The organism is Vibrio sp. VP6 (assembly GCF_028823755.1).
GTDB classification, from domain to species: domain Bacteria; phylum Pseudomonadota; class Gammaproteobacteria; order Enterobacterales; family Vibrionaceae; genus Vibrio; species Vibrio parahaemolyticus.
This window is the reverse complement of record NZ_JAPEID010000008.1, coordinates 1-115,343: the sequence shown is the minus strand read 5'-3', so window position 1 is coordinate 115,343 and position 115,343 is coordinate 1. Positions and strand designations below refer to the sequence as shown.

Annotated in this window: 92 protein-coding genes, 1 pseudogene and 1 riboswitch (1 of these 94 running past the window's edge); of the genes and pseudogenes, 50 read left to right on the top strand and 43 right to left on the bottom strand. The window is 44.9% G+C overall.

Translation table 11 applies throughout. The features are described 5' to 3' along the window. From OU793_RS07715 to OU793_RS07695, 5 genes are all read left to right on the top strand, one after another. A protein-coding gene (locus OU793_RS07715) for a hypothetical protein (RefSeq protein WP_005499370.1) crosses the window boundary here: on the top strand, positions 1-109 show its 3' portion. Its footprint begins 41 nt before the window's first position; the window shows 109 of its 150 coding nt (coding positions 42-150); the start codon falls outside the window, past its left edge; its stop codon occupies positions 107-109. A gap of 13 nt (positions 110-122) precedes the next feature. After that, entirely contained in the window at positions 123-1,337 is a 1,215-nt protein-coding gene (locus OU793_RS07710) for an MFS transporter (RefSeq protein WP_140077534.1), read from the top strand. A 187-nt stretch (positions 1,338-1,524) separates the two neighbouring features. Beyond that, positions 1,525-1,956: a YccF domain-containing protein gene (locus tag OU793_RS07705; protein WP_005485025.1), complete on the top strand. Its 432-nt coding sequence runs from the start codon at positions 1,525-1,527 to the stop codon at positions 1,954-1,956. Positions 1,957-2,605: 649 nt separating this feature from the next. After that, on the top strand, positions 2,606-2,947 hold the full coding sequence (locus OU793_RS07700; RefSeq protein WP_021451131.1) for a hypothetical protein: 342 nt from the start codon (positions 2,606-2,608) through the stop codon (positions 2,945-2,947). Positions 2,948-2,983: 36 nt separating this feature from the next. Then, on the top strand, positions 2,984-3,112 hold the full coding sequence (locus tag OU793_RS07695; protein WP_005477316.1) for a hypothetical protein: 129 nt from the start codon (positions 2,984-2,986) through the stop codon (positions 3,110-3,112). Positions 3,113-3,181: 69 nt separating this feature from the next. Here the strand turns inward: OU793_RS07695 and OU793_RS07690 are convergent, their stop codons facing one another. Continuing rightward, positions 3,182-3,598, bottom strand: coding sequence for a MarR family winged helix-turn-helix transcriptional regulator (locus tag OU793_RS07690; protein WP_005463375.1), 417 nt, complete (start codon positions 3,596-3,598; stop codon positions 3,182-3,184). 2 nt (positions 3,599-3,600) lie between these two features. Continuing rightward, positions 3,601-4,515: a CDF family Co(II)/Ni(II) efflux transporter DmeF gene (gene dmeF / locus OU793_RS07685; protein WP_159404376.1), complete on the bottom strand. Its 915-nt coding sequence runs from the start codon at positions 4,513-4,515 to the stop codon at positions 3,601-3,603. A gap of 235 nt (positions 4,516-4,750) precedes the next feature. On the opposite strand from dmeF, the gene OU793_RS07680 reads away from it, so the two are divergent. Then, positions 4,751-5,599, top strand: coding sequence for a patatin family protein (locus OU793_RS07680; protein ID WP_159404377.1), 849 nt, complete (start codon positions 4,751-4,753; stop codon positions 5,597-5,599). A 166-nt stretch (positions 5,600-5,765) separates the two neighbouring features. Here OU793_RS07680 and OU793_RS07675 read toward each other — a convergent pair whose 3' ends face one another. After that, positions 5,766-6,614 carry a pirin family protein gene (locus OU793_RS07675; RefSeq protein WP_005463372.1) on the bottom strand — a complete coding sequence of 283 codons (849 nt, stop codon included), beginning with the start codon at positions 6,612-6,614 and terminating at the stop codon, positions 5,766-5,768. A 460-nt stretch (positions 6,615-7,074) separates the two neighbouring features. Between OU793_RS07675 and OU793_RS07670 the strand changes: the two genes are divergently transcribed. The 5 genes from OU793_RS07670 to OU793_RS07650 all read left to right on the top strand — a co-directional run bounded on the left by OU793_RS07670 (position 7,075) and on the right by OU793_RS07650 (position 9,998). Further along, positions 7,075-7,287 (top strand): cold-shock protein, encoded by a 213-nt coding sequence (locus OU793_RS07670; RefSeq protein WP_005463371.1) that lies wholly within the window; start codon positions 7,075-7,077, stop codon positions 7,285-7,287. A 241-nt stretch (positions 7,288-7,528) separates the two neighbouring features. Beyond that, the gene (locus tag OU793_RS07665; protein ID WP_021484467.1) at positions 7,529-7,738 is read left to right on the top strand and encodes a hypothetical protein; all 210 of its coding nucleotides are present in this window, start codon (positions 7,529-7,531) and stop codon (positions 7,736-7,738) included. 50 nt (positions 7,739-7,788) lie between these two features. Next, positions 7,789-7,929, top strand: a complete 141-nt coding sequence (locus OU793_RS07660; RefSeq protein ID WP_005463370.1) for a PA3496 family putative envelope integrity protein — start codon at positions 7,789-7,791, stop codon at positions 7,927-7,929. Between the two features lie 298 nt (positions 7,930-8,227). Beyond that, a riboswitch (purine riboswitch) is annotated at positions 8,228-8,327 on the top strand. Positions 8,328-8,416: 89 nt separating this feature from the next. After that, positions 8,417-9,430: an adenosine deaminase gene (locus tag OU793_RS07655; RefSeq protein ID WP_159404378.1), complete on the top strand. Its 1,014-nt coding sequence runs from the start codon at positions 8,417-8,419 to the stop codon at positions 9,428-9,430. 94 nt (positions 9,431-9,524) lie between these two features. After that, positions 9,525-9,998 carry a peroxiredoxin gene (locus tag OU793_RS07650; protein ID WP_005477269.1) on the top strand — a complete coding sequence of 158 codons (474 nt, stop codon included), beginning with the start codon at positions 9,525-9,527 and terminating at the stop codon, positions 9,996-9,998. Positions 9,999-10,042: 44 nt separating this feature from the next. Here the strand turns inward: OU793_RS07650 and OU793_RS07645 are convergent, their stop codons facing one another. The 4 genes from OU793_RS07645 to OU793_RS07630 form a co-directional block, all read right to left on the bottom strand. Beyond that, a complete protein-coding gene (locus OU793_RS07645) occupies positions 10,043-10,447 on the bottom strand; it encodes an SPOR domain-containing protein (RefSeq protein WP_005499396.1) in 405 nt (134 codons plus the stop codon). A 286-nt stretch (positions 10,448-10,733) separates the two neighbouring features. Further along, positions 10,734-11,903: a D-alanyl-D-alanine carboxypeptidase family protein gene (locus OU793_RS07640; protein ID WP_159404379.1), complete on the bottom strand. Its 1,170-nt coding sequence runs from the start codon at positions 11,901-11,903 to the stop codon at positions 10,734-10,736. A 1,428-nt stretch (positions 11,904-13,331) separates the two neighbouring features. Further along, positions 13,332-14,189 (bottom strand): glutathione-dependent disulfide-bond oxidoreductase, encoded by an 858-nt coding sequence (gene yghU, locus OU793_RS07635; RefSeq protein ID WP_159404380.1) that lies wholly within the window; start codon positions 14,187-14,189, stop codon positions 13,332-13,334. 212 nt (positions 14,190-14,401) lie between these two features. Then, the gene (locus OU793_RS07630; protein ID WP_159404381.1) at positions 14,402-14,968 is read right to left on the bottom strand and encodes a TetR/AcrR family transcriptional regulator; all 567 of its coding nucleotides are present in this window, start codon (positions 14,966-14,968) and stop codon (positions 14,402-14,404) included. Positions 14,969-15,067: 99 nt separating this feature from the next. Here OU793_RS07630 and OU793_RS07625 point away from each other — a divergent pair, with 99 nt between their 5' ends. From OU793_RS07625 to leuA, 3 genes are all read left to right on the top strand, one after another. Next, entirely contained in the window at positions 15,068-15,601 is a 534-nt protein-coding gene (locus tag OU793_RS07625) for a dihydrofolate reductase family protein (protein WP_025817691.1), read from the top strand. Positions 15,602-16,380: 779 nt separating this feature from the next. Further along, complete coding sequence (locus tag OU793_RS07620) at positions 16,381-16,833, top strand: NUDIX hydrolase (RefSeq protein WP_025505833.1); 453 nt, start codon at positions 16,381-16,383, stop codon at positions 16,831-16,833. A 225-nt stretch (positions 16,834-17,058) separates the two neighbouring features. After that, positions 17,059-18,741 carry a 2-isopropylmalate synthase gene (leuA, locus tag OU793_RS07615; protein WP_025611017.1) on the top strand — a complete coding sequence of 561 codons (1,683 nt, stop codon included), beginning with the start codon at positions 17,059-17,061 and terminating at the stop codon, positions 18,739-18,741. On the opposite strand, the gene OU793_RS07610 is transcribed toward leuA, so the two are convergent. From OU793_RS07610 to OU793_RS07575, 8 genes and pseudogenes are all read right to left on the bottom strand, one after another. Further along, complete coding sequence (locus OU793_RS07610; protein ID WP_229651799.1) at positions 18,738-19,106, bottom strand: helix-turn-helix domain-containing protein; 369 nt, start codon at positions 19,104-19,106, stop codon at positions 18,738-18,740. The genes leuA and OU793_RS07610 overlap by 4 nt on opposite strands. A gap of 159 nt (positions 19,107-19,265) precedes the next feature. Further along, a pseudogene (locus tag OU793_RS07605) lies at positions 19,266-19,514 on the bottom strand (cupin domain-containing protein); the annotation flags it as partial. A gap of 551 nt (positions 19,515-20,065) precedes the next feature. After that, entirely contained in the window at positions 20,066-21,544 is a 1,479-nt protein-coding gene (locus tag OU793_RS07600) for a hypothetical protein (protein WP_140103503.1), read from the bottom strand. Continuing rightward, positions 21,537-22,127, bottom strand: a complete 591-nt coding sequence (locus OU793_RS07595) for a hypothetical protein (RefSeq protein ID WP_029829971.1) — start codon at positions 22,125-22,127, stop codon at positions 21,537-21,539. Before OU793_RS07595 ends, OU793_RS07600 begins: the two co-directional genes overlap by 8 nt. A gap of 182 nt (positions 22,128-22,309) precedes the next feature. Then, positions 22,310-23,029, bottom strand: coding sequence for a beta-ketoacyl-ACP reductase (locus OU793_RS07590; RefSeq protein WP_025788417.1), 720 nt, complete (start codon positions 23,027-23,029; stop codon positions 22,310-22,312). A gap of 282 nt (positions 23,030-23,311) precedes the next feature. After that, positions 23,312-24,103 carry a metal ABC transporter permease gene (locus tag OU793_RS07585; RefSeq protein ID WP_180793889.1) on the bottom strand — a complete coding sequence of 264 codons (792 nt, stop codon included), beginning with the start codon at positions 24,101-24,103 and terminating at the stop codon, positions 23,312-23,314. A 2-nt stretch (positions 24,104-24,105) separates the two neighbouring features. Beyond that, positions 24,106-25,035, bottom strand: coding sequence for a metal ABC transporter solute-binding protein, Zn/Mn family (locus OU793_RS07580; protein ID WP_180793890.1), 930 nt, complete (start codon positions 25,033-25,035; stop codon positions 24,106-24,108). Continuing rightward, the gene (locus OU793_RS07575) at positions 25,025-26,167 is read right to left on the bottom strand and encodes a hypothetical protein (protein ID WP_025525335.1); all 1,143 of its coding nucleotides are present in this window, start codon (positions 26,165-26,167) and stop codon (positions 25,025-25,027) included. Before OU793_RS07575 ends, OU793_RS07580 begins: the two co-directional genes overlap by 11 nt. Positions 26,168-26,373: 206 nt before the next feature. Here OU793_RS07575 and OU793_RS07570 point away from each other — a divergent pair, with 206 nt between their 5' ends. The 3 genes from OU793_RS07570 to OU793_RS07560 all read left to right on the top strand — a co-directional run bounded on the left by OU793_RS07570 (position 26,374) and on the right by OU793_RS07560 (position 28,198). After that, on the top strand, positions 26,374-27,030 hold the full coding sequence (locus tag OU793_RS07570) for a cupin domain-containing protein (protein ID WP_069497625.1): 657 nt from the start codon (positions 26,374-26,376) through the stop codon (positions 27,028-27,030). 271 nt (positions 27,031-27,301) lie between these two features. Beyond that, positions 27,302-27,787: an acyl-CoA thioesterase gene (locus tag OU793_RS07565; RefSeq protein ID WP_005499665.1), complete on the top strand. Its 486-nt coding sequence runs from the start codon at positions 27,302-27,304 to the stop codon at positions 27,785-27,787. Positions 27,788-27,952: 165 nt separating this feature from the next. Continuing rightward, positions 27,953-28,198, top strand: coding sequence for a hypothetical protein (locus OU793_RS07560; RefSeq protein ID WP_201452291.1), 246 nt, complete (start codon positions 27,953-27,955; stop codon positions 28,196-28,198). A 419-nt stretch (positions 28,199-28,617) separates the two neighbouring features. Here the strand turns inward: OU793_RS07560 and malG are convergent, their stop codons facing one another. From malG to malE, 3 genes are all read right to left on the bottom strand, one after another. After that, on the bottom strand, positions 28,618-29,508 hold the full coding sequence (gene malG, locus OU793_RS07555) for a maltose ABC transporter permease MalG (RefSeq protein WP_005463109.1): 891 nt from the start codon (positions 29,506-29,508) through the stop codon (positions 28,618-28,620). Positions 29,509-29,520: 12 nt separating this feature from the next. Then, positions 29,521-31,095: a maltose ABC transporter permease MalF gene (malF, locus tag OU793_RS07550; protein WP_005499668.1), complete on the bottom strand. Its 1,575-nt coding sequence runs from the start codon at positions 31,093-31,095 to the stop codon at positions 29,521-29,523. 79 nt (positions 31,096-31,174) lie between these two features. Further along, positions 31,175-32,353, bottom strand: coding sequence for a maltose/maltodextrin ABC transporter substrate-binding protein MalE (malE, locus tag OU793_RS07545; protein ID WP_005463104.1), 1,179 nt, complete (start codon positions 32,351-32,353; stop codon positions 31,175-31,177). Between the two features lie 674 nt (positions 32,354-33,027). On the opposite strand from malE, the gene malK reads away from it, so the two are divergent. The 17 genes from malK (at position 33,028) to OU793_RS07460 (ending at position 51,244) form a co-directional block, all read left to right on the top strand. Then, the gene (gene malK / locus OU793_RS07540) at positions 33,028-34,146 is read left to right on the top strand and encodes a maltose/maltodextrin ABC transporter ATP-binding protein MalK (RefSeq protein ID WP_005463102.1); all 1,119 of its coding nucleotides are present in this window, start codon (positions 33,028-33,030) and stop codon (positions 34,144-34,146) included. A 461-nt stretch (positions 34,147-34,607) separates the two neighbouring features. Further along, positions 34,608-36,008: an undecaprenyl-phosphate glucose phosphotransferase gene (locus tag OU793_RS07535; protein WP_023584596.1), complete on the top strand. Its 1,401-nt coding sequence runs from the start codon at positions 34,608-34,610 to the stop codon at positions 36,006-36,008. Positions 36,009-36,018: 10 nt separating this feature from the next. Beyond that, entirely contained in the window at positions 36,019-37,224 is a 1,206-nt protein-coding gene (locus tag OU793_RS07530; RefSeq protein WP_180793891.1) for an outer membrane beta-barrel protein, read from the top strand. A 12-nt stretch (positions 37,225-37,236) separates the two neighbouring features. Beyond that, positions 37,237-37,770, top strand: coding sequence for a polysaccharide biosynthesis/export family protein (locus OU793_RS07525; RefSeq protein WP_005463089.1), 534 nt, complete (start codon positions 37,237-37,239; stop codon positions 37,768-37,770). Positions 37,771-37,784: 14 nt separating this feature from the next. Then, positions 37,785-39,965, top strand: a complete 2,181-nt coding sequence (locus OU793_RS07520; RefSeq protein WP_005478105.1) for a polysaccharide biosynthesis tyrosine autokinase — start codon at positions 37,785-37,787, stop codon at positions 39,963-39,965. Then, complete coding sequence (locus tag OU793_RS07515; protein WP_031778534.1) at positions 39,943-40,755, top strand: putative capsular polysaccharide synthesis family protein; 813 nt, start codon at positions 39,943-39,945, stop codon at positions 40,753-40,755. The genes OU793_RS07520 and OU793_RS07515 overlap by 23 nt, the downstream gene beginning before the upstream one ends. After that, positions 40,755-41,807, top strand: a complete 1,053-nt coding sequence (locus OU793_RS07510; protein WP_024699641.1) for a glycosyltransferase — start codon at positions 40,755-40,757, stop codon at positions 41,805-41,807. Before OU793_RS07515 ends, OU793_RS07510 begins: the two co-directional genes overlap by 1 nt. Beyond that, positions 41,773-43,005: an O-antigen ligase gene (locus OU793_RS07505; protein ID WP_140103508.1), complete on the top strand. Its 1,233-nt coding sequence runs from the start codon at positions 41,773-41,775 to the stop codon at positions 43,003-43,005. The genes OU793_RS07510 and OU793_RS07505 overlap by 35 nt, the downstream gene beginning before the upstream one ends. A gap of 18 nt (positions 43,006-43,023) precedes the next feature. After that, the gene (locus OU793_RS07500) at positions 43,024-43,857 is read left to right on the top strand and encodes a putative capsular polysaccharide synthesis family protein (RefSeq protein ID WP_015313523.1); all 834 of its coding nucleotides are present in this window, start codon (positions 43,024-43,026) and stop codon (positions 43,855-43,857) included. After that, positions 43,854-44,885 carry a glycosyltransferase gene (locus OU793_RS07495; RefSeq protein WP_025634739.1) on the top strand — a complete coding sequence of 344 codons (1,032 nt, stop codon included), beginning with the start codon at positions 43,854-43,856 and terminating at the stop codon, positions 44,883-44,885. Before OU793_RS07500 ends, OU793_RS07495 begins: the two co-directional genes overlap by 4 nt. 9 nt (positions 44,886-44,894) lie before the next feature. After that, positions 44,895-46,172, top strand: coding sequence for an oligosaccharide flippase family protein (locus OU793_RS07490; protein ID WP_274647743.1), 1,278 nt, complete (start codon positions 44,895-44,897; stop codon positions 46,170-46,172). Between the two features lie 2 nt (positions 46,173-46,174). Then, positions 46,175-46,576 carry a VanZ family protein gene (locus tag OU793_RS07485; RefSeq protein WP_020838118.1) on the top strand — a complete coding sequence of 134 codons (402 nt, stop codon included), beginning with the start codon at positions 46,175-46,177 and terminating at the stop codon, positions 46,574-46,576. 95 nt (positions 46,577-46,671) lie between these two features. After that, positions 46,672-46,995, top strand: a complete 324-nt coding sequence (gene yqfB, locus OU793_RS07480) for a N(4)-acetylcytidine aminohydrolase (protein ID WP_005485079.1) — start codon at positions 46,672-46,674, stop codon at positions 46,993-46,995. A 48-nt stretch (positions 46,996-47,043) separates the two neighbouring features. Further along, positions 47,044-47,643: a TetR/AcrR family transcriptional regulator gene (locus OU793_RS07475; protein WP_005463060.1), complete on the top strand. Its 600-nt coding sequence runs from the start codon at positions 47,044-47,046 to the stop codon at positions 47,641-47,643. 147 nt (positions 47,644-47,790) lie between these two features. Beyond that, a complete protein-coding gene (locus OU793_RS07470) occupies positions 47,791-48,825 on the top strand; it encodes an NADP-dependent oxidoreductase (protein ID WP_029862191.1) in 1,035 nt (344 codons plus the stop codon). A 27-nt stretch (positions 48,826-48,852) separates the two neighbouring features. Beyond that, positions 48,853-49,470, top strand: coding sequence for a glutathione S-transferase family protein (locus OU793_RS07465; RefSeq protein WP_005485253.1), 618 nt, complete (start codon positions 48,853-48,855; stop codon positions 49,468-49,470). A 334-nt stretch (positions 49,471-49,804) separates the two neighbouring features. Beyond that, complete coding sequence (locus OU793_RS07460) at positions 49,805-51,244, top strand: catalase (RefSeq protein ID WP_159404384.1); 1,440 nt, start codon at positions 49,805-49,807, stop codon at positions 51,242-51,244. Between the two features lie 124 nt (positions 51,245-51,368). Here OU793_RS07460 and OU793_RS07455 read toward each other — a convergent pair whose 3' ends face one another. Together OU793_RS07455 and OU793_RS07450 are read right to left on the bottom strand one after the other, a co-directional pair. Then, a complete protein-coding gene (locus OU793_RS07455; protein ID WP_025442982.1) occupies positions 51,369-52,247 on the bottom strand; it encodes an NAD(P)-dependent oxidoreductase in 879 nt (292 codons plus the stop codon). 178 nt (positions 52,248-52,425) lie between these two features. Next, a complete protein-coding gene (locus tag OU793_RS07450) occupies positions 52,426-54,297 on the bottom strand; it encodes a fructose-specific PTS transporter subunit EIIC (protein WP_159404385.1) in 1,872 nt (623 codons plus the stop codon). Between the two features lie 267 nt (positions 54,298-54,564). Here OU793_RS07450 and OU793_RS07445 point away from each other — a divergent pair, with 267 nt between their 5' ends. Together OU793_RS07445 and OU793_RS07440 are read left to right on the top strand one after the other, a co-directional pair. After that, on the top strand, positions 54,565-54,867 hold the full coding sequence (locus OU793_RS07445) for a PTS fructose transporter subunit IIB (RefSeq protein WP_005463048.1): 303 nt from the start codon (positions 54,565-54,567) through the stop codon (positions 54,865-54,867). A gap of 8 nt (positions 54,868-54,875) precedes the next feature. Beyond that, positions 54,876-55,652, top strand: a complete 777-nt coding sequence (locus OU793_RS07440) for a PTS sugar transporter subunit IIA (protein WP_020838128.1) — start codon at positions 54,876-54,878, stop codon at positions 55,650-55,652. A 34-nt stretch (positions 55,653-55,686) separates the two neighbouring features. Here the strand turns inward: OU793_RS07440 and OU793_RS07435 are convergent, their stop codons facing one another. Then, positions 55,687-56,529 (bottom strand): helix-turn-helix transcriptional regulator, encoded by an 843-nt coding sequence (locus OU793_RS07435; protein ID WP_023584587.1) that lies wholly within the window; start codon positions 56,527-56,529, stop codon positions 55,687-55,689. A 385-nt stretch (positions 56,530-56,914) separates the two neighbouring features. Between OU793_RS07435 and OU793_RS07430 the strand changes: the two genes are divergently transcribed. Further along, positions 56,915-58,822, top strand: coding sequence for a fructose-specific PTS transporter subunit EIIC (locus tag OU793_RS07430; protein ID WP_159404386.1), 1,908 nt, complete (start codon positions 56,915-56,917; stop codon positions 58,820-58,822). Between the two features lie 76 nt (positions 58,823-58,898). Beyond that, complete coding sequence (gene manA / locus OU793_RS07425) at positions 58,899-60,131, top strand: mannose-6-phosphate isomerase, class I (RefSeq protein WP_159404387.1); 1,233 nt, start codon at positions 58,899-58,901, stop codon at positions 60,129-60,131. A gap of 80 nt (positions 60,132-60,211) precedes the next feature. Here manA and OU793_RS07420 read toward each other — a convergent pair whose 3' ends face one another. Further along, a complete protein-coding gene (locus tag OU793_RS07420) occupies positions 60,212-60,907 on the bottom strand; it encodes a hypothetical protein (protein ID WP_025504868.1) in 696 nt (231 codons plus the stop codon). Between the two features lie 476 nt (positions 60,908-61,383). Here OU793_RS07420 and OU793_RS07415 point away from each other — a divergent pair, with 476 nt between their 5' ends. Both OU793_RS07415 and azu read left to right on the top strand, forming a co-directional pair. Further along, positions 61,384-62,034, top strand: a complete 651-nt coding sequence (locus OU793_RS07415) for an HAD family phosphatase (protein ID WP_023584584.1) — start codon at positions 61,384-61,386, stop codon at positions 62,032-62,034. A gap of 311 nt (positions 62,035-62,345) precedes the next feature. Next, positions 62,346-62,798, top strand: a complete 453-nt coding sequence (gene azu / locus OU793_RS07410) for an azurin (RefSeq protein WP_005463034.1) — start codon at positions 62,346-62,348, stop codon at positions 62,796-62,798. Positions 62,799-62,865: 67 nt separating this feature from the next. Here the strand turns inward: azu and OU793_RS07405 are convergent, their stop codons facing one another. The 6 genes from OU793_RS07405 to OU793_RS07380 form a co-directional block, all read right to left on the bottom strand. Then, positions 62,866-64,911: an EAL domain-containing protein gene (locus OU793_RS07405; protein ID WP_140103612.1), complete on the bottom strand. Its 2,046-nt coding sequence runs from the start codon at positions 64,909-64,911 to the stop codon at positions 62,866-62,868. Between the two features lie 386 nt (positions 64,912-65,297). Next, positions 65,298-66,662 carry a TrkH family potassium uptake protein gene (locus OU793_RS07400; RefSeq protein ID WP_005392443.1) on the bottom strand — a complete coding sequence of 455 codons (1,365 nt, stop codon included), beginning with the start codon at positions 66,660-66,662 and terminating at the stop codon, positions 65,298-65,300. A gap of 1 nt (position 66,663) precedes the next feature. Further along, positions 66,664-67,317 (bottom strand): TrkA family potassium uptake protein, encoded by a 654-nt coding sequence (locus OU793_RS07395; RefSeq protein ID WP_005375180.1) that lies wholly within the window; start codon positions 67,315-67,317, stop codon positions 66,664-66,666. 151 nt (positions 67,318-67,468) lie between these two features. Then, entirely contained in the window at positions 67,469-68,167 is a 699-nt protein-coding gene (locus OU793_RS07390) for a response regulator transcription factor (RefSeq protein ID WP_140103610.1), read from the bottom strand. Continuing rightward, on the bottom strand, positions 68,164-69,198 hold the full coding sequence (locus OU793_RS07385) for an ATP-binding protein (RefSeq protein WP_024699656.1): 1,035 nt from the start codon (positions 69,196-69,198) through the stop codon (positions 68,164-68,166). The genes OU793_RS07390 and OU793_RS07385 overlap by 4 nt, the downstream gene beginning before the upstream one ends. Positions 69,199-69,516: 318 nt before the next feature. Next, a complete protein-coding gene (locus tag OU793_RS07380) occupies positions 69,517-71,343 on the bottom strand; it encodes an ABC transporter ATP-binding protein (RefSeq protein ID WP_025638730.1) in 1,827 nt (608 codons plus the stop codon). A 145-nt stretch (positions 71,344-71,488) separates the two neighbouring features. On the opposite strand from OU793_RS07380, the gene OU793_RS07375 reads away from it, so the two are divergent. Genes OU793_RS07375 through fhuB form a run of 4 tightly spaced genes read left to right on the top strand, consistent with a single transcriptional unit; the run spans position 71,489 to position 77,301 of the window. Beyond that, positions 71,489-73,579 carry a TonB-dependent siderophore receptor gene (locus OU793_RS07375; protein WP_159404388.1) on the top strand — a complete coding sequence of 697 codons (2,091 nt, stop codon included), beginning with the start codon at positions 71,489-71,491 and terminating at the stop codon, positions 73,577-73,579. Between the two features lie 52 nt (positions 73,580-73,631). Then, positions 73,632-74,417 carry an ABC transporter ATP-binding protein gene (locus tag OU793_RS07370; RefSeq protein WP_140103607.1) on the top strand — a complete coding sequence of 262 codons (786 nt, stop codon included), beginning with the start codon at positions 73,632-73,634 and terminating at the stop codon, positions 74,415-74,417. After that, positions 74,408-75,337, top strand: coding sequence for an iron-siderophore ABC transporter substrate-binding protein (locus OU793_RS07365; RefSeq protein ID WP_069489242.1), 930 nt, complete (start codon positions 74,408-74,410; stop codon positions 75,335-75,337). Before OU793_RS07370 ends, OU793_RS07365 begins: the two co-directional genes overlap by 10 nt. Beyond that, complete coding sequence (gene fhuB / locus OU793_RS07360; RefSeq protein ID WP_140103606.1) at positions 75,334-77,301, top strand: Fe(3+)-hydroxamate ABC transporter permease FhuB; 1,968 nt, start codon at positions 75,334-75,336, stop codon at positions 77,299-77,301. The genes OU793_RS07365 and fhuB overlap by 4 nt, the downstream gene beginning before the upstream one ends. An 80-nt stretch (positions 77,302-77,381) precedes the next feature. Here the strand turns inward: fhuB and OU793_RS07355 are convergent, their stop codons facing one another. The 11 genes from OU793_RS07355 to OU793_RS07305 form a co-directional block, all read right to left on the bottom strand. Continuing rightward, a complete protein-coding gene (locus OU793_RS07355; protein ID WP_005463003.1) occupies positions 77,382-78,251 on the bottom strand; it encodes a mechanosensitive ion channel family protein in 870 nt (289 codons plus the stop codon). A 61-nt stretch (positions 78,252-78,312) separates the two neighbouring features. Then, positions 78,313-79,218: an OmpA family protein gene (locus OU793_RS07350; protein WP_159404389.1), complete on the bottom strand. Its 906-nt coding sequence runs from the start codon at positions 79,216-79,218 to the stop codon at positions 78,313-78,315. Positions 79,219-79,227: 9 nt separating this feature from the next. After that, a complete protein-coding gene (locus OU793_RS07345) occupies positions 79,228-82,743 on the bottom strand; it encodes a hypothetical protein (protein ID WP_159404390.1) in 3,516 nt (1,171 codons plus the stop codon). Between the two features lie 69 nt (positions 82,744-82,812). After that, the gene (locus OU793_RS07340) at positions 82,813-94,107 is read right to left on the bottom strand and encodes a DUF11 domain-containing protein (protein ID WP_193237438.1); all 11,295 of its coding nucleotides are present in this window, start codon (positions 94,105-94,107) and stop codon (positions 82,813-82,815) included. Between the two features lie 893 nt (positions 94,108-95,000). Continuing rightward, the gene (locus tag OU793_RS07335) at positions 95,001-96,341 is read right to left on the bottom strand and encodes an HlyD family type I secretion periplasmic adaptor subunit (RefSeq protein WP_005462986.1); all 1,341 of its coding nucleotides are present in this window, start codon (positions 96,339-96,341) and stop codon (positions 95,001-95,003) included. Continuing rightward, positions 96,316-98,034 carry a type I secretion system permease/ATPase gene (locus tag OU793_RS07330; RefSeq protein ID WP_069491610.1) on the bottom strand — a complete coding sequence of 573 codons (1,719 nt, stop codon included), beginning with the start codon at positions 98,032-98,034 and terminating at the stop codon, positions 96,316-96,318. Before OU793_RS07330 ends, OU793_RS07335 begins: the two co-directional genes overlap by 26 nt. A gap of 61 nt (positions 98,035-98,095) precedes the next feature. Further along, positions 98,096-98,686 carry a calcium-binding protein gene (locus tag OU793_RS07325; protein WP_015313551.1) on the bottom strand — a complete coding sequence of 197 codons (591 nt, stop codon included), beginning with the start codon at positions 98,684-98,686 and terminating at the stop codon, positions 98,096-98,098. A 206-nt stretch (positions 98,687-98,892) separates the two neighbouring features. Continuing rightward, positions 98,893-99,549 (bottom strand): cyclic-di-GMP-binding transcriptional regulator CpsQ, encoded by a 657-nt coding sequence (cpsQ, locus tag OU793_RS07320; protein WP_005462983.1) that lies wholly within the window; start codon positions 99,547-99,549, stop codon positions 98,893-98,895. A 226-nt stretch (positions 99,550-99,775) separates the two neighbouring features. Then, complete coding sequence (locus tag OU793_RS07315) at positions 99,776-100,447, bottom strand: LuxR C-terminal-related transcriptional regulator (protein ID WP_005499727.1); 672 nt, start codon at positions 100,445-100,447, stop codon at positions 99,776-99,778. 267 nt (positions 100,448-100,714) lie between these two features. Next, positions 100,715-100,915: a chromosome segregation ATPase gene (locus OU793_RS07310; RefSeq protein ID WP_005499728.1), complete on the bottom strand. Its 201-nt coding sequence runs from the start codon at positions 100,913-100,915 to the stop codon at positions 100,715-100,717. 56 nt (positions 100,916-100,971) lie between these two features. After that, complete coding sequence (locus OU793_RS07305) at positions 100,972-102,888, bottom strand: methyl-accepting chemotaxis protein (RefSeq protein ID WP_023623719.1); 1,917 nt, start codon at positions 102,886-102,888, stop codon at positions 100,972-100,974. A gap of 315 nt (positions 102,889-103,203) precedes the next feature. On the opposite strand from OU793_RS07305, the gene OU793_RS07300 reads away from it, so the two are divergent. Genes OU793_RS07300 through OU793_RS07275 form a run of 6 tightly spaced genes read left to right on the top strand, consistent with a single transcriptional unit; the run spans position 103,204 to position 110,055 of the window. Continuing rightward, positions 103,204-104,160: a MoxR family ATPase gene (locus tag OU793_RS07300; RefSeq protein ID WP_025550961.1), complete on the top strand. Its 957-nt coding sequence runs from the start codon at positions 103,204-103,206 to the stop codon at positions 104,158-104,160. A 14-nt stretch (positions 104,161-104,174) separates the two neighbouring features. Then, positions 104,175-105,101, top strand: coding sequence for a DUF58 domain-containing protein (locus tag OU793_RS07295; RefSeq protein WP_274647742.1), 927 nt, complete (start codon positions 104,175-104,177; stop codon positions 105,099-105,101). A 40-nt stretch (positions 105,102-105,141) separates the two neighbouring features. After that, positions 105,142-105,618 carry a DUF4381 domain-containing protein gene (locus tag OU793_RS07290; RefSeq protein WP_020838147.1) on the top strand — a complete coding sequence of 159 codons (477 nt, stop codon included), beginning with the start codon at positions 105,142-105,144 and terminating at the stop codon, positions 105,616-105,618. Continuing rightward, a complete protein-coding gene (locus tag OU793_RS07285; RefSeq protein ID WP_180793861.1) occupies positions 105,611-106,615 on the top strand; it encodes a VWA domain-containing protein in 1,005 nt (334 codons plus the stop codon). The genes OU793_RS07290 and OU793_RS07285 overlap by 8 nt, the downstream gene beginning before the upstream one ends. Next, on the top strand, positions 106,608-108,404 hold the full coding sequence (locus OU793_RS07280; RefSeq protein ID WP_274647741.1) for a VWA domain-containing protein: 1,797 nt from the start codon (positions 106,608-106,610) through the stop codon (positions 108,402-108,404). The genes OU793_RS07285 and OU793_RS07280 overlap by 8 nt, the downstream gene beginning before the upstream one ends. A 4-nt stretch (positions 108,405-108,408) precedes the next feature. Then, positions 108,409-110,055, top strand: a complete 1,647-nt coding sequence (locus tag OU793_RS07275; protein WP_025628517.1) for a BatD family protein — start codon at positions 108,409-108,411, stop codon at positions 110,053-110,055. Between the two features lie 70 nt (positions 110,056-110,125). On the opposite strand, the gene OU793_RS07270 is transcribed toward OU793_RS07275, so the two are convergent. From OU793_RS07270 to pstC, 4 genes are all read right to left on the bottom strand, one after another. Further along, complete coding sequence (locus OU793_RS07270) at positions 110,126-112,204, bottom strand: GGDEF domain-containing protein (RefSeq protein WP_180793862.1); 2,079 nt, start codon at positions 112,202-112,204, stop codon at positions 110,126-110,128. A gap of 378 nt (positions 112,205-112,582) precedes the next feature. Beyond that, on the bottom strand, positions 112,583-113,332 hold the full coding sequence (gene pstB, locus OU793_RS07265) for a phosphate ABC transporter ATP-binding protein PstB (protein ID WP_005462960.1): 750 nt from the start codon (positions 113,330-113,332) through the stop codon (positions 112,583-112,585). Positions 113,333-113,392: 60 nt separating this feature from the next. Further along, the gene (pstA, locus tag OU793_RS07260; RefSeq protein ID WP_005478161.1) at positions 113,393-114,256 is read right to left on the bottom strand and encodes a phosphate ABC transporter permease PstA; all 864 of its coding nucleotides are present in this window, start codon (positions 114,254-114,256) and stop codon (positions 113,393-113,395) included. A 22-nt stretch (positions 114,257-114,278) separates the two neighbouring features. Continuing rightward, on the bottom strand, positions 114,279-115,211 hold the full coding sequence (pstC, locus tag OU793_RS07255) for a phosphate ABC transporter permease subunit PstC (RefSeq protein WP_005462956.1): 933 nt from the start codon (positions 115,209-115,211) through the stop codon (positions 114,279-114,281). Between the last annotated feature and the right edge of the window lie 132 nt (positions 115,212-115,343).

The following is a 115,343-nucleotide window of genomic DNA, read 5'->3' as shown; positions in this document are numbered from 1 at the left end:
CTCTCCGAAGTTGCTGGAAATATTAGCAGAACAAGCCATCAACAGCGGTTGTCACCAAACAACGGGAGACAACGAACACCATGATCATTCTCATCACCACCATCATTAATAATGAGCAAACTATGAGTATTTTCCGATTTCCAGTTCTTGTTTGGCTTGGAATAGGGATTTTGATTATTTGTCTAGGGATCAGACAATCTTTCGGTATTTTTATGATGCCAATTTCAGACTACTTTCAGACCGGGCGCGAGTTCTTTAGCTTTGCTATTGCCTTGCAAAACTTGTTGTTTGGCGTATTCCAACCTTTTGTCGGCATGGCATCAGACCGTTGGGGCGCGAAGCGTATTATCATTTTAGGTGCCTTTTCTTACGCTTTAGGTCTTTACCTTACTTCTATCGCCATTGAGCCAACCATGATGTATCTATCGCTTGGCGTTTTGGTCGGTTTTGGTTTGAGCGCAACCAGCTACGTCATTGTGTTAGGGGCGGTAGCAAAGGTAGTCCCTGCACAACATGCAGCAAAAGCATTTGGTTTAACTACCGCTGCGGGATCGTTCGGTATGTTCGCCATGATCCCTGGAGCACAAGCGCTTTTGAGTGATTTTGGCTGGCAAGGCACACTTCAAGCATTAGCTGTACTGTGTAGCTTTATGGTGATGTTTGCTCTGTTCATGAGAACTGCGAAGCCACAAGCCGGTACCTCTGCAAATGTTCAGGAAGACACACAAACCCTAAAAGAAGCATTAAAAGAAGCTTTCTCTCACAGAGGTTATTGGCTGATTCATGCAGGTTTCTTTGTGTGCGGCTTTCACGTGATGTTCATTGCAACTCACTTACCAAGTTATCTGGCAGATAAAGATTTACCAGCCTCAACCGCCGCAATGGCACTGGCGTATGTTGGCATCTTCAACATTTTTGGTTCGTACTTCTGGGGTGTTATGGCGGACCGCTTCAATAAACGCCATGTTATGTCTGCGCTGTATTTAATCCGCACGGTGGTAATTGGGGCTTTTGTGACTCTACCTGTCACCGAGCACACCGCAGTCATCTTTGGTGGTGCAATCGGCTTCTGTTGGTTAGGCACCGTACCTCTCACATCTGGATTAGTCCGCCAGATTTTTGGTGCTCGTTACCTATCAACACTTTATGGCTTGGTGTTCTTTACTCACCAAGTAGGAAGCTTCTTGGGAGCTTGGGTCGGTGGTCGCATCTACGATTACTACGGTTCATACGATCCAATCTGGTGGTCAACCGTCGTTCTGGCACTCCTCGCCGCTTTGATTCACTTACCGATCAATGACAAGCCAGTATCGCGCTTGAATTTGGCAACCGACTAACCAGAAAGGCTCTTAACGTCTAACGTTGAGAGCCTTTTTTTCAGCAGCCCAATGATCTCCGCTTTCCTTTATCAAATGAGTATTCTCATCAATGATTTCTTATTTAAGATAAAGCACACCCATTCATCCTCTGTTAAGATTTGTGTGACATACTTTGTAGAAAGTCATAAATCAAAAAGGGTTTTAGATGAGAACACTTGGCAACATCATCTGGTTTTTATTCGGTGGCGTATTCATGGGATTGCTGTGGTGGCTATTCGGTATTCTTGCGTTCATCAGCATCATCGGGATTCCGTGGGGGCGAGCTTGTTTCGTCATGGGTAACTTTTCGTTTTTCCCATTCGGCAAAGAAGCCGTTTCGCGTGATGAACTAACCAATGAAATGGATATTGGCACGAGTCCGCTAGGCGTCATCGGCAACGTACTTTGGTTTGTGTTTGCAGGTTTGTGGCTGGCAATCGGTCATATCCTATCCGCCGCAGCGTGTTTCGTTACCATTATTGGTATTCCGTTTGCACTTCAACACCTGAAACTGGCCGTAATTTCCCTCGCGCCTATCGGTAAAACTGTTGTAACGTCAGAAGAAGCGGCAATCGCTCGTTACAACATTAATCGTTAAGGTTATGTATCCTCTGAGTTTTCGGGCTCAGAGGGCAACGCCTGTTAAAAGTAAGCCTATTATTGCTACAGCGTATTCGATAATGGTTGATTGTATGCTCATACCGTCACCTTTAGGTTTATATCTTACCTAGCTCTGCACTGCTTCCAATTTATCCTTTATAATCAATTACCTTTATTGCCCATCACTTGAGTTATTCAACGCTTCAACTACAAACATCTCAACTCAACTTCCCTCTTACAAATTTTTAAAGCCGAACTATAAGCGTAGCCAAAAGTAATCGACTTTGAGGAGAGATCTACGCGGTAAACGGAAGAATATTGGTCAGGAATCTTACTTTTTCAGGCCCAAGAACAACTTATGGTCGTATCTTTTTTTAACTACAAAATGTGCACATCAAAAGGCAAAGAACACTAAGGATTGAATAAATCAACAAACATTGATTGTGACGTAGACTAATTTATTTTGTTTGTCCTCTTCCCCTACCACCCCATATCATCCCCACCACAAACGCTCTTTGATATTTTTATTTGTAGTTCTGCCACCGACGTAAAAGTACGCCTTTTCATCCCACAATTTTGCTTTTACAACCGACCAGAACGTTCTGAGTCATTCAATGACTCAGCATCTATTCATGCAGGAATATATCGTGGATAAATATCAAGCGGCTTACGCAAAGCGTCTCTCAAAACTAAAAAGTGATAACAGTTCACCTAAGGCAATAGCTCGCCTTTGCGCTTGGGACTCGTTTTTTAACCAAGAGTTTGAACTTCAAGATCTTGAATATCAGATGGCCGATGTTGCGCGTCAGCGTTACGAGCAATCCAATGTAAAAAACGACATTTCGTTTAAAGCCTTCAAACGCGCCTTCTACAACGAATCCATTGAGATCTATAACTTGACCGATGGCGCAGCCATTCAAAAAGTCTTTACGCCATTAATTATGCTTGCCACCGCTTGGATTGTGTTTGTGTGCTCTGTTTCGAACTAAGCACGCAAATACACTCCAAGAGGGATGAGAATCATCATGCCTAAGATAACGTTACTTCTGCTGGCCACTACAATTGGTATTGGCATTACGGGCGCTGCATTTTGTGTTGGTGTGACTTACGCATTTACTCAGTTACCGTTAGAAAGCTGGTTTCTAAACCCATAAATACAAAAAAGCAGAACTCGATGTGAGTTCTGCTTTTCATTGTTTATTTGGCCGTAACTCGGATGAAACCTAGAATTCCCGGTTCATTTTTTCCAAACACGATAGAAAGGTTGATTGCTGCTCTGGCTCAATATGACGAGTAAGATCACGCACAAGATCGAGGTGCAACTGGTTATGATGGCGATGAATTTTCTCACCTTCTGGTGTGAGCCTCACAACGATAGCACGGCGATCTTCCGGATGAGGGCAACGTTCTATCAAGTTCGCATTCACTAACTTTTCGATTTGTACCGTTAACGTTCCGGTCGTGATGCCTAACTTTTCCGCCAGTTCTTTCATGCGCAGCGCACCATGGCCGCCCAGCACTTCAATGGTATGGACTTGGGCCAAAGAGTAGCCGGTTTCTTTTACGACTGACTGTTCCCAAGAAGACATCTTGTCATAGAACTCGGTCAGCATTTGATTCAACTTTTCTAGTTCGCTCATCGTCAGCTATTTTGTAACTCTAGAGTAAGGTGATGAATCTTATCAAACTTACTCAGTAATTGCTTAAATTCACTCAACGTTTTATCACTGCGATTATGTAACACAATCGCAGCCGAGTAATGATGTCCGCTCACCTTCCAAACATGCAGATCCAGCACGTCTGCGTATGGCTGAAGCGTCTCTCTGATTGCCTGTAGGTACTCGTGATTAATGTTCTCATCTAATAAGACTGGTGCAGTTTGCTTCATCAAACCGAGAGTCCACTTACCAATCACCAAAGCACCAACGATCCCCATAATGGCATCTAACCAAATCCATCCGTAAAACTTACCGATAATAAGTGCGACGATCGCCAACAGTGACGTTAAGGTATCTGCCAAGACATGAAAATACGCGGCGGCAAGATTGTGGTCGTGGTGCTCGTGCGAGTGTCCATGCGAATGGTTATGATCATGTGGGTGGTCGTGATCATGATGATGGTGATCATGCAGCAGCAACATACTTGCTAAGTTAACCACCAAACCAATCGTTGCGACCATAATCGCTTCGTTGAATTGAATACTCTCAGGGTTAAACAAACGGTGAACGGATTCCACCATCATCATTAGCGCCACCATGCCCAAAGCAATCGCGCTCGTAAAACCACCTAAAACACTGACCTTCCCGGTACCAAACGAAAAACGCTCATTGTTCGCATTTTGCTTAGCATAGCGATAAGCGAACAAGGTGATGCAAAATGCCGCAGCATGAGTGCCCATGTGCCATCCATCGGCGAGTAAGGCCATAGAGCCAAAAAGCGTGCCCGCAGCAATCTCAACCACCATAGTGACAAGCGTCAGAATGAGAACATAAAAAGTTCGCTTTTCACCTTTATGGTTATGAGAAACAAAATCGTGCGTGTGTTGTGCTATTGCCATAGATAAATCATATCCCTATTGCTTAGTTTGTTTGATAATCAAAATATTTGATTTAAATTTAGTTTGACCATCAAACAAAGTCAACATGGAAAACTAAGAAAGGCGTTCATCACTGCACTCAAGATTGGCCAATCTGATGCCTCCCCGCATGAACATATGCGGCCTTGTTTGGGAATCAGCCGCTTATACGTTAAGCTGCCGTTACTCAACTAAAAGATAGAAAGCGGATAAGCAGATGGAACATGTAGGTTCTCGTGCACTGATTGTTGAAGGCGGCGCAATGCGAGGGGTATTTTCTTGCGGAATACTCGACCATTTTTTAGCTGCGGACTTTTCTCCCTTCGACAGCTTTTGGGGCGTATCGGCTGGCGCAAGTAATCTTGCCGCTTATTTGGCAAAAATGCCGGGCAGAAACCTAAAAATCTATCTTGATTACAGCCTAAGAAATGAGTTCATCACCCCCAGCCAGCTCATACGCGGTGGTGATGTCATGGATTTAGATTGGATGTGGCAAGTGACACTTGAAGAGTTAGGCATTGATAAAGAAGTGCTCGCTGCTGATCCGCGTCCTTTTTTCCTTGTCGTCACTCGTCAAGATACTGGACAGGCAGAATACCTCTCTCCGGACGTAGATATGTTAGCGGAGACCATGAAGGCCAGCAGCGCCCTGCCCGTACTCTATCGTAATGGCGTACTTCTTAATGGCACTCGATATGTGGATGGCGGCGTTGCAGATGCCCTGCCAATTGCCGAAGCCATCAAAAGAGGAGCGACAAAAATCATGGTCCTGCGCAGCCAGATTGCCAGTTACCGGAAACCAAGATCAAAGTTCAGTGCCATCACAAAACGTATGCTGAAGGAAACGCCAGCTCTGATTGAGCCTATGCTGACACGTGACGTTCGTTACAACCAAACATTGGAACTGATAAACAACCCGCCACCAGGCGTTGAGATAATCCAAGTGTGCCCACCAGAAACGTTTAAGTTAAAACGCTTAAGCCGCTCACCAGAACCTTTGCGAGAAGCATATGAACTGGGAATTGAGGCTGGCAAACAAGCTATAGTACGTTGGAATTCAATGTAAAGAAAAAAGCCACCTCGATTAAACGCAAGTTAATCTAGGTGGCTAACGCAAACTCGATGGCAGTGGATTATCGATTTGCTTCGCTACGAGCCCAATAAGCAGGCTCAAATACATTCAGCGTAATACTAAGACATCGGTCAAAATTGGCTGTTCGCTGTCGTTCGCTTTAATAGGTTTCGAACAGCCCTGAGTTGTAGTCTTGAATCGCTTGTTCAATTTCTTCGATACTGTTCATGACAAATGGGCCATAGTGAACCACCGGCTCATTGATTGGTTCACCTATAAAGAGCAGGACCCCACTGTTGTCTGCCGCAGTAAACTTTGCGGCCTCTCCTTTTGATAACAGCGCCATCTCACCTTGCTTCACTGTGCGTTGATTTATCTCGACACTCCCTTGGTACGCATAAATCATCATGTTATGGTCAGCGTCCAAAGCTAGCTCAAGCGTAGCTCCTCTATGAGGCCGCCAATCCGCAACAGTTGCCACAACACCAGTTTGAGTCAACGGCCCAACAATTCGTTCTCCCGCAATCATCAACTCACCAGCAATGACACGAACAAGCCCTGTCTTTGCAGTGTCAAATTCCGTGATCGTCTCTGGTTGAAAATCGTGGTATTGAGCGGGTTTCATTTTGTCTTTGGCTGGTTGATTAATCCATATCTGAAAACCATGCAGCTCACCATCTTGCATAATTGGCATTTCACTGTGTATTACTCCGCGACCTGCCGCCATCCATTGTGCGCCACCAGAACGCAATTCGCCGACATTGTTCATGTGATCACGATGTTGAAAATGACCTTTCAGCATATAAGTCAGCGTTTCAATCCCACGATGAGGATGAGGAGGAAAGCCACCAATGTAGTCAGAACGTTGATCGGATTTCAGCTCATCCATCATTAAAAATGGTGAAAAGCTCGTGTTGTTAAAACCTGCAACTCGACGAATTTTAACACCATCACCGTCAGCGGTAGGTTGCGATGGAATCAACTGACGAATTTCTCTGAATGTGCTCATACTTCTTCTCCTCGTTCGCCTTGGTAGCTGTCTGCAAATCGCGTTTCAGCTCAGGCTATCGACATGGTTTTATTTTAGTTTGGAGAAAAATAATCATGAGCAGAGCGATTCGAGCTACTTATTCAAGTTTTTCGAACAATAGGAAATCAAAACCAAGCATCATTGGTCATTTTTCATCCAGACCAAATCCCCGGCGATTGATGATAAGTTCTCTCTTATCACATAAACGTTTTTGAATTTATTTGAAAATAAATGTAGCTATTTCTTAAACAAGGTGTATAGTAGCGCTTGGCTCTTCGAAGAGAGCTGTTAATGCTACATTTAGTTTAAGTTCCTTCTCAGTAAAATCTTGAATCCCCATTCAGACACCTGCGTACAACTTCCTCTTGATTGACATTCAATAGCTTAAAAAAAGATCCACCAATAATTTATCATTAATGTTTTTAATTCAGAGGTTTTTATGTCTGCTAAAGTAACTGGTTCAGTAAAATGGTTCAACGAAACTAAAGGTTTTGGTTTCCTATCTCAAGACAACGGCGGCCAAGATGTATTCGTACACTTCAACGCTATCGTTGCTGACGGTTTCAAAACACTGACTGAAGGTCAGAAAGTAAGCTTCAACGTAGAGCAAGGTAAAAAAGGTCCTCAAGCGACTGAAGTTACTCCTCTATAAGACTGCTTTTCTTGGTGCAGCATGTCCATGCTGCACCAAATCTCTCTCCTTCAAAAAATATCCTCTCAACATAAACTCAGCCTAATTTCAGGCATGGCTTAGTGCTACCCAAAATAAATGGGTCAGTACCGCTTAACTTATTATTTAAAGGAAAAATCATGTCCTCAAGAAGAACAGGCCGTCAAAGGCATTGGTATCAATTACTTAACAAAGAAAAAATTGTCAAAAAACAGGAGAATAAATGTTAGAAATTGAATTTAATTTACATCAACCTAAAACCACTTGGAGAGCTAAAATATATCAACTGAATAGCGATATACTGAAGCGACATATATTGCCAAAACTTCAATATCGTAGTCATCTGATTGACTTCCAATATTGTGAAAAAACCTGCTCAGGCACTATTCTGTGTGACTCAGGTTCAAAGTTAGGAAGTTTTATTATCAAATAGTGCTTTTTTAAGGCATTAATAATTCTCATCAATATTTTGGAAGATATCCAATGGCTAGAAAAAGTAAAAAGCAAATTGATAAGGAAAAGAAAGAATCTGAGGAAAATGCTGCCGCTGTAAAACAACGAACGCGTCGCCGTATCGAAGATATTATGGAGCAAAGAGCGTTTGATAAAATGTTTGATCTTTAACTCTGATTCCTACCTCTTCAAGCTTATTGTGCAAAGGTAACCGCCACCTACCTTTCCACTCCGCTTTCCAATCAGTTTGCTATCTCTTAGCCCAAAAAATACACTTCTTAAAATAACCTTCTCCACACCCAAATTTTTCTTCATCTTAAGCTTCACGCTTTGCTTCATCACTGTAAGCCCATTTTAGTGTGCACTGAAAAACAATCCAAGTTCGAACATCCACTCGATATCTATCAAGCTCTAAAAACGTATCGCACTCTCATTTTCTGACGGGTCTAGATATATTGATAAATTTACGTATAATCACAAGCGTTTGCTTCGTATAACCCCAATGATATGGTTTGGGGGTCTCTACCAGTTCCCGCAAAGTGCTGATTACGAAGAGTTGAGATCACTGTGGATCTTACTCTTTGTGATAGCGTTCGATTTATTCCTATCTATACCTATTCTTAGAGTAACTGCATCCACAATACACATAAGGTGGAATATGAACGCATTTATTCAAGGTCTTCCAAAAGTAGAGCTGCACTTACATATCGAAGGTTCACTCGAACCAGAACTCATGTTTAAACTTGCCAAGCGCAACGACATAGATATTCCTTATTCGTCACCAAGCGAATTGAGAGAGGCATACCAATTTGAAGATCTGCAATCTTTTCTCGACCTCTATTATCAAGGCGCAAATGTTTTACGCACAGAGCAAGATTTTTATGACCTAACGTGGGAATACTTGGAGCATTGCAAAACAGACAATGTGATTCATACCGAGATATTCTTCGACCCGCAAACTCACACTGAACGTGGCATTGACTTCGACACCGTACTCAACGGCATTTCTAGAGCGCTGACAGATGGCCGCGAAAAATTAGGCATCACATCGCAAATCATCGCTTGTTTCCTTCGTCATTTGTCAGAAGAAAGCGCGATGGAAACACTGCAATCTGTTTTAAAGCATCGCGATAAAATCATTGGAGTGGGGCTAGATTCATCAGAAAAAGGCCATCCACCAGCTAAGTTTTTACGTGTCTTCCAGAAAGCGAAAGAGGCAGGCTTGCTTACCGTGGCACATGCCGGAGAAGAAGGACCAGCACAAAATATTACCGACGCGATTGAAATGTTGGAAGTGAGCCGCGTTGATCACGGCGTTCGCTGCGTAGAAGATGAAGCTCTAGTGGGATCTCTAATTGAAACCAAAATGCCACTGACCGTTTGCCCGCTGTCTAACATCAAACTTTGCGTGTTTGATGAAATGGGACAACACAACATCGTAGAACTTCTGCGTAAAGGCGTGGCGGTAACCATTAACTCTGATGACCCCGTTTACTTTGGTGGCTACATGACCGATAACTTCCTTGCAGTGAATCAAGCACATCCCATGAGCAAAGAAGAACTGGCGAAATTCACGCTCAACGCTATCGATGCAAGCTTCATCGACAACGAGTTGAAGGCTCAATATCGTCATAAAATCGAACAATATGTTGCACAACATTCATCGATGTAATGCGGTATACCCTTACAAACCCTCTGTGGTTAAAACGGGACTTAAGCGCTAGACTGAAAAAGCTCAACAAAGCACTTAATAAAGGAAGAAAATCATGATTCAACAAGGCCAAGCACTACCTTCTGCAACCGTAAGTGAACTGACTGCCGATGGTATGGTCAACCACGATGTGACCGAACTGTTCGCGAACAAGAAAGTGGTGTTATTCGCGGTTCCTGGCGCATTCACTCCAACTTGCTCAGAAGCTCACCTACCAGGCTACGTAGTACTCGCAGATCAATTAAAAGCCAAAGGCGTTGATTTAATTGCTTGTGTGGCGGTGAACGATGCATTCGTAATGAACGCATGGGGTGAAGCTCAAAACGCTTCTGAGATTTTGATGCTAGGTGACGGTGATGCTAGCTTTACTAAAGCGCTAGGCTTGGAAATGGATACTGGCGGCTTTGGCGGCGTTCGCTCACAACGTTACGCGATGATCATTGAAAACGGCGTAGTAACAACACTTAACGTTGAAAAGCCAAGTGAATTTGAAGTAAGTAATGCAGAAACTATTCTTGCAGCACTTTAAGAAAACACAAAACGGAAGCTCAAGCTTCCGTTTTTTTCAGGCGATTAGCGCATTCTCACGACACTAGTTTGTTGCTTACGTTGCATCTCTGCAAAAGTCAGTACAAACGGAGATGACTGCTTCACGTGGCTTGGCAGCGACGAAAGCGCATTGTAGGCTTCTTGCTTCGATTTAAAATCACCAGCTGTCACCGTATACCAACGTGTACCTCGGCTATTTTTCCAGTTAACCCATACTGGGTGTTTAGGGTCGATATAGCGAATGTATTCTTTCACATCTTTTTCTTTCTTCAGTGCTAGTACCTGCATGGTGTAGTGGTTGGGATTCAGGTAGCCGTATGCATCTTGAGACGACATCACACCCACACACTGCCCATTATCGATAGGTTGATGAGGCATAGCGCAGCCCATGAGCGAAAAAATCAATGTCAAAGATAAAATCTTGTGCACGTGTCACTCCATTTTTGTTCTGGTTTGTTTTCTCTCATACCCATCACGCACAAATGGTTGTGCAAAAACATCACTGAAGGCTTGGACTAACAACGATTTGTGAGGATTGGGATCACATCCAATATCGAAAGCTACGGCATCGTTATTCTTTGACGTCGTTTTTAATAAAAAGCGATGGGAGAGCAAGAATAACAACACGTTTTAGCTTCTTTGGACATTACGAGTTGTTCAAAAAACTAAGGCGACCATTTAGGCCGCCTTAGTAAATTGATTTTATAAAAAACCTTTAAAACCAGCTTGCTACCAGTCGCTTAAACCAATCCATAATACGTTTAAAAATCCCACCTTCTTCCACTGGTTCGAGTGCAACTAGCTCGGTCTCTTTCACGACTTTTCCATCCACTTTGTATAGCACCTTGCCAACTACCTGATCTTGAGCAATTGGCGCAAGTAAATCACCGCTGTATTCCACTTCCGCTTTAAGTTTGTTTACGTCACTTTTAGGCAGAGTGAGATAAACATCGCGGTTCACACCAACTTTTAACTCATCCTTTTGCCCCATCCAAACGCGAGCGTTTGCGATATCAGTTCCTGCGGCCGTTGGCATCAAGGTATCGTAGAATCGAAAACCGTAACTAAGAAGTTGCTTACTTTCTGATTCACGCACACTTTGGCTTTTCGCCCCCATGACAACTGCGATAAGGCGCATGTCGCCATTGGTGGCTGACGTCGCCAAACTGTAACCTGCACCACTGGTATAGCCCGTTTTCATCCCGTCAACGTTCATGCTGCGATCACGAAGTAAACCATTCCGGTTATATTGAGTAATACCGTTGTACGTAAAAGACGTTTCACTGTACATCGGATAAATATCTGGCAGATCACGAATGATTGCTTGACCCAACTTAGCTATATCATGCGGTGTTGAATACAAACCATCGCTATCTAAACCGTGAGGGTTAGTAAATGAGGAATTCGTCAAACCAAGTTGACTCGCCCAACTATTCATTAAGCTAACAAAGCCTGCTTCGCTGCCAGCGACGTGCTCTGCAATGGCAACACTAGCATCGTTTCCTGACTGAACCACCAATCCTCGATATAAATCAGACAGAGACACAGATGTGTTTACTTCGATGAACATTTTGGAAGAATCTGGGAAGTTTTTCGCCCAAGCGTTGCGACTAACGACAACTTGATCATCGAGACTGATATTGCCAGCGTTTACTTCTTGTCCTGCAACATAAGCAGTCATCAGCTTAGTTAAGCTCGCAGGGTTTAATCGCTTGTCTGCATCGCGCTCTACCAACACTTTACCTGTGTGATAGTCCATCAGTACATAACCGCGAGAGCTTAATTCAGGTGCATTAGGGACAACTGTTGGTGCAGCAAAGGCAAAGTGAGAGAAGGTAGCAAGGCCGGTAAGGAAAGTCGTGTTGAATAAGGTAATTTTTCTCATAGTGACATCTAATCTTATTAGCAATCTGTGGCTTACAAACTAAGTCGAGTATATTGAAACGCCATACAGTTACAGCAGCAATGTTACGATTCGTTACCTTTACTCAATGTTTGTCGAGAAGAATGAGAGATGAGTAGAAATTTTCCGCCCATACATGTGATGCCCAAACGAGATCACGAAAGAACGGCCCCACGTCAATGACAGCGAGAATTCACATTTCTAGATACAGATAAGCAGATCATCTAAAACAAATCGTTCAAAATATGAAAAAGCACCCGCACAAACGGTGATGTCAGGGAGAGTACCTGTGCGGGCTTAAAAGGACAATTCAACCCAATAATTACAGAGCTGAAAAACTAGGGGTAATGAAAATCGGATAATCCAAGATCTTCAGTTGCGCTTATATTACTCACCTTACGTTTTATCTTGTTAGCTTCGCGTCAATACCAGAGTAATAGAGACGTGATACACAAAAATTGGGATTGATTTTATTGACGACGAATAAAATAAAAAAATATCGAAGAGAAGACTCGGTACTGGTTAATTATATTTATAATAACCCTAAATCAAGTTTATGATTTCGGATATTTTTACCTTAAATAAACATCGTGAGATTTTTAATTTTCATTTTCTTTCATTCAGTCAGAAAGCGAAGAAAAGTACAACTTCCCTTTCTTAAAACTCAATGATGTCTTACGTGTTTTTTTGGAACTTTTACTTTCTGGATCAATAAATTGAGTATAGCAATGAGGGACTAAACACCCACTTTTCGCTCTAAACGATAAACCACTGTTGTTTAGATTGACACGCTGTTTCTTTACCACTAGGGATTCCAAACAATGGTTATCCTTAATTTGGGTGGCAATTCGATCGCGTACTCCTACCCAATACGCCTTAAACGACGACATCATAAATATCCTCTTTAATGACATGAATAACATACACTTGAGCTTTATTCCGTCATGACGAAGCAGGTCATTATTCCATATAAAAATTAATGAAAGGAATTAATAGCCCCTACTTAGATATGGTTTGGCTCTTTTTCATTTAAGAAATACGCTTTCATCTCATAATGTATTGAGATGCATATAGTTAACACTTTATGACTATTAATTAGAAAAGCGTAAGACGAAATTGTGCATATTCCATACAAAAACAAAGGATATGTCAAAGGTTAATTATCAATTAATCAGTTATAAAACTCAAAACTAAAATTCATAACTGGCTATTATCAATAAAGACAAAAATAAATAATATCGACTTTACCATTTATAGATTTAGATGATATCAACATGCGCTGTTTACTATTATTGAAAAATACAAAATCAATAAACATACGACCTATCTATTAATGATATTTAGGTCTTAGTAGAGAATATTGAGGAACAAAAAAGCGCACCTTTAATGGTGCGCTTAACATCTTTTCGTTTAAGGTTTCAGCTTCAAAACATTATCAACGTCTGCAGCACTGTGGCGCTCAGCTAGTTGCTCCCACTCTTCACCCCAAGAGCGGTTAACAATACGACCACGTTTAACACCTTCTCGCTCATCAATTGCTTTCGCCCAACGCACAACGTTTTTGTAGCTCTCCACATCTAAAAACTCGGCTGCATCGTATGCGCGGCCCAGCACCAAGTTACCGTACCAAGGCCAAGTTGTGATATCGGCAATGCTGTACTCATCACCACCTAAAAAGGCGTTGTTTGCCAGACGTTTGTCCAGTACATCCAGTTGACGCTTAACTTCCATCGTAAAACGGTTGATTGGGTACTCGAATTTCTCTGGCGCGTACGCGTAGAAGTGACCGAAACCGCCTCCTAAGTATGGTGCAGAACCTTGCAGCCAAAATAGCCAGTTCATTACCTCAGCACGCTTCGCGCCTTCTGTTGGTAAGAAGTGACCAAATTTTTCTGCCAAGTAGAAAAGAATATTACCCGATTCAAACACGTTGATAGGTTCATCACCTGAGCGGTCAACCAGCGCCGGAATTTTAGAGTTTGGGTTTACAGCTACAAAGCCAGAGCCAAATTGGTCACCATCGCCAATCTTGATCAAATACGCGTCGTATTCGGCTTCCTTTACGCCTGCCGCCAAAAGCTCCTCAAACATGATCGTCACTTTCTGACCATTAGGAGTCCCCATTGAGTAAAGCTGGAATGGGTGCTCTCCAACTGGCAACTCTTGCTCGTGACGTGCGCCAGAATCGGGACGATTAATGCTCGCCCATTGGCCGCCATTTTCACTGTCGTTAGTCCAAACTCTTGGTGGTGTGTATTCGTTAGCCATTGTTATTCCTTATCGTGTTTGAATGCACCTGTAGGCTGGTTCAAATCGTTACCAGCAGCAATGCTTAAAAATCCCCACCTTAAATTGGCTGGGCATAATCAAGATATTAGGTCGGAATCTTCAAATAAAAGCCCTTCCCTCTCGATTAATTAGAACCTTTGGTTATGGGATTTTCTTTCACGCTATAAGGAAAAACGTCGCGGTAATGTGAACTAGGTTCGAGATACCAACAATGAAGAACAGATAAGGTTTAGAGGCCCATCCAACATATCAGTCTTAATTAAGCTTGCATCGTGGCAACAGCTAATCGACAGCGCAAAACCGTGTAGGTAATCTGCCAATAGATCCAAACTGTCTTTCTCTACTTGCTGGGATAAACCCAAAGGTTGAACAATCAATTGATAGCGCTCAGTAAACACTTGAGCAGGCCCGTGGGATGTCATGCTCAAAATAGTTTGCAACAGCCCGTTATACTCACGTAGCAGCTCAATATAACTAGCGCACAGGTGTTTGAGTTCGCTTTGCCAATCTTCATTCGCTTGCGGTTGATAAATGTCTTCCACCAGTGATGTCGTTAACGCTTCAAGCAAAGCATTTTTGTTTTTGAAGTAGTAATAGATCGCCATAGGATCCACATCCAATTGGGTCGCTAGCAGACGAACACTTGGTATCTTTCCGTCCTTTTTCATCAATAATTTAGCCGACTCTAGGATGCTTTCTGCACTCAGTTGTGACTGCTTTGCGGTCGGTCTTCCGCGTTTCTTTTCGTTGACAGACATTTGATCTTCTCGATAAACTCAGAATTATTCTACATTGTAGAATTAATTTTAAACCAACCTTTAACTTGGCTCAAGCATCATTACTTTGATGAGGTACTCATGGCAAATATCATATTTATTGCAACCAGTCTGGACGGTTACATCGCAGATAAACAAGGCAAACTCGACTGGCTACAATCCGTACCAAATCCAGACAACATTGATACTGGCTTCGTCCCACTAATGGAGCGTATAGATGGCTTGGTAATGGGTCGTAATACATTAGATGTCGTACTGAGTTTTGGTTGCGATTGGCCGTACAGCAAGCCCGTGTTCGTACTCAGCAATACCATGACAGAAGTTCCACAAGGCTACGAAGACAAAGTTTTTTTAGTCAAAGGCGAGCTAAAAGATGTACTTGCTGACCTAAATACAAAAGGCTTTAACGAGCTTTACATCGACGGCGGCGTGACGATTCAAAACTTCCTCAAAGAAGATCTTATCGATGAAATGGTGATCACTCGCTTCCCTATCCTACTTGGCGGCGGCGCACCTTTGTTTGGTGATTTGCAACAACCACTCAATTTTAAAGTGACCAAGAGCGAAGTGGTGCTAGATACCTTGGTTCAAACGACTTACGTGCGTGAAAGGTAATCTACCTAGATAATTTAAACAAAAGAAAAACGCCCTTCCTAGAGATAGAATGGGCATTTTTAAACGTTCTAACTTGGCGGAGCTCATTTTGGGACAAAACCTTGTTACGAATCCGTGGTGATTGCGAGATCTTGGATAAGTATTGCTAAGGTAATTTATTCAAAACACCTACGAACTAGTGGTTAGTTTTACTCATCCACTACAGTATCTGCATCATTACAATGTAGCTTTCGCTTTTTCCGACATCCTCTACCTGCATCACTATCGGCCACAAAGGCTTTCCCAAAGGGAGTAACACATAGAACCAATAATAGAAGATAACCTGTAAAAATTCATATGCACCAAATCTCACAAAAATCTGACACGCCGTGAGATAAATTGTGACTAAATGCTAATTAACTGTGAGGGCTTTATTTAATGTTTATTGCTTTTTAGGGTTTGGGCAGCGCAATTTCGTGTTCAACTGCAATTCTTTGGGATAAAGCTTTCAGAAATCAGCAGGTCGAGCAGTCAAAAGAGTCCATGAGAACATTCAGCAACATTAGAAGAAGTAATCTAAAACTACAAATTTCTATTTAGAAGCACATTCATAAGCTTCTTCCATATTGAATTGCTTATTTATGCCAAAGATTAAGTGGAAATACTTCAATTGTGAAGTTGGAAAAACTTCGAGATCGTTGTATGCAGGTATCTATGTCGAATTGGAGTTTTTAAACCCATGGGCTCTCCTATTAAAATTCCTAGTTCATCTATTTAAAAAAGAGTAAGGATAGAGATATATGGATCAAGAAAACAGAAAACTGAAAGTACCAGCAGTCGCGGCACTTGCTGTAACTTACCGAGGCGATGAGCTGTTATTGGTACAGCGTTCAAAGGAGCCCCAAAAATATGGCTGGGGTTACCCGGGAGGGTCTGTTAACCCCGGTGAATCATTGCATGACGCTGCTCGCAGAGAGTTATTTGAAGAAACGCAAATTCATGGTTCACCGGAAAAAACGTTTGATGTGATCGAAGTTAATGAGTTTGATGCAAGCGGTGAGCACCACCATTTTATTTTGATTGCGGTATTGTGTCGTTATAAATCAGGCGATGCAATCGCGTCAGATGACGCAATCGACTGTCAGTGGATGCCTATCGAGCAGATCATGTCAGAACAAACCACATTGATTGAGCATGTGGGCGTCGTTGCAAGGTGTGCAGCAAAACTAATAGCCCATAATTTACTCGTTTGAAAATGCGTTACAATGACTCGTAACTTGTTTCGGGGCATTTCTGAGCTATAAGTACTCACCGTAAACAAAAAACTATTAGCAAATAAGCAGGTAAGTGCCTCTTCTCGTACTGATGATGTAACCCCTCTGTCCAAAACGCGACGATTTTCGTCAACTTCTATTCAGATATCATTCACATAGTCTTCTAGCATGAACTTTTCTCAACAAAGAAAGGACAAATTAATAATGTTAGAAATACCATCAGAAAAATACCGAGTAGCTCCTGTTATCAGCTTTCCACAAAGAACATGGCCTTCGAAGATATTAAAACAAGCCCCTCGTTGGTGCTCAACCGATTTACGAGATGGTAACCAATCTTTATCTAACCCAATGAATATTGATAAAAAACTGAAGTTCTTTCACCACTTAGTTGAATGCGGATTCAAGGAGATTGAGGTTGCATTCCCATCAGCATCGCAAACGGATTTTGACTTTGTTCGATGTCTGATCGAGAACGAGTTAATTCCAGGTGATGTTACTATTCAGGTGATTACGCAATCCAGATCGGACTTGATTGAGCGAACAATTGATTCTATAACAGGGGCGTCTAAGGCCATCGTCCATTTGTACAATGCTACAGCTCCATCTTTTAGAGATATTGTTTTTTCTCAGGATAAAATGTCTACTCTAGAACTTGCTGTAAATGGGGCTAAACAGATTAAAGCCTTATGTGAAAAACGACCTGAAACTGAATGGACTCTTGAGTATTCACCAGAGACATTCAATTTTACGGAATCCGAGTTTGCACTTGAAATCTGTGAAGCAGTAGCGTCAGTATGGCAGCCAAGCAAGACACGGCAGCTTATCATTAACCTGCCAACAACCGTTGAATGTAACACTCCTAACGTTTTTGCAGACCAGATTGAACACTTCATAAATACATTTAGTTCATTAGAGCACGTGACAATCAGTGTTCATCCTCATAATGATCGAGGTACTGGTGTTGCTAGTGCCGAACTCGCCATGCTAGCAGGAGCGACTCGGGTAGAAGGTTGTTTATTCGGGAACGGTGAACGTACAGGCAATGTTGACTTGGTCACGCTCGCGCTAAACCTTTATTCACAAGGCATTGATCCTAAATTGCGCTTTCATGACATTCGGCATACGGTTGAACTCGTCGAGCAGTGTAACGAAATCCCTGTTCACCCTCGTCACCCTTATGCTGGAAGGCTCGTTTTCACCGCCTTTTCGGGCTCTCATCAAGATGCCATTAAAAAAGGATTTTCTTCGTATAGCTCTAAGTTGAGGACCTTCTGGGATATCCCTTATTTGCCGATAGACCCTATGGATTTGGGGTGTAACTATGAAGAAGTGATTCGTGTAAACAGTCAATCAGGTAAGAGTGGTGCCGCATGGTTACTACAAGAAAACCACGGATTGTTACTGCCTAAAATGCTCCAAGCCGATTTGAGTAAAAAAGTGAAAAGTCATACCGATAGATCGGGATGTGAAATTAATCTTTCGGAATTATGGCAACTATTCAGACAGTCTTATGGTCTAGTGAGTAACCCGACCATAAGCTTGCAGAGCTATCACAGTCAAACAACAAAGATTGGCCAAAAAATTGAAGCCAAAATTCATCACAACAACAAAATGATAGGATGTGTTGGTTCTGGGAATGGTCTAATGTCTGCGTTGCTAAAAGGGTTAATGGAACAATATGGTCTGCAGGTAAATATCGTTGACTATCACGAGCATACTCTCGGTTCACGAACCCAAAGTAAAGCGGCCTGTTATGTGCAGCTACAGTCTGCGATTTCTAACGTGAGCTTTTTTGGCGTCGCAATTGAAGAAGATGCAACAAAAGCATCTCTACAAGCATTGTTGAATGCCTACTCTAATTTACTACAGACTAACTTAGCGCTTTAATCTTGTTCTAATGGATTAACCATCGGACAATATTCCCTCGGAGACAGCCCCGTTCGACTTTTAAACATCGCGCTAAATGCGCTAGGGCTGTCATATCCAGTCGCTAATGCAGTATCTAACACACTGCAGCCGCTGGCTAAAAGTTCAGACGCATGTAGTAATCGTTTCTGACGCAGCCATTCTGTGAACGTTAGACCTAGCTCTTGCTGAAACCGACGAGAAACAGTTCTTTCACTTTGGCCCAAATACTTGGCAGCATCTGAAGCCGTCCATGGGTGTGAAAGACGCTCAGATACGTTTTTACAGAGCATGACCAATGCTTCGGTTCTTGGGTTGGGGAGATAAAAATCAATGGGGTTTAGCAAACGTAATTCATCAAGTATAAGTTCAAATATTCGTTCTTCTCGCGTTCCTGCTATCCGAATATCGGGTAGAGATATGGCCTCAACAATTAAACTGGTCAGCAACGACGAAACTTTCGATAGCACACAGGTATTGGGAAGGTCTGCCCTGGCCATAGGATCAACAAAAAGCGTACGAACTCGAACGTCCCCCGTAATTCTGAGGCTGTGTGAGATACCTGCAGGTATCCATAGCCCTTGATTCGTTGTCACAACCCACGACTCTGATTGTGTATCCACTCGAATAACACCGTTTAAAGCATGTAAAAACTGAGCGCACTGATGAGTATGGGGTGGTTCTACATCCCCATGAGAATAATTGTGTGCATATGCCAGTATTGGAGGGGCCAACGTTTCGTCACAAAACTTCATAAATACTCGAGTAAATCCTTATACCGAATGAAAAAATAATGTAACGAACTTATCCAGAATTCTCCAGAAGAAAGATAATCTCTGTTTCTCTACTGAATAGTTTAGCCAGTCCACATATACCTACATCTATAGCACTCAGATACAGCTAAACTGCTATTAAGTCATTAGTAAATTAGGGCAAACGTCGATACTCAGGAACGTCGTGAGTGAGGGGGCTGAATTGAAATGGGGCAATTATGAGTCAATTAGCACAGCGATTTTTCTATTGCTCATAATTCGTATATAGCCATTATTTATGTAGTTAGTTGCACTATATCGACATAAGTCATGTTCGTTCAAATAGGTGTGCTAAGAAATGTTATGGGTAACCACTCTAGGTAAAAATAGAACATAATGGCATGCTAACGACTCGACGAACTGCTCCAATAAAAAACGCCCTTCCTAGAGATAGGAGGGGCGTTTGTTGTGTTAAGTACCTGTGTTCAGCATCGCTCATTTTTAGACGAGGTCAGCGCAACAAATTTGTGTTGTGCAATGAGCCTAATGGCTATTCATGATGCCGTTGGTAGTAGAATAGAATTAGAGTGAAGCTCATACCTAGTCTCTAGATTTTGTTTTTCTATAAAACTCTTTTCTTTCTGTGAGTAAGGATTCTTCGCTTTCAAATCAAGGAATATACCTTGATAACGCCACCCCTTACGGCGAAGTTCACTCACCGATTGCTCTCCACTTTGTAGCTTTCTTCCATACCTATCTCTGACTGTCACAATAACTTTGGTATTGTCCGGTTGCTCATCATATCCGTACCATATTAATGCCTCGGATTTTTCACCCAATATTAATGGGTCATCATTTGGGATATTTGAGCATTGAACAACGGTAAACGTTTGGTTCTCTCTGTCTTTTTTGTCGCGTTGGTGAGATAAGTATTTTAAGCCAGCAACAGATTTGAGTTTGTAATTGTAAGCGGCAGAATCATATTCAAAGTACGAGTCATCGTAATGTGGATACATGGCTTTTTCAAACCAATCCCCGCTTGGGTTATCGACAAATTTAATCTCTGGTTCAGCATGACTTTCAACAAAAGAAGGCGTGTATTGATAGGTCACTTCAAAGAGATGCTCTTCCATGTCCGGCTTGGTAAGTGAATCAAAAGCTCGCCCCACAGATTTCTTGATTTTGTTAATCGAGTCAGGATGAGTTAAATAGATTTCAATTAAACCATGCCCTGCAATGTCTGCTGTGCTTGGCGCTATAGCGGTATTCGGTACAGGGACAGAGCCAATTCCCGTTAGTTGCAGGCCATTAATAACAAGGTCAGAGGTTGATAAAATATAGTCACTATCAGGGGTTAATGTTGGCGAGGCCGGCGCAATATGAACCACGTGAATATTATCAGCGTCGTATCCTAATTGAGAAACAACATACTTGTAAGATTGGTTCACCCATAAGTTTCCTTGCGAATGAGCAATATAAATTAGCTTTTTGCCTTTCCATGTATTGGAATCATTGATGAGTTTATGCTGCATCTGAGTTTTTTCAGTATCAGGTGAATCAATCGAAGTACTCAAGAGCTGCAAAAACTCACGAATCATCGTATTCATACCTTGGCTGAGAAGGTCAGAAACAAACCCTTTAAACCATGAAAAAGTCGCACTAATTTTTTGGATGATGGAACTGTCCTGACGTCCGCTAACGATTTCCCAAAACGCTTCCCATCGGTCAAATTGCTTTTGCCCCAACTCTTGTGTTCTTTGATCAAAAGTTTCAGCAAAATCAGCTAAGACATTCAACCCGTTACTTTCAATGTAAGAGTCATTGTAGAACAGTTGATATTCAACTGGCTCACCGTTGAATTGCTTGATACCAAGGGTTGATTCTATTTTCTTCCTTCCCTCGACCGCAGCGTCTTTCGACGTAGCAACACCATTAAAAAAACTTATTGTGTAGCCTTCAATATCACAGGAGTTAGCACTGACATGCGCAGGGAATATCGTAAGAAACAAAAGTGCACTCGTTAGCTTATTCACAATACTGCTCCTCGGCTGGGAGCGATGTGCTTACTGAACCATCTTGCAAATGATTATAAGCCAAATAAGCAATGGTTCTGGCTTTAGTGTTATAGGTAAGTGCTCTTATCGTTTTTGACGTATCGATTGAATCATCTACTGGGATACCGACAAAATCCTTGCAAGCAATGACCTTTTCATACTCGAAACCAATTTTCATTGCTTTATAGATATTAGCTTCGGTCTTTTCACTCCAGTCGTAATATAGATTTTTTTGAGAGTAACGAGCGTTTTGCTTCAATGCATTGCGCACTGGCTCTGACACTTCTAACGCATTGATGAATGCCTCGATATCGTCGCGTATTCCGTCTTTATTTTCATCGCGACCTGTCAGGGAATCACTTCTATCTAGTGTGTAATCAAATTTTCGATATAGCAGAGCAAATTGGTCATCAATTGTAGGTTGAGCCTTTAGCTCTTTAGCAATCTCCGGCGTTTTTTTAAAACTTTGGTGTGGTTGGTTGTGATTTGGGTCTGGAGTCGGAGTGTTTTGCTGGTTACAGCCAAAGAGAGTAAGCAGGCCAAGTAGCGATAATTTTTTCATATGAATAATCCATGTTTTTATGGATATTACATGTGCGCTTTGCGGATAGACCAATTGCGTTTTGTTATACCGAGTAAATAACTGGCAATTTAACTCTCCATGTTTGTATGCATTTATCTTGAGACAAAAACGCCCTTCACCTGAGCAAAGAGCGTTTTTTACTTGAGGTTATGGTTCGAACATTAAAGCACCAACCCGCCATCAATCTTGAGCACTTGTCCGGTTATAAACGCACTTTTATCAGAGACCAGAAACGCAACGCCATTGGCGATATCTTGCACCGAGCCCATACGTCCTAGGGGCGTTTTACTTTCCATCATTTGAATGACTTTTTCTGGCAGGTTCTTGGTCATGTCGGTAGCGATAAAACCTGGCGCGACACAATTGACGCGTATCTGTGCCCCCTTTCTTGATAGCTCTTTCGCCCAGCCTTTGCTCATTGAGATGACGCCGCCTTTACTTGCGCCGTAGTTGCTCTGGCCAATATTGCCATCCGTACCCACGATAGAAGAAATGCTGACAATGCTACCTGCGCCCTGCTCTAGCATTACTGGCGCGACGCGTTGAGTAAGTAAGAACACAGCTTTTAAGTTCACATCGATTACGCTGTCCCAGTCTTGTTCTAACATGTCTGGCAACAATGCATCGCGAGTAATACCCGCGTTATTAACCAGCGTATCGATTCTTCCATGCTGCTCTACAATACTGTCTACCACTTCGCTAACAGCAGCGGCATCGCACAAATTGACTTGATAACTGCTTAGCTGCGCCGACTGGCTCCATTCCACAGGCGAGATATCCAGCCCAACGACGTGGAATCCATCTTCGAGTAATTGTTCGCAAATGGCCTGCCCTATACCGCGAGCAGCCCCTGTAACTACGGCGACTTTGTCGTGTTTCATCTTGGTCTTCCTTAAATGTTGAGATTACAAACTTGCTTGATCCTAGGCGCTTATCGTTATGTGGGTTTGTGCTTCTCATACGCAAAGGATTTTATTTCGTTAATGAAACTATAGGAATATTCTGGAAGTCTGATGTGAACGAATCAAGACAACTTGATGATGTTTCTGGCGGTTCTCAAGTTGAATACTAAAACAGAGAAATGGAGCGAGGAACTAACCAATTGAATACAAGCAAAAAAAAAGCACCATTACCGCAAATGGTGCTTGGTATTAACTCTTCATCTATAACAACACGATTTTTCTCAGCGGTGAGAAGATATTAAAAACTAAACCCATCATAAACAGCGTAATAACAATCGTTGCACCACTAGGCAAATCATACTTTGCAGAAGCTGCTATCCCCAACAAAATACCAATAGTTCCGATACCTAAACTGGCGGTTAAAAAACGTCTACCTTTAAGGCTCGCAGCGCATAAAGCGGGAATCACCAATAAAGCAAACTCTAGGTAAATCCCCGTCAGTTTGACGGTGATCGGCATCAAAATAGCGAAGATGAGATAAAAACCGCTACCACGCATAAATTCGGGCTTTGTACGTACTAGCAACAACATCGCACCAGTGATTACCGTCAACGGCCAAACATCTTGCCATGTCGACCACAGTAGCTGACCATTCAAAATCCCTTGAATGAAATCAGCACCATGTGGGTCTTTGCTAACAAGTAACACCGCCAAAGAGGCAGATACCACAAACAAGCTGCCAATCATCGGCTCAAGATGCGGATGATTTCGCTTTTCTAATGCAGCAATCAATCCGCATAACAATAACGACATTATCCAAGGGCCAAGCATTGCACCAAACCAAGATTCCGATAACCAAGGAATTCTCACGTACAAAGTAGATGAGTTTAGCCAATAATGACTAAGCGCCGCCCCCAATGCTGCGACTTGAGCCACCGCAAGGTCGATGAAAATGATCTGCCGCTGCAATACTTGCTGGCCAAGTACGACGTTACCAATTAGCGCAATCACGCCGCACAAAATAGCCGGCGCTAACCATGTGTATTCAGTCATGATCAAAACTTCACAGCGCTAGGAGAAACAAACACATCGAGTAACTCGGCAATCACTTCATCGTACAGCTCATCTAAGTTCTGCTCTTTTGACACCGTCAAAGGCAATTGGACGACAGGTTTGTTTGTTCGTTGTTGCAACCACATTGCGGGGCGTTGATCTTGGTGAGACGAATACACAATCGCATCAAACGAACTTGCGTCCAACTTTGTCAGTGATTGCAGATGCGAGGTCGTCGGCGATACCCCTGGTTTGGGCTCAAGATCCGCAACTTGAACCATGCCCAGCCAATCGAACAAATATCGGTAAGTGGAATGATAGCCCACAACTTGCTTACCATTTAACGGCTTAGCTTTTGCTTCCCATTCGTTGAGTTTTTTTTGCCAATGCGCACGAAACTTCATCCCATTGAGCTGGTAGGTTGGCGCATTTTCAGGATCAACCGCTTGCAAACGCTGAGTCACAACGCGCGAAAGCGTAATCATGTCATTCGCCGCAAACTGCACGTGCGGATTACCATGCGCATGAATGTCACCCATACTGCGATCCACATGTTGATGTGTATCCAGCATACGTACAAAACTGGCAGCGTAAATCATGCTTTTTGCCCCATTTTGCACCGCAGCATTTGAGCTTCGTGCCTGTAGCATAGGCAACCACCCTACTTCTAGCTCTGCTCCAGAACACATAGCCAAATCGGCTTGACGCATTTTCGCAATCAACGAAGGGCGAGCTTGCACGTAATGTGGATCTTGTTTATCGGTAGTAGCAGAATAGATATTTGCTTCTGGAGCGTGGCGTTGCAATAAAGCTTTCCATTCCGGCTCACAAACAAAAATATCCAAAGCCCATGTTGGAGAAGAAACAATGGCAGCAATCGCTGCCATTGTGCCTAAACCTTTAGAGATAAAGGTTAATGACTTAGAACGCATGAGCACCGTGCGCCCCAAAAGTCATGACGTATTGCAATGTAAAGACGTTCTCTTTTTCTTTGTCTTGGTTTTCTGCACGCGTGTACTGCGCACGAACAGTACCAAAGTGCGAAGAATCCCACGCAATCATCGCATCGACTTCTTTATCATTTAGCGCAGTGAAATGCATGTGGTCACCATGAGCATGACCATCGTAGCTTTCCGCTTCGCCGTAACGAACGCCAGCAGACCAGCTAGGGTTAAATCGGTATACACCCGAAACGTAATATGCTGTTAAGTTATCAGGGGATTCAGCTTCATCTTTAAATTTGCTGTCGACCACACCATCCAACAACATGTACTCGGCAGAAAACGTAAAGTTGCGGTACTTGTAGTTACCATCCGGGGCCCATTTCCAAACAAAATCAGCACCATAAAGATTCGCACCAGTAATCGTAGCAGCGTGGCTATGTTCATGGTCATGACCGGTATCAGCATGATGATCATGGTCAGCAAATTCTTCCACCTTGCCGTTCTTGTTTCGCAGGTAACTCAAGCCAAATTGCCAACTAGAAGAATCTGAAATGTCGCTACCTAGTTTTAATGTTGAGGTAAATACACCAACGTCAGAACCCTCATCCACTGCCGACATCTTGCTGCCACTTAGCGCCTCAACACCAAATTTCACAAACAGATCTGTCGGAAGAACAAGGCTCGCTCTCACGCCATCATCATAGTAATGCGAACCAAGAAACGTTCGGTACGCTAATGGACGCTCAACAAAACTATCGGTATGCATGTGTTGGTTGTTCAAGTAACCAAAATCGGAAAGAAAACGCCCCGCTCGGACATTAAAGCCGTAAGGCAAAGCCAAGGTTTCGATAAACGCTTCTTCCAACATCAGTTCGGTGTCGTCAGCATGGCTTTCCAGCACTGTCGTCAAAGCGCCATGGAATTTGTCGTCAATGTTTGCAGACAAACTAAGCTCGGTATGACCCAAGCCAAACCCTTCTTCTCGCTCTGAGTTATGACGCTGTCCATCTTGGTAATATCCGTCCAAAACAACACCAATTTGTGGATTCGACAACGTATCGGCAAAAACAGGGGATGCAAAAATGCTACCGATGACTAGAGAAACCAATTTTTTATTCACTACTTTTTCCTTATTGTTATGTTATAACATATGATTTTTAAGTTGTTATAATATAACAATTATCATTACACAAGGAATAATTGAAAATAGAACCCATTTGTATTCAGAAAACCGTTGAACATTGCTTAACCAACCATTGCATCAAATTACGTTTTTAAACGTATAATTGGAGCAAGAACCGACAAAATAAGTAACGGTATTTCAGTATGTTGAATATGGATTTTTCTCAAAGGGTCGTCATCGAAACAGGCAGCCAAAATTGGGTTGCTAGCCCCTCTCAAGGAGTGTGGCGTAAGCCATTGGAGCGAGAGGCAAAAGAATCTGGTCACGTAACCAGTGTAGTGAAGTACGAAGCAGGATCGCGTTTTTCTCCTCACCTTCACCCTTACGGAGAAGAAATTTTTGTGCTCGATGGTGTCTTCTCTGACGAAAATGGCGACTATCCCGCAGGTTCTTATCTTCGTAACCCACCCGGCAGTCTGCACGCGCCGTTTAGCGAGAAAGGTTGTGTCATTTTGGTCAAGCTCAATCAATTTGATCCGAACGATCTTAAAACTGTTCGAATCAATACTCGAGAAACAGAATGGTTGCCTGGCATTGGCGGACTACAAGTGATGCCTTTACATGATTTTAAGCACGAGCACGTTGCGTTGGTGAAGTGGCCCAAAGGCGAAAAGTTTCAACCTCACAAACACTTTGGTGGAGAAGAAATTTTTGTGTTGTCTGGCGAGTTTAGGGATGAGCTAGGTATATACCCAACACATACTTGGTTGCGATCACCCCACATGAGTGAGCACTTCCCTTTTGTAGAGGAAGAAACGGTAATTTGGGTGAAAACAGGACATTTGCCGCTCAGAAGTTGATCGTTCCTAAATACACATATGGGGAGTAGTCTGTCACAACATGTCTCCCCAAAGATTTAAAGTGAATCAAAAGATATGATAAATGCCCAGTTGAAGTAATATCTATCTTTAAGAATATTTTGAACTCAACCAAAATATATTAACGTACAACGCTTATCCACAATACTAACACTCCTCACCTTCTAAAACTTGGTGTGTACTATTTTCCTATTTCAACACTACTGACATTCCTGCTACATTGGGAGAACAATAACTCACAAAGGAATGACAGATGAGCAGTGGTCAAAGAGATATTACCCTTCGTTTTTTAGCTGAACCTGGTGACGTTAATTTTGGCGGAAAGGTTCACGGCGGCGCTGTAATGAAATGGATCGACTTAGCCGCTTATGCATGCAGTGCCGCTTGGAGTGGAAAATACTGCATTACTGCCTACGCGGGTGGGATTCGTTTTGTTGCGCCTATTCATGTTGGCAACCTTGTGGAAGTTAGCGCGAAAGTCATTTACACCGGTCGAAGCTCAATGCACATCGCCATTGATGTTCAAGCTAGCGATCCAAAACAGATGAAGAATCGTTTAACTACGCACTGTATCGTGATTATGGTAGCCGTAGATGAAAGCGGTAAACCTACTGACGTACCGAAGTGGATTCCTGAATCTGATGAAGACAAGGCTCTAGAGCAATCGGCTATTCGCTTAATGAATATGCGTAAAGAAATTGGCGAAGAGATGGAAGCGCACGTTAAATATCTTAAGTAATTTTCCTGCTTAGAAAGCCCCGATCTACCCCTATTTCCAACTCAGAGTGTGAAGCAACATCATGCTTCGGCCATTTGCTTCACACTCGTGACACATTGTCATAATTCCGTCACCTTGTTTTGCTTAAATCCACCCAGTATTTTGGAGCTATATAGAGTTTGGATCTTGAGACTAAAGCAAACAACCTTAAGTGAAGAGACGTTGACCAATTTGAAAGCGGTCGAATATCAATGGGTAAGAACCATGTACGTCGAGGGTTATAACGAATCGGAAATTAACCACTATATTCAGACCTGTTTCGGCAGCGATACCACTTTTGCCAACCTGTTTCGTCGCGTAGCGCTACAACAAGAGAGCTTGTATACACTGCTACAATACGTTGGCTGCGCGCCATCTAGCCGCGAGTTTTAAGTACCTCGGCATTTCCCGTCTTCACCTCGTTAAAACTGACGTCCTTACTTGTAAATACGTCCACGACACCGCACATTAGTAAGACCTAAATCTCATACTTTCCTACCATCACAGGTATTTATGTGAAGTGATTCGCAGGGCACCTCGGCGTCCCTGTGTAATCCATTGCAAAGCCGCTACTCTTTGTGTGTTTATTAAGCATAAAAAAACCTGAGTCAAGACTCAGGTTATGGTTACAAAAACTGTTAGTGATTGAATCGTAAGGAACTAAGCTAACAGCCAGCTATGCGTAACGCCAATAGAAGCAGGATATTACTGATCGGCGGCCAAACCAAAAGTGTAATATCGATGCTAAATATAAGGGCGACCATATGGTCGCCCTTTTCTAGTTATTCTTGTCAATCTCAGACCACTTGAGATTATCCTTTCACACCACCAGCGGTTAGACCACCAACCAACCAGCGTTGAGCAAGTAAGAATACTGCAGTGATTGGCACTGCTGATAGAACTGCAGCAGCAGCAAAGTCACCCCACAAGTAGTTTTGTGGATATAGGTATTGCTGCATACCTACTGCAAGTGTGTACGAGTCTACATCAGAAAGTAGTAGTGATGCTACAGGAACTTCACCAATTACCATGATGAACGACAAGATGAATACTACCGCTAGAATTGGCACTGACAGTGGCAGTAATACCAAACGGAATGCTTGCCATGGTGTTGCGCCATCAAGAGCAGCCGCTTCTTCTAAAGACGAGTCAATACTTTCGAAGTAGCCTTTAATCGTCCATACGTGCAGTGCGATACCACCTAAGTAAGCGAAGATCAGACCGCCGTGCGTATTCAAACCAAGGAAAGGAATGTACTGACCAAGTTTGTCGAACAACGCGTATAGAGCAACCAATGCCAATACCGCTGGGAACATTTGGAAGATCATCATCGCTTTGAGGATGGTGTTCTTACCTTTGAACTTCATACGCGCAAACGCGTAAGCCGATGTTGTAGACAGCGCCACAATCAAGATTGCAGAGATGCCACCAACTTTTACCGAGTTCCACAACCACGTCATTACTGGGAATGGAGGTGGTGTTACGGTGCCATCTGCGTTCGTAATTGAGAAACCAAGCGCTAACTTCCAGTGGTCAAGCGTTGGGTTGTCTGGGATCAAGCTACCCGTTGCGAAGTTACCTTCACGGAACGAAATCGCGATGATCATCAATAATGGGAAAATAATCAGTGCTAAGAATGCCCACATAGCAATATGAGTAGCCCAAACACGATACTTTAATGACTTACCTTGTACCATTGCCATTGTAATCTCTCCTTAGTCTTGAGCTACTTTAGTTACACGTAGGTTGATAAGTGCCAACGCGCCAACCAATAGGAAGATAAGTGTTGCTACTGCACTTGCTAGACCGAAGTCTTGACCGCCTGCACCTTCGAATGCGATTCGGTAGGTGTAGCTTACCAATAGGTCTGTGTAACCCGCAGGTTCTGATGTACCAATCATGTTTGGACCACCACCTGTCAACAACTGGATAAGTACGAAGTTGTTGAAGTTAAAAGCAAAGCTTGCAATCAATAGCGGAGTCAGCGGTTTCAGCATCATCGGCATTGTGATACGCGTGAAGTTGGTGATGAAGTTCGCACCATCGATAGCCGATGCTTCATAAAGATCATCCGGAATCGCTTTTAGCAGACCCATACATAGAATCATCATGTAAGGGAAGCCTAGCCACGTGTTCACAATCAGGATCATGGTTTTTGCCATGAATGGGTCAGAGAACCATGCCGGGCTGATACCAAACAAACCTTCCAGAAGCATGTTGATCTCACCAAAGCTCTGGTTGAACAAACCTTTAAAGATCAGGATAGAAATAAACGCCGGTACCGCATAAGGCAGAATCAGTAGTAGTCGGTAGATTGAACGACCTTTCAACGCTTCCCACTGAACAACACTTGCTAACACTAAGCCGATAACCAATGTGCAGACTACGGTTAGCGCAGAGAAAACAATAGTCCAGATAAAGATGCTGATGAATGGTTCTTTGATGCCATCATCTTTCCACACACGTTCAAAGTTGTGCGTACCGATGTTCACCACGAAACCTGGAGACACTGTGCTGCCAACAAACTGACCGTTTTCATCCACTGGCTGGTAGTAACCCACTTCCATATTTGGACGCAGTGTTTCTTGGGTACGGTTGTTGTAAAGGGTTTCGCCGTCTTCTTGTAACGTGTAGAGCGGAACCACTGCTGCGAACTTACGCAAGCCGCTCATACGGATATCGTCACCGTTCGGAAGATGCAGGTCAACGCTACTTAGCGCAGTGCGGTTCTTCACGATGGTTTTGATTGGCTCTTTATCGCCTGCCGCCTCTGTAATAGGCGCTAGGTCTAAGTCTGTCTCTGAGAAGCCTTGAAGTTGGAAAACAGGAGTTGCTAGTAGCTCGCCATCTTTCTCAACCACAATTTGGTGGCCCTGCTCGGTGTTGTACAAAGTGAATGGATAGCTATCACCACTTTGGTAAGTTCTGTCTAACAGGACGCTCTGAGCACGATCAAATGAGAGTTGGTTTTTCGCGCTGTAGTTAGTAAACGCCAAACCGATGGTATATGCCAAAGGGAAAAGGATGAACAAAATCATCCCTGCAATACCAGGGTAAATGTAACGGTGTGCGTACGTCTTTTTACTACCGAAAATGAACAACGCTAAAGCGGTAAGAATGATCGTAAGTAGTGCAAACGCAATCTCACCGCGAGAATACATTAGGATTGTTGCGTAGCCATTGAGAATGCCGACTGTGCCTAAAAGTGACCATTTGATGAACACTTTTTTGCTGCTCGGAAGGCTGGCTTCTGGTGCTGTCATAGCATTTGTACCTTGAACTGACTGCATAGGGAACCTGCTAGCGAATATAGAATAAATATAGAAAAGTAAGGAGGAGTTGCCCCCTCCTTAAAAAAGTATTACTGAATTATTTAGTCATTTGTTTTTCTGCATCTGCAAGTGCTGCATCTACAGTTTGACGACCGTCAACAACGTTGATGATTGCGTTCTTAGCCGCACCCCAGAATGCGTTCATTTGAGGAATGTTTGGCATGATTTCGCCGTTCATCGCATTGTCCATTGTCGCAGCGATACGAGTATCTGAATCTAGCTCACGTTGGAACGAGTTAAGCGCTACTGCACCTAGAGGCTTGTCGTTGTTAACCATACGTAGGCCATCATTTGTTAGTAGGTAGTTCTCTAGGAATTCAACCGCTAGGTCTTTGTTTGGAGACGCAGTGCTGATACCAGCAGTTAGTACACCAACGAATGGCTTAGAAGACTGACCTTGGAACTTAGGTAGTGTTGTTACGCCGTAGTTGATGCCAGACTTCTCGATGTTGCCCCAAGACCATGGACCGTTGATAGTCATCGCAGCTTTACCTTGGTTGAATGCAGACTCAGAAACTGAGTAGTCCATATCCGCAGAGATAACGCCTTTGTCTACCAAGCCTTTCACGAAGTTCATCGCGTCTTTCACGCCTTCTTTCGCGATGCCTGCGTCTTTAACGTCGTAACCTTCAGAAGTGTATTTGAACGCGTAACCACCGTCAGCAGCCATTAGAGGCCAAGTGAAGTACGGTTCTTTTAGGTTCCACATGATTGCAGACTTGCCGTCTTTTTTAAGTTTTGCATCTAGCGCTGCAACTTCTTCCCAAGATTTTGGTGGGTTTGGAACTAGATCTTTGTTGTAGATCAGAGATAGAGACTCAACCGCAACAGGGTAGCCAATCAGTTTGCCGTCGTAACGTACTGCATCCCATGCAAAGTCAACGATGCCTTCTTGGATTGCTTTAGAAGGTTTGATTTCTGCTAGTAGGCCAGCTTCTGCGTAGCCACCGAAACGGTCGTGAGCCCAGAATACGATATCAGGGCCATCACCTGTTGCTGCTGTTTGAGGGAATTTATCTTGAAGGCCGTCTGGGTGAGCCACTGTTACTTTGATACCAGTGTCTTCTTCGAATTTCTTACCAACTTCAGCAAGGCCGTTGTAACCTTTGTCGCCGTTGATCCAGATAGTAAGTTGTCCTTCTTCGATGGCAGCATTAGCACCAAAAGAACCCAAAGCAACAAGAGTACCTAGTGCTACAGCGCTTAACTTTTTCATGTTCGTATCCTTTTTATATTTTTGATGTAGGGCTAGTCCATTGAGGTTCAGCCGTATTTCGACATATATCATCTGAAATAATCCAATATGTCTCATCCTCCTAATCCCTACGCCCTTACAATTATGACGTATTTTCGTGATCTAAATCGCCAAGGGTAAGAGACTCAAATCACAAAATGAATACTTCCTGTGATCGGTTTCAACTTTAGGCGGTGCAATAATGTGATTTCCGCCCAACTGCTTCATTACTCCTCCTTTTTTACTCCTCCCCATCTACTCCCCCTACAATTATTTCGATTAGGAGGATGTAGCAGTTAGCACAATCTTAGAAACTGCATTCATCCAAGAGTGGATGGTAAGAACCCTTTCCCAGCAGTGCCTATTAGCTAGGTAAAAAGATTTGCTGGTTTTGCATTGCCAGACGAGTGGAATGTCATTATTGGTGTTGTTTGTGGTAATTATTTCACGGGGGAGACAACACGAATAATGTGGGGGAGAGAAACTCGTACTTGGCTATGATGGGTAGCACTTCTATTTAGGACATTTCATTGAAGTGCTACCCTACTTTTCTTACCAACCGCAATAACTTACCGATTCCTACTGTTACTGCTCGCTAGATAATTCATATAATGATGAGCGGTGAATAATAAAAAAATTGATCGAGGACGAGCTACATGGCGAGTGTCACGTTAAAAAATGTTTGTAAAGCGTATGGCGACGTACTGATTTCTAAAAACGTAGACCTACAGATTGACGAAGGTGAATTTGTTGTTTTCGTAGGTCCATCTGGTTGTGGTAAATCTACCCTTCTACGTTGCATTGCCGGTCTTGAAGACATTACTTCAGGTGATTTGTATATTGGTGACCAGCGCATGAATGACGTCGAACCATCCAAACGTGGTGTTGGTATGGTTTTCCAGTCTTACGCTCTATACCCACACCTAAACCTATACGACAACATGTCATTTGGTCTGAAACTGGCTAAAGCAGACAAGGCAGAAATCGACAAACGTGTTGAACACGCAGCAGAAATCCTACAACTGGGTCACTTGCTTGAGCGTCAACCGAAAGCACTTTCAGGTGGTCAGCGTCAACGTGTGGCTATCGGCCGTACACTGGTATCGCAACCAAACGTATTCCTTCTAGATGAACCTTTGTCTAACCTAGATGCCGCGCTACGTGTAAACATGCGTGCGCAAATTACCAAACTACAACGTCAACTTGGCTGCACCATGATCTACGTTACACACGATCAGGTGGAAGCAATGACCATGGCGGATAAAATCGTCGTACTAGATGGTGGTTACGTCTCTCAAGTTGGTAAACCTCTTGAACTTTACCACTACCCACAGAACCGCTTTGTGGCTGGTTTCATCGGTTCTCCAAAAATGAACTTCATGAGCGTGTTCATCGATGAAGTAGAATCAGAACGCGTTAAAGTTCAGCTATCTAACGGCGTATCATTCTGGATTCCTGTAGATGGTACAACCGTTAACCGTGGCGACCGTATGTCTTTGGGTATTCGCCCAGAGCACCTACTTTCTGCAACCGAAGCTGACGCAACCATTCACGGTGAAGTGATGATCGTAGAGAAGCTTGGTAACGAAACTCAGGTTTACCTAAACCTAGAAGGCGCAGACGCGGATGTGATCTATCGTCAACCAGACACGCTAGCTGTCGACACGGGCGATAAATTGGAAATCGGTATTCCTGCTCACCGTTGTCACCTATTCCATAGTGATGGTCGTGCTTGTAAACGTCTATTTAAAGAAAATGGCGTAGATTTCGAATAAGTTATTCACCTATAGTTGTTATAAATCCCTCTCTCCTGAGAGGGATTTTTTGTATCAAAACCACATAAATGACCGACATCACTCGCTCACTGGACTCATCACTCATACTCCGCACCCAAGACTAAATCATTAACTTCCCTGTAAATAAGTCATCCGTTAGACCATCAAGAAATTAAACCTTAGTTTTTATCATCAAACTCGCTTCTTAATACTTTTCCTCATCCCTGCGTAGCAAGTACCAGCTTTTTCCTAAACAGCAAAACTTAGCCAAAGGTCTAAATTTCATTCTTATTTCCACTTACCTAAACAACACGAATTTTTAAACTTACCTTCGAATTTATGCGTTACAGAAATTCAGAAACATTCATAGAAATGTCTCTGCTCATCAATTAAAACGTTCGCGACACGGCTATTGGGCAATCACCCCAATGGCGGTAGCGTGCTAGAAGGGAAACTAGGTCATGAAACACAAAGGACTAATTCGTTCTTATGAGATGGAGTTCGCTTTTTTATATCGCCTCTCAGATCTTGCTGTCATTGTCACCTTTATGCTGCTCCTAGTATTGAAAGACACAAATACCTCGATGGATAAGGACTACGTCATCTTGTCCTTCGTCGGGGGGATTTCATTTTTGTTTATGGCGGAGAGCGGCAACCTATATCGCTCATGGCGGACAAGCTCATTTAGAGAGCAAATGTTCATTGTTTGCATGTCGTGGTTAATGACAAGCGCCCTACTTTTCATGGTGCTTTACTTTTCCGAAGTTTACCCTTTGTTTGACCGCAGTATCTTAGCGTTATGGGTTACTATTACGCCGGCATTACTGTTGGCGTGGCGAGTGACCTTTCGTACCGTTTTGGCCTATTTGCGAAAAATGGGCTTCAACACACGCACCGCTATCATCATCGGCCAGACCCCTCACGGCATTACCCTTGCCAACGAGATTCAAAACCACACCGAGCATGGTGTTCTATTTGACGGCTTCTATGACGAACGCTCTAGCGACAGATTGCCTAGCTCCGAATACCCAATCAAAGGCGCGGTAAACCAAGCGTTAGAACGGGCAAAACGAGGAGAAGTCGATTACGTATACATTGCGATGCCAATGCATGCTAAAGAGCGCATTGCTTCCATCCTGAACCAGTTCTCCGACACCACAGCGAACACCTATCTGATCCCGGATTTCTTTACTTACAACCTGCTCCATTCTCGCTGGGATCAAATTGGTCAAGTTCAAACTCTCAGCGTGTTCGATACGCCTTTTGCTGGCGTTTCATCCTGGATTAAACGCTTCGAAGACATTTTGTTCTCTAGCATTATCTTAGTGTTGATATCACCAATCCTGCTTGCTATCGCCATCGGTATTAAGTTGACGTCAAAAGGCCCTGTAATATTTAAGCAGCATCGTTATGGTTTGGATGGTCGAAAAATCGAAGTTTGGAAGTTCCGCTCGATGACGACGATGGATCAAGGGCCAAACATCAAACAAGCTACGAAAAACGACCCTCGTATTACTCCGTTTGGCGGTTTTCTACGTCGCACCTCATTAGACGAACTGCCGCAGTTTATCAACGTATTACAAGGCACTATGTCGATCGTTGGCCCTCGTCCTCATGCCGTTGCACACAACGAAGAATATCGTCAGATTGTCGCCCGCTACATGTTGCGCCACAAAGTCAAACCAGGCATTACAGGTTGGGCTCAAATCAACGGCTATCGCGGCGAAACCGACACACTCGATAAGATGGAAAAGCGCGTCGAGTTTGATTTGGATTACATCCATCATTGGTCGGTTTGGATGGACATCAAAATCATCTTCCTTACCGTGTTCAAAGGTTTTACTGGCTCAAATGCGTACTAAGGCGGCGATGATGAAAACAACAACTCCAGCACTTGCGCTTGCCCTTTGTTCAACAGCTACATTAGCAGAGCCAATGGCGTATCAAACTGAATCTGGCATTGAGTTTATCCCATTAGTCAAAGCCTTCTACGAAGGTGACGACAACATTAACAAAGCGGAAAAATCTCAAGATATAGAATCCGTAAACATTTGGGTACTAGAGCCTAGCTTGTTGGCACGTATCGAGCGCAATCAATATCGCGCAGATATTCAGTACAAGCTAAAAGCGGGCTTTTCTTCGGACGATAAGAATGATTACGATGACCATACCTTTCAGTTCACCAATTTTTTTGAATTCAATCATCGTCATCGTTTAGTCGTGGATTATCGTTTTCAGGCATTGCATGAAATCCGCGGTGAAGACATCACTGAAGGACAAGGTAACCTTCTCGATTCACCTATCGAGTTTTACCGTAATGATTTGAAAACCAACTACGTGTTTGGCTCTGCTGGTGCGAAAGGACGATTCGAATTTGGCTTAGGCTACAGCGATAAAACTTACCAAAATTATCGTAACGGTTTACCTGGCAAGCCCAACGCAAAAACTAAGTACAACGACTTCCGCGCCCCAAACGCCCACGTTGAGTTTTACCTTAGAGCGACTCCTAAAACCTATTGGTTAGTTGGGACAAAACAAGTCTTCACCGAGTACCTTAACAAAAACCCTCGCGCTGCATCAAAAGACAGCGACACCGGCTTTTACTACACCGGTGCTGAGTGGGAAATATCGGGGAAAACCCAAGGTATCGCAAGGCTTGGCTATCAAGTTAAAGACTTTGATAGTGAACAACGAGAAACCTTCAAAGGCTTTAGCTGGGATATCGGATTTGAATGGCTACCACAAGAGCAAACGTTGGTGACGGTCAAAACTACCCAAGCAGCCGTCAACCCTGACCAAGATGGTGACTACAACTTACAGACTCGTTATCGCCTAGATATCAAACACGATTGGAACAGCTATTTAGCCACTCGTTTAGGTGGCATTTATCAAGAAGATGATTACACCGGCATCACGAGAAACGACGAACGATATACCCTTTCCGCTGGCGTTGATTATCAAATTAGACGCTGGATTCAATTGAAAGCGGATTGGCAATATCAAGACAAAACATCCAATCGTTCAGGTTATAGCTACGACCAAAATGTCTGGACGTTAAGCGCGCAATTTTCGTTGTAACAAGGAATGTTAATGAATCCATTATTCAAGTTAATTGGCCTAGCTCTGCTACTTTTCAGTACTTTTGTTAGCGCGAATTCAAACGAACAAGATTACCTACTCGATACTGGTGACACTATTTCAGTGCAAGTTTACGGGGAGGAAGATCTTTCTATTAAAAACATCCTCATCACGTCAGATGGTTACTTTGATTACCCTTACCTAGGACGAATCAAAGCGATCAATAAAACGCCAAAACAGCTCAAGTACGAAATCGAAACGGGCTTAAAAGGTGACTATCTAATCAACCCGAAAGTCATGGTGACAATCAATTACTTCCGTTTGTTTTACGTCAATGGCGAAGTTCGTAAACCCGGAGGATTTGAGTATCGACCAGGACTGACAATAGAAAAAGCCATCGCACTAGCTGGCGGGCTCACCGATAGAGCTTCACGTAAAAGCATTAACTTAACCAAACACAAAACTGGCAAAACCGTAGAAGGCGTGAGTATGCAGCGCACGGTTGAACCAGGTGACATTGTCTTTATTGATCAGAGCTTCTTCTAGTGACAGGTAATCAAATGAACGGAACTCATCCCAACAATTTCCAGATGAACAAAGTGGAACTGATTCGTTTTGGCCATCACTTTAAAACACTGAAAAAAAACTGGCTTAGCATTGCTGCGTTCACGCTTATATTCTCATTGACGTGCACTTGGTACATCTACTCCAAAACATCTATTTACCAAGCAACAGCAACGTTATTGATTCAAGAAGAGCAAAAAAGTGCGCTGTCAATTGAAGAAGTGTATGGCGTAGATACGACCAAGAAAGAGTACTTTCAAACACAAATCGCTATTCTGAAATCCAACCACATTGCCGACAAAGTCATTAATGAACTGAATTTAACTCAACACCCTGAATTTACGAGCTCTGGTGGACTAAAACAAAAAATCGACGACATCAAAGCAGTCCCGTTAGTACAAGATTTATTGAATGTTTCTCCTAGCCCAAAAGAGACATCACAATACTCTGAATCTTACTATCAAGCACTTCAAGCCTTCAAAAGAAAGCTTGAAATTGAACCTGTTCGAAACACACAGTTAGTGCGAATTAGCTTTCGTTCTGCCGATCCAAAGTTAGCAACAAGAGTCGCGAACGCGGTTGGTCAGGCCTATATTGATGCCAACTTCGAAGCCAAGCTCGTAGTGACTCAAAATGCAGCAACATGGCTGACTAATAACTCTCAAAAACTCGAAGAGCGCTTAAAAAAATCAGAGCATGCTTTGCAAGAGTTTTTGCTCAAAGAAGGCCTGATTGATATCAACGGCATCGACGACATCTACGCCAACGAACTAGAAGAGCTTAACCGTAAACTCAATACCGCTGTCAATAAGCGCATCGAAGCGCAAACCTTGATCCAACTACTAAAAAGAAAATCTTCTCAAAATCTTGATAGCCTGCTGTCCATTGACGAGTTTGCCAATCAAGCTCAGATTCGTGATTTAAAACTTTCCGAAGCCCAAGCTGCGAAGAACGTTTCTGAACTGGCGCAACGTTATGGACCAAAACACGATCGAATGGTCCAAGCGAAAGCGCAACTCGCCTCTATTCAAGAGCGAACTCAGCAATTGATTCGCGAAATCTCTTTTAGTAAGCAACAAGACTTACTTGCAGCGAAAGCTCAAGAAGACATGTTGCGCGAAGAACTGGACAGAAAAAAATCAGATTTCCAATCATTGGGTTCGCAAAAGGCGCGCTATGAGCAATTGAAACGAGAAGTAGAGTCAAACAAAGATCTTTACGAAGCTTTCTTAAATCGAGAAAAAGAAACCAGCGCTACTAGCGATTACAAAAATGTGACCGCTCGCTTTACTGATAAAGCGATCATTCCACTGTTTCCTGTCGCGCCACAACGAATGAAACTGGTGCTTATCGCCACATTCTTCGGTTTTGCTATCGCTTGTGCATTGGTGATCATTTTAGAAACGTTGCGAGAAGTCATCCGCACTTCAAACGATGTTCAAGATAAGCTAGGCGTGACATGCTTGGGGGTTATCCCAATGGTGAAAAAACGTACCCTGCGAAAAAATGGGGTAAGTTATACCGCCTACTTAGATAAAGATGAAAAACTCTTTAGCGAAGCTTGTCGCTCTGTTCGAACGTCGTTGCTATTAAGGCTGACCAACACTAAGCAAAAGATCTTACCTTTTACTTCAGCGATTCCAGAGGAAGGCAAAACCTCCACCAGCATCAATATGGCGGTGTCCTTCTCGACTATGGAGAAAGTGTTGATTATCGACTGCGACTTGCGTCGTCCATCTTTAGCCAAACGATTCAATATTCCTGAGTCCCAGCCAGGTTTAACCAACATATTGACGATGGATACCGCAATAAAAGATTGTATCGTTCGCATCGATGACGCCAATTTAGATGTACTACCTGCTGGGCTGATTCCACCCAACCCACAAGAGTTGCTGGCATCCAATCGTTTCAAAAAACTACTGGACCATTTTCAAGATAAATACGATCGCATCATCATCGATACACCACCGCTGTTGTCGGTCAGTGATGCACTCATCTTAGGCCAATATGCGAACGGACTCATCACAGTGATTCGTTCCGAGTCCACCAAAGCATCACTGGTTAATGTCGCGCTATCTAAACAAATACAACACTCAATACCGTCTCTTGGCGTGCTTATCACTCAAGCAAAAGCTAAGGAAGGAGAGACTTTATATGTCCAGAAATACGCCTACTAATCCACATGCGTCTTGGTATCAGATATTAAAAAGCCAAGAACGCCCGGTGCTGATATATCAAATGGGTAAAGTCGGCTCGAGTGCGTTAGAAAAGTCGATTCCTAACTCGATTCATTTGCATGATCTTATGGCGATTGATGCGAACAAGCAGATCTCTCCAGTGAGAGCTAAGCTGCATCAACCAAACAAGCATTATGTAAAACGTCTGCTCAAGCGAAGCGTTATGAGCCACATGCTCAAACGTAAACAAGACGTGCGCATCATCTCATTGGTGAGAGAGCCGATTGGTAGAAATATCTCGATGTTCTTTCAATCGTTACCTTTCTGGATGGCAGAAAAATACCTAAATGACGACAGTGCAATTCGCTCTGAGCGTCCGCAATTGTTGCAAGAAGCTTTCGAAGAGCACATGAATCACCACTACCCTTTGGAGTGGTTTGATAATGAAATCAAAACGCTAACAGGGATCGACGTGTTCAATAAACCGTTCGATCATGAAGCTGGTTGCCAAACCTACCAACAAGGCAACTTTTCTCTGCTCGTAATTCGAAGTGACAAGCTGAAGCAATCACCAGCTACCGTTGGCGATTTTCTCGGCTATCCAGTTGATGTGGTCCACGACAACCAATCAAACAACAAATGGTACTCCTCGCTGATCAATGACTTCAAAAACAGCTATCAACCTAAACCCGAGTTTATTGAGGAAATGTTGTCATCCAAATTGACGACCCACTTTTTTACTTCAAGTGAAATTTCCGAACTCAAACAAAAGTATCAAATGGCGCACTGATGAAAACAAAAATTTTACACATCATCAACGACCTATCTCAAAATGGTGGGGCGCAAAAGTTCTTAGTGGACTTGGTGCTCGAGCATAATCCCGAGTATGAAATCAAGATCCTCGTGTTGTGTGCTGAGAACGACTATTTGGAACAACTCTCCGCACAGGGAATCCAATGCTTTAACTGGCAGACACTGTCTCTATCGGAAAAATGGTCACTACTACGCTGGCCAGATCTTGTTCACGGACACCTGTATCCGTCTATTTATCTAGCGCTGCTTGCGATCGGGAAAAAACGCATTCAAACAGAGCACTGCTCTTACAACCGACGCAGAGATTACCCTCTGTTTAAGTTCATCGAATATGTCCTCTATTGGGGTCACCACTATACCGTTAGCATCAGTGAAAAAGTTCAAGAAGAATTGGTGAAGTTCATGCCTCGGTACCAACACAAGTATCGAGTTGTACATAACGGCGTCGACTTAAATCGCTTCCCAATGGCGGCTAAACAAGCCCACGATATCAGCGAGAAAGCAACCATCAACATTGGTATGGTTGGCCGACTACATGAACACAAAGATCACGAAACGTTAATTCACGCCATCGCAAAACTGCCTGAGTGCTACCACTTACACCTTGCCGGAGATGGAGACAGAAAAGCCTCGCTTCAACGACTTGCTCAATCGTTAAACGTTTTACCTCGCGTGCATTTTCACGGAGTCGTATCCGATATCCCTCGTTTTCTCAGCGATATGGATATCTACGTGCAATCTTCCCACGTTGAAGGATTCGGGCTCGCCGCCGTAGAAGCGATGGCAGCAGGTTTGCCCGTACTAGCGTCCGATGTTCCGGGATTAGATGAGGTTACCGGCAGCTCAGAATATCTGTTCGAAGTCGGTGATAGCAATCGGCTTGCACAAAAGGTTGCAGAGCTTTGCGATGACGCGGCTCTTTACAATTCGGCAAGTCATTATTCCGTCAACCGAGCCAAACTCTACACCATCGACAAATTTCGAGAGGGCTATTATGGAATCTACCAACAGCTCTGTACCGATAAGTAATACCGTTCCACTCCTTGCAGCCATTACTCTGGCACTGTTTTTTGTCCCAGTGAAATTCGCTGTAGGTGGCGTGGCACTTGCGCCTTCCGATATCGCAAGTTTGCTTTCTGTTGGCTTAATCGCCTTGATCATTTTAGAAGGAAGATCAAAGCAACTGTTGCATCCATGTATCGGATTCTTGGTGCTGTTTACTGGATATGTATTTATCAATGGTTTGTTGAACAGAGTGCCTTTGGCCCCACTACTGATCGAAACCGTTCAGTGGCTAGCCATTCTTTGTCTACTGAGCTTACTTTACGCTTACGGTGCATTTGATGATGAGCGAGTGATGGTCTATTTCACCTACCTACTTTTTATCATCTGTGCTCTAGTCGCAGCATGGCACTTCGCCCAAGGCTATCAAAGCGGATTTAAATTACTCGGGGTCAGTAAATACGGATTTGGAGTGTTGTGCTCGCTACTCTATTTGTATCGCTACAAAATTCGCCTGTTCCCTTTTTTAATGCTAGTTGCATTTGCGCTACTCGTGTTATCTCAAGAACGAAAAGCTCTGCTGGGCTTTTGTTTGCTGTTTTTTCTCGACCAGATTTTTATTAAAAACTGGATGCGAAAAACCATCAGTGAAACCTATACATGGATGCTTCTCTTGGCGTTGGCATTTGTGGTTATTGGAACAGTCTCTACCACGCTCTACGTCGGTTTTGATGCTCTTGCCGATAAACTGGAGATCACTCAAGAAGACATTTTGTTTGCCAACCAAAGTGAAGCGCGATGGGTGTCCAACTTGCATCGTAAGCTGCTACTCGCAAACGGCATGGATATCTTAACGCAGCATCCTATTTTAGGCGTGGGCGCCAAAATGCTGCCCAACTTTATGATCGATTACTTCAACTACGATGAACTAGCGATTTACACCCACAACTTTGTGCTTGATACCGCCATCGAATACGGTTTGCTTGGCATTGCTTTTCTGTTTGGAGGCTACTTTCTTTTCATCAAATTTTGTTTTCGCAGTATTGATGACAACAGAAAAAGTCTTTTACTCGCGGTTTACGCCCTCATCATGGTGTTCTTCGTTGCCGTAAATACCACCATCATTTTGATACTTTTGTTGCCAGTTATGATCAGTCGAAAACGAACACCAGAACCTCAGACAGTCATCCATTCGCTGCCAGTCAATAAAAGTCACGAATTTTAATAATCAAGGATTTGATCAATGAAATACTCTATCGCTCGACAATTTGAAAAGAACCGAGAACTTCGGGCTGATAACTTCGTCTTGGTGTATCAAATGGGGAAAGTGGGCTCGTCATCTATCGAGCATACTTTGGAAGCGCGTAATATTCCGAGCTATCACATCCACACGTTTGACGATCATGAAGAATTTCACATGTACCACAACAAAAAGGATGTGAGTAAATTCTTCGATTTTAAAAATCGCGCGATGTACCGTTTGGTTCTGAATCAACGCAAGCGCATTTTGCAAAAGCGCGAGCAAATCAAGATCGTTACATTAATCCGTGACCCGATTGCGACGGTTTTCTCCCGTTTTTTCCAAGATTTGCATCTGCAATTTATCGAAGGCAAAAAGAACGATGCCATCCACCGCGATATGGAAGTGACCTACAAGCATCTCGAGCATTGCTTTGATAACTACATCAACCTGAACTACTTCGCAGATTGGTTCGATAACGAGCTAAAACGTAACTTCAGCATCGATGTCATGCGCCAAGAGATCGATAACACTCAACCATTTTTCACGTTCAACAATGACAAAGCCAGCGTCATTCTCATTAAGTGCGAGCAACTGAGTTCCCTCGACAAAGAGATTGGAGACTTCCTAAATGTCGACAACTTTGTTCTGAAAAACAGCAATGAAGCAAAGAACAAATGGTATTCCAACATCCACCAATACTTTAAACAGCATTACGATTTTTCTAAGTTGTTTTACATGTATGACTTACCGCTTTATCGCCATATTTACTCGCAGCAAGAACGAGAAGCTTTCAAAACCAAGTGGTTAAAAACTCCAGGGACAAAGTCAGCATGAAAAAAGTACTGCATATTACCGAAGCCTTTGGTGGCGGTGTTCAAACCGCACTGTACAGCTATGTACATTCATCTCGACATGAACCGTATGAACACTTTTTGCTTGCTAGAGCGCGTCACAATGATTTAACCAAAGACAGCAATCACGATGTTTTTGCTCAAACGAAATGGGTGGAAGGTGGGCTTCTGCAGTTTGTGCGAGACGCCAATCAAACCATCAATGACATAAAACCCAATATTGTGCACTTGCACTCTAGCAAAGCCGGGTTTTTAGGTCGATTTTTGAAACTCAACCACGCCCGCTTGGTGTATACCCCGCACTGCTATGCGTTTGAACGAGAAGATATTTCAGGCTTCGCTCGCCAACTATACAAAGCTTTAGAAAAGGTGATGCTCAACAAAATTGACGTGGTGGCAGGCTGCAGTCAGCGCGAATGTGATTTAGCCATTAGCATTGGAGCAAAACGAGCGGAACTGCTGAACAACTACGTTTCTTATCAAAGTGCGACGCGTGTCGGCCGAGACCATCAAGCTGCATTGAACATTGTTGTTTTAGGGCGTGTCGCACCACAGAAAGACCCTCAATTTTTACTTAACACACTCCGTTGCTTGAATCGATTTGCGCTCAATCGCCAATTAGACATTACTTGGATTGGAGGAGGAGACAAAGAGCTAGAGCAAGCGTTAAGAGCCGAGGGCGTACAAGTAACGGGTATGCTTCCTCGCGATGAAGTGGTTAAGAAACTGCAGGCCTCCGATCTCTATTTACATACCGCCGCATGGGAAGGTATGCCTTTAACGATTCTAGAAGCCGCGAAGCTGCACCTCCCTATGGTAATTCGTTCCATTGGTGCCACAAAAGATCTCAACTATCCTTTTTTGGCGCAAACACCGGAAGACATGGCAAAGCAAATGACACATTGCATCAATCACTATGATGACATTGATTTTCGCCAATACACCACCGAGTTGAATGAGACGTTCAGTGAAGAAAAACAACGCCTCGCTCTAAACAACATTTACAGTTAGAGAAATAGAATGTTTCAAGCCATTCAACAAAAACTGCTACTTATGCCGAGTGGCAAAAAGAACTTGCTGTCACTCGGCATGAAAACGGCAATCACGCGAGTTTTCAGTGCATTATTTGCCTTTTTGCTTACGCTCATCGTGTCGCGCACAACCGATGCATCCACTTCAGGTCAGTTTTTCTTCTTATTCAATCTCGTATCGCTCACAGCCATTATTTCTCAGCGAGGCTTTGACGTTGCTTTAGTCCGATTCAACGCTATCGCGTTTAGCAACGGAGATATTCAACAGCAAAGTGACAACTATTGGACGGCTTTAACTCGCAGTATCACATTTTGTTTCATGGCTGCCGTTACTCTATTTGTCGGCTTTTACCTGTTTCCAAATCAATTGAATCAAACCAACAGTCCAATAGTGGCGATTACGCTCGCGCTGATGTGTGTACCTTTCCTCGTATTAGGACAAACCAACAGCCGTGTTTTACAAGCAAGTAAAATGGTGGTGCCATCCCTATTCGCGCTTCAACTCGGCGTCAGGAGCACACTGCACTTACAAAACATCAACAGCCTAATGGCGGCATTGCTGCTGGCGAGTCTGATCGTCAGTATTGCTTCAACGACTAAATGGTTTAGCTCTGGTCAATATCAAAAGCCGACCCCGACAACAAATATCGAACTGGTCTCCTCTGCGAAGCAAGTGTGGATTGGCAGCATTTTCACCAATATCCTCCAATGGGGAAGCATTGTTATTGCTGGTTTTTTCATTTCCACCACGGAGCTAGGGCTGTTAGCAGCAGCGCAACGAACATCGCTACTGATTGGCTTTGTACTGATTACCATTAACTTCGTTGTTGCCCCAATGTTCGCCTCTCTTTTTAAAGAGGGAAAGCTGGATAAACTGCGAAATTTAAGTCGATGGGCTTGTCGTGCAAACATTGGCGCAGCTTTACTTCCTGTCTTGATTTGCACCCTATTTCCTGAATTCGTCATGCAGCTTTTTGGTGATGAATTTCTTGCGGCAGCTCCGCTGTTAGTTGTCCTTTCTTTAGGACAGATGGTCAATATCGCCACTGGCTCGGTAGGATTTTTATTGCTAATGAGCGGCCATGAGAGAACGATGAAATACATCACGATTTGTTCAGGCACTATTTCCATCGCTCTTTTGGTTTTTCTTAGCCAAAGCTACGGCGTTCTGGGGGCTGCATGGGCAATGGCGATCGGCATGGCGATCCAAAACCTTGCCGCGCTCTATTTTGTAAAACGCTATTTAGGCTTCTTTCCTGTGGGGTAACGATGACTTCGACGATCGCACGTTTAGGTTTTATTTCTATATCTCTACTGACCATCGGCCTTTCTTTGTGGAAGAGTTCAGAGCTAAATCATGCCGTTTATCTGAATATGGAGAACTATGTTGGAGGCTCAAGCACGCTGCATTTTACGTTTAGCATGTTGATTGGTTTTCTCGCTGTGTTTACCTTCCCTCGCTTTACCCACGCAACCAAAATGGATGCGTTCGGGATTCGACTGCTGTTTTGCTTACTACTGATCATCTCGGCGGAAGAATTTAGCCAGTTGTTTATTGAAAGCCGTTCATTCAGCTTTGACGATTTGAGTACCAACTGGATTGGTATGATCCTTGGGTATTTTGGTGCCAAAGCGATTACCCTCTTTCGAGCATCTCGCTCTCGTGCATAAACTCTCCGGCAGGTGACGCACCTGTTGTTAGGCAAACACCTTTGGGTTATTTGGGTATATAATCTTGCCAAATAACCCGGAGAAAAGAGAGCCTCATGTCATCTCATCCAACAAAAATTACCTTTTTCGAATTTCTCACGCCATTGATCACTTCTGGCCAAAAGACCATCACTATTCGTGACGAATCAGAAAGTCACTATGTACCAAACACAGAAGTAGAAGTGTTCACGTTGGAAACTGACCGTAAGGTTTGTGATATCAAAATCTTGTCTGTTGAGCCATTAAACTTTGATGAAATCAACGAGTTTCACGCAGAACAAGAAGCCATCGAGTTGCCAAAACTCAAACAGTTGATTCGAGAAATCTATCCGGATATCGATAAGCTATTTGTTATCGAATACGAATTGATCAAAAAGTAGACCACAAAAAACTAGACGACTGGTCTAATTCATCTTATAGTACCGCCCATGAACGCAAAAACAAATGACACACGCCAACACATTCTCGACGTCGGATACGAATTGATTGTTACCCGAGGGTTTACGAGTGTTGGACTTTCAGAGCTACTAAAAACGGCCGAAGTGCCAAAAGGCTCGTTTTATCATTACTTCAAATCTAAAGAACAGTTTGGTGAGGCAATGATTCAAGATTACTTCAACAAGTACTTTGAACAATTGACTGCCCGCTTCACTAATACCGAGCTCAATGGCTACCAACGCTTAATGAGCTACTTTGAAGAAATGGTAAAAGTAGAAGATGATGTCTGTAATGCAAACAAATGTTTGTTAGTGAAGCTAAGCGCCGAAGTGTCAGATTTATCGGAGCCTATGCGTATCGCACTGCGTCGAGGCGCTGATAAGACCATTCAAGCTATGGCTGAGTGTATTGATGTCGGTATTCAAGATGGTTCTATTCCAAACGGTGATAGCGCATTGTTGGCCAGACAGATTTATTATCTTTGGAATGGCGCAAGCTTACTGAACAAACTGTATCAAGATCAGGAAGCGCTCACGCAAAGCCTGACCTATACTCAACATCTACTGCAAAACACGCGTACTTGCCCATAACAAGTAACGTTAAAGTAAGATGAATACCCTACACGTGTTTCATTTGGGCTATTAACCTTTTGGAACACACTAAATCTTCCCGCTCTAAGAGCGGGATATTTTGGAACGAACACTAGACGACCGGTCTAATCTATAAGTGAGGTAAACATGACTAACGCAACCAATCGTAGAATCGTCCTAGCATCACGCCCACATGGTGCTCCTACAACTGAAAACTTTCGCCTAGAAGAAGTAGCAAAACCTGTTCCACAGGCAGGAGAAATGCTGCTGAGAACGGTTTACCTCTCGCTAGATCCATACATGCGCGGTCGCATGAGCGACGCAGAATCTTATGCAGAACCAGTAGCGCTAGACGATGTGATGATTGGCGGCACCGTTTGTCAGGTAGAAACATCAAACCACCCGGACTATGAGGCGGGTGAATGGGTACTTGCGTACACCGTGGGTTGGCAAGACTACGCAATTTCTACCGGAGAGATGGTGATTAAATTGGGTAAAGAGCCACAAAACCCATCATACGCTCTGGGTGTTGCAGGCATGCCTGGCTTTACCGCATACATGGGTTTGTTGGATATTGGCCAGCCAAAACCAGGTGAAACCATTGTAGTTGCTGCGGCAACAGGCCCTGTCGGCGCGACAGTTGGTCAAATCGGTAAAATCAAAGGCTGCCGCGTAGTTGGTATCGCCGGTGGTGAAGAAAAATGTCGCTACGCAAAAGAGGTTTTAGGCTTTGATGAGTGTATCGATCACAAAGCAGATGATTTCGCACAGCAATTGAAAGAGGCATGCTACAACGGCATCGATGTTTACTTTGAAAACGTAGGCGGCAAAGTATTCGAAGCTGTCATGCCACTTCTCAATACCAGTGCACGTATCCCTTTATGTGGATTGATTTCTCAATACAACGCAACAGAATTGCCTGAAGGCACAGACCATCTACCTCTGCTAATGGGTAAGCTACTGACGAAACGAATCAAGGTACAAGGCTTTATCATTTTTGATGACTACGGTCACCGTTACGGTGAGTTCGCTCAAGATATCAATCAGTGGTTGGCTGAAGGAAAGATCCAATACCGCGAACATCTAGTAGAAGGTCTAGACAATGCGCCAGAGGCATTTATCGGTCTGCTAGAAGGCAAGAACTTTGGCAAGCTTGTTGTAAAAATCAACGACCCACTATAACAACCCGCAATAAGGAAGGGATAACAAATGATAAAACTTCATCATCTGAATCAGTCACGCTCTAAGCGTATTATCTGGTTACTTGAAGAGCTCAACGTGGATTACGAAATCGTGCCTTACGTTCGTGACAAAGTGACTTTCATGGCACCGCCAGAACTAAAGAGCGTTCATCCACTTGGTAAGTCGCCACTCCTTGAAGACGATGGTGAGTTTATTATTGAATCAGGAGCCATGACTGAATACTTGATTGAAAAGTACAGTGATGGAGCACTTGCCCCTAAGCGTGGTACAAAAGCGCATACTGAATATTTACAATGGATGCACTTTGCAGAAAGCTCCGCTATTTTGCCGATGCTATTGAAAATATTCATCAGTAAAGAGCCGAACTCGATGCAGTTTTTGCCTGCATACGCCGACAAAGAAGCAATGAATGTATTGAGCTACTTCGAACAAGCGTTAGAAGGAAAAACCTACCTCGTAGAAGAGCGATTGACGGGTGCAGACATCATGATGTCTTTCATCGTTGAGTTAGTACAGATGTTTGGCCTAGCAGAACAATTCCCGAATATGGTTCGTTACGGTAAACAACTTGCGACGCACCCTGCTTTCGAGAAAGCCGAACAAATTGAAGTGAACTACGCTTAATTTAATCGTCCCTTTGAGGCTTGGATTGAAGACAAATAACGTTGTCTCAATCACATCAAAGGGACGTTTTTTATCGAAATAGAGCGCAAGTATTCATTTATAAATTCAATCATTCATACCTCTTCTATCCCTATCTATTATTCTTGATTGTTGCTAATAAATCCTAAGATAAATCAACAACTAAAATGTAGTCCAATTCTGATTTCCATGACTTTTCGGTCATAGTCACCACCTATTGAATTGATAAGCATTATCAGCTTTCACCTCATGACTTTCCGTAATAATCTTCCTTTCAGATTCTAAGGTTTTGATGAATCCCTGGAGGGAAATAAGAATGACAAACAAAAAGCTAACGACTGCGGCAGGTTGCCCAGTTGCTCATAACCAAAACGTGATGACAGCAGGCCCACGTGGCCCTCAACTCCTACAAGATGTCTGGTTTCTAGAAAAGCTAGCGCACTTTGATCGTGAAGTGATCCCTGAGCGTCGTATGCACGCAAAAGGTTCTGGTGCCTACGGCACATTCACCGTGACTCACGACATTACAAAATACACTCGTGCAAAAATTTTCTCTGAGGTTGGTAAAAAGACCGAGCTATTTGCTCGCTTTACGACCGTTGCGGGTGAGCGCGGCGCAGCGGATGCAGAACGAGACATCCGTGGTTTTGCCCTAAAGTTTTACACCGAAGAAGGCAACTGGGATTTAGTCGGCAACAACACGCCAGTCTTCTTCTTACGTGACCCGTTGAAGTTCCCTGACCTCAACCACGCGGTGAAACGCGATCCACGCACCAACATGCGCAGCTCGACGAACAACTGGGATTTTTGGACTTCACTCCCAGAAGCGTTCCATCAAGTAACCATCGTCATGAGTGACCGCGGTATTCCTGCGTCTTACCGTCACATGCACGGCTTCGGTAGCCATACATTCAGCTTTATCAACGCTGAAAATGAACGCTACTGGGTGAAGTTCCACTTCAAAACTCAGCAAGGTATTAAGAACATCAGCGATGAGGAAGCACAACTGCTGGCGGGCAGAGATCGTGAAAGCCATCACCGCGATTTGTATGAGTCGATTGAGCGTCAGGATTTCCCGAAATGGAAAATGTACGTACAGATCATGCCAGAATTAGAAGCCGACGAAGTTAACTTCAACCCATTCGACCTAACAAGAGTATGGTCTCAAAAAGATTATCCACTTATCCCTGTAGGTGAGTTTGAGCTGAACCGTAACCCAGAAAACTTCTATGCAGAAGTTGAGCAATCCGCGTTTAACCCGGCAGCTATCGTTCCTGGAATTGGTTTCTCGCCAGACAAAATGCTGCAAGGCCGTTTGTTTGCATACGGAGATGCACAGCGTTACCGCCTAGGTGTAAACCATCACCAAATTCCAGTTAACGCCCCTCGTTGTCCGGTACACAGCTACCATCGTGACGGCGCAATGCGAGTTGACGGTAACTTCGGTTCAACACTGGGTTACGAGCCAAACTACAAACAAGAGTGGGCAGAGCAGCCTGATTATTCAGAGCCACCATTGCGAATTAGCGGCCATGCTGACCATTACGACCATCGTGTTGATGAGGATTACTTTAGCCAAGCAGGTGACCTGTTCAGACTAATGAACGAAGAGCAACGCCAAGCGCTGTTTGATAACACCGCACGAGCGATGGATGATGTGCCAGACTTCATTAAAGAACGTCACGTAAACCACGCTTACCAAGCGGACGAAGCTTACGGCAAAGGCTTAGAACTGGCGTTAGGTTTAGCGAAATAACCCACAGCAAATATTCCATAGTAAATAAAAAGGGAGGCGCACGTTGCGCCTCCCAGTTAAGAGAATTCGATATGATCAATTTAGACTTTTTCAAACTCTTCGATACCAAAGAGTTCTTCATCTACTACTGATTTTTGGCTACAGCCTTAATCAGTACTGACGTATCCATACGGCCAAGCCCTTCACGTTGAAGGCCTGCGTACTGCTCGTCGACCATCTTAGTCAATGGAAGCTCAAGCCCAACACGCTCAGCTTCTTCCAAACAAAAGCCAAGGTCTTTGCGCATCCAATCAATCGCGAAGCCAAAATCAAACTTGTCTTGCGCCATGGTCGTGGCACGGTTTTCCATTTGCCATGAACCAGCAGCGCCGTGTTTCAGCGTCTCGACAACCTGTTCAATGTCTAAGCCAGATTTTTGCGCAAGCAAAAGTGCTTCACTCAAGCCCTGCAAAATACCACCGATACAGATTTGGTTTACCATTTTACAACGCTGTCCCTGACCATTTTCGCCCAGCAGAGTGATTTGTTTCGCGTACACATCCATCACAGGCGCAACATGGTCAAAGACACTCAGTTCACCACCACACATGATGGTCAACACGCCATTTTCTGCGCCCGCTTGACCGCCCGAGACTGGCGCATCGATAAAGTGATTGCCCACCTTTTTACACGCATCCGCCAGTTCCACAGCAAGTTCTGCCGAGGTTGTTGTGTGATCAACCAAAACCGCGCCCGCTTTGAGACCAACTAACAAGCCTTCTTCACCATACACAACGCTGCGTACGTCGTTATCATTACCAACACAAGTAAATACGATATCGCAACCTTCTGCCGCTTCTCGCGGTGTCTCGCACGCAATGCCATTGTATTCTGCAGCCCATTTATCAGCTTTGGCTTTGGTGCGGTTGTATACTTTGGTTTCATACCCCGCTTTGCTCAAATAGCCCGCCATTGGGTAGCCCATGACACCCAAACCAATAAATGCTACTCGTTGTTTTTCCATTGCACGCTTCCCTTAGTTCACCTGACTGAAATGTTTTGTAACATGCTACTAAAGAATTGAAAACATTACTCGTAATTTGTCCTTCACTCGCGGCACAAATAAAAGCGAACCACGATGTTGGAGTAAAAACCGAAGCTGTCAGAGGGTTATTAAGGAAAAATTTCTCAGAAGTTAAGTGCTAAGACACTCTACGTGCTTGCAACAAAGCCGCGGCGTTCAACATGGCATCCTTGGTCGTGACATCCAACACTTTTATTTTTCGAAAACGTTCCGGTTCTTTGATCGCGACATCATGAGCAAAGATCACAAACTTCGCTTTCTCGATGTCTTTCTCGGTAATTCGGTTGATGACGCCATTCGCCCCTTGGGTTTCGACTTTAATCTTAATGCCGAGTGCACAAGCCGCTTTTTCCAATGACTTCGCCGCTAAGAACGTATGTGCCACTCCTGATGGGCAAGATGTAACCGCCAAAACATCCGCCTCACCTTCGCCTTGAACAGAACCATATACTTGAGAATGACCTGTGTAACTCTCATCTTCGGTGACGGTTTTCTTTAGTGCAATCACGATCAATGCCGTGGTAACTGAGCCCGCAATCGTGCCGATGATGTAACCAATTTTTCCATCCACAACAGGGAGAACAATCCAACCGCCCCACGGTGCATGGTTCATTACGTGGAACATAAAGCCGATCACGTTACCGACGATGCCACCCGCAACAATAGCGGGTAACACTCGTGCTGGGTCGCCAGCGGCAAAAGGAATCGCACCTTCGCTAATACCGATCATCCCCATAATACCTGCGGCTTTCCCCGCTTCGCGTTCATCTCGCTTGAATTTACTCGGCGCCAAAAACGTGGCTAGTGCCATACCCAATGGCGGCGTACAAATCGCAATACCGACCCCGCCCATCAACCATGGTTGCGTGTTCACTTGGGTTTGAGCAAACAACGTCGCCACTTTGTTGATTGGGCCGCCCATATCAAACGCGGTCATTGCCCCAAGCACAGTTCCGAGCATTACTTTGCCTGAGCCCGCCATGCCCGTCAGCACTTCGTTCATGGTGGTCATTGCGCTGGCAATCGGAGCACCTATCACCCACATCACCGCGCCACAAGTAACAAACGTCCCCACTAGCGGATAAATAAAAATCGAGCCAAGCGAACTCATGCTGTCTGGTAGCTGAATTTTCTTTAATAGCCAAACGACAAAGCCAGCAAAAAAGCCGACCACAATCGCACCTAAAAAACCCGTATTGTAATGACTGACCGCAATCCAAGATCCAATCATACCCGGTGCAAGGCCCGGCTTGTCGGCAATGGAATAAGCAATGTAACCACCAAGCACGGCAGTAAACAATGTCAGGCCAGCAATCCCCATTTGGGCAATATCGGCCAAAATGCCCTTTTGTGGTACACCACCGTGACCAGAGATCATCACCGACAACGACAACAACACACCGCCCGCAACGATAAACGGGATCATGTGGGATGTGCCAAACAGCAAGTGCTCTTTAATGCGGCCAAGTTTTTGCGCCCAAGGGCTCAGGGGTTCTGATGTAAATTCTAAAGAAGTTGGGAGAAATTCATTGGATTGGGTTTGAATATCAGTCAGCATCTCAAGCGCTTCTTCTCGCGATTGAGCCTGTTTGAGCTTTTCAACAAAGCCGTCTTCGATAATTTTGGTGGAAATTTGTGCCAATACTTCAATGTGATGATGATCATCACCATCTGGGGACGCCAGCATAAAAAACACATCGGACAGCTCGCCATCTTCGGCGCCATAATCAATCCCATTACGGCTGATCCCGACCGCGACAGCCGGTTTCGCTACAGCATCACTTTTGGCATGAGGGATCGCAATACCATCATCAAATCCTGTGTTACCGATCTCTTCTCGTTTCCAGATATCTGCCAAGAACTGGCTTTGACTATTGAGCTTGCCGGCGGCCTCTAGCATCTCGACCAGCTCTTTGAGCGCTTCATCTTTGGTTTGAGCTTTTAGATCTAAACATATCGTTTCCAGCTCAATTAGGTTTGTGATGTCCATTGTTTTACCTTCCAATATTCACGCTCGAATATATACCCAAGTGAGTTTGAGATACAGGATCCCCTGGCTCGTATGCGTTCCTACTCATTTTATTTGGGCATAGATTAACCAGTGCCTACCCTTTGATATATAGGACTAAAAGTGCATTAACTGGATTAATGTAACATGAGATTCAAACTGTGATAGAGCTCTTGCGTTAATCCAGCTCAAATCAATTCAATCTGCGGTGGCTGTGCTAATATCCACAAAAAATAAAATGGATAGAACATGAAAATCGTAGCGGTGACAGCATGCCCTACAGGCATCGCTCATACTTATATGGCGGCAGATGCACTAATGAAAGCTGCGCCAAAACATAACGTGCAAATTAAAGTAGAAACGCAAGGTGCGATGGGGATAGAAAATCAGCTCACTCCGCACGATATCGCTCAAGCGGATCGGGTTTTGATCGTGTCGGATATTGAGATAGAACAACCTGGCCGATTCGAAGGGACGCGCAAAATTCAAATCCCCATTGAAGAGGTTTTGCTGAACGTCGACAAAGTATTCCTCGTCCACTGCCGCGACTAAATTTGCAGATGAACGAATACCAAATCACCTTTTTCGTCGATAATGCAAATGCCAGTGCGCACCTTGCTCAGCCACTCAATCGAGTGGCAAAGAAGTTCAAAAGTACCTTACATATCATTAATGTAACGCAAAATCGTGTTGCGGAACTCACCAAGTCCGTGGCGATTTTGCAAGCAGGTCTACAACAAGGTGATTTGTGTCAAATCACAGCGATTGGCATTGACGCAGAGCTGGCCTGCTTCGTCATCAAAGACATGATTGCTGAACACTTTACGGTGGTGGGATCTCATATCAACTATGAGTTTTCTAGCCAACTGGCCGAGCGTTTACCGCAAATTTGCCCACCTTGTGAAATCAAATGGCACTACGCCAAAGCACATACCGAGCTCACCAAGTTTGAATGTCTTAAAGGATTAGCTCAACTGATCCACCCTATTCATCCTGACGAACTGATCCTTGCTTTTATTAAACGTGAAGAACGTTCATCAACTTGCGTGACTCCGGGGATCGCTCTACCGCATGTGATGTTTTCAGGTGTTGACCATATTTCTATTGCCGTTATTGCAAATGAAAAATCGATGGATTGGGCTTCAAAGATGGGTGATGTTCATCTGGCTATAGCACTGGTGATGCCAGAAAAGCCGACCCGAGAACAGATCATTGCGGCCACTAACCTCACACGAAATCTGCTTACCGATCAAATGGCGGAACGCCTACTACTAACAAAAAGCAGCGTCGACTTACAAGCGCTGCTGATGTACGCCATGTCGAGGCTGCTTGCCTAAACTTCTCTATGATTTACGCACTCTGACTGAAGGCTTAAATCGAACCACGATATTCCGTCGGCGTTCTGCCTGTACGGTTCTTAAATACTCGGCAGAAATAGTTCACGTCTTTAAATCCACAGCGCACTGACACGTCATTGAGTTTGAAGTTGTATTTCTTGAGCATAAACTTCGCACGATCCACGCGTACCCAAGTAATGTAGTCTGCCAAGGTCATGTGCCCCTGCTGACGGAACAAGCGCGACAAATGGTTCGAGGAAATACTGAATCTCGACGCAATGCTGTCACGCGTGATTGGGCGATGGAAGTTCTCTTGAATGTAGATACAAATCCCTTGATAGAGATCTTGCACACGGCTATGTGCCTGCTGCTCGACTGGTGCATCCAACATCGTCTTCGCGTATTGCAGTAATGCTTGCAGTAAAAGCTCATCCATTGGTTTTTTAGTATTCTCACGAGCCAGTGAGCTCAACGCTTCCAATATGTTATCTATCGCAAATCCTGAGCGTGTTTGGATGCTATGCTTTTGAATATCGTAAAAGTTTGCCTCACCTTTGCGTTTGCTCACCAAACTTAACCCAAGTTGTCGACGCCCAAACAAAATACTTAACACTGAGCAATCGGTATCCCAGTCTGGTTTATTCCAACAGTTAGGTGGAATAAATATCGCGTCGCCTTTTTTAGCAACGATGTGCGTTACTTTTCGATCATGACTTTCCATTTCATTAATATATTCCCCATCCAGAACTAACTCTAGGCGAGGGAAATTAACTTGATAGCTAAATTCAGGCGGCGTATGAAAATCTCCTGCAAACCAAATATTATGAAATGGCTCTCTTTCATTTAATACCGCTGAAATTAAATCATGAAAAATCATTGTCTCACACTCTATATATGCATCAATGATGCTATTTACTATAGATATACACCGGACTGGATTTTTGTGCTATTGAGCAAAATCACACTTCCATTTTAATGTTACAAAAATCCAGTTAACGCATCAAATTTCCAGTAACAAAAACTCTATCAATAACACTCAATCCCTTTTTAAATGGGAGCAACGCCACATTTTACTTATCGTTTAGCTTCTTATCCATCATGTCACAGATATGCAGCTAGATTTGTCCAGTGAACGATCTAAATCACACTATAGTTAGTCGGTTACAATCCTCCAGTAAATGCATTTTTTCTTCACTACAGTCTTTTTCTCAGTAATTTAAAAATACGCCTGAAATAAAAATTATATTTATAGGGGTTCGACAATGATCACCAAACTAATAAATGAAGACTTAATTAAGCTTGATCTTAAAGCATCTTCAAAAGAAGACGTATTTAAAGAACTGGTTGCCGTTCTTCATGCCCAAGGTCGTATTTCTGACCAAACACAATTTCTTTCAGATATAAAAGCACGTGAAGAATTAGGAAATACCGGATTTGAAGATGGCGTGGCAATTCCACACGCGAAAAGCGCCGCTGTGATTGAACCGGCGGTTGTGATCGGCGTAAGCAAATCAGGTATCGAGTACGGCGCGGAAGACGGTTTACCTTCAAAGCTGTTCTTCATGATCGCCTCTCCAGACGGTGGCGATAACCACCACATCGAAGTACTTGCAGAACTGTCTTCAAAACTGATTGAAGATGGTTTCATCGATGCGTTCTTAGGCGCAACAAACAACCAAGACGCACTGGCACTCCTTCTTGCTAAAGAAGAACCGCAACCAGTGACAGATGCTCCAGCAAACCAAGGTTTCATCATTGGTGTTACTGGTTGTCCTGCGGGCGTTGCGCACACTTACCTAGCGGCAGAAGCGCTAGAGAAAAGTGCAGCAGCGATGGGCTACGAAATCAAGGTTGAAACGAACGGTTCAATCGGTGTGAAAAACAGCCCAACCGCAGAAGAAATCGAGCGTGCAGACGCAATCATCGTGGCATGTGACAAACAAGTCGACATGAACCGCTTTGCGGGAAAACGCGTGGTTAAAACCAACGTAAAAGCCCCAATCCGCGATGCTCAAGGACTGATTAATGAAGCGTTAAACGCACCGACGTACCAAGCTGAGTCCAATGGCAATACGCAAGCATCGGTTGCCGACAAAGCTTCTCAATCTCGTTCTGACTTATATCGCTACTTGATGAACGGCGTATCACACATGATCCCATTCGTCGTAACGGGTGGTCTGTTGATTGCCCTTGCTCTTGCCGTCGGTGGTCAGCCAAGTGAAGCGGGCATGGCGATTCCTGAAGGCAGCATGTGGAACCAAATCCTCAATGTCGGTGTGGTTGCCTTTACGCTGATGATCCCAATCCTTGCCGGTTACATTGCTTACGCGATTGCTGACCGCCCAGCTCTAGCTCCTGGCTTGATCGGTGGTTGGATTGCAAATAATGGTTCTTTCTACGGCGCAGACGCTGGTACAGGCTTTATCGGTGCCATCATCGCAGGTCTGCTTGTGGGTTACTTCGTGAAGTGGATTACGTCGATTAACTACCACAAATTCATCCAACCTTTGGTGCCAATCATGATCGCACCAATCACAGGTTCGCTATTCATCGCAGGTCTATTCATCTTCGTTATCGGCGCGCCAATCGCAAGCCTAATGGACGGTCTGACTGCGCTACTAACTAGCATGAGTACAGGTAACGTCGTTCTACTGGGTATCGTACTTGGTGGTATGGCTGGCTTCGATATGGGTGGTCCATTCAACAAGGTCGCATTCCTATTCTCTGTGGGCATGATTGCGAGCGGTCAAACTCAATTTATGGGTGCGATGGCGTGTGCAATTCCAGTTGCTCCTCTAGGCATGGCACTGGCAACGGCGCTTGGTCGTAAGTTCGACCTGTTCGAAGAATCAGAAACCGAAGCGGGCAAAGCCGCAGGTGCAATGGGTCTGGTGGGTATCTCTGAAGGTGCGATTCCGTTCGCAGCGCAAGATCCAATGTCAGTGATTCCTGCAAACGTACTTGGCTCAATGGTGGCGGCAGTAATGGCGTTCTCATTCGGCATCACCAACAGCGTTGCTCACGGCGGTCCCGTGGTCGCTCTACTTGGCGCGATGAACCACCCAGTCCTTGCTCTGATTTGTATGGCAGCTGGCGCAACGGTTACCGCAGTAACGTGTGTAACGTTGAAGAAAGTACGTAAAGCAAAAATGATGCAAGCAGCTGCTTAATCCCCCCGCCCCCAAATGGCTCCTATGGCTTGGGCAATGTCGCCCAAGCCATGATTTTCTCTCATGGTGACACTCTATGTCTGATTTAACGATGTCCGATACACAAACGATTCAAACTCAAGCTGCGCATCCGACGTTCTTCCTGATGAACAACGTGATTCAAAACTACGCTTGGGGCAGTACTACTTCTGTTAACCAACTGTTTGGCATTGAAAACCCAACAGGCGAACCACAAGCAGAAGTATGGATGGGCGCGCATCCAAACGGTTGCTCAATGGTGACGGTAAACGGCGAGGAGACCAAACTCTCTTCACTGATTGCTCAAGACATGAATGCTTTTCTGAGTGAAGAAGTCGCAAACCGTTTTGGTGAACTTCCATACCTGTTTAAAGTGCTTGCCGCTGAGAAAGCGCTGTCGATTCAGGTGCACCCAAACAAGCAACAAGCAGAACTAGGTTTTGCACTGGAAGAAAAACAAGGCATTCCCCTAACCGCTGCAAACCGTAACTACAAAGATCCAAACCACAAACCAGAATTGGTTTACGCGCTAACCGAATACCAAGCGATGAATGGCTTCCGCCCAACAAGTGAAATCATCAGCTTCTTTTCTGAGCTGGCGATTCCTGAGCTGCAAGGCTTGGTGGATGACCTTATCGACAATCAAACTTCAAAAGGATTGGCGAGCTTCTTCTCCGGTCTATTGTCACTGGAAGGCGAACAGAAAGAGATGGCGTTGACGGTGCTATTGGCACAAGCTCGCATCACCGACTTACCTCTGTTCAACCTGATCTTGGAGTTAGAAACGCAATACCCGGGCGACATTGGTTTGTTTGCGCCCTTGCTACTCAACGTTATCACGCTGAAACCAGGCGAAGCGATGTTCCTGGATGCAGAAACGCCACACGCGTACTTGAAAGGGACGGGGCTTGAGATCATGGCGAACTCAGACAACGTACTACGCGCAGGTTTAACACCGAAGTATATGGACATAAAAGAACTCGTAGCATGCACACGCTTCGAAGAAAAACCTTTCGATACCCTACTGCTTGCACCAATCGAAAACAACGACATGTTGGAATACCCAATTCCCGTCGACGATTTCAAATTCGCGATTGTAAAACAAGCCAACCAACGAACGCTTGATGTAAGAACCGCAGAAATCCTGTTGCCGCTAGATTCCCCGCTCGTGATTACACACGCAAGTGGTGAAACGTGTGTAGTAGATAAAGGCCAATCTGTTTTCATCCCAGCTTACGCCAAACAATACACCTTGAATTGCGAAGGTCGCGTTGCACGGGCTTACAGTTGATTCAAATTGAAACAAAAACGCCTCGCAATTTAAGCGAGGCGTATTCTTTTTCACTCGAGCGATTTTTGTGGCGGTGATAATTAATTAAATATTTTCGGCATCAAACAAGAATTAATCTCGCTGTTGTTATAGTTCAAAGTGTCCAGTAATTCACCTTGCACAGTCAGGTTCTTAATTCCCATGTGCCGCATATCAGATTCAGTGTAATACCAACCATTCGCGAGCGTTGAACGTTGGCATGTATTCGTTCTCGTATGCCCATAAACGGTAATATTTGGGTCTACTCCTACTTTGTTGTAGAACTCCGCTTCTTTAATTCGTAAGCGAGTGAGATAGCGATAAAACTGCTTTTCGTATTGCGAAGGAACCGATTGATCCCACATCTCGTCACTCTGATTCGCGCCACCATGCCACCCAATAAGCGCATCTTTTCCAATCACCACACTTTTCGCCGCAGGCAATATGTAATTCGCGCAAGCAGAAAAACACAATTGGCTGACGATCACATCCATATCGTTGTTTTTTATGAAGTGACCAAACTCTATCCCGACGCCAATATCACCACCACTACTGGTAATACGTAATGTTGTCACTTTCTGGTCACTATCATTCACCATTCTTATGGCTTCGAGCACGGCATCCCCGGTAATCATGCCGTCGTACACCAACGTATTGCCTGTAATGGTTAATTTGTTTTGTGTCGGGAAAGCCATTTTTTGAGTCGCGCACCCGGATAACAAAATAGCTGCGGATATTAAACCGATTTTAAACTTCATCCTTAAACTCCAATACAAACCACTCACTTCGGGCTTCATTAAAACGCTCTGTACTTTTTAAGCTTGAAGGAATAGTTAGCGAGACATTCATATCTTAAACAACATCTATTGTAGTGATAAAAAAACCATTCAACTCAATAACCTAAAAACCAAGTAATGAATTACGACAAGTTTCACGCTTTAATTAGAGATAGTTTTTATACAAACTCTACGGGAATAATCCAAAATATTTAAACAATTAATATTTATAATTGATAAACCACGAAAACATAAACAATACCAATAAAATAATATTGATTAATTAGAATGATTAACGCTGCGCTGTCACCATTTTTGTTTTAGAGCCATAAAGTCACCCTATCGAATAAGACCGCACCCGATTTATACAGCTGCGACAAACAGAAAAGTAAATTTCCGAGAAAATTACGTCGGCTTATGCCAGAATGTGTTCCCTCACTCAACAAGCCTGTAATGTAATGAAATACCAAGCTGCTATTTTTGATATGGATGGTTTACTTCTTGATACTGAACGCGTCTGTATGCGTATTTTCCAAGAAGCATGTGAAGTACAAAACCTTCCGTTTTATGAAGATGTTTACCTATCGATCATTGGCCGCAATGCGGCAGGAATTGAGACGATTTTCCGCAAAGCCTACGGCGAGAATTTAGACCGCCTACATCTTGAATGGCGCACTCGTTACAACGCAGTTGTCAAACACCAAGCCATCCCTGTAAAAGATGGCGTTGTTGAGTTGCTGGAGTGGTTGAAAGCACAGGGCTTACCTATCGCGGTCGCGACATCTACCGCGAAAGAAGTGGCAAAAATCAAACTGGAATTAGCAGGGTTGAGCAAATACTTCGATAACCTAACGACAGGCTGCGAAGTGAGCCACGGCAAACCCGATCCAGAAATCTATTTGCTGGCAGCGAACCGTCTGGATGTAGAGCCAAGCCAATGTTTGGCCTTTGAAGATTCCAATAACGGTGTTCGCGCCGCTGTAGCGGCAAACATGATTACTTATCAAATTCCGGACTTGGTTGAACCTTGCGATGAGGTAAAACAATTTGGTCACGCTATCGTGCCTTCACTGCACGAAGTATTAGCCGAGCTTAAACAGACTCGCTAACCCTCCTCTTAATACGTTCCAAAGCTCAACGTCGACGTTGGGCTTTCGCTTAGTTTCTTACCCATCTCATATTCCATCTCTTATTGAATCGACTCCCTCAACCTACACGAATTGAGAATTGAGCCAGTTCACGCCACGAAAGAAAATCAGGTAGTTCAGTGATCAATCAGTGGAACGAACCAGTACAAGTTTGCAGCAAATCGTCAATATACCGATTGAAGCACGTTTTTCGGGTCAAAACTGGCTGATAATGAGAACTATTGGACAAAAAAGTCCAAGTCAGCCCAAAACAACAAAATGGAGAGTGTTATATGTCTTTACGTATTTTAGCAGCAACCTTGGCACTGGCAGGATTGAGTTTCGGCGCACAAGCCAGTGCCGAGTGTGAAGTTTCTATTGATGCTAACGATATGATGCAGTTTTCGACCAAAACATTGAGTGTTCCAGCAACTTGTAAAGAAGTAACGCTAACGCTCAACCACACCGGTAAAATGCCAGCGCAATCTATGGGTCACAACGTTGTCATCGCAGATACAGCCAACATCCAAGCGGTAGGCACTGACGGCATGTCTGCTGGCGCAGATAACAGTTACGTGAAGCCAGACGACGAGCGCGTTTACGCTCACACAAAAGTCGTTGGTGGCGGTGAAAGCACCAGCATTACATTCAGCACGGAAAAAATGACGGCTGGCGGTGATTACTCATTCTTCTGCTCATTCCCTGGTCACTGGGCGATCATGCAGGGTAAATTTGAGTTCAAATAATCGTTGAATTCAATTTGAGTGTGACTAAAGGGAAGCACATGCTTCCCTTTTTACTAGGCGAATCGGGTCATGCTCTCTCATCCGATAAGTCTTGTCTCGGCATCGGTTTGGCCAGATAAAAACCTTGTACTTTGTCGACGCCACATTGCGCGACGAACTCATATTCGGCTTGAGTTTCTACGCCCTCGGCTACGACTTCGCAGTTGGCAATGTGCCCGAGTTTAGCCACGATTCGGTATAACTCACGCCCCTTTTCATCTGTGGCATCAAGCAGTAATGAACGGTCGAGTTTGATCTTATCAAACGGATATTTGAGCAAATGCGGAAACGAAGCATAACCCGTTCCGAAATCATCCATTGCAATGCGAATACCACACGCTTGCAGCGCGATCATCGTATTGGTCAACGACACTTTATCGTTTAGCACCGCCTCTTCGGTTATCTCGATTTCTAACCAATCTGGGGACACGCCATAGTGCTCAAGTCGCCCTTGTAAGTGCTGAACAAAATCCGCTTGTTCGATCGTCGAAACCGAAATATTGATCGCAACTCGACGTGACGGCGATAACGACATTGTTTTCATGTCCGACAGCACTTTTTCGATGACCAATTTATCAAGTAGCGGCATGGCATCAAGCATTTGGAAGTCACTGATGAACGTTGGAGGGCACAGTTTTCCCTCTTTATCGATGTAACGAATCAGCGCTTCATAGGAGAACACGCTCTTATCTTGGGTCGATTGTAACTTTTGATAAAACATCACCAGCTCCCCTTCTCGCAGAATTGAAGTCAAACGCTTCTGAGCCGATGATTTGTTGATACTGTATATGTTTGAATCTTTCACGCTATTAAGCAGAGACTTAAACAGCGATTGTTCAATACCATTCAAAGCATTGTTCAGCCCGAATTGACTCGCGTGTTTACCAGCATAAGCAAGATAAAAAGGTCGATAGATCAATACTCCTGCCGCGATCACTATCAGTTGAAGTATTGTGCCTTGAATATGATTTCCCATTGCGACATATCCACTGATTAACGGCGGCGTCATCCAGTTCACGATCTTCTCTACAGGATCAATCATACCCGACGCAATGCTCGCATAAGTGATCACGAAACTCACCAAAGGCACCAGCACAAATGGGATGATGAGAATAGGGTTAAAGATGATCGGCAAACCAAACAGCAACACTTCATTAATGTTGAACATCACCAATGGCGCAGCCGCCAACGCCAACATGATATGGTTGCGCTCTCTGGCAAAAATCAGGATACACAAAAGCAAACAGACACTGTTTCCTGAACCGCCCATAGACAAAAAGGCGTCGTAAAAACCTTGGCTGATAACGTTAAGCGACGCTTCACCAGCTTGCCAAGCGGCCATATTGGCTTCGGTCGCAGCGTATATCTGCTGCTTGATGGCAAACAACATGTTGTGAGCATTGATGCCCGTCGCCCCTAGCAACCCCAAAACGGTTTGATAGATTAAACCACCTTCAAGCGTTAAAGGATCGACGCCGATACTGCGCACTGCGCCACTAAACCACACCATGATCGCCGCAGTAACGTGAGACAGGCTTACCGCGACAAGAACAAATACGAAAAAGTGCAAAACGTCTTTAAACAGCCGAGAAGTAAAGTCCAGCGCTTGGGGTTCAAGCAATTGAATTCTCAAATGTTTGCAGTACAAATACGACATCATGGCGCTGATCAGCGCCAACAGAGAGTTATTGGGCAACGTATACGTGGCGGATAGGCTTTCATTTTCTATCGACACCAAATAAAACATGATCAGCGAATAAATAATAAGCACCACGCTCGATACATTGGCTTTGTGCGACAAATAATATGCAGCAACCACGCAAAATGCCGTGGGATATAAGTTGATCAAAATGTCGGAAAGGTGGAAAAGCAGTAACGAAACATCCCCCAAGCCCGCCACTCGAAATGCGTGACCAAGTAGAATAGCCAGCGCGTTGGATAATGTCAGTGGGAGAAGCAGTAACGCGATTGAAGCTAAGTCTGTTAAGTAAGATTTAGACCCAGCTCGCCATTGCTCTGCGATTACAACCAGACGCTGAAAAGGGGCAAAGAAGAGTTCGCGGCGAGTTTGCATGGAGAGTTCTTTTGTAAAGTAGTTATCTTCAACTGCAGAAAATGCAGCCGTTAATACAACAGCCGAAACTCAGGCAAACATTGTTGATAGGTAATGTCGTTTTTCGTATTAAGGTCAAACAATGGATACTAAATGCCAATAACAGCACGGAAAAGTTGCCAACTTAATTTAGCGACTATACATCGCTCGATCCAATGAGATTATTGACCTTCACGACAAACAAAAGGCATATATAATTTGTGGTTATTCCAGAAATTACCACTTACTCATAAAGCTCATTTATTCCTCTTTTTATATAACTTTCGATGAACAACTTAGTAATAATGCTATGCACAAGCAAACAGCAAAGCATGCCATCCACATGCTTTGCCGCCGCATCGGTTTCATCATCCTATTGCCAGTTTAGTGCTCGCGTAACGCGCTTTTTTCTTTCTTGGACTGGCTAAGAAGTACGCTAAAGTAAGAGGCCCTAATCGTCCCATAAACATCATGAAGATGATCACTAACTCACCTGGTTCGGACAAACTGCCCGTTAAGCCTCGCGATAACCCAACCGTACCTAGCGCCGAGACCGCTTCGAACATAATGTCTAACATAGACGCTTTCTCTGTCAGTAACAGCGTGAATATGGCAAACCAAGTCACACCCACCGAGATCAGAGTCAGCGCCAATGCCTTGCTGATGGTCTCTTTGGGAATCTCGCGTTGAAAGGCATAGGTTGCTTCATCACGACGCAAATAGCTGTAAGTTGCCAAGACTAACACCATAAATGTCACAACTTTAATACCACTTGCCGTGCTCAGTGATCCTCCGCCGATAAACATCAACACCAGAATGATCGCCGTTGTGGCATCTTCCAACTGATCGATAGCTAAAGTGTTGAACCCTGCCGTTCTTGGCGTCACCGCTTGAAACCACGATGCCCACCATTTCCCTGCTTCGCTCAACGGGGCAAGCGTGTTGGGGTTGTCATATTCAATCAGATAAATCGCGATAAGTGCCACCACGTTAATGATCACCGTGCCTAAGATCATCATTCGACTGTAAACGGTGAGTCGGTGCCAACGGCGATTGCGTTTTAAGTCAATCCAAACCGAGAAGCCTAAACCACCAATAATGAACAAACTGGTAATGGTGAAGTTAACGACCGGGTCGTCCACGTAAGGCATTAAGCTATCGGCACTCAACGCAAAACCTGCATTGTTAAACGCACTGATGGTGTAGAAGAAACCATGGAACAAACTGGTTTTCCAGCCCAGCTCTTCACTCCAATAAACGCTCAAAATAGTGAAACCAATAAGTTCAACGAGCAGAGCGAACATCAATACAGATTTAGCAGTGGCAATGAGTGTCGACGAGTCAGTTTGGTTGAACGCCTCTCTCGCGACGGCTCGCTCCAAAAAGCCTATTTTTCCGCCCAGAGCCAGCAAAGTCACGATGGCAAACGTCATTAAACCTAGGCCACCACATTGAATCAGGAAGGCAATAACCACTTGCCCAAAAGGCGTAAACGCCGTGCCCGTGTCCACCACAACTAATCCCGTCACCGTAATGGCTGATGTCGCAGTAAACAGGCTTTGAATCCAAGTGATGGGCTCTGTGGTGGCAATCGGCAGTTTGAGTAAGACCGTGCCGAGCATGATCAAGCACGCAAAGCTGAGGCTAAGTATCAGCGGCGGTGCGCCCAACAGTTTTTTGCCCGCTTTGGGTTTTCGCTCGATTGGGATAATAGAGGGATGCCACAAAACCATGTTACACCAACCTTGGAGCGACGTATTTCAGCTCAGCGCGACTACCGCAAAGCAACAGCGTGTCGAACTCATTAAGCACAAACTCATCATTGATATTGGTGTAGACGGCTTCTTCCCGCTTCACCAAGATAGGCTGAATGTTGTAACTGCCTCGGCTGATCAACTTAGAAAGCGGCGTATCGTGCAGATTGGATTTAACGTGGATTTCCACCACATACAAACCATGCCCCATTTCCAAATAGTTGTTCACCATCGGATAGTTGAGTGCCTGCGCGACTCTTACGCCCATCTCCTCTTCCGGATGAATAATGCGTTGTACACCCAGCTTAGACACGATGGTGTGGTGTGCTTTGGTGCTCGCTTTGACCCAAATAGATTTCACGCCTAAATTTTTCAGCGCCAGCGTACACAACAAACTGGCTTGCATGTCTTCGCCAATCGCCACCAACACCACATCACTGTTCGCTAACGCTAACTCTCTGAGTGCGCCTTCGTCTGTTGCGTCACATATGACCGCTTGCGTTAACTCTTCGACGTATTTCTCGACGATTTTCGGGTCGCTATCCACCCCCGTTACGGTGTGTCCAAGATGAATAAGTTCTAAGCTAGCGGCAACGCCAAATCGCCCTAAACCAATTACTGTAAAGTGAGCCATATCAATCCCTAACTGTGTTTTATGTATAGAAAATGCTAATGCGTTAAGGGCTAGGCTGATTTTCCGTCACGAAAAATAGGCAACACGAATCCTGTTCGAGTGCCGATAACCAGCACTAAACCTTGGCATTAACGTTGATTAAATTTGGAATTTAGTGGTGCTTGGACGTCTCAAGCACTAAACGATAACCCAGCCCCGGCTCGGTTTTTAATAGCCGCTGTTCGTCAGCACTATCGTTCAGTTTTTTGCGTAGTTGACTCACTAACACGCGTAAGTAGTGAGTATCTTCGACATGACTTTTTCCCCAAATCACCGCTAGCAAATGAGTTTGCTCAATGAGTTTTCCCGGCTTGAGAATCAACTGTTCAATGAAAGAAAACTCTTTCTTGGTGAGTGGAATTTCCCTCTGATCCAACCAAAATTGGTGAGTGCTTTTGATGATTTTGACTCGGCCAGCCACCAGCTCATCAGCGACGGTTTGCTCATCCACCAAATCTCGAACCAGCACTTTGATGCGCGCGATGAGCTCTTTTACGCCAAAAGGCTTGCTCAAGTAATCATTCGCGCCCGCTTCTAAAAGGCGGATTTTTTCCTCTTCTTGATCGCGAGCTGTCAGCACTAGCACTGGCGTTTTATGCGTCTGACGAAGTGTAGTGAGAAACTCCGTCCCATCGCCGTCAGGCAAGCCTAAATCTAGCAGAATGACGTGCGGCGAATGCGATTCGAAACACGCTTTGGCTTCTGCAATGGTACTCGCGCCAATATAATCAAACCCTTCAGCAGACAGCGAAATTCGAATAAAGGTATGAATGCGAGGCTCATCGTCCACGACTAACACTTTGTAACTCACGCCTGTTCTGCTCCTTGATTGAGTGGAAGTCGAATGCGGATCAACGTCCCTTCTGATACTGGCATAGATTGAATCTCTCCTTGGTGCGCAGTGATGATGCCTTTGGCAACCGCGAGTCCCATTCCGGTGCCTGAATCGGCCGATTTGTTGTTCACACCGGAATAGAAAAGGCTGAATATTTTTTCCGCATCTTCAGCTTTGATGCCAATCCCCATGTCCCGAACATCAATCACGCACGACGAACCCTGCTTAGAAAGAGAAACCTCAACAGATTCATTCTCTGGCGAAAATCGCATGGCATTATCCAACACATTAAAAATCGCTTGTTCGATGAGCGAACGACTTACTGACAAATAGCCAACGGCATCATCCATATTCATGGATACTTTCTCGGTGTAATTCGGCAAACGAGAAACCGCATCCCGCACAATATTCGCAATAGGCTCATCTTTTTTGGTAATTTTTAATGTGCCGTGTTGGAGCTTAGTCGCCTGTAAGAGGTTCTCTATATATTGATGCAAGCGGTGGCTTTCTGAAGTCGCACTGTCGAGCAATTCTTTGCGCTCTAAGTCATTGAGCTTGGGCATGTACTCGTTGAGAGTGGTCAGTGTTCCAATAATGGTTGCCAGCGGCGTGCGTAGGTCATGAGACACCGATAGCAGGATGCTGTTTTGCAGCTTGGTTTGTTTTAACTCGCCCTGCTGGCGACGATAAAGATCCGCGAAGGTGCTGGTGATAAATGCCACCACCATAAACACGACTAGATTAAAAATGTCTTCCGGACGAAACATCTGCAAAGAGTAACGAGGCGTCGTGAAAAAAAAGTTGAAGCTCAGCGCTTCGATCACCGCCGCCGCATAAGCGAATCGCGAGCTGCATTGAAACGCCACCACCACGACTGCTAACTGCAAAATCAGCAGGACGGCAGCCGTAGAGCCAAACAGTTGGTCTAACAGCCATGAGGCCACAACCGCGCCAACAATCACGATGGCAGAAAAGAGAAATGTGTTATCTCGCCAATGAGCAAACATAAAGTACATCAACCAAAATTCGATGCAGAAACTTTAGCAAAAGCCCATTCGGAGTTCGCGTAAAAAAAGCGTAAAAAATTCAATAACGACAGTGAGTTATAAACATAACCATCATTAATTTGGCCTAACTCAATGAATAATCACAAGTTAACGTTACCCATTGACGCCCACCCACACGGTATAAACGACAGACACAAAAAAGAGGAGCATTTGCTCCCCTTTCATTTAGTCTCATTTAGATGCAGCTGTTTGGCAGCATCTTACTCAGACAAAAAACTTTCATTTAGTCTCATTTAGATGCAGCTGTTTGGCAGCATCTTACTCAGACAAAAAACCGCCGGTTTGATGCTTCCACAACTGAGCGTAAACGCCACCCAATTGGAGCAGCTCGTGGTGTGAGCCTTGCTCAATGATTTTGCCGTCATCCATTACAATCAAACGATCCATCGCGGCAATCGTTGATAGACGGTGAGCAATCGCGATCACTGTTTTTCCTTCCATCAGAACTTCAAGGTTTTCTTGAATTGCCGACTCCACTTCTGAATCAAGTGCAGACGTAGCTTCGTCCATGATCAAAATTGGCGCGTTTTTCAACAGCACGCGAGCAATCGCCACTCGTTGACGCTGACCGCCAGACAACTTCACGCCGCGCTCACCCACTTCAACATCGTAGCCGGCATTGCCTTGTTCATCTTTTAACGTTTGGATGAAGTCATGCGCGTGTGCTTTTTCAGCGGCGTTAATCACAGCCTCCATTGAAGCGCTTGGATCACCGTAAAGAATGTTCTCTTTAATTGAGCGATGCAGCAAAGAAGTGTCCTGCGTGATCATACCGATATGTTGACGCAGCGACTCTTGTTCGACTTGCGAAATGTCCTGCCCATCAATACAAATCTTACCGGTATTCACATCGTAAAAACGCAGCAACAGGTTAACCAACGTGGATTTACCTGCCCCAGAGCGACCGACAATACCGACTTTTTCGCCCGGTTTGATGGTCAGGTTCAAGTTCTCAAATACCGCCTTCTCGTCACTGTAGTTAAAACTTACGTCGTCGAAACAGATCTCACCTCGCGAGATTTGCAGAGGCTTGGCATTTGGCACGTCTTTCACTTCAACGTCGTTTGAAATCGTATTGATGCCGTCCACTACCGTACCAATGTTTTCAAACAGCGCGCTAACTTCCCACATGATCCACTTCGACATACCTTGCACACGCAACGCAATACTGATGGCAATCGCAATGGCACCAATCGTCACGGCTTCGTCTAACCAGAGGTAAACGGAGATAGCACTGATAGACAGAAGCAATAAATAGTTGATGGCATCAACACTAAACAGCAAACAAGTCACCATGCGCATTTGGCGGTAAACCGTCACCAAAAACTGCTTCATGCTGCTTTCTGCGTATTCCAACTCTCGTTGCGAGTGTGCGAACAATTTCACGGTAGAAATGTTGGTGTAAGAATCCACAATGCGTCCGGTCATAACCGAGCGAGCATCCGCTTGATCCGTCGCAACCTGCTTCATTCGTGGGATAAAGTAGAACTGGATCAGAACATAAATGCCTAACCAGACCACAATCGGCAGCATCAACAAGCCATCTGCCTCACCCATCATCCAAATCATCGACAGAAAATAAACGCTGATGTAAACCAGTACATCCACCAGCTTCATCACTGTTTCTCGTACCGCTAACGCGCTTTGCATCACTTTGGTCGCGACTCGGCCTGCAAAGTCTCGTTGGAAAAAGCCAACCGCTTGTTTCAGTAAGTAGCGATGAATCAGCCAACGGATAGACATCGGGTAATTACCCAATAACGTTTGGTGCATCACCATCGAGTGCACAAAGCCTAAACACGGCATCACAACGACAACAAGCAACACCATCATCATCATGCGATCGCCTTGATCTGCCCAGAATGTTGCACGGTCTTGGTTGGCAAGAATATCCACCAATTCGCCCATGTAACGTAAGAGCGTCACTTCCGTCACCGCAATCAATGCACTGAATATCGCCATGACAAGTAAAGGGGCTTCAAAGCCACGAGTGTAAAAGCGACAGAAGCCAAAAAGCGTCTTCGGTGGCTTTTCGGTTTCCATCTGGGGAAAGGGTTGGGTCAGTTTTTCAAACCAATTAAACATAACAACTACTTTGGTTACCGCGAATAAATTTGCGGACGTTTTACTATCTTTTGATACGAAAGTCAGTAAAATACCGAAACAAAAGTTCAAATGATAATAATTACAATTAAGCTTCTTGTTAAATATAATTGTCGGGAATGTATTTATGACGAAAAATAACTTACTGACCGTTGCGATCCGTAAAGCAATGGTTTGCGCGGTTGCGCCTACAGTAGCAGTGGTTGCGCTTTCAGCGAACGCACAAGATGACGTTACCGCGATGGAAACCATCACCGTCACAGCACAAGCGTTAAAAGTAGAAACACCAGCGGCAGAAACACCACGCAGCGTTTCTATTATCTCTGAAGACGAACTTCGCGTTCGTGCACCGCAAAAATTGGACGAAGCATTACGCTACACATCTGGCGTAACCGCTCAGCCTTATGGCGCCGACAACGACACCGATTGGTTCAAAGTGCGCGGTTTTGATGCTGCGACTTACCTAAACGGCAACCGCCTATTCCGCGACGGTTACTACACATGGTTGGTCGAACCTTACGGCCTAGAAAGTGTGGAAGTGGTTAAAGGCCCATCAGCTATTCTGTTTGGTGAATCGGCACCAGGCGGTATCGTGAATGCAGTACAGAAAAAACCAACGTTTACGCCTCAAGGCGAAGTAAAAGTGGAAGTGGGCAACAACCAACACCAGTCTGTGGGTTTTGACATTGCTGATGAAGCAAACGACGATGGCACAATCCGCTACCGTTTGGTTGGCCTGATGACAAGCCAAGATGGCGAACTGGCCGGCACCAACAACGAGCGTTTTTATCTAGCGCCAAGCGTCGAGTTCGACATTTCTGACCGTACAATGCTGACCGTTTTGGCTACTTACCTTCGTGATGACGGTGTGCCAACCAACCCATTTTTCCCAGCGGCAGGTACTCTGATTGGCTCTAACTTTGGCAAAATCGATCCTTCGACTAACCTTGGTCAGCCAAACTACGATAAATACGAACGCACACAGTTCTCTCTAGGTTACTTGCTAGAGCACGACATCAATGACACGTGGTCATTCTCGCAAAACCTCAACTACGGTTCGAATGAGTTGTACTTGCGCAGCTCTTACGCGTTCTCAAACAACGATCCAGCGAAAGAAGAATTAACGCAAGGCATCGTATTTCGTGACGGCAAAAACCAGAGCATCACGTTCGATAACAATGCTGTCGGCAACTGGATGACAGATAACGCAGAACACACTGTGCTCGTCGGTATGGATCTGCAATTTCACAAAACCGATGGCGACGAACAGGACAACTACGCGTTTGGCACCATCAACCCGTGGAACCCAGTTTACGGCAACTTCAATCCACTTGATCCTTCAAAGAACGTGAAACGTGAGATTGAGAAATCTCAAGCAAGTGTCTACTCACAATACCAATTGAAACTGCATGAACAATGGATTGGTAACGTAGGTGCTCGTTACGACTGGGTGAAAACAGAAAACTCTGGCAAAGGCGCAGGCGTTGATCAAAACGAATCTCGTGATGATGGTCAGCTGTCTCTCAGCGCGGGTGTGATGTTCCTTGCAAACAATGGTTTGTCACCTTACGCAAACTACTCTCAATCGTTTGAAGTGATCAGCACCATTGATGCGGCAACCAATGAGCTTTACAAACCGCTAGAAGGCGAGCAAGTAGAAGTGGGTGTGAAGTATGAGCCAAGCTTTATGGATGGCTTTATCAACCTAGCATGGTTCGACATTGCGCAAAAGAACGCGTTGGTGACCAACCCATCAACATGGATCGCGACACAAACGGGTGAAGTGACTTCTCAAGGTATTGAGCTTGAAAGCACGGCGCAGCTAACCGACGATCTAAAACTGATGGCAAGCTACACCTACACCAAAGCGAAAACAGACGAAAGCTTTGGCAAAGGCAAAAAACAAGCCGCGCTTATTCCTGAACACCAAGCTTCGGCGTGGGTAGACTACAGCGCGTACAGCCTAATTCCAGGTCTAAACATCGGTACTGGTGTCCGTTATGTGGGTGAGTCTAAAGATAACCCTAAGAGCTCGAGCCTAACCGTTCCTTCAGTGACTCTTTGGGATGCGTCAGTCACTTACGACATCACTTCACAGTGGCAAGCACAGCTAAACGTGAACAACATTCTGGATAAAAAATTTGTATCAGGTTGCGATTACTGGTGTTACTACGGCCAGTCTCGCTCTGTCATGCTAAACGCAAACTACCGCTGGTAATTGAACTTTCTACTCCCCTTTCTTGAGGGGAGTTTTCTCCTGAGAGCCATCCATGTTTCAACTGTCTAATATTGAGATCGTTCGAGGTGGACGTCAGATCCTCGGCATCGACCAACTTAACATCCCAACGAATGAACTGACTGTCGTTTTGGGCCATAACGGTTCAGGCAAATCGACACTGGTGAACCTGCTTTCTGGTCAAATGTCACCAGATAGAGGCACGGTAGCATTAAACGACACTTCCCTTTCATCACTCAAAACCAAAGAGCTGGCAAAGCAGATAGCCTATTTGCCACAAAAGCTGCCCTCCTCGGCTGGTTTAACGGTAGAAGAGCTAGTGCGCTTAGGCCGCTTTCCGTGGCGTGGCGCACTTGGTCGTTGGAAACCTGAAGACAAACAGATTATCGCTGAAGCCATGGCTCGCACTGGCGTAGCTCCGTTTGCTCAAGCATTAGCGGACGATTTATCGGGCGGCGAGCGCCAACGCGCTTGGGTGTCGATGCTGTTGGCTCAACAATCACCGATTTTGATCCTAGATGAACCGACCTCCGCGCTCGATGTTCACCATCAATTTCAACTGATGGCGCTACTGGCAGAGCTGAATCGATCCGAGAACGTAGGCATTATCGTGATCCTGCACGATTTGAACTTAGCACTGCGCTACGCAACCCACATAGTTGCGCTCAAAAAAGGTCAAATTGCCTTTGAAGGCAACGCCGAAATGCTGCTTGATGAAGCGCGTTTGTCTGCACTTTACGAATCACCAATTAAGCTCATTGACCATCCAACGCCCGCGGACACACTTGCTAGCCAGAAGGTGGCGGTGGTATGTGCATGATGGTTCGACTTCTCAAACAACTAAGCTGCACGACGCTACTTTTCACAGTGATGATTGCACGTGCGAACGCAGACATTACCGTTCATGATGCGTACGGCGCGGTGACTTTTGAGCAAGTGCCGCAACGCGTCGTGGTTCTCAACTGGGACATTTTGGAACAAGTGCTCGCGTTAGACATCGAGCCCATTGCTGCGCCTAACTTGCCAGGTTACCGCCAGTGGGTGGTGAATCCTTACGCACCAGAATCCATTGAGGATATCGGCACTCGCGCCGAACCCAATTTAGAGAAGATCGCGAGTTTGAAACCCGATGTGATCCTAGCAGCTTCTCCCCAGCAAGATTTGATTCCCCTGCTCAGACAAATTGCGCCGGTGGTCTATTTGCCGAATTTTTCGCAAAACGAAGCCGCGGCTCAAACCGCAATCAAGCATTTTCGTACGCTAGGTGCGCTGTTTGATAAACAAGAGTTAGCGGAACAAAAACTGGCAAAACTCAATGACTCATTCAAACAACTGCGTGACAAAATTCGTCAGCATTATTCTGCCCCATTAGACGTGTTGGTAATGCGCTTCTCGACCCCCAATTCTGTTCTGCTATCGACGGAAAATTCGACCACTGACTATGTGGTTGAGCAGCTTGGGTTAACCAACCCTATCCAAGTCTCTGCGCGCGCTTGGGGCATCAAACAAGATCGCATCAACCGCTTACAAAACCTTGAACAAAGCTACGTACTTTACGTGCAGCCTTTCCCGCAAGAGAGCAAGTTGAACAGCTCACCACTTTGGCAAGCGATGCCATTCGTGAAAAAACAGCGCGTAAATTCGGTAAGAGCGGTGTGGGCCTACGGCGGTGCGATGTCTTTGCAATACATGGCAGAAGCCATTACCGACAGCTTAATTGAACTGGCACCAAAACAATGAGAACGAAACCGTACATTGGCTATGTCGCGCTGATTGCGTTGCTTAGCCTATTGAGCTTACAAATTGATACGAGCTTGTCGTTGAGTGAACAATGGCAGTTGTTAACTCAACCAAAAAGCGCCAGCGAATTTCGTGATGTTTTCTTTATGCAGTCTCAGTTACCTCGATTGAGCATCACGCTATTGGTTGGTGCAATGCTCGGGCTGACTGGCAGTTTGATGCAGCAGTTAACGCAAAACAACCTCACCTCACCGCTGACCTTGGGCACCTCTTCCGGTGCTTGGCTTGCGCTGGTCATCGTTAACATTTGGTTTGTTGACTGGGTGGCCGACTATTCCGCTTTCGCTGCAATGGCAGGTGCTTTGGTCGCGTTTGGTTTGATCATTTCGATCGCTGGTGTGCGCAATATGACGGGGTTACCCTTAGTGGTCTCCGGTATGGTCATCAACATTTTGCTTGGCTCCATCGCGACAGCTCTGATTATTCTCAATGCACAGTTTGCTCAAAACATCTTTATGTGGGGAGCGGGCGACCTTTCACAATACAGTTGGGATTGGTTTGAATGGTTGCTGCCACGTTCTACTGTCGCAATCGTCATTTTGATTGTCGCACCACGCATTCTGACCCTAATGAAACTGGGACAAGAAGGCGCAGCAGCCCGAGGCTTAGCGGTATTACCCGCGTTTGGGGCGTTAATGGTGATGGGTATTTGGCTAGTATCAGCCTCAATCACTGCGGTTGGTATCATCAGTTTTATCGGCTTGTTAACACCAAACATCGCCCGTGCAATGGGAGCGAGAACGCCACGCGATGAACTCATCAGCAGCATGTTGCTTGGCGCTGCGTTGCTGCTTATCACCGATTCTGCGGCGATTTATCTCAGTTTGTTGTTAGAAGAAACCATCCCAAGCGGTGTGGCGGCGGCGGCCATTGGTGCACCTGCTTTGATCTGGTTTACTCGCAAGAAACTGACAGCTACGGATCAGCTGAACCTGTCGATGAGCCAAGGGAAAACGGCCCTATCGAACGCAGCAGTTTGGGGCATTGCATCAATGGGGATCATCGGCATTCTGACGTACTCATTTGTTACGCACGGCATCAGTGGTATTGAGTTTGCGATTCCTGGCGAGTTCCAATGGCAACTGCGTTGGCCACGCATGATCAGTGCGATTTCAGTAGGTGTTGCCCTTTCCATTGCAGGGATCATTTTGCAGCGTATCGTTTACAACCCACTCGCGAGCCCAGACATTCTCGGTGTGTCATCCGGCGCAACCTTTGCCATTATCATCACTGGTGTGATGGTTGGCTCTGTACTCGCCGCATTTAACTGGGGCGTCGCTTTTCTGGGCAGTCTGACCGTATTGATGCTGCTGCTCATTATCGGGAAACGCAGCCACTTTAACCCTTCTAATTTTGTACTCTCGGGTATTGCCCTTAGCGCCCTATTACAAGCTCTTGTTCAGTTTGCGTTGGCGCAAGGCTCTGGGGAAAGTTACAAAATTTTGCTCTGGCTCACGGGCTCAACGTATCGCGTCACCAGCACAAGTGCATTGGTGTTACTTATCGCCGTGTTGGTGCTTTTAGCGATTGTGTTTGCGTTGTCACGTTGGCTAACGCTGATTTCTATTGGTCGAGCGTTTTCTAACGCGCGCGGGCTGAATCCATCATCTGCGAACACGATTTTGCTTGTTATCGTTGCTCTGCTGTGTGCATTTTCAACGGCGACGGTCGGCCCCGTTTCCTTTGTTGGCTTGGTCGCACCACACATGGCGATGATGCTAGGAGCAAGAAAGGTCAAAGAACAATTATTCGTTGGCAGTTTGATTGGTGCAACGCTTATGGTTTGGGCGGATTGGTTAGGGCAAATCGCCATTTACCCGAGCCAAATTGCAGCAGGTACGTTAGTCGCGATTATCGGTAGTACCTACTTCTTGTTTCTGATGCTCAAAAGCAAGTTCCGATAACTTGGCGTAAAGATAAGCGAAAAAAGAAACCCGCTCTTTGGGAGTTTACTCCGAAGCAGCGGGTTTCTTTTTAATGCGAGTTAGTTGAATGCAGCGTCGTTCGATTCATCATTCGAAGCAGGAAAACGCTGCTCGTAAAGCTCCATAAAGTCCTGACGAATCAAATGCTCTAAATGGTTTGCCTTATCTGTCGGGCAGAAGATCATCACATGCACAATCTGCTCACCATTAATATGACTTGAAATGTGGATGTGCGGCTCTGCGCCCGGCAGATCAACGCCAGCATGCTTCTCGATCATGGCATTGTAACGATGTGCCACATCACTAAAGTAACTGCAATGCTCATCAATTTTGTCCGTTAACGGTGTCAGTAGCGGATACAGGTTGACGAAGTCTTTCACCACAATGGTGAAATTATGGTAAACATAACGCTTCATGAAGTTGAGGTTTTTAACCGGATAGGTGAAAAACATACTATTAGGCAACGTCGCGGTTTTACCCGTGTAATGGTATTGCCCGTGATGCAAATCGATCTCTTGAATCACCGTCGCCATCATGTTGTGTTCGATCACCTCGCCACACAACTTACCCACTTCAATCCAATCACCCACTCGAAACGAGCGCGAACTCGCACGTTGAATCGAGCCTGTAAAACACAAAATGATCTCTTTCGATGCCACCACAATAGCGACCGCAATCGCTGTAACACTGAGCGCAAACTCACTGATTTCTGATTGCCAGAGGATAAACAGGATCAGCAATGTGAACGCAAACGTACCGTTTTTGGTTCTGGACATCCAACTGCGTTGATCTTCGGTTAAAAAGGCATGATCACCGCGAATCATCGACAAAATTGAACGACGTACCAACCACATAAAAAACAAAATTAATGTGGTAAACAGCATTTTGTGCGTGAGAAGAAAATCGACGACCAACTGCACTTTCTCCATTAACCAGCTCCCTTGTTACAGACTTATTATCTTTCGAATAGTAATGGGTAACCATAACAAATTATTCTGTCAGTTGTCCGTGTTCACTCTCTTTAAATACGATAAAGGCACGTCGATTCAGTGCGTTTGCTTCCGAAGTCGTTTGATTTATGACCGGTTGCAGTTCACCAAACGCTTTGACCTCCCAAACAAGCCGCGACGCATCAAGTTTGGTCTTGAGATATTCGACCACTGTTTGAGCTCGTCGCTCTGCCAATTTTTCATTGTAAGAAAGCGAGCCGACTTGATCGGTGTGCCCTGCAACCAAAATGCTGCCTTCTAACCCTTGTAACTGTTCAATGAAATCATCGAGCTGAGTGAGATCTTCAGCTTTCAACTCTGACTGATCAAAGTCGAAGTGTGGCGTCATGGTCATATAAACCTTGCGCTCTGGCTTTGGAGGTTCACAGAATGGCATCTCATCATATTTTTGCGCCTCCTCAAACATGACGTACGCTCGGCGGTTTTCAGCACGCGCTTGCTCTGAAGTATCGAGCGTAAGCGGTTGAGTCTCGCCAAAGTGCTTGATCTCCCAATCATAAAAAGTGGGATCAAGCTGCTGCTTGAGGTACGCCGCAACGGATTGTGCTCGGCGTAGAGAAAGCGCGTCGTTGTACTCGTTTGAACCTTTATAATCAGTGTGACCGACAATGGTAATGCGTCCGCTTAAACCTTGAATATCGCGAATAAACGCATCCAGACTTGTCGCATCTGCTTCTCGAGTCTTGAATTTGTCGAAATCAAAGTGCTCTGCAACGGCAATATGAATTTCTCGCTGCGGCGCTAAGCACTCACTAATAAGAAATTTAGAGACATTCACATCGGAGAATTTCTCTCGGTTTTCTTGGCTCACGTAAGTTTCGGTAGCGCAACCTGCTAACAATGCACCAAGCATAATGCCGCTCAACAAGCGAATCGTCGTTTTCATGTGGCCCTCTTATAACTTACCAACTAGGTTAATGAACACGCCTGATGCGTCGTAGTCATCATCATTCGCAAGGTTGCTGTCAAAGCCTGAGAAGTTATAGCCGACGCCGACTTTGAAGTTGTCGCCAAGATGTTTGTTCACTGAAATCATCGCACCTTGCTCTAACTCATCGTAGGTCGAATCGGTCTTCCAATGGTACTCGCCTGTCACGTCCCACTCTTTCATCACTCGGTAAGAAGCACTTAAGCCGTACAATGAGATTTTGCTGTCAACCGGAATGTCTTCACCCGATTGACGAGTGAAAAGTTCATGCTTGTTTTTAAATGCGTATTTCGCGCCTAAATCCCAGTTGGCATCAAGTGAATAGATGCCTTCCACTTCAATGATATGGCTTTCTTCATCTTTGTAATCCACATCGCGATTGAGTTGGTCGAAGTCCACTAAGTAGGTGTAGCGCGACAACAAATTCAAACGATCGTTGTAAATTGGGCGATACGCCAATCCAGCGGTCGACTCAATAAAACGAGCCAACATTTTGTCGCTTGATTTGCTTTCTGAGCGTGAGTAATTGAACTTACCGAATAAGGTGTACTCTTCCGTCAGGTGATGGGTGTAACGGTTGGTCGTCACCCATTGGTCAATGCGTTTTTTGTCTGGGTCAGCAGAGTCATCTGTCTTATCGACACGATATTCCACTTTGTTCTTGAACAACACATCATCGACATCAATCGAGGTGCTTACACTCACCGCTTGGCGCTCGGTGGTGATGTTTTGATCATCCTCGATTTCGCCTTTCTGATAGCCGATACCCATGTCGATGTCGTCGTTCATGTCGTAGCCAAAGCCGAATGAATCGATGCGACCTTTGCCGTTGTTCTCATCAACAAATTGGTTTTCTTGGTAGAAATCGACCGTTGAAGTCAGATCTGCACGTTGGCCGACAATCACGTTGTTTTTGCCTTCGTAGCTGTCATCGACATAGGTTAAGTAAGTGCTGTAGTCTTCCGTCACATCATAAGTCACGCTGGCTTCAGCTGCATCGCCACGATCGCCCGTGGTGTATTCTGCGCCGACGACGAAGTCTTCTAAAATACGCGTTTCACCACCAATAGTGACGCTGTCGTTCTCATCGTACTCATCTGTTTTTCCAACGGTTTTTTGCCCTTTGATGTAAACATTGTTGTCGCTATCCCAAATGTAATCGGCACGCAGGCCCGCTAAGGTGCCTTTGCCTTTTTCGTCTTCGTTGTTTAACTCTTCGACTTGTTTACCTGCTGCGGAAATCTTGATGTGTTTGGTCACTTTGACCTGAGTTTCCAGTTCTGCCTGTTGAGAATCCGTTCTTAGTGTGCCGTCGGACTCACGCTCTTCCATCGAGGTAAATCGAGTTTTCACCGCAACACGATCCGTTGCTTGAAGACGGATTTCCGTACCATAAGATTCTTGTTCTAAATCGTCATCTTGGCTTGCGTAGCTGTAACCTGCATCTTTAGATTTGTACCAAGCTTTTACATCGTTACCCACAGCAGAAAACACGCTCGGGGCGATATCGTAAAGGTTCATCACCCCTTTCACTTGATAAGAGTCACCTTCACGATCATCCGCACTGCCGCCAATAGGCGTAAAGGTTAAACCGCCATCGAAAGAGACATAGTTAGAATCAGTTTGACGACCTTTACTGTGGCCGAACTCGGCTTTCAAATAGGTGCCTTCTGATGCTCGTAGCGTTAAGTCTGTGCCGTACGCTTCATAGTCTTGGTTATCTTTTTCTTCGGTTTGATAGTTTGCACCTACACCGATGTAGTCGTTTACCCAACCTTTGACGCGTCCACCAGCGGTCATTGCACCAAGCGCTTCACTGCCTTGAGGCACGTATTCATAATCAACAGCAAGATAGTTGTCATAACCGTCAGCTGGGGAGTCGTTAATGACCGAGCCAAAGTTGTCAGAAATGATGTTGTTTAGTGGTTTGGTTAGAATAATTCGGCCTTGGTATGGGTCGATTTCATAGTCACGTCCCGACTGCAACGGCAGTTCTTGCAAGGTGATGCCGCTGTTTGGGTCGACCACCTTAACCATCACTTTGTCGCTGCCCGGTACAACTTCGCCATGGCGTAAGAAGTACAGCGAACCGCCAGTACCTAAAAATTCATCGTGCGCAAACAGCGAATCCGATTCGGCGGCAAAGCCAACGATGTTAAGACGATCTTCACCAAACTTGGTGGTAGAACGTGTGCGATAGTCACCTTTGAAACCATATAGGCTGCGGTTGTAATCGTTGTTGTCAGTACCAGTTATACCTGTGTTGTAGTTCCCCCACAAAACGTTGGATTTGTCGTATTCAACGTTGAGATACACTTTGCCTTTGGTGTTGACCACTTTGTAGATGTTCGAGCTGTCACCGTAGTTGCCGTAATACATTTCATCGTCGTCTTCGAGAATGTCGAATACGCTGGATGAATCAGAGGCAAACGGGTGCTTAAACATGTCTCGCACGTCACTCTCTTTGGTATCAAAGTGGGTGGTGATTCGGAGTTTGTCACCAAACTTACCTTGGCCAAAATACGCTAAGCGACCTTGGTTGTAGATATCATCTTGATATTGGTCATCAACCGCCAATGCTGCCGAATTACCTGTGACTTTGTTTTTACCAATGTAGAAGTCCGCCAAACCCGCTTGTACCCAATATTCATCCGGAATACGCACGTACAGTTGGTAACGTCGCTCTTCACCGCTATCAAATACCACACGAGTTGGGAACAGATAGGCGTCGGCTGGCAAGTATTGTTCGGCGTAAAGCTCGCCCTCTTCTACGTCAAATTCATCTTCACCAATCACCACTTTGTCGACACCTTTTAGTCCCGTACCCATAAACCTTGCCAGACCAGCCGAGGTAGGAATGTTGTGGCGCATCAACTGAGCTTTGCCGAGCTTACGGCTTTGATCTTCTTCACCATCATTCTTGTCGATGTCGACTTCAGAATCGGGTTCAACAAGATCGATCACACCGACACTTGTCACGTCCATGTTGCCGTCTTTATCAAACGCTTTTAAGCGAAACAGAAGCTGCGTGTTGGATTCAAATTGGTAGTCTTGATCGGTCTTGCCATCCCAAACGATGTTGAAATCGTTGGCAAATTGCTGACCTTCCACCACCGCCAGCGGAGACACCAAACCACGATCGCCACCGCGATACACTTCTAACTGGTAATGATCCACGTAGTAACTGAAGTTGGTGGTGATAGCAAAACTCATCTCTTGCAGAGGTTTGCCGTTTCTGACTTCCACATTGCTGCTGATGCTCAGATCCAGCACCGGGTCAAAGCGCATGATGTCACGGCTAACCCAAATCGCACCTTGTTCCAGATAAATACGAGAATTGTCGGTTTGTTCATGCGTGTTAGCTTCAATACCCAGTGAGTCACTGCCCAGCTTTTCTAACTGGCTGGTGTCTTTTGCGTACGATAGGATCGGCAACGCCGCCGCGATACATATCGTCAGTTTTGATTGTCTAAATCTAATCATAATTTTCTTGCTTAACCGTTGCAGTCAATGGCTGAGAACAAGCCCAGCCAACGTGTAAGTTACGAACGGTTAATCATCCCCACTGCTTTGAATACTGAAGTTAAATTTCGTCAGTTTGTTTGGTGTGATTCGTTGTACTTTCGGGTTTTCACTGATCACTTTCATACCCGTTGGTAGCGAGTCTGTGTCGACTTTGACCAAGAACTGCTTCCCTTTCTTATTCAACACCCACTGATCTGGAACATGGTATCGACCATATTGGTCGGTCTCGATAATGATGCCTTCGACGGTAAGCAGTCGAACGCCCGGAATACCGTCTTCATAAAGCCCTTTGTTCTCAACGACGATCTCCCAAAGGTACTCATCCCCGTCGCGATAAAGGTTTCTCTCGACATCGATGTTCTCTGCCGACAGGCCTTTTTGCTTATCACCTTTATGCTTGGTAATCGCATTGCCTTGTTGGTCGAACTCGATGTGCGTGCCGTTATCGGTGGTCACCTTGAATGAGAAGCCTTGGCGAGTGCGTGTTTTGAATTGGAACGCCACTTGGTTGCTCTGCTTAAGCGTTCGGTTACGAGACAAGCCATATAGCTCATCCACTTCGTAGCCTTTATCCATTCTCGACATCACTACAGGTTGACCTTGCAGTTTGCCCGTCACATCTTTGAGCTGAGTTTCTACGCCATCTTGGATAATGAAGGTCGAACTCGGAACGTAATCACCTAGCGCAAGGTCAATGTCGATGAGAACATCGTCCGCGGTTGCATCGGCTTGGAAACCATCACCATTGTGGTCTTCGAACACCTTTCCGATGATAGAAGCGGTATCGAATACTTTGTCTGGCATCACTTCGACGGTTGCGCTCGCTAGGTTCGATTTCACCACGTAGTTAGTGCTGGTGTTCTGTGCCGAGAAGCTTTCTGCTGGTGGCGCTTCTGCCCATGCAGTGTTGGTGTAGACGCCAAAAGTAGCACCGACACTGACGCGCATTAGGTAACGAATGCGCACAGCATCCGCAGTTTGAGAATCGCCTTTACCATAGATATTCATGTCACCAACATCGAAGAACAGCTGGTTTGTCTTGGTCGGCTCGACCGTGATTTGAATATCGTCTGAGGTATCAAATACGCCATCAGGGCCGCTATTTACCATCTCGGTAGAATCAGGAATGTAAGCAAAGCCACCAGGATAACGGTCGACCAAACGCACTCCTGAGAATGGGTTGTCGTTTTCGTTGGTGATCACCACTTCATATTCAACGACTTCACCGACACTGGCTTCCGATTTGCTTGCCACTTTAGTGACTTTCAGCATGCCTTCGTTGTAAGCCTGCTTTTTCACTTTGATCGTGACATTCGCAGATGCCGTTTCGCCCGTTGACGCTGCTGCCGTGAAGACGTTGGTAAAGTTGTCATCAATGCCTTGATTAATCTCACCTGTCACGACGATTTCAAACTCATTGCCTTGGTACGCTTTCAAGGTATGGTTGGAATTGACGTTGTTATCCGAATCCACAGAGACCACAACGCCAGATTTCAGCTCTGTAATAGTCGCTTTCCATGTCGTGAACAACGCATTACCGTTGCTACCAATCAATTTGTCGATTTCATCCAACAAGTTCACGCTCTCTGCATCGCCAGAGCCACGGTTGGTCGCCGTCATCGTGAACGTGATTTCATCGTCATCATTGGTGTATTCGGCTTTATCGGCCACTTTCGTCACCGATAAGATGATTGGTTGCGGTTTGATAATGGCGACATCTTCTGCCAAAACATCACTTTCCGATTTGTCGTATGCGTAAGCATGGTTGGTGATTTCGCCCATCGCGTCTGCATTGACCACACCGGTAATCTCAATGTCTAACGTGTCGTTTGGCGCAAGAATCACGCGACTGTTTACATCCAGATTGTCGCCCTGAATTTGCGGCAGAACGATGGTTCGTTCATCGTTGTATGAACTGGTTATACGCCAACTGGTAAATGCTTCAGCTTGAGTGTCGTTGATGGTGTTGACCTTGAGTTCTGAGATCAGATCTTTCAGTACCATCTCTTCAGTAAATGAACCCGATTCATTCGTTAACACCACGTGGTAAGTAACACTCTCTCCCGGACGGTAGAACTCATCGTCAACGGTTTTTTCAAGTTTGACCGACTCCGGCATCGCCAGCAGTGTCGCTGTTGAATCTTGCGTTTCACCACGGAATGTGGCGCTAGCAGTATTCTCAATTTCGCCAGTAGCGTATTGATTCACTAGCCCTGTAATCACAAACTCGACTTCATCATTCGCAGCAATCGTTAGCGTTGAATCGATGTCGGAATTCACGCCCGGCATGTTGGTGATCTCAGTTTCCGCATTCGCTTTATTCACCTCAATGCGCCAAGAGTCGAACGCTTTTACCGATGTACCATCAAGACGCACGACTTCAAGGTTGCTAATGGCGTCTTTTACAGCCACATCTGTCGCTGGGACTGTGCCTTCGTTCTTCACTTTGACGCGGAACGTCGCTTCTGCACCCGGAACGTAATATTGGGTGTCTGCGGTTTTCTCAATCGAGATTCCCTGAGATTGAGGCTGAACAGTGGCACTTGAATGCTGCTGCGTACCGTTGAGATCCGCCGTTGCCGTGTTGGTGATATCACTCGCGGCTAACGGGTTAGTCTTCGCGGTGATCGTGAACTCCACAATGTCATGCGGTGCTATATCGATCATCGAACGGATATCCTGATTATCGATGGGCATCGGGGTAATGGTGGTGCGGCTGTCGCTGTTCGTCGTTTCAATCGTCCAACTCTCGAAAGCACGCTCACTCACGCCATAGATGTTGGTGGCTTTAATGCCCGACAAAATATCTTCTAACGCGATGTCGTTATCGAAGCCATCAGTGCCGTTGTAAACGCGAACGTGGAATACCGCATCTTCTCCCGGAATATACATTGGAGATTCGGCTGTTTTCTCAATCCACACTTCTTCAGGCAGCGTTTCTAAGGTTGCGGTTGCTTCTGTCGTTGCACCTGCAAACTCAGCCGTTGCTGTGTTAATAATGTTGGCAACCGCTCGGCTGTTCACCGTGCCTGTAATAGCAAATTCAACCGTATCTCCTGGAGCAATATCGAGATTGGTCGCGATGTCCGAATTTGGTCCCGGTAAGGTCTCGATATTGGTGCGAAGGTCACCTTTGCTGATCACGATAGTCCAATCGTTGAATGCCGCTTCCATTGCGCCACCAGACGTTTCAACCTCTAATGCAGAAATCAAATCCTCCACTTTGACATCCGCAGCAAAACCAGAACCATTGTTCGTGACCTTGACTCGGAATGTCGAGAACTCTCCCGGCTGGTAATATCGTTCGTCAGCGGATTTTTCGATAACGACATCGCCCGGATAAGGTTTTAGCGTTGCAGTTGCGAGAATATCTTTGCCGTTGTAGCTGAGTGTGGCTTGGTTAACGATGTCACCAGTTGCTTGTGCATTCACTAAACCAATCACGTACAACGTAATGCTGTCATTTGGTGCTAGGTCGATGTTGTAGTCAATATCTTTATCCACCACCAGAGAGTTCGCATCGACCGTAGTTAATGCACTGCCCGCCACATATTGAACGGCCCATTGCAAAAATGCTTGGTTGGTTGAACCATCAATCGTATCGACAGTTAACGCGCCAATGGCATCTTTCAAATTGATGTCGTTCGCGTAGTTGTTGCCTTCATTGACAATTTTGAGAATGTAACCCGACACTTTGTTTGGGCTGTAATGCTCCACCATCGGCGTTTTCGTAAACGTTAGATCGGGGATCTTTGCCGTGCTGGTCGCTTCTGCCGTTTTTGTGGTGCCGTTGTAGGTAACATCAACGGTATTGGTCACCTCGCCAACGACTTGCGAGTTGAGCTCACCTTCTACGGTGATGGTCACCACATCATTAGGCGCAATATCAATACTGCCATCAATGAACTCGTCATTGGCTGCGGGGAACTTAGTGGCTCCGCTCAAAGACTCGGCATTCATGTAAATAGTCCCAGACTCAAACGCAATCACGTCCGCACCAGTCACACTGGCCGCCGTAATTTTGTTTACGAAGTCTTTAACTTGGACATCGTTCGCCCAGTTTGCCGTGGTGTTTTCAATTTGAATCGTATACGTCAGCATATCGCCAGACTCATACTGAGTTTTATCGACGATTTTTGTCACATTCAAATCAGCGGCAGCTGCAACATACGTCGCTTGCGCGGCTAGTTTACTCGTCGCGTCACTGACTTCGACCACGTTTGTGATATCACCAACCAGATCGGCTTTGACCACACCTTCTACATGCAGCTTGACGCTATGATCAGGGTGAATATTGTAACGAACTTGATAACCGTTATCGCCCGTTACTTCTGAGCCCGACACAGCTTGAGTTAAGCTCGGATCCGTTCCATCTACGCTAACGCTGACATCCGACCAACCCTCAAAGGCACGAACAGGCAAGGCAGAACCCGCTTTTTCAGTACGAATGGTTTTCCACAAATCCGCAATCAATACGTCAGTTGCATAGCCGCTGCCAGTGTTTTTCACCTCAATGTCGTAACCAATAGTGTCGCCCGGATGGTAGATAGCCGCTGGATCGGTAGTGATTTTCGTGACGGCCAAATTGCCCGGTTCAGGAACGATCACTTTTTCGCGTAAGTTATACGTCACATAGCGCGAGCCACTGCTTAACTTCCCTTGCAACTGGTTGGTAAACTCGCCAACCGCGTCGTCACGCACGTGCCCTACCACCTCAATGAGAACCTCGGTGTAGGTGTCATCTGGCGCTTTGCCACCCATCTGAATGGTGGTGTCGATGTCGGTATTATCCGCAATGAGATTTAAGTTGTTGATGTCGGTGTACGCCGGGTTACCGTCAGAGATAACGCTCGCGCTTACACTCCAATCTTTCAGTGCGACTTTTTCAGTGCCGTCCGCGGTCTCCACCAAATAGCTACTAATGGTATCGCGCACATCCACTAGTTCATTATTGGTGGTTACATTGCGAATTCGCATCTGATAGCGCACTTCCGAGCCCGGCGTGTACGTCGGAGTGTCCGTCGACTTTTGCGCCAGCAGATTCGAAGTTCCCGGATCAAGCACGACAGCATTACTGTCCACGCCTGCAACTTTTGCGACGTTAGTTATTGCGCCCGTTGCATCCGCCGCAACCGTGCCATCAATTTCAAAGACAACGGTATCGCCTGGCATCAGATCGAATGCTGCGTTTAAGGGTACATTGCCTTGATATTGACCATTGATGGAGAAGCGGTCTGACGTTGGTGCACTAACAATCGCCACGCTGTAATCCGTAAAAGCTGGTTTGCCATCAGACGTATTAATCTTGTCCAGTTCATCCACAATGGTGGCACCATTAGTGGTACTTTCACCTACGTTGGTGACTGAGACTTGATACTGGATCTGGCCATTCGGATTGTAGTGACAATCAGTGCCCGTCGAAGATGGGAACATACACGTACTGCTGTCGGCGGTCGTGTTCAGTACCAGTTTTTGGAAATCTAAAACAGGTGCGACAGGAGGAATGGTTTCCGTTGTGTCACTCTGGTTGCCAGCTTTTGCGGTGTTTCCATCGATATCACCGACAGCATCAGCGCGAACTTTCCCCTTTACGGTAAATTCGATCACTTCTTCAGGCGCAATATCAACCACCAAATCCAGATCATCGGTGGCATCGTATGGTTCGATGTAGGTGTCTTGCGTGCCACTGGTACCAACAGAGGTAAAGACGTGGCTGATTTCAGATTCTGAAAATGCCGATTTCGTTGTGTCACCAATAACTTCAACACGAACATTAGAGATGATGTCTTGAATCGCGGCCTCATCACGCCATACCGGTTCGGTGTTGGTCACCGTAAACTTATACACCACCTCATCTTCTGGTTTATAAGTGTCTCCCGCTGCGTAAGGTTTACCAGCAATCGAAACAATCTCTTTGTTAACGGCTAGATTGCTGCCTTCCGGTGTCACGCGAGCTGTCGCGAAGTTCGTGCCGTCGTATTTCGGCGTCGAAGCAATTTGATCCAAAGCGTCTGGGCGAATACGTGACTTCATCACAAACTCAATCCAACCGCCCGGCGCAATAGATAGAACTGGAATATCGATATCCGCATTTGCACCACCAACAAAGCCGCCGATATCCGTCGTTGCTTCACCAGAAGTTTTCACGCTCACATCCCATCCGTGCGCAGCAAACGCAGGTAAACTCTGTGCGTCTGATTCTCCAGCCGCATTTTGTGCCACTCGGACTTTGATGCTAGAGAATAACTCTTGCAGTGATTTGTTGTACTCCAGTCCTTTACCATTGTTTTGGAGACGCAGACGGTACACGATATTTTCACCACTAGACGTGTGATTGTACGTCAGCTTTTCGCTTGATAAAGACGAATCCGTGTACGCTTTGTGGGATTTGCTTACCTCAGAAGGCAGCATGTTGGCTGGCTCAGCGACTAGGTTATGACTGTTATCGATAACCGCCACGTTTAAGATTTGGCCAACCGCTTTCTCGCTGATCTTTGCTTTCACCGTATATTTGATGAAAGTGCCGCCAACAGCGAAACTATTTGCTGCAAGGTTAAACTGGGTGTCAATATCGCGGTTATCCGTGACCGACCCCGGCTCACTGATACCACTGGTATCGGTTTGAGTCGTGATGGTCCAAGAGTCAAACGCAGCACCCATCGAGCCATCTAAGTATTGGGTTTTGATTGCGCTAAGTTCATCCTTAATCGGCATGTTTTGCATGTGCACGTTGTTAAGGTTAACGAGCGATATTTCATACTCAATGTAGCCGCCCGGCGTGTAACCGCCGCTCAATGAAGTAACACCGTCTTGATCTAAGAAGCGGGTAATGTGTTTTTCGAAGTCGTATTTCTCTGCCGATGCTTTCGTCTTCGCACTGACGGTATCGCCGTCAACGGTCAACAAGTTGAGGATTTCACCGACTGCATTGTTGTTTACCGTCGCCGTCACTTTGTACTCAATTTTAGTGCCCGCGGGGATGGAAGTATGCGTGTCGATATCTCGATTATTTTCAACTGAACCATCAAGATCGAGAATGGCTTTATCGCTACCACTGACGATGTTCTGCTCGATCGTCCAGCCCGAATCAAACGCCTTTTCACTTGTTCCATCAACAAGTTCCACCGTGATGTTGGATAAGCGATCCACCACAGGAATATTGTACGCGTTCCCCTTACCATCGTTTTCAATCGTTAGGCGATAGACCAATGGCTGACCCGGCTCATAGCTTGCTTCATCCACGGTTTTGCTGAATGAAAGATGGTAGCTGTTTGGAATAACGGTGATACCGCCGATGGTAATGCTACCTACCGACTCTTCACGAACGACGCCTTCGACTTGGTATGTGACTGAGTCCCCACCCGCCACATCAATAATGGTTGAGATGTTCTGATTGTTTGCTACCGTGCCATCGAGCGTACCATCGGTTGTGCCATCACCGCCGTGGGCATCGCTTTTCGATACATCAACGGAAAAACCAGACGCGAAGGGCGTTGCAGTTGCCCCATCGAGCAATTGTGTCGTCACGTCAGTGATGTTTTCACTCACAGTATGGTCGTTCACGTAACCTGTTTGAGACGATACCGTCACTAAATAGGTCAACGTATCACCTGGTGAGTAAAAACGAGATTCGACTCCATTCACCAATAGCTTGCGCGTGACATTCCCACCGTTGTATGCCTTTTTCATTTCATGGTGTGAAATGTGAGAAGTTTCCGTTACTTCACCAAGATCGCGATAGATGTATGCATCATTTGCAATTTTATCGTTGAGATTCCCCCCTTCATCTAGCGAACCAACGACGTTATCTTTTACACGCGCTTTAATTTTAAACGTACGCACTTCGTCCGGTTCCAAACTCATTGTTTTGGAAGCGTCCCCTTCGGGATACACAAAGTTCTCCGTTGTTACAGAATGAAAACCGGCACCGTCGTCATAGTCAAATTGCCAATATTCGAACGGGCTTTGGTCCGGATAATCTTGATACTGATTGTCTTTGTCGTTCGCTAATACAGACAAAATATCTTGCAACTTATCAACGACTTTTAACCCAGTTTCAGTGTGCGAACCATTGTTGAGAACACGGATTTCGTAGGTCACATCTTCGCCCGGAACAAAGCGGACTTTATCGGCAGTTTTTAAGATCGATACATTAAGCTTGTCGCTCGAACCATCACCAATTTGTGCAGAAGACGACTGGTTCAAATTGGTTAAAGGATCATAAGCTTGCGCCGTATTGGAGATCTCTTGCTTGGCATAATCGCTTTTCACTCGACCATGAATAACGTAAACCACCGAGCCTTTCTCACTACCCACTTTAGGGTCGATATCAATACGCGAGTCAATATTTCCATTGTTTGGGTAACCCGATTTAGGCCCTGCGTAACTGCCTGTTTTGTATGGCGAGTTGTTTGAATCAATCGTCGCGTCTATCGTCCATTCAGAAAACGCATCCAGACCCACAATATCGTCCGTTACATGAACTTCGTTCGCATAACCTTCACCAAAGTTGAAAATGGATACCGTAAATGTGACCCAATCACCGGGGATAAACTCGTCATCCGGTGTGGTTTTAGTCACGATGATCTTAGGTTCTTTTGGATACACCGTAACGCTGTCTGATGCTGATGACTGGACAGTAGAATCTGGCGTTTTAACCGTCGCGGTATTACTGAATTGAGAGTACAGAATTTGATCCGGATTTGAACGGTCAATCTGAGCGACAATTGTGTACACCACTTCCACATTCGGTGGAATTTGAGCGTTAGTATCTAAATCAAGGTTGTCTGAGAAGCTGCCGACATCGGTGTAAGCAGGATTGCCGTTCAGCAAAGGATCGTCAGACTTGATTTCAGCACTAATAGTCCAAGCATTGAAAACTGGCTTAGTGACGCCATCTGGCTCCAAAATTTCAGCCGTGATGGTTGATATCGCATCTTTGACTTGCACATTGGTTGCATAGCCGTTTTCTTTCGCATTTTTCACACTGATTTCAAACGTCACTTCGTTGTCCAGCTTGGAATACGAGGTTTGCTTGGTATCAAAACTGGTATCGGTGTTCGTTTTAACACGCTTGTTAACCTCGATAGCGAAATCACGCGGATCAGAACCTCGGTCGGCGTATACAGTGCCATCAACCGTCACTTGGTTTTGAATGTGCCCATTCGCCAGAGGATGAGTGTCTGCCACGATGGTGTATTCAATGTAGGAATGTGGCTCAAGCGTCGCAATCACATTCAGGTTGTCGGGATACTTTACTGCCCCAACAATACCAGTGTTGGAAGCCGTCGCGGCTGTACCGTCTGCTTTATATGCGTTTGCAGTAATGGTCCAATCCGAATAGGCGTTGATCGTATTACCATTAATGTCTTGAGTAGTGATCGCCGAGAGTTCATCCAAGACCTGAACTTGGTTTGCAAAGCCATCACCATCGTTAGTCACTACGATGGTGTAAGTGAGTGTTTGACCCGATGAATAGTAACGACTGTCGACATCTTTACTAACACGTAAGTTGTCGTCAGGAGTTTGAACCCCTGAACCACTTTCGGTCACGTTGTCGTTGGCGCAGCTCGTCGAGTCATCCAAAATAACGCCCATGCTAGCGTCATTGGTTTTTGCGGTAAGTTTGTATTTAACGGTTTTTCCTGGAGCAAGATCGGGCGTCAAAGCAATTGGATTTGAGCTCCATGAGCCATAGCTATACGAACCCGGATCCGAGCCAAGCGAGTCCTCACCCGAAATGACGTCAACTTTCCATTCTTTAAACGCTTGAGCATCGCCTACACCGCCTGCTTGCTCCGTCATGACACAAGTTAAGTTATCTTGAATCAATAAGTTATTGGCAAAGTACTTAGACGAACCGTTGGTTACCGTAATTTCATATTCGATGTTTCCACCGGGCACATATTCTGATGCGGTGGTTGTTTTAGAAATGGCAATATCGGAATCAGAAACGTTCAGCACTTTTTCTGCATTGACTGTATCTGCGACGTTTGCGCTCTGAACTAATGAACCTGATTCATCTTTGACGGCAGCAGAAAAGCCTTGAAGCGTACCAATGGTGATTGGCGTCAGTGTAGCTTCAACTAGGTAAGTGATTGACTCACCAGGGTAGATCGACACCGTATCGTCAAAATCGACATCAGTTTGAACTCCACTAGCTTGATAGGCAGATAAGGAGTTAGAGCCAATGTTGTTGACCGTTACAGTCCACGTTGAGAATGGATTTCCGGTCACATCGGTGTTGTTAAAAGCAGACGAGAGATCGTTCGCCAAGCCATGGTTGGTAAGTAACGTGTTGATGTTCTGCGTAACGTGGTAACCATGTGCAATCGCACCACCGTTGTTACTGACTTTGATTTCGAAATTGAGCTTACCGTTTATTAAATAAGGTGTCGAAGACAAAAGTGTATGGGTAAGCGTAACGTTCGGCGTCGCTGGCGGCGTGACAAGAACATTACTTTCTACAGGGCCATCGCGCGTTAACGCCGACGCCTTAGTTGTAATGTCAGAAACCAGATCATTCGCAACGGTCGCTTTGATGGTGTAAGTGATGTAACCACCCACGGATAGCTCCGCATTCTCTACCGACAAATCATCTGCTTTCGAAAATGTTCCCGTATTACTCCCAGAAGAAGCGACAGCACTGATCTCGACATGACGAAAAACTGGAGCGTTGGCACCGCTTAGAACCTCACCAGTAAGAGACAGAAAAGGTTGGGTTATGTCTAAGCCTTTTACTGCAAACAGGCCAGTATTTTTTGCGGTGAGCGTGTACGTCAAAACGTTAGCGACTTGATATTCAGCTGGCGTTACCGCTGCATCTAGCGTGTATTTGTATTCGGCAGGTTCAAACGTGACGCTGGTTGTATCAACGAATGTATTCTCTGCCCCAGCAATCATCGCTTTTACTTGTGCGCCACCTAATACGATGTTTTCAGCACTCTCATGAGACACTGTCGCGCTAACATGATAAGTAACTCGACCAAATGGCAGCAATGTCGCGCCAGTCACTTCTAAGTTCGCATTGCTAGATGCGTAACTACCAGCGATTGAACCTAGACTGTGAGTGTCTGATATCGATACGCTCTGAAAGGCTTTTTGGTCGCCCGACATGACATCCCAAACCGCGTTTATCACTGAGACATCTGCAATTGTGTCCGCCGTTGTATTTTTTACCTCAATCGAATACGAAATTTCTTCACCATTTTCATAATGACTCCCAGAAGCAGGACTAAATGAAATTTCCACCTCTCCTGCAGCTAGAGCATTGGCAGAGGTAAATAAGGCAACTAAGAGTAAGGTAAAACAACGCTGAACCATCGACACAGTACTTTCCAATTTATATAAAATTCTTATGAATTACCGAGAGTAAAATGAACACAAAATCGTCAAAATTTTGAGGCGACGAATTTTTGACGACAATTAATCAATAAATGTCACGATATGGTCAATTTTTTATTTAATAACCATAAATAGGTAGATATATAATCTTATGATTGCACATCCAATAATTTATAACGTTCGAAAACCATAGGATCTGGCAATATCGTTAGATTTAAAGCATGAATTAGTAGATAGGTGAAAGGTAACTGATTATGATATTTAAATTTATATGAAACGACGGTTATCAGAATTATCTGACAACAACTTAAAACTAGTAACACAGCGTTGTAAATGAAAACAATGATGAATACTAGATAAGTCATCATTTTATCAAACTAAGCCACAATAGAAATTATTAATTAAAAATCAACAAGATAAAATAAATAAAAAGTAATAAGCAAACCGTAATCCACACCATTTAATAGAAATTATTTTCAAAAAAGATTAGGAATGATTCGACGCATTATAATTTATAGCGAAACTTAACCATTCTCGATCGCAAAAATTGATATATAGGAAAGAAAATTACCGATCTTAAGTAATACAAAACTTACAAAGCAGGACAATTCCTACAAATAACCAAGAAAATATCATTCGTTTTCGATTTGGCTTGTTAAGCCCATCAAAAATACCGATAAAAAACTAACAAATAAAAACATCAGAGTGTTGATAATTAAAGCTGTCACTCGAAAATCATCGGTAGATTGGTTCAGTCTTAACAACATATATCCGATTAAAATACGCTATTTGAAAAAGAAAATTGCCCCGCTAGATCTATATCCAACGAGGCATGTAATTGGCGAGAATACGCTTCTTCGAAGACGGAATACCTATTCTTCTCGAAATGCTCGGTTCATGCTTTCTGTCAGTGGCTTAATCAAATAACTCAGCGGTGTTCGAGGCTCAGACAAAATGAGTACTTCGGCGTTCATTCCGGATGTCAAACGGTACTTAGCAACGTCATCTTGAGAAATTGAGATTCGCGCTAGATAATAGTCATCTTGGTTTTCTTGTGACAATTTATCCGCAGAAACAGTCAGCACCGTGCCATCGAGAGGAGCCAATGTTCGTGCATTCAGAGCGGTTAATCGCACATGCGCTTGTTGTCCTGGATTGATCAAGTCAATGTCTTGCGGATTGACTCTTGCTTCAACAAGCAACTTATCATCTTGAGGCACTAACTCTAACAACGTTTGTCCTGAACCAATAACCCCCTTTTCAGTGAACACTTGCATGTTCACTACGCGGCCTGAGATTGGTGCATTGATTGAAGTTCTAGCCACCACATCTTGAGCAGATCGATACTCTTCACGAATGGCAACGACTTCTTTTTTGGTATTCCGCAACTCTTCGACGATTTCATTCAATCTTTCGAGCTTTAACTCCTCTATCTTAGCTTGGTTCTCGTCTAACCTTTTCCCAACGGTTAAAGATTGCCGATCAAGCTGACTTAGAGTACTGCGAACCTCTGCGGCAAGCCGTTTGAGTTGCAACAAAGTGGATTTGCCAGAAAACCCCTTCTGGACCAAAGCTTGGTTACTTGCAATTTCTTCTTCAATAAAGTTGAGGCGCTCTCTTTCGATGACTTTGGTTTGCTTAAGATTTTCGAGCTCTAAGCTCGCGCCAGAAATACTTTGTTCAATAATACTAAGCTTGCTCTCAAAAAAACGCTTTCTGGCAGTAAAGATTTTGTTTTGTACTAACTGTGCTTCTTTAACGATGTTCACACGAGGAATCGCTTCTAGATCACCAGACCACGAGATATCCGCTAATTCATCCAATTCGGCACTCAGCCGGTTTTCCTTCGCTAGCGTGTGAATGTACTGACCACTAACTGCATCTAACTTGGCCATTGGCTGACGTTGCGATAATTGAACAAGCGGCTGGCCTTTCTTTACCAAATCGCCCTCTTGAACATACAGTTTTTCAATGATACCGCCTTCTAAATGCTGTATCTCTTGCCGCTTGGTTAGAACAGACAAATCTCCATAAGCGATAGCAGCACTCTCTAACTTTGCGGTAGCCGCCCAATATCCTAAACCGCCTAGGAAAAAGCTTAACGTTGCAACTCCGAGCAAAATTGGCTTTTTGAAACTCAAGTTAGCATCTGAACTGAAACGGTACACTTTCTCCGCAGGAAGTTCGTTAACGACTGGCTGCTGATTGCTCATTTTTCACCCTTGGAATATCCGTTCTGTCCTCACCCATTAAACGCTTCAACACTTCATCTCGAGCACCATAAAGTTTGGCGCGGCCATCAGCTAAATACAGCAATCGATCCATTTGCCTCAATGTGCTTGGATTATGGGCGATAACCACAATGGTTGAGCCCTGAGATTTTAGATAAGCGATAAGACGCTGATACGCAGCCTCACCTTCTCCGTCTAGATTGGCGTTTGCTTCATCAAAGACGACGATAGAAGGATCACCATAGACAGCTCGTGCTAGCGCAATCCTTTGTCGTTCACCACCCGACAGTCCACGACCATTTTCGCCAATAATGAAGTCGTAACCTTTGTTCTTTTTGAGGATTAATTCGTGACAACCCGCTAAGTGTGCAGCTTTGATCACCTTCGCTGGATCTTCTTGTTTAAAACGCGCGATGTTCTCACGAATGGTTCCTGGAAATAGCTCCACCTCTTGGGCCAAATAGCCAACGTGAACACCTCGGTCTTCAGATGCCCAAGTCGACACTGCCATGCCATCTAAAGTCACCTTTCCAGCTAAAGGCCGAATGTTACCAAGCAATAAGCGAGCAAATGTCGATTTACCAGTGCCAGAAGGGCCAATTACTCCGACGGACACACCCGGCGGGATTGATAATGTGATAGAAGACAGCACTGGCTCATTCGCACCCGGGTGACGGTAAGTGAGCCCGGTTAACTCATAATGGCCTTTCGGTTTAGGTAACGGCATGTCAGATTCGTCTTGACGAACAATCGCATCAATCTCCTTTAACCGTTTATAAGCCGTTCGCGCAGACATTGCGCTGCGCCATGTTCCTATCGCTTGTTCCATCGGCGATAATGCCCTGCTCATCAGAATAGAGCTCGCGATCATCGCACCCGCCGTGATTTCATGCTGAATAACCAACCATGCGCCACCGCCGAGTAAAAATATTTGCAAAGAGCCACGAACAAATTTAGAAAAGTTAGCCATATAAATCGATTTTCCGGCAACTCGCTCTTCAAGCACACTGACACTCTGTACTCGCGATTGCCACTGTTCCAAAAATGCGTTCATCATCCCCATGGCTAAAATAGAGTTGGCGTTTTGTGTCGCTAACTCTGCACTACTAATATGAGAAATGGCCCTAACTTCACTTTCTTGCATCGTCTTTCTCGTCATCAACTCGTTGATCAAACCTAAGCTAAACAGAACGACAGAACCAAGCAACGCAATGTGCCCAAGCAAAGGATGGAGTAGATAGACGAACAAAATAAACAGCGGTGTCCAGGGAGCGTCTAACAAAGGATAAGGGGCTTGGCTGCTCAAAAAGCTTTTTATGGTTTGAATATCTCGAAGAACCTGAGAGGTGTAACTCTTTCCAGTATGCGATTGATACTGAATGCTTCGTTTAAGCATGAACACTGAAAGTTTCGCGTCCATCCAAAATCCGAACGATTTACTCATTTGTGCGCGAGCAATATCGATAATGGACATAGTAAACAAAGCCGCCAACACGATGATGGTAAGAAGCAACAAGGTGTCAGTCGAATAAGATGAGATGACTCGGTTGTACACTTGCAACATATAAAGTGGGATAGCAAGTACGAGTAAATTAATGAAGAGACTAAAACCGATCAGCAAACCTGCAAGCGTGCATAGTTTTTGTCTGACTTCTTTGAAAACTGTTTTCTGCACGATTACTTCCACTTTAATCGAATGATGTAGGCGCTAGATGACTAGCGCCTTAAACTAGATTTTAAATAACAAATAAATCGGCACCGTAGGTGTTAATATCTGTTTCAGTAACACCAATCAGCTTAACGGTTAAATCTGCGCCGTCAGTAAATACTGCATTGCCAGCCGCATCGTAGCTGAAAGTTAAATCGCCAAACTCTGTCACGGTGTCACTAATGATGTGAAGCGAGTCTTCACCGATAGTGAAATCCACTACCTTCGCTTCACCATGACCACCAAACTTGTCAGTGAACACAAACTTGTCGCTGTCACTGCCACCAACTAAAACGTTATCACCTGAACCTGCGACAAGGATATCTTCCCCGACGCCGCCGTTCAGTTTATTGTCGCCGAGAAGACCTAGTAGCAAGTCATTTCCCGTACCTCCGCCAAGATAATCATTTCCCGTACCAGCTCTCAGGACGTCGTCACCAGCACCACCGATTAGACGATCATTGCCCGCGCCGCCAATGATATAGTCATCACCACCGCCACCAACAAATGAATCATTACCGCCATAACCGATAAACAGATCATCACCGCCATCGAAATCAGCGATATTGTTGTTTGCGCCTGCATCGCCTAGATACGTGTCGTTGTCACTTGTGCTCATTTTTATTCCCTCTGGCTTATTTATTGAATAGACCTTTTATTCCACGTCTGATGAGATTCGCTCCAGACATGAGAAGTCTAATAGCCAAGTGGATAAGAATGAGTTTGAATATGGGATGATATTTCTAACTGACCTTTTAATTATAAATATAAAACTTAGTACTTTATCTATTGTTTTCTTTTAATTACATGCAGTTATTCCTAGTACTAGAGGTTTCTTTTTGCCCAACTTGTGGCTTGCGTCCTATTTTTCACTTCTAACTTTCTAAAAATATTGTATAGATGCGATTTAATAGTATGTTCGCTGATAAATAGTGAGTCAGCTATTTCCATATTTGACCCCCCCTCCTTCAACATTTTAAGAACCTGAATTTCGCGTCGTGTCAGTTCCACTTCAATTGCGGGCTCTGAAACGTTATTAGATTCTTTTCCTTTGTAATAATTTACCAATTGATCCAACAATCTTCTTGATAGCCAATTATCTCCTTTAACAATGGCCCCTAATCCTCGACAAACCTTTTCCATAGAGTCCAATGGACCAAATATGCCTTTGACATGAGGCCAAGACGCTAGCTCTTCAGTATCTAAGTCATAACCCAGATTAAGCATGATAGTACCTAGCACTTTATTGCTATCCTTTAGATAAACTAAAGTGTCAGAAGGTGTATCAACTGAAAAGTCAACCAATAAAAAGTAACGATCTGGGATGAGTTCATGATAGCTAGGGTTTTTAGCATCGATGATTGTTATCTTCGTTTCTGTATTTTTAGAAAGCATTTCCTTAAAGTTTTCACTCTGTAAACTTTGTTGAGTGAGCATTAGGATTTCAGGCTTTTCCGTGTACTGTTCCATAATGTTTCTCATACTTTCATTAACTTAAGATTCTTAATTTCGTAGTTAATTATCAGCACTCAAGCTCATATCTAAGTGCTAGACAACAGAGTAAAGTTATTTACTACCTTTTTGAATTACTAATTTATTAAAAACAGAAACAAAAAAAGTGTTTCTCATAAAAGAAACACTTTTAACTAAAGCTATTTTTAAAAAAATATACGTATGCACTAAATTAGTTAGGTATTTTTTTATAAAATCAAACCATCTCTATAGAGTGATCTGAAATATTTTCTTTTGCCCAAATCAGTGCTTGTACTCTGTTTTTTACATCAATCTTTTTAAAAATATTGTGAAGATGCGTTTTAACTGTATTTTCGCTTACAAATAACTGTTCGGCTATTTGTTGATTAGAGGCCCCCATAGATAAAAACGTAATGATCTGTTGTTCTCGCTTAGTCAGTATTGCTGGAACGTTCTTATTAATCGGCCTACTATGACGACGCAAATGAGTAATGTACTGCTGTGCAAATTTACGACTGAACCACATATCGCCTTGGAGAACCTTATCAATGCCCGTCTGTAAGGTCTGTATGTCGTCTGAAGTATAGAAAATACCAGCAAGCGCCCCCCAAACAAACAGCTCATCCGTTGAGATAGATTTGTCACAGTTGATGAGGATTTCAAGCGTTCCAGTTAAATGGGGGGTTTTAAATTCCATATAACGAGCAAACACTTCATCTGTGATAACACTGTAATCCAAGACAATCGCTGATATGGATTGATTTCTTACAAATGGGCTAGCAAGATTTTCTGGAGTGATCAGTAGAACGTTAATACCGAGCTTCGTTTCCAAAACATCCTTTAAGAGAGATGACTGTAGACTGCCCTCCGTGATTAAGATGACATTCCTTGTAGTTTGATGCTCCATCCTGCTCGCATTCCTTTAGTAGTTTTGATTGAAATATGCAATAGAGTAGATAGAGCGGGAGCATTGTCAAGTATGAAAATCCCTAGTACTAATTAGTAACCTATTGAAGTGTCAATCATTTTTAAGTCACGGCATGATGTAGGGAGAAATGGAAGATAAAAGCTATCCGATTAGAAAATGATGAGTAGAAGTCGTGCTTGTGACTTAGTAAATTGAAGGAATGATGAATTTTACAAATGAAAAAAGGGAGTAAACACTCCCTTTTTATTAATGAATCGGAACAGAATTTTTCTGATTAAACTTGCCGAAGTATTGCTCCAAAATTTCTGGCGTTAACTTGCCTTCTGCTTCTAGCTTTTTAAGCTCAGCCGCAATGGCTTTTTGCTCTTCTAGCGAAGGCAGCTTTACTTCTGGCTCCTCTGCAGCGTCTTGAGAAATCTGCGCTAGTTCTTTTTCGAAGTCGTTCATAGTACTTACCTAAATATAGTCATTAAACTGTTCAACTTCGTCTATTCTATCCAACTCTAGAGTTTGAAGCTACCAACCATCTTATCTAGGCGAGATGAAAGCTCTTGAAGATCGCGGCTTGCGCCAGCCAACTCTTCCGCCGTTGCAGTTGTCATCTCGTTGATTGCGTTGATTTCTTCAATATTCTGATTGATCGTATGAACCACGGTAGATTGCTCTTCCGTTGCCGTCGCAACTTGCGTGTTTCGATCGGAGATATCCGTAATGCGCTCAGAGATATTCACCAGCACTTCTACCGCTTCATCCGTCGAAGCCACACCCTCAAATGTGACCGCTTTGCCAGCTTCCATCGCGCTTACTGCATCCTGAGCATCACTTTGAAGCTGGTTGATCATACGTTGAATCTCTTCCGTTGAATCGGCAGTGCGCGACGCTAGGTTACGAACTTCATCTGCAACTACCGCAAAGCCTCGACCTTGCTCACCTGCGCGTGCTGCTTCAATCGCTGCGTTCAGTGCCAACAAGTTTGTTTGCTCAGAGATATCGCGGATTACACCAAGGATAGAGCCGATATCTTTCGTTGTAGAAGCAAGCTGTGTCACAACAATGTTTGTCGTTTCCACATCGTCAGCAAGACGGCTGATCACTTCTTTCGCTTTCATCACAACTTCACGACCCGTCTGAGTATTATCAGACGCTTGGTTTGCAGTATCGGCTGCCGTCGCTGCGTTAGACGCAATTTCACTGATCGTCGCGCCCATTTGGTTGATCGCTGCAACCACTTGAATCGTCTGGTCACGTTGCTCTTGGCTATTATCGTACGTTGACGTTGCTTTGCTCGACACGCTGTCTGCCGCTTGACTCAGTGCACCGCTCGTTAAAGATACTTCTTTCATGGTTGCGTGGATTTTTTCAATAAATCCGTTGAAACCTTTAGAAAGCTGCGCGATTTCATCATTGCCACGAATTTCAATACGCTGTGATAAATCACCTTCGCCTTGACCAAGATCGGTAAAGCGATCTGCAATCAATCGAATAGGCTTAGTGATACTGTTTGCAAGCAATACGCCCATCAAAATGAACACCAATGCCACTACAATGGTTGTGACCATCATTTTTTGGCCAGTTGCATTGAGATCAGCAAACACTTCGTCAACAGGCACAACGCCAACAACAAACCAGTTCATGGACGGCACATACAAACTCGCGACGAAATTGTCCTTACCTTCAAACTCGACATTAATTAGGTTGAAGCTGTTTTTGTTCAGCAGTTGATTCGCGTTACTGCCAAAAAGCTGCGCAATCGACGTTTTGTTTTTGCCTTGTTGACGATGAATTTGAATGTCACCTTTTTCATTCGTCAAGAACACGTAACCTGTGTCCTCAATTTGGAAGCTGTTTAGAAGTGACACCATGTCATCCATCGACTTAGATAGACCCGACATCGAGATACCGTTTAAGTCTTGGTAGTTAGTGAACATTTTCACTTCACCATTAGCTTCTTGGAAAACACTCACTGATGTTTCGCGACCCGAAGAGGTGAAACCAAAGAACCACGCGTCTTGCGAATGGTTTAGCTGACGCAAGAAACCATTTTGGTTCCAGTAGTACGCCGTTTTACGGTTTGCGACCGATGCGTCATTCAATCCATACTGAGATTTGATGTTGTTTAGCTGCTGAACAAGCTGCGTTTCAGAAAACTGTGGGTGATCAGTATTTTTTAGCGCTTCGACAACAAATTCGTTTGTTGCTAGTTGCTTCGCCGCTTGCTGCATTTGCACAACTTCGCGGTCAATTTCAGTATTAATTTGTTGCAGCATGGCTGGCAACTCAATATCAATCAGGCGGTGACTTAACACGTCTCTCGCATGGCGTTGAGCCATCACACCAACGATAATGGTTGATGCAAGAACAGCAAAAGTAATACCAAGTACAACCTTTTGTTTGATACTCAGAGAATGAAGTTTCAACATATTCGGACCTTTTAAAAGAATCACTTGTTATTGGCATCCTAGATAGTGGCTATCAGGTGCATATCTCTGTGACATACACAGCATGGAACCTATATCGACCTGAACGAACAAAACTAGAGGTATTTCTCACTATCTTATGCAAAATAAATGTAACACCCTGTCATTCAAGCACTTTCAGCGTTTTTCTTCGCTTGCAATCCTTTTCTTTGCCCCAATATTGAAAAGATAAATTTCGAGAGCGAACAGGAACTTTTTCCTGATTGGCAATGACCAATACTCAAAACGAAAATCAAATGGATATCGAGAGTCCAAAGCATGCATAAATCAAACTTCGAAACTCTTCAGCACTATTTAGAGTCTCAGATCATTGGCCAGCATGATCTGGTTAAACAACTGTTGATCGCCCTTCTTGCTGACGGGCATATTTTGGTTGAGGGTCCTCCGGGACTTGCTAAAACTCGCGCCGTAAAATCACTGTCTGATTGCGTAGAAGGCGACTTCCATCGCATTCAGTTCACCCCAGATTTGCTGCCTGCCGATTTAACCGGTACGGATATTTTCCGCCCAGAAACGGGCGAGTTCACATTCCAATCTGGGCCGATTTTCAATTCACTCATTCTTGCGGATGAAATCAACCGTGCGCCAGCCAAAGTACAAGCCGCAATGCTTGAAGCGATGGCAGAAAAGCAAGTCACCGCAGGTCGCCACACCTACGCGCTGCCTGAGCTATTCTTGGTCATGGCGACGCAAAACCCGATAGAACAGGAAGGTACTTACCCTCTTCCAGAAGCTCAGCTCGATCGCTTTTTGCTTCACTTAGAAGTGGATTACCCAGATGCAGAACATGAATTAGCGATCTTGCGGATCAATCGTGGTGAAGCAAAAGGTGAATGCTCTATTGAGCGCCCAAGCTTGAGTCAGCAAGACATCTTCACCGCGCGCCAAGAAGTGCTCGACATCCACATGGCAGAAGCCATTGAGCAATACATTGTGCGTTTGGTGATGGCAACACGCCGAGCAAGCGAATACGACAGTGAGTTGGATAAATGGCTAGCAATGGGTGTCAGTCCGCGTGCAACCATCGCCCTTGACCGATGCGCTCGTGCTCATGCTTGGTTAGCAGGTCGTGATTTTGTCTCTCCTGAAGATGTCCAAGCAATGGCGTACCCAGTGTTACGTCACCGATTATTGCTCAGCTACCACGCTCAAGCAGAAGGCGTAACGGCAAATCAAGTCATCGATAAGTTGCTAAACTTGGTTGGCAGCGCATAAAGCGGGTGAGTGACATGTCTGCAAACCATCCATTACCGCCTCATGCGAATGGGGTGACATTAACACTGGAAGAACTGCTTCAATATCGCACGCAGTCGGTACGTTGGTTGCCACCGGCACAAAGCATTTGGTCGCAGATGAGCGGCAACCATACGAGCCGACAAAAAGGTCGTGGTATGGACTTTATGGAAGTGCGCCAGTATCAAGCCGGAGATGACATTCGCAGCATCGACTGGCGAGTCACAGCGCGCACCGGAAAAGCACACACTAAATTGTTTGCGGAAGACAAAGAACAAGCGGTGATTTTGTATCTCGACCTCAGCTCAAGCCTTCACTTTGGCTCAAAGTACGTATTGAAGTCAGTACAACTCGCTCATTTCGCCAGTGTTCTTATTTGGCTCACATTAGCCAAAAAAGATCGTATTAGCGCAGTGATTGATGATGGACACCAATGCTTAGAATTTCGCCCTTCCTCTTTGCAAAAACAGGGGCTACGGATTCTCAATGCGGTCGTTGATACCCATAACGCGCAGTTGACTCAAGATCCAAATCATGAGACTCGCACAATGCCATATTCGCAAGTGTTAGAAACACTCCACACACTCACGCCAAAAGGCAGTGAACTGATTCTACTCAGTGACTTTGCACATGTAGAAGAAAGAGAGCTAACGCAACTGCGTCGCCTTAAACAACACAACAGCGTGAGAGCCATTCAGTTTTACGACCCATTGGAAAGAGGAGAAACCGACTTTCGTGGCCAAGCAAAAGCCTCTGATGGCCGTCGTAGCCAATGGTTCAACTTCGGCTCAACAGGACAAAGAAAAGCGCTCGAAACACACTTTACTCAACACCAAGAATCCATCAAACAACAGTGTCATTCGATGGCTATTCCATTTAACACACTATCAAGTGGTTGGCCTTTGATTCAGCAATTAAGCTAACAGGCCTTACAAAGCAGTTTTCAATAAAGCAGTAATAATAATGACAACAAACAACCAAAGCCTAAACCTTGAACCTTTGATTTTGCCGAACGCTCCAGATTGGTTCCCACTTGCGTGGGGATGGTGGGCAATGCTTGCGGCGATCGTTCTTTTTGTTTTAGGTGTATATTTGTATGCAAAATGGCGTAAAAAGCGCTTACTTGCCAAAAAAACGGCATTAAAGCTTTTGACTCAATCAGTCACACCTCATACGCCTTCCTCTGCTCTGGAAATTCTGCGTCAAGCCGCATTGAGTTACTTCCCACGTGAAGACATCGCCCCGTTAACTGGAATGGCATGGTATGAATTTCTCGACAGTCATACCAAAGAGACTCGATTCGTAGACAAACAACAACAGTGGCAAGCCGCGTTATATCAAAAGTCGTCTCAAGAGCAACATCAAGATTTGATCGACGATTGTGCCTTTTGGATAACTCACGCTTTGCCACCGAAGAAAAAGGCAAACACCCGTGACTGAGCAAACACTCATGACAGACCTTTCCCAATGGTTAAACATTGAATTTGTCTGGTGGTGGGCACTTTTTTTGTTGCCCTTACCTCTGCTGATTTACAAGCTTCTTCCTGAAGAAACTCGACAAGCAGAAATCAAACTGGCGTATTTGCCAGAAAGCAAAAACAGCCATAAACCTAAACAATGGCTACAAAAATCGTTAGCTGTAGGCGTTTGGACATTATTGGTCGTCGCATGTGCGAGACCAGTTTGGTTTGGCGAACCTGTCGAGTTTCAACCTAAGTACCGAGACTTAATGCTGGTGGTTGACCTTTCAGGCTCCATGCAAAAAGAGGACATGAACTTAGATGGCGAGTACATCGACCGACTCTCTGCCGTGAAAAAAGTCCTATCAGATTTTGTCGCGAAGCGAAAAGGTGATCGGCTTGGAGTAGTTCTATTTGGTGACCACGCGTACTTACAAACGCCACTGACGGCTGACCGACAAACCGTTATCCAACAAATCAAGCAAAGCGTAATTGGCCTAGTTGGTCAACGAACCGCAATTGGCGATGGTATCGGCTTAGGAACAAAAACCTTTGTCGATAGCGATGCGCCCCAGCGCGTGATGATTTTGCTCAGTGACGGCAGTAACACCGCAGGTGTGTTAGATCCAATCGAAGCGGCTGAGATTGCGAAGAAATACAATGCCACTATTTATACCGTCGGCGTAGGTGCTGGCGAAATGATGGTGAAAGACTTTTTTATGACTCGTAAGGTCGACACCGCAGCCGACCTTGATGAACAAACGCTCACGAAGATTGCAGAAATGACTGGCGGGCAGTACTTCCGTGCGCGAGATGCCGAACAACTTGAAAAGATATACGACACAATCAACAAACTGGAACCTGTATCAAGCGATACCCAAACTTGGCGGCCTCAGTCCGAATGGTTCCCATATCCATTGAGTGCAGCTTTAGTGCTTTCTATGTTGTTGTTCCTGCTAAGGAGAAAACATGGCTGAGTTTACTTTCCTTAACCCATATTGGTTACTGGGACTGATAGCAATCCCCTTCGTACTCCTGATTAATCAAAAACTTAGAGCGAAAAAATCCGCGCTGATTGCCCCGCACCTCGCCAAAATGCTTGGGCAGACCACCCAGTCCAAATCCTATTTTACGATTTGGGGCTTGGCTTGGGCGATTGCCTGCGTAGCGCTCGCTGGGCCGAGCTGGCAATCAAATACACGTCCAAGCTTCGAGCTAAGCCAAAATCGCATGCTAGTACTAGATATGTCTCGCTCGATGTACGCCAGCGACATCAAACCCAATCGCCTTACTCAAACACGTTACAAAGCGTTGGACTTGTTGCCGAAGTGGAAAGAGGGGGCGACTGGATTGATCGCCTATGCAGGCGACGCCTACAGCTTGAGTCCGCTAACGACGGATGCTAGTACGCTAGCAGGTATCATCGAGAACTTGTCGCCAGAGCTGATGCCATTCCAAGGCTCGAACCTCCCTGCTGCGATCGAATTGGCGTTAAGTCAATTTTCACAAGCAGGAGCAAACCAAGGAGACATTGTTGTTCTTGCCGATGATCTTGATGATTCAGAATTGGCACGCTCTCTGAATTTAGTTAAAGGTAAAAACATACGAGTCTCGGTTCTTGCAATCGGCACGGCAAACGGCGCACCGATTGCCCTACCCGACGGCTCGCTTCTTAAGACCACGCAAGGCTCGACCGTTGTTGCCAAAACACACCTGAAAAACCTACAAACGCTAGCCAACAAGACGGGCGGTATGTTTGTTCCTATTCAGCACAACAACCGAGACGTGGATAGCATCGCAGCGTACACGAATAATACTGGGAACAACTTGGCAGCAAAACAGAATCAAGAGGTCAAAACCGATTCTCGTTTGAATGGTGGATTTTGGCTATTGCCTCTACTGCTACTACCTACCGTTTTCCTGTTCCGCCGTGGTGTAATTTGGGTATTTGTCGCAGCGCTGCTTCCAATGACTTGGACTCCAGGTGCACAAGCCAACCCGTTCTTAAATGCCGATCAGCAAGCGGCTAATCTCTATAAACAGGGAGAATATGAACAAGCCAAAAACCTGTTCACTGACCCAAGTTGGCAAGGCGCGGCAAGTTACCAAACTGGCGATTACGAAGCGGCCATCAAAGCGTTTTCGAATGACCCATCACAAACCGGCCGCTATAACCTAGCGAACTCGTTAGCACAAAATGGTCAGTTAGAAGACGCAGCTGAGCAATACAAAAAGCTGCTTAAAGAAAATCCTGATTTTGAAGCAGCGAAGAAAAACCTGTCGGTTGTGGAGGAGAAACTGAAGCAGCAACAGCAACAGCAACAGCAACAGCAACAGCAACAGCAACAGCAACAGCAACAACAGCAACAGCAACAGCAACAGCAACAGCAACAGCAACAGCAACAGCAACAGCAACAGCAACAGCAACAGCAACAGCAACAAAAGTCTCAGAATAGTACTAAACAAGATCAAGGACAGCAGTCACAAAATCAGCAAGACGCTGAAAATAAAAAAGAAAAACAAGAATCCGAACACAAAGCTAAGCAGCAAAAGGCCGAAACGGAAGTAGAAAAGCAAGGTGAGCAAAAAAAAGGTGAACCTATGCAGGCGCAAGCCCAACCAGAAAAAACACCTCAGGATGATCCTGAATTCCGCCGCCTAGAAGCTGTCGAAAGTGCTCGAGATCCAAGCTTTTTGATTCGTGCACAAATGCAGTTGCAAGCTCAACAAAAACAACGTCCACAACAATCTCAGAAGGAGTGGTAAGCCCGTGATGAAAAAAGGCGTACATCTGGTCTTTATTCTTGTGGCCAGCCTGTTATCTAGTTTCTCGGTGATGGCACAAAGCCTCCAGGCAAGCGTCAACAAAACTGAAGTGGCTAAAAATGAAGTCATCAACCTACGGATAATGGCAGACTCAGAAGTGGCGTCCGACGCCATCGACTTCAGCGTATTGGAAAAAGATTTCTTCTTAGGACAGCCTCGCTACGGGCGTTCGAGTAACAACATCAATGGTCGAAAATATCAGCGCACAGAATGGAGCATTTCTATAGCGCCAATGAAAGAAGGGATAATTACGATCCCGAGTTTTTCGGCCGATGGCATGAAAACCGAGCCAATTCAGCTAAGAGTCACGGCGAACAAATCGGCACCCGATCTGGATGATTTGTTCAGCTTCAATATGAGTGTCGATAACCATACGCTATATCCGCAGCAATCTGCGAATTTACGCATGCAACTGATCATCAAGGCCGACACTCGCCGTTTAGACAACCCACAAGTTGTGCCACCACGTATTGAAGGCATGAAGCTTGAACCTGTTGGTGAAATGCAACAAGGGCAGCGAGTCATTTCTGGGCTTGAAGTGACAGTGGTGGAGCAATCTTTCCGCTTAACCGCAGAACAACCGGGAACATTCACGCTCCTTGGCCCACAACTGACTGGATCTTATATCTATGGCGATAGTCTGACGGGCTCAACCAAGATCATGCCGATCAGCACAAAAGTGGAGCAAATGCCAATAACGGTAAAAGCCATACCTAGTGAGTTTAAAGGCAGTTGGTTACCCGCATCGGCATTGCAAATGACTCAGAGCTGGCAAGACGATCAAGGCAATACGCTATCCGCCAATACGGTAAATAACGTGAAACAAGGTTCGTCTATTACTCGTACCATTCAAATCAAAGCTCGCGGTACACAAGCCGAATACTTACCGCGTATTACTATGGATTACCCAAACTCCTTACGCGTTTACCCTGAACAGCCTCAATTCGACACAGCAAGAGATGGCACGGTAATCATGACGGTAAAACAAGTGCTGATCCCAACAGAAGCAGGCGAATTCACGCTGCCAGGCTACACACTGAATTGGTGGGACAGTAAAAGCGATGAAGCAAAGCAGGCAAACTTGTCTGAGCTAAAACTGAATGTGGAACAAAGCGATGCAGGCTTGATTACCTTACCTGAAACCGCGCTTCCTATACCAACCGTTTCAAATGCAGCTCCCGCCCGACAAAATGGCGTCGATAAACTCTGGCAAACGCTCACTTTTGTTTTTGCAGGCTTGTGGATTCTTACTTCCGCAATTGCATTTGTAATTTGGAAAAAGCGTCCTGTTGCTTCCACAGAACCATTGTCGGCATCAGAAAGACCACTTTGCGTTGAAGCGTTGAAACGCATCATTAATGAAGGCGACGAAGCGAAAATCGAACGCTCAGTAAACGAGTACTTGAGTACCCATCGTGACCGACTAAATCCCGAAGATGTTCAAGCGGTCAAACTCGAACTCGATGCCATGAACAGAGCACGTTTTAGTCCAAATCAACAGCCATGGAGTCACAAAGCCCTGTTGGAGAAAGTGCAAAAACTGGCCAAGGCCAAACGTGACAAATCTAGCCACCAGCTAGAAAAACTATAAATAAGAATGGCAGCGCTCTAAACGCTGCCATTTTTGGTTTCTGATGTTCAGGAAGTACGTAAAAACAAACTCACGCTACAATTTGATCTTTTTGAGGGTCTTTTAACTCATATCGCTTCACGCAATTTCTCCCACTGCTTTTCGCCTGATAGAGCGCCTTGTCGGACAACTGATACAAGTGGTCGAAATTGAAGTCTTTGCCTTTGGTTTTGTAGCAGGAGTAGCCCACCGAAACCGTCAGCAGTTCACCTTCTGGGTTATGTTGATGCTTGATGCCTTCATCTTCAATGCATTGACGAATGCATTCCGCTCTCAACCGAACCTCTTCTTGGTTCGAGCCGATCATCAATAACACAAACTCTTCACCCCCAATACGACAAAAGACCTCGTCTTCATCTTTGGTATGGTGTTCAAGAATGTTCCCAATGCGCATCAGGACAATGTCGCCTTCAAGATGACCATAGTGATTGTTAAACAAACCAAAATGGTCAATATCAATCAGAATCAGACCGAATGACATCGCCTCTTCGCAATCCAATGCGCAGTATTTTTGCATCACATGTTCCAGCATACGGCGATTGCCAAGGCGCGTAAGTGGATCGAGTTTAGACAGTACTTCGAGCTGGCGATTCGCCTCTTCTAGCTCTTTGGTTCGGTTCTGCACTTCTAACTCAAGGTTTTCATTTAACTCTCGAATCGCCTCTTGAGCTTGAGTGCGTTGCAGCACCTCGGCCAAACTGGAAGAGAACATACGAATCACTTCGCGCAGTTGAGAGGTTAACGGCGCACGAGTGAGCAGGTTATCGACGGCAATAAAAGCGATGGGGCCACTGCTGTTTGAGGTGAGAACCGTCATTGCCGCCCAACCAAAACCGACGATATTACAGTCGTGGTAAATGGGAACGGATTCTTCGAATGCGACTTCACTCGGTACGGCGCGAGCTAAATTGATCAGAGAGAAGTTTTGCGTCTCACCAAAGAAATAGGACTCATCGACGACATTCCCTTGAATGTCCGTGCCCCAAGTGCCCTGCATGTATGAGCAGTTTTCATCGGTCAAAAATACCGCCATACGATCAATACCGAGGTTTTTAATCGCGAAAGTCACTGCCGATTTACACACATCACTAACGGTTGTACAGCGTGATAGCTCAACCATGCTTGAGTGCAACATACGCACATTTTGCTCTTGGCGCTTACGGATATAAATTTGCGAGAAAAGAGAACCAAACGAGTCCAACATCTGTTTTTGATACGCCGTTATCGGCTTGCGATGAATGAAGTTATCGAGCGCAAACCAACCGAAGGGCTCATTGCCGTCGCGCAAGATTAACATCGCGTTCCATCCCTGCCCGACCACTTTGCCCGCCGTGTATATTGGCGCATCTTCGATGATCACTAAATTGCTCTCAAGGCTCGACAGCGCAGCGATGTATTCCTCACTCAGTTGATGTAGATCGTATTGCGTGTGGAATTCATCGATCGTAACGCCAGACTCATCCGTGCCGTATGTACCGCTGAAACTGCGCTTTTTCATGTCCAGTAGCATCAGTGTGGTGCGGTCAAAGCCCAATCGTTCGCGCAGGGCTTCGACGGCTTTGTAATACAAATCTTTTAAGGAATCAGGGTTGGAGATCTCGAGTGCGACTTGCTGAACTAACTTCATGTTTTCGATAAAGCGTTCGCGCTGGCTAATTTCATCGACGTATTGAGCTTCACGGATGTCTCGATGTCGCATCTCTTGTGATGCATTTTTCTCGGCTCGAATGCATTGCCAACGCGCAGCCGCGAGCTGCATTGCGTCGTAGCTTTCTTCGTAAATATTGTGTGCGGTGCGAGCTTGGACAGATTGGATAAGTAAATAGGTGCGTTTTATTGGCGTGTTGTCGAGCATCATTATGTAGCTGTCGCCACCTAAATCTTGGGTGTGATTCCAGTTACAAGTGTTAATCGCCAGAGGAATAATGCTTTCGGATGTATCAAATTGGCAGGCCCAATCCCAGAAAACCTCAGGGTACTTTTGAATAGGGTAAAGCTCTCCGCGAGAAAAACTCACAGAACAACGAGGATTGGTTAAAGGGTCTTCAAAAATGGCGATCGCGTGGGGGGAAAAGAGGTTCTCTAATTGATCGAATATTGCTTCGGCCAGCAGCCGGTGGTCCCTCGTTGAAGACACTTTTCTCGTAAAACTTTTTAAATTCACCCTACCAACCTAATTTACTTTTTTATCCTCGATAAAAAACTACGCAGGTGGTGATATGCAATCAATATAATCAATTTTGAGCTGTTAAGTAATTCGCAAAATTTTCGGACTAAGTTTCACATTCGAGAACTCTTCAGCACTTTTAGCACCATGTTTCACGAGAATTACATGTTGCATAAAAGTGGCCAATGTCGCTTAATTTTTAATAATTATTTATGCAGATAGATTTTATAAATCAGTATCTTAAAAAGAAAAAGGCCCCTCATAAAGAGGGGCAAAGTTACCATCGCTTATAGTTATCTGGTTATTTCAAAAATGCGGTTATTAACCGAAGTCGCCGTTTACGTAGCCTTGCGTACGGTCGTCTTGAGGGTTGCTGAAGATCACTTGAGTATCGTTGTGCTCAACCAGTTCACCCATTAGGAAGAACGCGGTGCGGTCAGAGATACGACGCGCCTGTTGCATTGAGTGAGTCACGATTACGATGGTGTAGTTCTTCTTCAGTTCTTCCATCAATTCTTCAATTTTGTGGGTTGCAATCGGGTCAAGTGCCGACGTCGGTTCATCCATCAGGATTACGTCCGGTTCCATCGCGATAGTACGCGCGATACACAAACGCTGCTGCTGACCACCAGAAAGACCGAATGCGTGTGATTTAAGGCGATCTTTCACCTCATCCCAAAGTGCAGCGCCACGCAGCGAACGCTCTACCACTTCATCAATGGTCTTTTTGTCTTTGATACCTTGAGCACGCAAGCCGTAAGCCACGTTCTCGTAGATGCTCATTGGGAATGGGTTTGGCTTTTGGAATACCATGCCGACTTTAATACGAAGATCCGCAACGTCAATGTTGCCGTAGATGTCTTCGCCATCCATCGCGAGCTTACCCGTAATTTTTACGCCTTCGATAAGGTCATTCATGCGGTTCAAACAGCGTAGAAGCGTTGATTTACCACAACCTGATGGGCCGATAAGTGCCGTCACTTGACGAACAGGAATAGGCAGGTTGATCGATTTCAGTGCTTGGTTTTCACCGTAGAATAGGTCTAGGTTTTCAATATCAAACTTGTTCATTGTCTTAATCTCTTAAATCTTGAATTCGTGTCTTTTAACGTGCGTTCTTAATTGGTTTTGTTAGTAAGTTGCTGTGTTAAAACGTCTTGCAATCAGTTTAGTCACCATGTTGATCAAAAGAACAACGACGATCAGCACTGTTGCCGTACCGTAAGCCTGATTCCATTCTTCAATGGTAAACAGCTCGGTAGTCAGTTTGTAAAGGTGAACGGTTAACGTACGGCCTGAATCCAATAGAGAATCCGGAATACGTGCAACCATACCTGCAGTCAGGAATACTGGAGCAGACTCACCAATGACACGACCAATACTTAGAATGACCGAGGTTAAGATACCTGGCATCGCGCTCGGAAGAATCAAACGCCAGATAGTGTAAATTTTTGAAGCGCCAAGGCCGTATGAGCCTTCACGATACGTTTGTGGCACTGCCATCAATGCTTCTTCCGTGGTACGGATGATAACTGGCAGGATTAGGATACTTAGCGTCAGTGCACCCGATAGAATCGAGAAACCAAGACCAAGAATTGCCACGAAGAAAGTCATACCAAACAGACCGAAGATGATCGACGGGATACCTGCTAGGGATTCTGTACAGAATCGAATCACTTTCACCAAGCGGCTGCCTACTTTTGCGTATTCAGTCAGGTAAATCGCCGTCATGATACCCAGAGGTGCCGCTACCGCAATGGATGCAATAACCATGTAGATGGTCGACACAATCATCGGGAAGATACCGTGCTCATCGCCGGTACGAGTGTAATTGTCAGTAATGAAGTTCCAATCTACGTGTTGTAGACCGTTTGATAGGATGTACCAGATAATCCAGAACAGAAAACCTACCGTTAGTGCAGCCGAAATCCAAACGAAAGCGTTAAAGACGTTATCTTTGAACTGGCGTGCTTTTTTCAGTTTTGCGCGATCCATAATAGTCACCTTTAACGAGCGATTACTTCGCTTTTTCTCGGTTTAGGTAAAGAAGTACAGCGTTCAACGACATGATGAAGACCAGCAGTACCACACCTGTTGCGTACAGTGCGTTCGCGTGAACACCACTTGCGTAAGACATTTCAATCGCGATGTTCGCAGTCAGCGTACGTGCTGAGTCGAGAATGCCTTCTGGCATTGCCGGTGCGTTACCCATCACCATAATGATTGCCATTGTCTCACCCAACGCACGACCGATACCAAGAATCACACCAGTCATGATGCCTGAACGAGCCGCAGGTACGAGCAGTTTGAAGATTGTGTAGATTTTTGAAGCGCCAAGAGCCAAAGAGCCTTCTTTGTATGCACGAGGCACCGCTCGAATAGACGTTTCAGATACCGTGATTACGGTCGGTAGAATCATCACACCAAGAACAATAATACCCGCCAAGATGGTGTTACCCGCTGGCACATTGAAGATGTCTTGAATCAAAGGAACGATGATAACGAGGCCGAAGAAGCCATACACCACCGAAGGGATACCCGCTAGCAACTCAACCGCAGGACGAATAACATCAGCCAAACGCTTAGGCGCGATTTCAGCGATAAAGATTGCGGTAAGCACACCAACAGGAACGCCAACCATCACCGCACCCGCAGTAGAGACTACAGAAGCGACAATCATTGTTGCTACGCCGTAAAGCGCAGGTGGAAGCCAGTTTTGGCCAAGAACGATGCCCGATACTCCAGCTTCTTGGAAGGCAGGAATACTCTCTCGAACAATAAAGTAAGCAATTACTGCTAACGACACAATGCCGATAACAGCACTGGTTAGGAACAAGCCGTGGAAGATACGCTCTTTCCAGTCTACACGACGTTTCTCGCGTAGGCCTGGCTTGCTGATAGCTTTAGCGTCAGTATTCATAAGCTTTTCACTATTTGTTGCGATGGTCATTTAAAAATCTCACGGTTCTGGGTATTGCCAATGAACGCTATGGATAGAAAAGGCTCAGCCCTAAACGGTGGGCTGAGCAAACTTAAGAGTCCCGATAAATTAGTGAACTGAGATGTAACCGTTTTGGTCAAC

Bases quoted from the DNA above. Each gene is read 5' to 3' on its own strand.
- OU793_RS07710 (WP_140077534.1), top strand. From the start codon at position 123: ATGAGTATTTTCCGATTTCCAGTTCTTGTTTGGCTTGGAATAGGGATT.
- OU793_RS07705 (WP_005485025.1), top strand. From the start codon at position 1,525: ATGAGAACACTTGGCAACATCATCTGGTTTTTATTCGGTGGCGTATTC.
- OU793_RS07695 (WP_005477316.1), top strand. From the start codon at position 2,984: ATGCCTAAGATAACGTTACTTCTGCTGGCCACTACAATTGGTATTGGC.
- OU793_RS07690 (WP_005463375.1), bottom strand. From the start codon at position 3,598: ATGAGCGAACTAGAAAAGTTGAATCAAATGCTGACCGAGTTCTATGAC.
- dmeF (WP_159404376.1), bottom strand. From the start codon at position 4,515: ATGGCAATAGCACAACACACGCACGATTTTGTTTCTCATAACCATAAA.
- OU793_RS07680 (WP_159404377.1), top strand. From the start codon at position 4,751: ATGGAACATGTAGGTTCTCGTGCACTGATTGTTGAAGGCGGCGCAATG.
- OU793_RS07675 (WP_005463372.1), bottom strand. From the start codon at position 6,614: ATGAGCACATTCAGAGAAATTCGTCAGTTGATTCCATCGCAACCTACC.
- OU793_RS07670 (WP_005463371.1), top strand. From the start codon at position 7,075: ATGTCTGCTAAAGTAACTGGTTCAGTAAAATGGTTCAACGAAACTAAA.
- OU793_RS07665 (WP_021484467.1), top strand. From the start codon at position 7,529: ATGTTAGAAATTGAATTTAATTTACATCAACCTAAAACCACTTGGAGA.
- OU793_RS07660 (WP_005463370.1), top strand. From the start codon at position 7,789: ATGGCTAGAAAAAGTAAAAAGCAAATTGATAAGGAAAAGAAAGAATCT.
- OU793_RS07655 (WP_159404378.1), top strand. From the start codon at position 8,417: ATGAACGCATTTATTCAAGGTCTTCCAAAAGTAGAGCTGCACTTACAT.
- OU793_RS07650 (WP_005477269.1), top strand. From the start codon at position 9,525: ATGATTCAACAAGGCCAAGCACTACCTTCTGCAACCGTAAGTGAACTG.
- OU793_RS07640 (WP_159404379.1), bottom strand. From the start codon at position 11,903: ATGAGAAAAATTACCTTATTCAACACGACTTTCCTTACCGGCCTTGCT.
- yghU (WP_159404380.1), bottom strand. From the start codon at position 14,189: ATGGCTAACGAATACACACCACCAAGAGTTTGGACTAACGACAGTGAA.
- OU793_RS07630 (WP_159404381.1), bottom strand. From the start codon at position 14,968: ATGTCTGTCAACGAAAAGAAACGCGGAAGACCGACCGCAAAGCAGTCA.
- OU793_RS07625 (WP_025817691.1), top strand. From the start codon at position 15,068: ATGGCAAATATCATATTTATTGCAACCAGTCTGGACGGTTACATCGCA.
- OU793_RS07620 (WP_025505833.1), top strand. From the start codon at position 16,381: ATGGATCAAGAAAACAGAAAACTGAAAGTACCAGCAGTCGCGGCACTT.
- leuA (WP_025611017.1), top strand. From the start codon at position 17,059: ATGTTAGAAATACCATCAGAAAAATACCGAGTAGCTCCTGTTATCAGC.
- OU793_RS07595 (WP_029829971.1), bottom strand. From the start codon at position 22,127: ATGAAAAAATTATCGCTACTTGGCCTGCTTACTCTCTTTGGCTGTAAC.
- OU793_RS07590 (WP_025788417.1), bottom strand. From the start codon at position 23,029: ATGAAACACGACAAAGTCGCCGTAGTTACAGGGGCTGCTCGCGGTATA.
- OU793_RS07585 (WP_180793889.1), bottom strand. From the start codon at position 24,103: ATGACTGAATACACATGGTTAGCGCCGGCTATTTTGTGCGGCGTGATT.
- OU793_RS07580 (WP_180793890.1), bottom strand. From the start codon at position 25,035: ATGCGTTCTAAGTCATTAACCTTTATCTCTAAAGGTTTAGGCACAATG.
- OU793_RS07570 (WP_069497625.1), top strand. From the start codon at position 26,374: ATGTTGAATATGGATTTTTCTCAAAGGGTCGTCATCGAAACAGGCAGC.
- OU793_RS07565 (WP_005499665.1), top strand. From the start codon at position 27,302: ATGAGCAGTGGTCAAAGAGATATTACCCTTCGTTTTTTAGCTGAACCT.
- malG (WP_005463109.1), bottom strand. From the start codon at position 29,508: ATGGCAATGGTACAAGGTAAGTCATTAAAGTATCGTGTTTGGGCTACT.
- malF (WP_005499668.1), bottom strand. From the start codon at position 31,095: ATGCAGTCAGTTCAAGGTACAAATGCTATGACAGCACCAGAAGCCAGC.
- malE (WP_005463104.1), bottom strand. From the start codon at position 32,353: ATGAAAAAGTTAAGCGCTGTAGCACTAGGTACTCTTGTTGCTTTGGGT.
- malK (WP_005463102.1), top strand. From the start codon at position 33,028: ATGGCGAGTGTCACGTTAAAAAATGTTTGTAAAGCGTATGGCGACGTA.
- OU793_RS07535 (WP_023584596.1), top strand. From the start codon at position 34,608: ATGAAACACAAAGGACTAATTCGTTCTTATGAGATGGAGTTCGCTTTT.
- OU793_RS07530 (WP_180793891.1), top strand. From the start codon at position 36,019: ATGAAAACAACAACTCCAGCACTTGCGCTTGCCCTTTGTTCAACAGCT.
- OU793_RS07525 (WP_005463089.1), top strand. From the start codon at position 37,237: ATGAATCCATTATTCAAGTTAATTGGCCTAGCTCTGCTACTTTTCAGT.
- OU793_RS07520 (WP_005478105.1), top strand. From the start codon at position 37,785: ATGAACGGAACTCATCCCAACAATTTCCAGATGAACAAAGTGGAACTG.
- OU793_RS07515 (WP_031778534.1), top strand. From the start codon at position 39,943: ATGTCCAGAAATACGCCTACTAATCCACATGCGTCTTGGTATCAGATA.
- OU793_RS07510 (WP_024699641.1), top strand. From the start codon at position 40,755: ATGAAAACAAAAATTTTACACATCATCAACGACCTATCTCAAAATGGT.
- OU793_RS07505 (WP_140103508.1), top strand. From the start codon at position 41,773: ATGGAATCTACCAACAGCTCTGTACCGATAAGTAATACCGTTCCACTC.
- OU793_RS07500 (WP_015313523.1), top strand. From the start codon at position 43,024: ATGAAATACTCTATCGCTCGACAATTTGAAAAGAACCGAGAACTTCGG.
- OU793_RS07495 (WP_025634739.1), top strand. From the start codon at position 43,854: ATGAAAAAAGTACTGCATATTACCGAAGCCTTTGGTGGCGGTGTTCAA.
- OU793_RS07490 (WP_274647743.1), top strand. From the start codon at position 44,895: ATGTTTCAAGCCATTCAACAAAAACTGCTACTTATGCCGAGTGGCAAA.
- OU793_RS07485 (WP_020838118.1), top strand. From the start codon at position 46,175: ATGACTTCGACGATCGCACGTTTAGGTTTTATTTCTATATCTCTACTG.
- yqfB (WP_005485079.1), top strand. From the start codon at position 46,672: ATGTCATCTCATCCAACAAAAATTACCTTTTTCGAATTTCTCACGCCA.
- OU793_RS07475 (WP_005463060.1), top strand. From the start codon at position 47,044: ATGAACGCAAAAACAAATGACACACGCCAACACATTCTCGACGTCGGA.
- OU793_RS07470 (WP_029862191.1), top strand. From the start codon at position 47,791: ATGACTAACGCAACCAATCGTAGAATCGTCCTAGCATCACGCCCACAT.
- OU793_RS07465 (WP_005485253.1), top strand. From the start codon at position 48,853: ATGATAAAACTTCATCATCTGAATCAGTCACGCTCTAAGCGTATTATC.
- OU793_RS07460 (WP_159404384.1), top strand. From the start codon at position 49,805: ATGACAAACAAAAAGCTAACGACTGCGGCAGGTTGCCCAGTTGCTCAT.
- OU793_RS07455 (WP_025442982.1), bottom strand. From the start codon at position 52,247: ATGGAAAAACAACGAGTAGCATTTATTGGTTTGGGTGTCATGGGCTAC.
- OU793_RS07450 (WP_159404385.1), bottom strand. From the start codon at position 54,297: ATGGACATCACAAACCTAATTGAGCTGGAAACGATATGTTTAGATCTA.
- OU793_RS07445 (WP_005463048.1), top strand. From the start codon at position 54,565: ATGAAAATCGTAGCGGTGACAGCATGCCCTACAGGCATCGCTCATACT.
- OU793_RS07440 (WP_020838128.1), top strand. From the start codon at position 54,876: ATGAACGAATACCAAATCACCTTTTTCGTCGATAATGCAAATGCCAGT.
- OU793_RS07435 (WP_023584587.1), bottom strand. From the start codon at position 56,529: ATGATTTTTCATGATTTAATTTCAGCGGTATTAAATGAAAGAGAGCCA.
- OU793_RS07430 (WP_159404386.1), top strand. From the start codon at position 56,915: ATGATCACCAAACTAATAAATGAAGACTTAATTAAGCTTGATCTTAAA.
- manA (WP_159404387.1), top strand. From the start codon at position 58,899: ATGTCTGATTTAACGATGTCCGATACACAAACGATTCAAACTCAAGCT.
- OU793_RS07420 (WP_025504868.1), bottom strand. From the start codon at position 60,907: ATGAAGTTTAAAATCGGTTTAATATCCGCAGCTATTTTGTTATCCGGG.
- OU793_RS07415 (WP_023584584.1), top strand. From the start codon at position 61,384: ATGAAATACCAAGCTGCTATTTTTGATATGGATGGTTTACTTCTTGAT.
- azu (WP_005463034.1), top strand. From the start codon at position 62,346: ATGTCTTTACGTATTTTAGCAGCAACCTTGGCACTGGCAGGATTGAGT.
- OU793_RS07405 (WP_140103612.1), bottom strand. From the start codon at position 64,911: ATGCAAACTCGCCGCGAACTCTTCTTTGCCCCTTTTCAGCGTCTGGTT.
- OU793_RS07400 (WP_005392443.1), bottom strand. From the start codon at position 66,662: ATGGTTTTGTGGCATCCCTCTATTATCCCAATCGAGCGAAAACCCAAA.
- OU793_RS07395 (WP_005375180.1), bottom strand. From the start codon at position 67,317: ATGGCTCACTTTACAGTAATTGGTTTAGGGCGATTTGGCGTTGCCGCT.
- OU793_RS07385 (WP_024699656.1), bottom strand. From the start codon at position 69,198: ATGTTTGCTCATTGGCGAGATAACACATTTCTCTTTTCTGCCATCGTG.
- OU793_RS07380 (WP_025638730.1), bottom strand. From the start codon at position 71,343: ATGTTTAATTGGTTTGAAAAACTGACCCAACCCTTTCCCCAGATGGAA.
- OU793_RS07375 (WP_159404388.1), top strand. From the start codon at position 71,489: ATGACGAAAAATAACTTACTGACCGTTGCGATCCGTAAAGCAATGGTT.
- OU793_RS07370 (WP_140103607.1), top strand. From the start codon at position 73,632: ATGTTTCAACTGTCTAATATTGAGATCGTTCGAGGTGGACGTCAGATC.
- OU793_RS07365 (WP_069489242.1), top strand. From the start codon at position 74,408: ATGTGCATGATGGTTCGACTTCTCAAACAACTAAGCTGCACGACGCTA.
- fhuB (WP_140103606.1), top strand. From the start codon at position 75,334: ATGAGAACGAAACCGTACATTGGCTATGTCGCGCTGATTGCGTTGCTT.
- OU793_RS07355 (WP_005463003.1), bottom strand. From the start codon at position 78,251: ATGGAGAAAGTGCAGTTGGTCGTCGATTTTCTTCTCACGCACAAAATG.
- OU793_RS07350 (WP_159404389.1), bottom strand. From the start codon at position 79,218: ATGAAAACGACGATTCGCTTGTTGAGCGGCATTATGCTTGGTGCATTG.
- OU793_RS07345 (WP_159404390.1), bottom strand. From the start codon at position 82,743: ATGATTAGATTTAGACAATCAAAACTGACGATATGTATCGCGGCGGCG.
- OU793_RS07340 (WP_193237438.1), bottom strand. From the start codon at position 94,107: ATGGTTCAGCGTTGTTTTACCTTACTCTTAGTTGCCTTATTTACCTCT.
- OU793_RS07335 (WP_005462986.1), bottom strand. From the start codon at position 96,341: ATGAGCAATCAGCAGCCAGTCGTTAACGAACTTCCTGCGGAGAAAGTG.
- OU793_RS07325 (WP_015313551.1), bottom strand. From the start codon at position 98,686: ATGAGCACAAGTGACAACGACACGTATCTAGGCGATGCAGGCGCAAAC.
- cpsQ (WP_005462983.1), bottom strand. From the start codon at position 99,549: ATGAGAAACATTATGGAACAGTACACGGAAAAGCCTGAAATCCTAATG.
- OU793_RS07315 (WP_005499727.1), bottom strand. From the start codon at position 100,447: ATGGAGCATCAAACTACAAGGAATGTCATCTTAATCACGGAGGGCAGT.
- OU793_RS07310 (WP_005499728.1), bottom strand. From the start codon at position 100,915: ATGAACGACTTCGAAAAAGAACTAGCGCAGATTTCTCAAGACGCTGCA.
- OU793_RS07305 (WP_023623719.1), bottom strand. From the start codon at position 102,888: ATGTTGAAACTTCATTCTCTGAGTATCAAACAAAAGGTTGTACTTGGT.
- OU793_RS07300 (WP_025550961.1), top strand. From the start codon at position 103,204: ATGCATAAATCAAACTTCGAAACTCTTCAGCACTATTTAGAGTCTCAG.
- OU793_RS07295 (WP_274647742.1), top strand. From the start codon at position 104,175: ATGTCTGCAAACCATCCATTACCGCCTCATGCGAATGGGGTGACATTA.
- OU793_RS07290 (WP_020838147.1), top strand. From the start codon at position 105,142: ATGACAACAAACAACCAAAGCCTAAACCTTGAACCTTTGATTTTGCCG.
- OU793_RS07280 (WP_274647741.1), top strand. From the start codon at position 106,608: ATGGCTGAGTTTACTTTCCTTAACCCATATTGGTTACTGGGACTGATA.
- pstB (WP_005462960.1), bottom strand. From the start codon at position 113,332: ATGAACAAGTTTGATATTGAAAACCTAGACCTATTCTACGGTGAAAAC.
- pstA (WP_005478161.1), bottom strand. From the start codon at position 114,256: ATGGATCGCGCAAAACTGAAAAAAGCACGCCAGTTCAAAGATAACGTC.
- pstC (WP_005462956.1), bottom strand. From the start codon at position 115,211: ATGACCATCGCAACAAATAGTGAAAAGCTTATGAATACTGACGCTAAA.